The following is a 115,343-nucleotide window of genomic DNA, read 5'->3' on the forward strand; positions in this document are numbered from 1 at the left end:
CCGTTATAAATTAAGGCTACAGCAATAATGAACTTACGATTTCGTTCCAGTGTTTTGCGCGAGACGGTGACGACGCCCATTAACTCCTTGATAGGCAGTACACGCTTGGAGAGCATGGCCCCCATAAATTCAGCGTTTTCCGACAGCTGCTTGCCAATGGCAAACAAAGTTTGTCTGGAATCATCATGCTTCGGAGAGGCATCAACCAAATCCGAAAACTGAACACCAAAATCAGCCAAACACCGATTCAAATCCATAATTTCGCTGCCCCGCTCCTCCATGCCTTTTTGTTTTTCATACTGCTCCATCGCCTGATGGATTTCAACGGGGTTGATGATGTTATCCTCTTCATCCTCCACATCAAACGTACTATAGGGCAGCTGCTGTGAAAATCGCTGCTCCTTACGCACATAATCGATCAGGCGCCGACGAATGACCTGCTCGGAAAATCCGAGAAACGAACGTCCGGACTCGGTTGAAAACTGATTGATCGCCTCATTAAAGGCACCTAAAGCGATACTGAACTCATCATCTCTTGCAGGATCTACATAACGCTTGCAAAAACGGCTTGTTACCTTGGCAACATACGGTTGATAGTCCGTAATAAACTGGTTGCGAAGCCGTAAATCACCCTCTTGAATTCGAATCACCAATTGTTCAGGCGGTTGTGGTTCCGCAGAATCCGGGTGGGGAGATTGACGTTTTCCAAGAAATTTCTTAAATAAAACGAGCAGCAATCTTTTCCACCTCACACTATATAATTTCGTTATTAGGACGTAGGTTAGGGGGGTCGGGATAGGACTTATTTCACAAAATATTACAGCTATTTAATGCCTGATCCTATACATTTTCCTACTATAATCATCCCTGGTTTTCGTGCAAACAAATAAACGTCCCCTAATAGAGACGTTGGTTTGTGCCAATATGTTGTGCTTGACCCTTCCAAACTTCTTCCGATAGGGAATGTCCCCGAGGACTAAGCATACGCCTCCTAAGAAAGCTTGATGCCAAGCCCTGCATTTGGACTCCAATTATTATACGGATACACGTTCTTCTTCCTTGTATACCCGGTTCATTTTCAGGTCACACTTATCTGTTGGATATGGACGGGATGCCATACTACTCCGTTCCGGGGCGCTTCCATCTCTTACGGGGCATACCAATAAGGGTTTAAACGGCTCCTTTGGACGTCTTTTTACCGTTCAGCTTGGCTTTGCGCTTGCTTAAGATATTGAGCCGCTTCTTAAGCTGTTCTTCCCATTCGTTATCCTTCAGTTCCTTGGCTACGATCAGCAGATCCAGAGACATATCAATCTGGCAGCGAACGATATCCATCGGGTCCTCATCTTCATTATTGACACAATTCTCATATAATTCCGCTTGACTGCGGTTATCTACATATTCATGAAAATCCACCTCGGACGCACCATCTCCATGCGCGTATTCGGCCAAAATCCCATATTCGCTTTCAACCAGATGATGTACTTCCACACGATGACAAACCGGGCAAAACAATATCGGTACGTTATGAATTTGCGTTCTGATATACTTAAGTGTTCCTTTAGTTCCAATCATACTGGCGCCGCAGCAAAAACTCATAATTTCACGCCTCCTCATTTAGCCTGCAAAAGCGATACTCTACACTATATTCGACCTTCAGTCCTATAAATCCTCTTTTTTGAGCAGGACAAAACCATTGAAACGTTTTCACAGCAGCCCTACTATCCATTCTAAAGGTGAATGACCATGCATAAACTCAACTATATTAACGAAATTCGGTTGCTCCATGTCATGATCATGCCAAAAAACTTTTTATGTGCTTAGAGGTTCATATTCATTTTGAGGGAGTGGGTTACATGCAGCATATACCAATCAGCTCCAAGCAAATTGCTTTTATCCGCTACGATGACCAAGCTGCGCAGATGCATATTCAATACCATACCGGAGTAACCAAAGTGTGTGAAGGCATTCATCAGGATCAGGTCCAGCGGCTTCTGCTTTCCGGAAATTCCTATGACTTTATAATGGAGTTAACCCGTATGCCTGATGAACCGGCGCAGCAATCATAGCTACCAGGAATCTCCGCTTTCGGGCTGGAGATTTCTTTTTTCCTGGGGATTTTACCATTATTTGGTATCGACCCTTGAAAATTTATGCAAAAAAATGACACGTATCCGCTTTCATTGAAGCCGCGGGATTGACCGTCCATAAAGAAAAAGGTACTCTAGGGAAAGAAGTAAACTCCAGCTAGAGGGAAGGATGTGGGTGGATGCCGCGCCAATTAGTCATCGGGAACGGAAAGTTTTTGATCAACCTGGATAATCATACTTACATGCGAGATTTGTATTATCCCTACGTGGGGCAGTTGAACCATGTTGGTGGTTATCAATGCAGAGTAGGCATATGGGTCGATGGTGACTTTGCTTGGCTCAGCGATCCTGAATGGGATTTCAAGCTGTCTTATGTGGAAGAATCCCTGATTACAGAAGTAACAGCCACACACCCCCGCTTGGGTATTACCTTATTGATCAACGATGGTGTCCATCAACGCGAGGATATTTATTTAAAAAGGATCAATATCCACAACAACCGGGATACCGTACGCGAGGTTCGCGTCTTTTTCAATCAGGATCTGGTCATTAACGAAACCGAGGTTGGCGATACCGCTGCCTATTACCCTGCTAACAACACCGTTTTTCATTATAAAAAAGATAAATATTTTATGTTCAGCGGGACTACCGGTCCTGATGGCATCTATCAATACACAACAGGTGTCAAACGGTTCTACAATGCCGAGGGAACCTGGCGGGATGCGGAGGACGGTCATTTGATGGGCAATGCCATTGCGCAGGGCTCCGTCGACAGCACGATAAGCTTCAAGCTGCACGTTCCCCCGAATTCCGATGAGACGATGTATTATTGGATGACAGCCGGCAAAAACCTTGAGGAAGTCAAAAAGCTCGATGGCTACGTAAAAGACAGCCACCCCGGCAAGCTGCTGGATCGCATTAAAGTGTACTGGCAGCGTTGGGTGAACAAATCCGAGCAGGATTACGGTGATTTGCCTGCCGAGGTTATCCGCATGTACAAGCATAGCCTGCTGATTGTCCGTACGCAGACAGACGTCAACGGCGCGATTATCGCAGCTAACGATTCTGACATCATGCACAGCAATCGTGATCATTACAGCTACATGTGGCCAAGAGACGGCGCATTGATCGCCTACGCCATGTCGATGGCCGGCTATCAGGGTATGATTACACCGTTTTTCCATTTCTGTGCCAACGTGCTGTCGCCGGAAGGTTACCTGCACCATAAATACAACCCTGATGGAACCGTAGGCTCCAGCTGGCATCCTTATATTCATGCCGGTAATGAGCAGCTTCCTATTCAGGAGGATGAAACCGCGCTTGTCCTGTTCGCGCTCTGGAAAGATTTTGAGAAGCACGGTGTGCTGGAGCTTCCGCAGTCGCTATATCGGACCTTGATCCGCCGCGCGGCACGGTTTATGTCGAGCTACATTGATCAGGATTTGAATCTGCCTAAGCCCAGCTACGATTTATGGGAGGAAAGGTACGGTATATTTACATTTACGACCTCTGCAGTTTATGGCGGTTTGATCGCCGCTGCCAACTTCTGCAGCCTGTTTGGTGACGAGGAGCGCAGCAGCCGCTACCGGCATACGGCAGAGCGGATCAAATCCGGCATCATCAAGCATTTGTGGGATGAAGAAGAGCAGCGTTTCGTCCGCGGCATGCATCAGGAAAACGATCAATGGGTCAAAGACCTGACTTACGAGAGCAGTGTTTACGGTATTTTCGAATTTGGGGTGCTGCCGGCTGATGATGAACGTGTCGTCAAAACGATGCAAGCCAACAAAGAGAAGCTGACGATCAAAACCGATATCGGCGGCGTAGCCCGTTACTATCACGATTACTACTTCCAACGCTCCTCCGACATTGAAAAGGTGCCCGGCAATCCGTGGATTATCTGTACGCTGTGGATCGCCGAATGGGAGATCGAATGTGCGAAGTCGTTAGCCGAGCTGGAAGCTCCACGCCGCACACTCGAATGGGTCGTCAAGCATGCGATTGAGAGTGGAATTTTACCTGAACAGCTGGATCCGTTCGATGGAGGCCCGGTTTCAGTAGCACCGCTTACCTGGTCACATGCAACCTATGTGCTGACTGTCGTGAAATACAGAGAGAAATTTAAAAAGCTATCCGAAAAATAAAAACAAGGAACTCAGGGAATCTTGCCCTCGGTTCCTTGTTTTTATATGGAATGATAAATTGGCTTAACTGTCTTGGCATCAATTCTGCCGATACTCCTTCAACTTGTTAATCATAAGCTCGTCGATGTTGATATTTGCCAATCCCATTGCCATCAATACCGCCCCCATAGATGGTGACATTTCTGGCTTCTTGATCCCGTAGCTTCGAACTGTATCTCTCATCAGCTCTTTGCTTATCCCAGCAGCTATATAGGTGCTTTGTGCTACGCTGCCGATTAATGCTACCGGTATGGTCTCTGCGGAAAAGCTGGTTCCGATCAAACGTATCCCGATGCTGATCTCGCGAGCCGCATTATCGCATACCGAGCAGGCTAGCGGTATTCCTTGCAGCGCTGCTTCTGTGATAAGAGGAGCCATTCCTCCAAAGCGATGATTTCTCTCTTTGGAATCAGTAATAAAGCCGTTCTTGGCTAGTTCTGCCAAATCCATGATATGTCCCACTTGCCAATATAGCAATATTTGATCAATCAGCACCTGGTCCTCTTTCAACACATCTCCGGCAATCATCCTGAACATGGTATTATAAGCTAAATGACGAGCGGCTGTTGCTGCATAATGATGATATTCATAATTGCGTACGTGCTCACCAGTTTCATTAATACCGAATACCACGGAACCCGTTCCACATATCACAATAATTCCCGTCTGATTACGCAGGGCGCCTATGTGCGCAATAACAGCATCATTAACTACCTTTCGTGGGCAAGTCAAGCCGTTCTGATTGATGTATTGTTCTGCCCAGACCGCATCCTCTGCCCTATCCAATCCAGCAAACCCTGCTGCCAAGCCAACCACATCCTGCTCTGAACACCCTGCCTCAGCTATGACAGCTGCTATTGCTCCGCTTACGTTTTCTTTCGCATCCGGATTATGATTTGAATTAGCGCCTCCGCGTTCCACATAAGCAATCACCCGTCCAGTCACATCTACAGCTATTGCTCTTGTGTGACTACCCCCTCCGTCCAATCCGACAACAATCTTCATTTAAAACCTCCTAAGGGGTTTAAGGGGCTTCCTACGGAAGCTCTGCTTCGTAAGCCTATGCCCTATTTATGATCGTATGTAAGTATCCTGATACTTGTCATAATCCCATAGCTGCTCAAGCTCTGCATCATCAGCAACCTCGATCACAATCATCCAGCCTCCTTCATAGGGCGCGATGTTGATCGCTCCGGGATCCTTTTGAAGCTTACGGTTAATGTCCACGACTTTACCCGATAGGGGCGCGTACATTTCCGATACGGTTTTGATGGATTCCATACTGCCAAACGGTTCGCCTGCTTTCAACAGGTCGCCGACCTCTGGAAGCTCCACGAATACGATCGTACCGAGCTCCTCCTGGGCAAAATCCGTCATGCCAATCACGGCCAAATTCCGCTCGACACGAACCCACTCGTGATTCTCGCTGTACTTCAAGGTTTGTTCGATTTCCACTATGTTATTCCTCCTAAAAGTTTTGCGGAGCAAAACTGACTTCGTAAGCATAAACTTAAGTTTTGCGGAGCAAAACTGACTTCGTTAGCCTATGCCGCTTCCAATACAAAAATCCCTTTAGCTGCAGTATAGCAGACTAAAGGGATTTTTTGAATGATGAGTAAGTAAGTCCGAATCGTAAGCTTACTTGGCAACCAGATGCTTGTCGCCTTTTTTCCAGTTCATCGGGCACAAACCACCGGATTGAAGAGCTTCCAGTACACGGAAAGTTTCTTCTACGCTGCGGCCTACATCATTATGGTTAACTACTTGATATTTCAATTCGCCTTCTGGGTTGATGATGAATAGACCACGAAGCGCGATACCTTCTTCTTCGATCAAAACGCCATAATCGCGTGCAACCTTTTTCGTAATATCCGCACCCAATGGGAAATTCAACTTGCCAAGACCATTGCTGTCCACTGGTGTGTTGATCCAAGCGCGGTGGGAATGAATGCTGTCAATGGATACGCCTAATACATCAGTATCCAATTTTTTGAAGTCTTCATAAGCTTGGCTCAGAGCTGTAATTTCCGTTGGGCATACAAATGTGAAATCGAGTGGATAGAAGAACAATACCAACCATTTGCCTTTGTAATCGGCCAAAGAAGCTTTACCGAACTCAGCACCATCGCCTGATACGGTTTCTAGCGTAAAATCAGGAGCTTGCTTACCTACTAAACGTTCTGCCATCTTCTTATTACCTCCCGGAATTGTATGATTTTTTCACTTAAAATCGTAACATTTGACCTGTTCAAAGTCAATATTAAAACGATTATTATTTTATAATTATTATAATCTGTGACATAAATTATTTTCTGATTGCGTTGATGATCAAATCACCCATTGCTGTTGTACCGATCGCTTTGCTCTTATCGACTGCAATATCACCTGTACGGTGTCCTGCATCCAGAACTTCTTTAACTGCGCGTTCGATAGCTTCAGCAGCATCATGGTAGCCAAACGTCAAACGGAACATCAAAGCAACGGAAAGCACGGTTGCGATCGGATTGGAAATGCCTTGACCTGCGATATCAGGAGCGGAGCCATGTACCGGCTCGTACAAACCGAACGCACCCTCACCCAACGAAGCGGAAGACAACATACCGATTGAACCTGTCAGCATAGCTGCTTCATCGCTCAAAATATCGCCAAACATATTTTCAGTCACGATAACATCAAAGCTTGAAGGACGACGCAGCAGCTGCATGGCACAGTTATCAACCAGGATGTGCTCCAGCTCTACATCTGGATAGTCAGCGGAAATACGATTAACGGTCTCTCTCCATAGACGGGATGTTTCAAGAACATTCGCTTTATCAACCGAAGCCAGTCTTTTGCTGCGGGTTTGGGCGATTTCGAACGCTTGACGGGCAATACGCTCAATTTCCATTACGTTATATGCACAAGTATCTACTGCTTCCTCACCGTTTGCACTTTCGCGGCGGAATTTTTCACCAAAGTAAATCCCACCTGTTAATTCACGAACTACGATCAGGTCCGTTCCTTCCAGAACCTCCGGCTTCAAAGTAGAAGCATCCTTCAAGCAGTCGAAAATAACAGCGGGACGAATGTTCGAGAATAAGCCAAGCTCCTTACGGATACCCAAAAGTCCTGTTTCCGGACGCAATTCCTTCGAGTTATTATCCCATTTTGGACCGCCTACGGCACCCAAAAGCACAGCGTCAGCTTTTTTACAAAGCTCCAAGGTTTCCTGCGGAAGCGGAGTTCCCTTTTCATCGATTGCGATGCCACCGAATAAACCATGCTCCGTTTCAAAACGGTAGCCAAATACTTCCTCGGTTTTTTTCAATACTTTTAATGCTTCGGCAACAACCTCAGGTCCGATACCGTCTCCAGCGATTACTGCGATTTTTTTAACATCTGCCATTGTAGGTTCACTCCCATATTTCATGTATTATACTCTTCTTTGTACCATATTCAGTCCTCTATTACAAAGATATAAAAGCTATGATCTTCATAGGTAAAAACAATGAGTCTGTAAATGACCAAAATAAAAAACCAAACAGCGCATTGATGTTTGGTTTTCCTTAACAATCTATGTTCCTACCGTATCCGCCTTGCTTCTCAACCCAAATTCCAAGCCTCATGAATTTTGGGAACATCCGAGATCAGCTGTTGGGTATACTTATGCTGGGGATTCAGAATCACCTTCTCCGCATTGCCGCTCTCCACGATTTTACCTTTCTCCATAATATAGATAGTGTCGCTTACGTAATAAGCCAGTCCGACGTCGTGGGTAATGAAAATGATCGTCATATTGTTTTCATTACGCAGCTTCATCAGCATGTCGAGGATGGTGGAGCGGGAACAAGCGTCCACCATCGATGTGGGTTCGTCGGCGATTAACACTTTGGGATGCATCATGAAAATCCTGGCGATCATAAGACGCTGCATTTGACCCCCTGAGAGCTCAAACGGGTATTTATTATACAATTCCTCAAATTTCAGATTGACGAAGGAACAAGCCTCTTTCATTTTCAAAAATTGCTCATCCTTCGATAGCTTTAACCCCTGCAATTTAATACAGTCCATTAATAATTTATCGACTTTATGAAAAATATTGAAGGAAGAAAACGGATCCTGGAAAATCGCCTGGATGTCTTTCCAATACTCTTTCCTGTCCCTATGGCTTTTAAGCTTTCTTGGCTTGCCTTTATATTCGATTTCACCGCTGGTTTCCTTCAGTAGACCCATAATCACCTTGGCCAATGTCGTTTTCCCGCTGCCGCTTTCCCCAACGATGGAAATAATTTCACCCTCATGGAATTTAAAGCTGACGTCATTGACGGCCGTTGTCTTGTTTAATCCGTAGCCAAACACCTTGCTCATATGGGTGCCACTGATCAGGACCTTATTCCGAATCATTATGCGATCACTCCCTTGACATCCTGCTCGTCTTCATACCACTTGCGCAAAGTCTTGGCATCATATATACAGCGATAAATCCGCTCATCCACGATTTTATTGTCAATCTTGCCTTCTTTGCATTCTCTTGTTGCGTAAGAGCAGCGTTCAGCGAACCGGCAGCCTGGGGGCACATTTTTCAGATTCGGCGGTGCGCCTGGAATCGCTTCAAGCTTATGGCCCTTCATCCCCTCTTCAGGAACGATGATCGAGCCCATCAGCTTTTTCGTATAGGGATGCAAAGGATCGAACACCATTTGCTTGGCTGTGCCTCTCTCGACAATTTCTCCAGCGTACATCACAACAATATCGTCCGTCACATGATACAACAAGGGCAATTCATGGGTGATGAACACGAGAGATCGAATAAACTTTTTGTCCAACAGATCCTTCATCAGCTTGATGACGGCCTTCTGTGACGTTACATCAAGCGCTGAGGTTGGTTCGTCGGCAATGAGCACCTTTGGATTGAGAATCGATGAAATGGCGATAACAGTTCTTTGCTTCATGCCGCCTGACAATTCATTAGGATACGAATTCAACACCTTGGACGTCAGATTCAAGGTTTCGAACCGTTCAGCAGCCATGTCCCAAACCTGCTTCTTGGACAATTCCGGCCGATGCACCTTCATCATATCTTCAATGAAACGAATGATCTTAAGTGTAGGATTCAACGCATTCATAGCGGCTTGGGGGATATAAGCGATTTCTCTTCCCAATACCTGTGTCCGCAGCTGGCTTGTATTCAGCCTTGTAATGTCGGTTCCATCGATAATAATCGATCCGCTGTTATAGTTAAGCGGTGGCAAATACATACCCATCAAGCTTAAAGCCAAGGTCGATTTACCGCACCCCGACTCCCCGGCGATCCCCAGTGTTTTACCATCCTCCAGCACAAAGTCAACTCCGTCAACAGCATACACATTTTCTTTAAGCCGGGTTTTATAATAGGTTTTGAGACCTTTTACTTCCAGAATATTGGTATTCATGGCCCGTCAGCTCCTTATCTTGGGATTGAAAATTTCGTCCATCCCTGTATTCATCATAAAAAGCGAAAAGGTAATGATCGCAATGGAAAAAGCAGCCGGGATGAACGCCCACCACGCTCCAGCCACCGGAGCTTCAAAGGTCAACGCCCAGTTCATGATAATGCCAAGCGAAATCGTATTGTAGGGTCCTAGTCCCAGCATGGAGATGGAAGCCTCCGACAAAATCCCGGATGCCGTCTGCAGGACGAAAGCCATCACCACATAAGACGCGATATAAGGAAGAATTTCAAAAATGATAATCCGCGGTGTGCTATGACCGGAAATTTTGGCTATATTCACATGATCCCTATTTCTTAATGAACTGGTTTGCGCACGAACTGCTCTAGCTGTCCAGGGCCAGCTCGTAATCCCGATAATGATTGCGGTGACCAGCGAGCTTCGCGAATTGATGCTTACGGAAATCAGGATCAATATAATAAAAGAAGGAATAACGATAAAAATATTGGTGACAGCCGTGAGGATATTATCGACCAAACCACCGATATACCCCGCTAACAATCCCATAATCAGCCCAATTACCGTAGCGCAGATACCGGCGATCAGACCCACACGCACAGAGGTCCGAATGCCGTACATGAGCTCCAGAAACAAATCTCGCCCAAAGTTATCCGAGCCAAGGAGCAGCTTGGAATCAGGAGGCTGAAAAGCGAGTGCCATCATTTCCAACGGATCATTTCTGTTAATTAATGGATAGATGAGGACAAGAGCAAGCATCAACAGCAAGGCACTGGTCCCAAAAACAAACTTAGGCGACTTTAGCAATATTTTCACGGAATGATTCATCTTAATTTTCCTCCATTTGAGCCGCCTTGATTCGGGGGTCAACAATGCCATATACGATCTCTATCAGGAAGTTAGCTACCAGGACCGTAAAGGCAATAATTAAGGTGCAGCCGGATATTAATGGATAATCCAATTGCCGGATCGCAGTAAACAGCCAGGTTCCAATCCCCGGATAGCTGAACACAATTTCACAAATCAATGATCCGCCGACCATCGTTCCTATTGACAGAGCCAATCCGGTTATTTGAGGCAGCATTGCATTCTTGAACACATATTGGGCGATTTTCGAATCGCGAATGCCTAATAATTTACTATAGAGCACATAATCAGCATTCAACTCATAAATGGACATTTCTCTCATGCCTATCGCTTGACCGCCAATGGTAACCAATACAATCGACAGAAAAGGAAGCGTGTGATGTCGAATCACGGAGCCGATAAAATCCCAGCTCAACCGAGGGATCATCTGGAAATCATATCCTCCCGATAAAGGAAACCATTTGAGATTAAGTGCAAAAACATAGAGCATAATGATGGCCAGCGTAAAGAAAGGAATCGAGTTGACAAACAGCGCGATCGGAAAGAGTGCTTTGTCGAAAACACCCTTTTTATAAGCTGCAACAGCTCCAAGAATATTGCCGATAATCCATCCAGTCAGGATCGCCGGAAGCTGAAGTGCCAAGGTCCATGGAATGGCGGATGCCAAAATATCGGTTACTTTTTTCGGATAAAGTCCAAACGAGGTGCCCAAATTGCCGGTAAGCAGATTTTTAACATAAATCAGAAACTGTGTACCCAGCGGCTTATCGATGCCGAACTCAATCGTAAAGGTTTCATATACCTTTTTGATGCTGTCACTGTCCGTCATGCCCTGCGTCATTTGTGAGGCGATGCTGCTGATCGGGTTTCCCTGTACCAGTCTTGGCAAAACAAAATTCAACGTAACCGCGATAACCAGGGTAAGAAAATACCAGAAAAACTTATTGATAAAATACTTGGTGTAAGCGTTCACAGTTTACACGCTCCTCAGCAGATGTTATTCATATAGGGACCGGTTAGAAAGAAGCCTATATTCGGGTTGTTCAACCAAATATAGGCCCCCAGCTTTATGATGTTGCCACAAACCTATTCAACGATTAGTTGTGAATTTGATACAGCGCTTTGATACCGGCCCCATCGATCGCGATTTGCGGAGGAATGTTGGAACCATCCCCTTGGGAAGGGAATCCCTTCCATATCGATTCGTTAACGGTATGGAACACCCACGGTCTGTACATCAAAGGAATCGATGGAATGTCTTTGAGCCAGATCTTGGTAAGCTCCGTGTACAAAGCCTTCACTTGAGCCTCATCCGAGATCGTTGGGATTTTGTCGATAATTTGATCCGCCTGTTCGTTTTTATAACGTCCCCAGTTCCAGAACGCCATTTCGCCAGCTGCTGCTACACCTTTGGAATACATAATCGTTCTTGCACGGTTCCACGGCTGGCTCGGGCTGATTCCCCCCGCTGGTGTATTCATGATAATATCGAATTTACCCGTTTGCAGATCGTTATTCCACACAGGCTGTTCCGGGAATTTGGTTCTAATTTCAATACCAATCGCTTTCGCATTTTGCGCGACAATCTCGAGCGATGCGTTCCAGTCCGACCAGCCGTAAGGACACTCGACATCGTACGGTCCAAGTCGGGTTCCGTCCAGTACACGAATGCCATCCGCACCTTTTTTGGCGCCGATTTTATCCAGCAGCGCATTCGCCCCAGCTACATCCGTTGTCCATTGGAGTGACTTGATCGCGTCCTGATCGACATATTTCTTCTCGGCATCCGAATCCAATGTGATCGATGGCTTCATGGCCGCAGAATAACCACTCATCGCCAGATCGGATACCTTTTTATAGTCGATTGCCATCGCAATGGCTTTTCTTACATCCACATTGTCGAGACCTTTTTTCGACATATTGAAGAAAATCGAAGGTATCGAGCCCGGCAAATAATAAGGAGCATCCTTCATGTAGGTTTTGACGGGAGCCCCATCCTTCCACATGTTCCAAACCTGAGGAATGAACTGCTGGGATACGTCAACCTGACCGCTTTTGAAAGCCAGATCGCCTGCAGCATTATCCTTGTAAATCACGTGAGTGATATACTTCGGTGCAGCCAGCTTTCCGCCGAACAGCGCCTTACCCCAGTAATTATCGTCTCTGGCAACAGTGATCTTCTGGTCGTTGTAGAAATACATTTTATAAGGTCCGGTACCTACAGGGCTTGCATTGAATTCTTTGCGGATCGTTGCCAGATCATTATTCGATTTCTTTTCGATCTCCTCCCAGATATGCTTAGGAAGCATCGGGATCAGATCAATACTGTCCAGTACCGTAAGCTTGTTAGGATTGTCTTTCTTTAGCTTAATATTGAAAGCATTCGGACCGTCGGCAGTAACGTCCTCCAGGAATGTCCAAAAGCTGCTCCAGTTCACCTGATACTTCTTGCCCAGCATATACGTATAGACAGCGTCATCGGAGGTAAATGGCTTCCCGTCGCTCCACTTGGCATCCTTATTCAACTCGACCTTCATCGTAAAATCATCCGTCCAGGTATATTTGGTTCCAAGCAAGGGCTCGAGCTTGCCATCAAGCATGTTGATCATAAACAAGGTTTCGTAGATCAGTTCCCGGGAGTTGCCGTAGTTGATCGGAAAGGCAGGATTACCGCTCAATAAATTGAAGTTGGTTGGCGCCCCCCATTGCAGACCATTAATGTACAAAGTCTCATTTCTTGGCGTTTCCTTGGCATCCCCGCTTGGAGCAGCAGCTGCAGGCGCAGGTGGTGTGACCGCCGGTGTTGCGGGTTTAGCAGGTTCCTGCTTGACAGGCTGGTTCATAGCCGCTGGTGGTGGTGTGACCGAACTACAGCCTACCAATAGAGCTGGCGTGAGTACGAATGCACAGATCAAGCTGGACATTTTGTTGAGCCTCATTGTTTTCCCCTCCGTACCTAATTTTTGAAAGCGCTGTTAATTCCAAATATGATTTTTAATGTCATATTATTGCTTTCTCTATTATTGTACGTGACCCCTCCAGCCTGGTATAGGACACAAACTAAAGGAGTTTGGTTTGTTTTTTCAATGAAATTGTTCATTAATTCGAGCGGACTTGAATGGATATTTCCCCTCATGTAAGCTCGTTTCGATATTCGGTTGGCGTACAATGATAATTTTTGCGGAATACTTGTGTAAAATGACGAAGATCGTCGTAGCCAACGAGTCTGGCGACATCCGTGACTCTTAGACCCCGATTAGCCAGCAGCTCCTTGGCTCTTTCCATTCGCAGCTGGGTCACGTAATCCTTGTAGCCGATTCCTGTCTTTTGCTTAAACAGCTGGCTAAAATAAATCGGATTTAAATAGACAATGGAGGCTACTTTTTCAAGTGATAACGAATCCTGAAAGTGTCCACGAATATATTGAAGCGCAATAGTGATGGTCTCATCGTTTTTGCTTGCTGGCGCATCCTTCTTGAAGGCTGAGAATCCGGTCAGCTGCAGGTTTTTAATTTCGTTGGGAATGGAATGAAAATCGGTCAGCAGCCGACTGACAACCATCTGATAAGGGACCTTTAAGCATTGGTCAAGATGTGTTCTAGCCCCCTCCTCAAATGAGCTGATTCCCGCATCCTCCCGCAGCGTCACGACTCCCACCAGGATATTGCCATCCAGGCTGACGATAAAGCCGTTACCATTCATTTCAAACCATTCGGACAATACATTTTCGATCACAAAGTGCTTTAAGGAAATATCCTGATTCGTTTCCAATTGAACAAATACAAGATGAAATCGAGGGTGGCTTTCAACAAATCGCGATACGTCAAATCTGCCGATATCGAGTCCGCGAACCCAGCGGCGAAATACAGCCTCCCTCAAATAGTTCAAATTTAAATGAATCAAATCCTTTTCCGATAAATCTCTCATTTCTTCTATCCATTCGTGTTCCAGCATAGAGATCATTTTGATCAACGGCTCCTTGCCGACCGGTTTCACCACATAATCCTTGACCCCTAAACGCAGTGCTTCCTGGGCGTACGCAAACTTGGAATGGGCCGAAATAATGACCACTTTGGTGCTTAGGTGTGATTCCCGCAGGGCAGCCAGCAGCTCCAACCCGTCCATTGCCGGCATCATAATATCAAGCAGCAGAATATGAATTCGCTCACTCAGCAGCACACTGATCGCTTCCTGGCAGGATTCTGCTGTCATAACATTCATATGCGGGTACGCCTTATCGAGCGTCCTCTTAAAGCCATCACGAATCGATCTTTCATCATCCACAACAAGTATATTCATAACGCCCCTCCACTCCTAACAGGATCAAGTACCATCGAAGAAACAGGAATAACTTTTGGGAGAGTAATCGTAATGGCAGTTCCGCTGCCTTGCTCACTTGCGATTTGCAAACCGTATAAGACACCAAATTTCAGCACAAGCCTGCGATGCACGTTCACCAAGCCGATGCCGGCACTTGCCGTTCCTACCGGATTGGCTTGTTCCATAATCCGATAATTCTTCTCTTCCTCCTCGAAGTGATGCAATTCAAGCAGCGTGACCTTTTCTAGTGTTTTTTGCAAATCGACGAGCTTGGGATAGGATATGCCGCTCCCGTTGTCTTGAATACGTATTTGTAAGTCTTGTTCGCCAATTTCCATTTGGACAGATATCAAGCCCGCTCGATCTAATTTGGATAGACCGTGAATCACGGCATTTTCAATCAGCGGCTGGAGCGTCATTTTCGGAATTTGAACCTGCAGCCACTCATCAGGAATATTCAGATCAATTTGCAAACGTCCGCCCGAGCGGGCTTGAATGATGTGCAAATAATTGTGGGTTTGGTCCAATTCCTCCTGCAAAGTGACGTCTGAATGATGCCATTCGCTGCTGTAGCGAAACATTTTCGAAAGCGCCAATATGACATCCCCTAATTTATCATTTTTCCTATCGTCCAGTTCCCAATAAATCATATCCAACGTGTTATATAAAAAATGGGGATTTACCTGAGATTGCAGCGCATAGAGCTGAGCATTTTTTTCACTGGCTGTCACAATACGCACCCTGTCAACGAGCTGCTGGATTCGACTGACCATTTGGTTAAAATTCGCTACCAAATAATTCATTTCTTCAAAGGAACGTATTTCGACAATCGTATTTAATTGGCCCCGCTCCAGCGCCTTCATCTCACGAACCAGTCGAATAATGGGAGCTGAAATGGACCGTGCCATGATCGTTGCCAAGATGACCGCGACCAATAGCAAAAAACAGAGAACGATAAGGAAATAACGATTCGCCTCCTGCAGCTGTACCTGAAAATTCGATTTGGGTGTGACACTGACAATCGACCATTTCAAATTGGGCTGCTCCTCCATAACGATCAGATGCTCCGGGTCTGTATCGACATGATTGGACATTTGCACTGCTTCCCTGTCATTGAGCAAAAGATCGATTTCGGGAAATTGCTCACTGCTTCGCCCGGACTCAGCCAATATTTCGTTTTTATTCGGCATCCCTGGATAGCGCGTATCGGCCGACTTCATGATAAAGGCCAGACTGCCTGCTCCCATATGAAGATTGCTCAAGGTCGAAAGTATGGGACGAGGACTGGCTTCAATAAGCAGAACACCGATAGGCTCGCGGGAATAAAGGTCATAAATCAGTCTACCGAACGAAAAAACCGGCTGGTCTTGAACGGTTAAAGTTGGTTTTTTCATCCCAAACCATAGCAGTTCACCCTGAGAATGCCGGATTTCATCATACCAGGCGCTTTCCAAAAGATTAGTCTCATAAGGGTGGGTTGCCGCTTCGTAGCTATATACCTTTCCCCAATTGGTAATGATATGAATGCCAACAAGATCATTCCTGCTGTAAAATGCCGCTTCCAGCAAATTAATAATCGTTCGGTTGTTGATGAGCTGCAGGGCTGGGGTCGTTTCGTCCTCTGTAAGAACCCGCTGCACATCAGAGCTCGCTGTAATTGATTTGGACAAGCTATTGTAGCCCTGTGCCAGCAAATTGAAATTATCAGCAGCTTGAGATACATTTTTCCTGGCGATCTCAGCAATTCTCAAGCTCATTTGATTGGTGCTGTATGTATAAAAAATGCTAGCCAATAAGAGGACAAGAAACAGCGTAGAGAAGAGGAACCAAATGAACAATCTTACGCTGATGGTGTTCCAGCGAAATTTTTTCAATGAAAGGCCCTCCTTAAAGTTTTCGTAGAAAACTTACATCGTAAGCATCCGCTTTGTTTTCGTAGAAAACTTACATCGTAAGCGCAAAGTCTGTGTCATTTTCGTTTTGTATTGAGCTCCCATGAAACCTGATGTTCTTTGGCCACATCCTCAGGCTTCACATGCTGCACAAAAAGATTTTGCAGCTGATCCAAATGGGTTTGAGTAACAGCTGGAATGATCACATTGTCAAAATTCATTTCCCCGCCTTGGATATCCTTAAACATATTCAAGATTTCTATCTGCAATTGAGAGTAGCTGGGTGCTTTAAAGTCGCCCTTCACTTTTTGGCTGAGGCCTACTGCCGCGTTCATCTTGAAGGCGACTGTCGGGTAATTCATCATGAGATACTTCAAAAATCGTTTGCTTTCCTCCAAATTTTTGCTTTTGGCAGATAACGCATACGCCGTTCCAGGTGCAATCATAAAATCATTGGGATCACCTTTCCCCTCAACCGTAGGAAATTTCATGAATCCTACTTTTTCCTTATCTGGCCAGGTTTCAATCTTGGGAACCTCCCAGGTGCCTATGTAATACATCGCAGCCCTGCCGGTTCGAAATAAATTGGAGGCCGTGAAAGAATCGACGGACGTCGCTCCTTCATCAAATGCACCTGCCTGAATCAAATTTTGCAGCTTCTGAACGGCATGGACAAAGACCGGATCATTAAAATTCCTTTTGTTATTAATGATATCCTGCAGAAAGCCGGGGCCGCCATTAAGCCGCTGAAGAATATTCATAAATAGAAACGAAGTTGTCCAACGATCCTTGGCACCGATCGCTATCGGAGTGACGCCTTTGGCTCTAAGCTGCTTGGCGACCTCGATTAATTCTTCGAAGGTTTTGGGAAAGCTCAAGCCTGCTTTGGCAAATATATCTTTATTATAAAAGATTCCGGCAATGTTCAGATTATATGGTAGCGCATACACTTTTCCATCAAACGTATAATAGTTGAGCACACCGCCTTGGAATGTCGATTTTAATTCACCCTCCAGGATATCGTCTAAAGGGGCAAGCACACGGCTGTCAACAAACGGCTTCATTTGGGCTCCTGGATTTACCATCGTAATATCGGCTACTTCACCGGAAGCGGCTTGTGCTTTCAGCTTGTTTTTCTGCTGTTCGGTATTCAGACGATCAAATTCAATCGTAATATTGGGATGAGTTCGCATATAATCATTGACAATTTTTTCTTCAATTAAATAGGAGGGGGAATTTTTATCTGACTGAAGCGTTTGGAGTGACAGGGTAATTCCACCGTGGTCAGACCTACGGTCGGCTCCAAAGCCTTGACCGATTGAAGAAGCATCATATTTATTTGCGCAAGCTGCAACTATGCTTATCAGGGATACCGCCAGAAACATACCCAAATATTTAGTGCTGTACATTCTTCAACTCCCCCTGTAAGTTCAGTTTGATTTCATTCTAAGCTCATATCAGCAGCATGGTATAGCCATAAAAATAAAGAATTTATGTTTGATTTTTCAAGGTTATACTACAACGGGAGCAGCATCCCACTCATCCTCATTATACAAGATCCATCACTAAAAACATGCTATTTTTTCCTGTATTTTACATCGGGTTTGATGTCAATAAACAAGCCGTTAACTGCGTTTACCTATACAACAGATGCATACAAAAAAGCCCCCAGTATCCTCGGAGGCTCTTACATTGCATATACGATTACAAACAACTGCGAGTAATGATGACCAATAGAATGAATAATACCAATATTGCGCCTGTGCTCGTGCGAATACCGCCAACAACCGGACCAACTCCACAACCTGCTCCTGCTACCAAACCCATTGATTTCATCCTCCCCTCATACTGTTCTTACATATGGTATGTGGGTGGGAGCTGTAAAGATTGGGCGTACAAGCAGAATAGGTAAATGGATGGGAGAGAAGCTATGTTAATAGGTGATTTTTACCGTTCGGGTTGCATCCAAATAATCGACTTTTGCACCCAGCACCTCCGCCAGCAGGCGAACCGGTACCATAGTGCTTTCTCCGATCAGCTTTGCCGGAGTGTCTGTTTTCCAGGTTACCCCGTTAATCTCATACTCATTGGTAGTCGTATACAAAGTGACCTTCAAGCCCTTCTTTGTATATACAGCTGCACGCAGCTGATCATTCCATTCTACAGACGCCCCAAGGGCTGCAGCCAGATCACGAATATATAAGTAAGATGAACCTTCGACAATAGCAGGAGACAGATTCATCGGATAATCAATACCATCGACCTGATAGCTGTTGGCATTCAGCCCAAAGCTGGCTGTGTGAGAAATAGGGTTCAGCGTGAGGTAGCTCTGCCTGTACACGGTCGCGTTCTGGTGCAGCTTCTTCTTGCCGATCTGTTCGGCAGGCTCCGTTGAAAAATCCCATTCCTTGACTTCCGTCTTCGTGCTGCCATCACGATGAGTCACTTGAAGGTTAAGCTTCACATGATAGTCCGTATCGAACTGAAGCGGTTGGCGAGGTAAAACAATCACTCCGTTTGTCAAATCACTATCGTTATCCGGCGTATTTGTTAGCAGATCAACCGGTTTTTTGCTGCTGTCCAGCAGCTCCGCGCTCAGAAGCTTAACCTTTTTCACATCTGAGCCGTAATATTGTGCCATGATCGGATAGCCAACAGGATACGTTTGATTAGAATGAATACGCAAGGGATCGGGCTGCTCATCGCCTTTAAACGAGGTCGGCACGTACCGATCCCCTTCAACCGGTGAAACAACCAGCTTGTCAGGTGTATCCGATTCCGAACTAAATTCGATAATCGTATAATCGCCTACCTTGCCAACCCCCACCTCTTTGATATAAGGGTTCAAAAACGGGTCCCGATGGTATGGAGCGTCAAATAATACATCGATGGCTTGACTGATAGTCCCTGAATAAAAGGCAGCATCTTCTCCTACTCCTGATGTGTAACCAAAGTAAGCACTGCGCTCTAATGGGGATTTACCAAAAAATCCTTTTTTGGCCGGATTCTCCTCATGCAGACTTTCCATGCTATCCGGGCTTTGCTGAATTTTATTGGCTTCCAAATACTTGGCATGCGCTGTGGCACTGGCATTCAGACGACCGTTCATCTTGACGGTGGGTAATCCATAAAGCAGCCTGTAATCATTAAGCGCAGCAAATCCGTCCAGCTGCTCCGGGTTGGCGGCAGTAAAGTCGCTAATCGCGTCCTGAGCCACTGTAAAGGTCCATGATGCCTCCACAGGCTCATATCCTCTATAAGTAATGGACATACGCACATTTTGCAAACCAGGCTTCAAACTATAGTCAGGTGTATACGTGAACGTACCTTGCTCTTTATCATAAGAGGCAGTCACAGGCTCACCATTCAGATACATCATGTAAGCGGGAATGGCCGTCATGGTCGTTTTAAAATAAAAGGTAATCGTAGGTTTGGTCACTCCCACAATCTCCTGTGGAGCCGCCTGATAGCCGTAAGAAGCAGCAGCAGCCTGTCGCGGTGGAAACAACAGACTGGCACAGCCAATCAGCAGAACCAGAGAGAACAGCAGCATATATTTGAAAAGACTCGTTTGCGATTTCAAGGGACAACGCCTCCTTCAGTGTGTCTATATGGATTCGACATGTTATCCGTTATTCTAATCCAATTCGGCAGGCACAAAAAGATTCCTTCATTTAAATATTCCCAGTGGACGTTGTGATTCATCTTGCTGTATAACAAATAAACATTCCACTGCAAGCCATAAAGCACTGCAGCAGAATGTTATTGGATGTAAGGGCCGTAAAGCCATAATTGCTTGCTTCAATACTTTGATCTTAAATCAAGGTTACGTTATCACGGCTGTTCCGTGTGCGGGCAGGTGTTTTGCGTTTTTCAATCAATCGGTTAATGGCATCGATATACGCTCTTGCACTTGCTTCAAGAATATCTGTACTGACCCCGCGGCCCTGAACCGAGTAATCTCCCTGACGCATCAGTACGTGAACCTCGCCCAGTGCATCCTTACCTTGAGTAACCGATTTGATTGAATAATCTTCCAATTCAACCTCTTCCTTGGTTACCTTATCAATGGCCTTGTAGATCGCATCAACCGATCCATTGCCAACAGCTGCTTCTTCCACAGCGCCGCCATCCAAGGTAGTGACACGGATAGTCGCCGTAGGTACGGATTGATTGCCATAGGATAGCTGCAGGTTATCCAGAGCGAATACCTCCGGTGTTTCGATCAGCTTTTCTTCGATCAATGCACGGATATCTTCGTCTGAAACTTCCTTTTTCTTATCAGCTAAATCTTTGAATTTGGAAAATGCGGTATTTACTTGTTCATCCGATAGCTCATAACCGATATCAATCAGTTTTTCACGAAAGGCATGACGACCGGAATGCTTGCCCAGCACGAGCGTGCTTTCTTTCAGACCGATCATTTCCGGAGACATAATCTCGTAGGTTGTCTTTTCCTTCAACATGCCATCCTGATGAATACCGGATTCGTGAGCAAAGGCATTAGCCCCTACTATCGCTTTGTTGCCAGGTACAACCATACCTGTCAGCTTGCTGACCAGACGGCTCGTACGGGCAATTTCACCAAGCACCAATGAAGTTTTGGCTTGAAAGAAGTCCTGACGTGTTTCCAGTGCCATAGCCACTTCCTCCAGCGAGGTATTGCCGGCACGTTCTCCGATACCATTGATTGTTCCTTCAATTTGATCGGCACCATTCAATACAGCTGCGAGCGCATTGGCAGTTGCCATCCCCAAATCGTCATGGCAATGTGCACTCAATTGAATCTTTTCAATATCCGCTACATTTTCCTTTAACACTTTAAAAATATTGCCGAACTCACTCGGATTCAAATAGCCTACCGTGTCCGGAATATTAACGACCGTTGCTCCCGCACGAATGGCCATCGCTGTGACTTCACACAGGAAGTCAAGCTCTGTACGACCCGCATCCTCAGGAGAGAACTCGATTTTGTCAAAATACTTCTTCGCATAACGGATCGCCTTATCTGCCGTTTCCAGCATCTGCTCCTTGCTCATCTTCAGCTTATACTTGCGATGAATGGGGGACGAAGCCAAAAACAAATGCAGACAAGGGTCCTGAGCACCCTTAAGCGCCTCACGTACGGCATCTATGTCCTGCTCACGGGAGCGGGCCAGACCGATAACTGATGCATTCTTGATCGCACGAGCAACCGCGTTCACACCCGCCAGGTCACCGGGAGATGCCGCAGGAAATCCAGCTTCAATCCGGTCGACACCCAGCCTTTCCAGCTGCAATGCGATCTCCAGCTTCTCCTGCATGTTCAGGTTCACGCCTGGGGATTGCTCTCCATCTCTCAGCGTCGTATCGAATATATAAATTTTTCTCATGGGTGGTCACCTCCTAAGAATTTTGCTTCAGCAAAATTTACTTCGTAAGCAATGCTGAATTTTCGAAGAAAATTTACTTCGCCTTTAAGCAGAAAAAGGTACGGCTCGAAGCTGAGAAAACCGGTGGAGTTACCGCCGCGAGCATTCCCATTATCTTCAAGCCGACCTCAGTTATCTGTATATGCCAATCAACGAACGAGACTTACTTTTTAATCCAGTGCATCAATTCACGCAATTGTGAACCAACTTTTTCAATCGGATGTTCGGACTCGATGCGACGAGTTGCTGTCAGGAACGAACGACCGGATTGGTTTTCCAAGATGAAATCGCGAGCGAATTTACCTTGTTGGATGTCAGTCAGTACACGCTTCATTTCTTTTTTGGTTTCATCTGTTACAATACGAGGTCCGGAAACATAGTCACCGTACTCAGCTGTGTTGGAGATGGAATGTCTCATTGTAGCCATTCCGCCTTCATACATCAAGTCAACGATCAGCTTCAACTCGTGCAAGCACTCGAAGTAAGCAATCTCAGGCTCGTAGCCAGCTTCTACCAGCGTTTCAAATCCAGCTTTAACCAATGCAGTAGTACCACCACAAAGCACAACTTGCTCACCGAACAGATCCGTTTCAGTTTCTTCACGGAACGTAGTTTCGATCAATCCTGCGCGTGTGCAGCCAATACCTTTTGCATAAGCCAAACCAAGATCTTTGGCTTTGCCGGAAGCATCTTGATAAACTGCGATTAATCCAGGTACGCCAAAGCCCTCTACGTATACACGGCGAACCATGTGACCCGGGGATTTAGGTGCAACCATGAATACATCTTTATCAGCTGAAGGAACAATTTGTCCAAAATGAATGTTGAAACCGTGTGAGAACACGAGTGCTGCGCCTTTTTTCAGGTTAGGCTCAATTTCATTGTTGTAAGTGCTAGCTTGTGTTTCATCCGGCAAAAGGATTTGTACAACATCTGCCAATTTAGTAGCTTCGGCAACTGTAAATACTTCAAAGCCGTCGTTTTTCGCTTGATCAAACGATTTACCTGGACGAAGTCCGATAACAACTTTCAGACCGCTGTCACGCAGGTTTTGCGCTTGCGCGTGGCCTTGGCTTCCGTAACCGATGATTGCGATTGTTTTACCTTTTAGTGCGCCTAGATCAGCGTCTTTTTCATAATACATTGTAACTGCCATGGATATGATTGCCTCCTTTAATTTAAAACCCTGTGAGTGGGCGATCAAACGGACAACACGCTGTGAAATTCACCCTGTCCTAATCAAGTCATCCACTTGATCCCCCACTCACAAAGCTGTTTTTCTTGTTTGGTTTGCTTGAACTACTTTCGGCTTGTACTACTTAACGATGCCGCGAACCATAGCCGTAACACCTGTTCTCGAAAGCTCACGAATACCGTAAGGCTTCAAGAGCTCAGCCATAGCTTCAATCTTAAGGGCATCGCCTACAACCTGGATAATTAATGACGACGGGCTAATATCAACAACGGATGCACGGAACGTTTCGACTAATCCGAAAATTTCCGGACGCAAGCTTGGGTCTGCATTGACTTTGATCAACGCCAGCTCGCGCGCAACCATCGGGTTGGAGCTCAAATCAATAACTTTAATGACATCAATCAGCTTATACAGCTGCTTGGATACCTGCTCCAAGGTTTTATCGTCTCCGGTTGTCACAATAACCATGCGCGACAAACCCTGCTCCTCGGCTTCTCCTACGGAGATGCTCTCAATATTAAAGCCTCTGCGTCCGAACAAGCCGGACACCCGCTGCAAAACGCCAGGCTGGTTATTCACTAAAACGGATATCGTATGTTTGTGATTCATTCCGAATCCCCCATTATCATTTGATCTATCGTCGAGCCTTGTGTAACCATTGGATACACGTTCTCATCCCTGCGGACGAAAAATTCGACGAGTACCGGACCTGGGGTGTCCAGTGCTTCCTGCCACATGCGGCGGGCTTCTTCTTTATTCGTTGCTCTTAAGCCCTTAACGCCGTAAGCTTCGGCAAGCTTAACAAAATCAGGACTGCCTGCCAGATCAATATGGCTGAAACGATTGCCATGAATGATTTCCTGCCACTGACGTACCATACCCAGCACCTGATTATTGATAACTACAATTTTAACAGGTATTTGGTTAATCGCACAAATCGCCAGCTCCTGCGAGCACATTTGCATGCCGCCATCCCCATTAATGGAAACAACCATTCGATCCGGGTTAGCTACCTGAGCTCCAATCGCGGAAGGGAATCCGAAGCCCATCGTGCCCAAACCGCCGGAAGTGATCCATGAGCGCGGCTTGTTGAACTTATAATATTGGGCTGTCCACATTTGGTGCTGCCCTACATCTGTCGTAACAATCGCGTCACCGTTGGTTGTTTCGTGAATCATTTCAATAACATACTGCGGCTTAAGCTCCGTGTCCGAATCAATATAGCGCAGTGGATGGTTAGCTTTGTCTGCCTGAACGTGCTCGATCCACGCAGCCGATTGTGATTTCTTCGCCTTCAGAAGCGCAAGCTGCAGTACCGCTTTGATATCACCGACTACAGGAATATGGGTCTCCACAATTTTACCGATCTCTGCAGGATCCACATCGATATGAACGATCTTCGCTTTTGGCGCAAATCCGTTAACCTTCATCGTTACCCGGTCATCAAATCTTGCACCGATTCCGATGAGCAAATCGCAATTTTGCAGCGCATGGTTAGCCGCGTATGTTCCGTGCATGCCCGGCATCCCCAACCATAATGGATTTGCGCTTGGAAAGCCACCTAATCCGAGCAGTGTGGTCGTTACCGGAATTTGCGTCTTCTCGACAAACTCCAGCAATTCCTTGGACGCATCCGCGTACACAACACCACCGCCAGCAAGAATCATAGGGCGCTCAGCTTCAGCAATTGCCTCCAGCATCCGGTCCACCTGCAGCTTGTTCGGCTGAACAGTTGGGTGATAGCCGCGAATTTCTACCTTTTCCGGGTAGTAAAACGGCGCTTCTGCGTTGGATACATCCTTGGGAATATCAATCAATACCGGACCTCTACGACCTGTAGAAGCAATATGGAAAGCTTCTTTAATGACGCGAGGTAAATCCTTTACATCACGCACCAAATAGCTGTGTTTTGTAATCGGCAAGGTAATTCCTGTGATATCCGCTTCCTGGAAAGCATCCGTTCCAATCACAGCTGTAGATACATTACCTGTAATGACTACAAGCGGTACCGAGTCCATGTAGGCTGTGGCAATTCCCGTGACCAGGTTCGTTGCTCCAGGTCCGGAAGTCGCGATACAGACCCCCACCTTGCCGGTAGAACGCGCATAGCCGTCAGCTGCATGTATAGCTCCTTGCTCATGACGGGTTAATAAATGCTTGAAATCAGGATTGCCGTGCATAGCATCATAAATATATAATACAGCTCCGCCGGGGTAACCAAAGACGCAATCCACTTCCTCCAGTAGCAGGCTGCGAAGCAGCATTTCCGATCCTGTAATTACATCCGGTTGAAGCAGTTCCTTGTGCAGCTGTTCTTTTGACTTTTTTGTTGTTTGAACGATCATGATTTGTCCTCCTCTCGTAAATTGAGAATACCTAAAAACCCCTTTCATCCCAAACGCCAAATAGAGCGCCTGAAGGGACGAAAGGGGTTCTAATCTTCCGTGGTACCACCCAGAGTTTGTTAAATGCCTCACAGCAAATAACCTTAGCAGGTACGCAGCAAATACTTATAGCTGTTATACCTTCAGCACGATAACGTGTGCGATTCCGTTTTTCCCTAATAGCTATGCTCTTGAATCCAATGAACATACTTTTCAGGAAAACAGCTCCGAGGTGAGCTCGTACATAAGGGATTAATGGCATTGGTTTCAGCAAATCCGCTGCTCTCTGGATCATAAGGGCCCTTATAACTTCGTCCTCATCATTGCAGTTACATCTGTTGTACTTTTACAATATTATATGCCGAATCGTTGGCAGAGTCAAGAACTTATCAAACTTATCTCGGAAGTACGGTTATCAGGGGTTCATCCCTTGCTATTTGGACTGACGGTCTCTTGGCGAAAGGTCCAGTAATAGTTAAAAATAAAATTGGAGAGAGGAACCGCCAGGACAACCATACATTGACCGAGCAAATAATTCCAGTGCAGCCAGTCGACAACCGTGTACATAATACCGCTATTGAGCAGCAATCCTGTCAGGGACACAACCACGTATTTCACGAACGGCTTCCAGCCCGATGGAGCATCCTGAAAGGTCCACCATTTGTTAAGCACATACGAAATGATCAGAACGAGTAAAAAACCAAGTGTGGAGCCCACTACCGGATTCAAATAGAACGCTTCAACCAATACAAACAAAGCAGCAAAATGGATAAGTGTCCCCAACAAACCAACGACTCCATACTTCAACATCAATCGTTTCATAAAGCTTCGCTAACCTTAAAGCCTAATTCTGCCGGAGCAGCTTCGCTGTTAATTTTTTGACTGACCAAATATCGCGGTCTTCCTTTTACCTCATTGTAAATAGATGCGATATACTCGCCGATGATACCAAGTGAGATCATAATGACACTGCCCACAACCAGCAGCAGTAAGATAACGGTTGTAAATCCGGTTACAGCGTCGCCGGCAAATTTTTGATACAAGGTTTGAACACCTAAAATAATAGCTCCAAGCAGAAAAACCAATCCAATCAAGCTGACAAAGCGTAATGGAATCGACGAAAAGGAAACAACGGCATTAACCGCCAGCTTCAGCAAGCTATGAAACGGCCATTGGGTTTTGCCACCGGCACGTTCTGCCACCTCGAATGGAATCTGTACCTTATCATATCCAAGCCAAGCCGTCATACCGCGAAAGAACATGTTACGCTCTGGCATCTCCCGCCATGCTTGAATCACTTTTTGATCCAGAAGCTTGAAATCGGACGCACCGCGCAGATCGAACCCGGACAAGCGATTAAGCACATTGTAAAATATCGCAGAGCTGAGGGATTTGTTCAATGATTCTCTACCACGATCTACTTTGACACATTCCACGATGTCCTTACCGTCTTCACGCCACAATCGTATCATTTCGGCTAACAAGGCCGGAGGATGCTGCAAGTCCGAATCCATCACAATCACAGCCTGTCCTCTGGCATGCTCCAAGCCCGCGCACAAGGCAAGCTCCTTACCGAAATTACGACTAAGACGCAGGCCCGTAAAATGCTCTGAATGCTCACCCACCCAAGTTAACTGCTGCCAGGTATTATCTTTGGAACCATCATCAACAACAACAATTTCATACGAATACGCAAGCTTCTTTAGCTCTTCTTCAATCAATAGCAAAGAATGAGCAATATGAACTGCTTCATTATAAACCGGGATCACCATAGATATTTCCGGAATAGGATGATTCATCTTTTCCACCTCCTTCAACTGGACGAATAATTTTGTACAATCTCCACTTGCCTCCGAACTCCTTGTACAGCTGAGTCCATGAGGTGCCCTTCTCGTAAAAATTAAGGTAGGTTGCATTGTCAGCACTTAACGCCGAGCTTTTATCAGGCTTGGGACTCAGTATGAAATCGACTCCGTTTTCTATAGGATGCTGCAAAGAATCTTTAAACATTAAATCACTCGTAATCAGAAATTTACTCGGCGCCTTGCTGTTCAGAATGATCGCATACGCGGAATAAGAATCCATCAGTATATTGTAGCCATCTAGTTCGGTATCCAAATAATTAGCAATTTCTTTCTCAACCTGCTGACCCGCAGCATATTCCTTCGCATGCAGAAACTTATTCTCATCGGGCGCAATTACAGGGCTCATTAAAGCTTGTGTCAAAATATAGCCACTTGCGATCATGCCCACCAGGACGATACTATAATTGACCATCGATCGTTTAACGCGAGACAGCTCATAGGGCAGCCAGGCTACCGTAATCGGTAAAACGTACATAAAATATCGGAACCAGCCGTATGAGGTTCCCTTCATCAGCAGCAGAAATTGCAGCGCAAGAATTGAGGCAAACAAACAAGCGAGTACCAGGAAGTCCCACACCATCCACCTTCGATTCCATATTCTAAGCACCACAATGCTCAATAATGGAAGGGAATAATACATCGTCTTCTTCGCTACGAAAATAAGACCGAGCAGCGGATTGCCCTGCATATCAAGGAACTGCTGGTCCGTTCCAAGTCCCTGAGCCTGCGCAACGTTGGAGTATTCTGAATTCAGAAAGTAAAGCGCGTTGTCCATAATCAAGTAGTTCAGCCAAATCCAAATCAAGCCTGAATAAACTACAGGAGCAAGTATTAACGCCCAGGTTCCCTCAATCTGAAACAGTTTAAACTTGAGATTACGCTCAATCTGCGGCTCGACTCTCGGATCACTGGGCGGTATCCAGAATACGATTAAGATAACGGCCAAAGCCAACGCAGCTCCAAGCGGCACAGCTTCATAACGGGTCCAAAAGGCAAGAGCCAGCATGAAGCTGAGTCTAAACAAGCTGCCCACTCTTCGTCCATGCATCCAATGACATAAGTGAATAACCGACGACATGATAAAATATATAAAGGGGGCATCGCTGAGCCCGTTAGCACCGAATAAAAATATAAATGGATTACAACTGAAGCTTATACTCAATATAACGGCAAACCTGCGAGACAAACCAAACTCGACAGCGGCACGAGCCAGCAATACAGCTGTCATTCCGGCAAATACGCTGCTCATGATCACGCCTGCCAATGCCGAAGAGGCAAGCTCAGGAAACCAGTGATACGGCAGCAGCAAAAACAGTTCAATAACACTTGGCAGCGGATTCCATACAAATCCAATCGCACCCAAATGGGGGTCACGGCTGTACAATACATAAAAGGCATTGGCCACACGGCTCATGGAATCGGAATGCACATAACCGATAACGTGGCTAACATAGAAACCAGCCGAAAACTCTAACGTGAATAACAAGAGAAATAATACCCAATAAACACTTCGATGCATGACAGGCATTCTTCTATCCCCCATCCTGACTAGCGCTATTGGCTGAGAATGAACCAGGGGCAACTTTAGACAAGCCATGGGTTGTTTTCTCCCAATAGAATGGCTTTGTAATCAACTGCCATGCAGCCTTAACCGCAGCTAAACTCATGAGCACCCAATAAGCAGGTGTTAACAGTGCATATTTGACGAGACTGTAGGAAAAAATATTTTCCTTTCGTTTCTCCAGATCATGGATAACCCAATAAATACCAGCCACATTACCAAATACGAATAAGAAGTTTCCAATTAAAAACTCTACAGAAGCCAGATAATAGATCGGCCCGGGGAAAAACTGCGGAATCCATTGTACCTTCCAAGCGTACCACATGATGATCATTACCCAGTAAAACGGATTTAACAGTGGCAGCATCGGCGTTGCCAATACCATCACCTGAAAGCCCATAAACCCTTTAAGGCCCAGCTCTTTATACAGCCTAAACGGATTACGCATGTGAACAAGCCAAGTCTGCATGTAGCCTTTGATCCAGCGCGAACGCTGCCGAATCCAGTTTCCAACGCGGCTGTTGGCTTCCTCCCAGGTTCGGGAATCTACGATAGCGGTCGTGTAACCTGATTTATAAAGGCGAATACCCAAATCGGCATCCTCTGTTACATTATAAGGGTCCCATGCATTGATTTCCTTCAGAACCTTCATTTTAAAATGATTGGAGGTCCCCCCCAATGGAATCGGGATATCCAATTGCATAACACCAGGCAGCAGAAGCTCGAACCACATGCTGTATTCGTGAGTAAACCAACGGGTCAGCAAATTCTGATCGCTATTGAAATAGTTAAGCTTTGCTTGAATACAGGCACAATTATCTTCATTTTTGACAAAAGCAGCGTGCACCTTTTTAAGCTGGTCGGGATCTGGACGATCCTCGGCATCATAAATAACAACGTACTCGCCACGTGCACGAATTAATCCATAATTGCAGGCCTTTGGCTTCGTTTTGGGCAAGCTGTGCGGCACTACAATCGTTGTATAATAAGGAGGCAGGTCCATTTCCTTCAAAAGCTCCTGGGCTTCCACATCGTCCTGCTCAATTAATAAACGAACGTCAAGCTTGGCTTTCGGGTAATCGATCTGCTCAATGTTGCTCAATAAGTGCGGAATCACTTGACTTTCCTTATACATCGGAACAAGAATGGTATATACTGGAAGTGATCTTTCGTCAATAGCATCAATTTCTTCCTTCGTGAACCTCATCTGAGCATTCTCGCGAGTACCAAACATAATAATCATAAATTTAAAAAGCGTCATCGAGAAATAAAAAATTTGCACAGCTATATTCATCACAATTAAAGTGTGAAACCAATCGATAACAAGGCTTACAAGGAAGACAAAGACACAAATCACCGCTGTCGATATTTGAGCCTTCGTAAACGTGACATGCGCCGAATTTTGCGGCTGTTCATTAACCAGCTTTTGCGTGCTTTCGACCATCAATTCCGATTGATAGACTTCCTTCCAAAAAAACTCCATTTCATCTCGTGTTGCCAGCACCTGTTCAATAGGCAGATCAAGCAGTCCTTCAATCTCTGCACTCGCCTCATCGGACAAAGGTCCGCCGACAGCTACCAAAAATCGATTTAAATCTTTATTAATAACTACAGCATCATATTGTCGAGCCAAAGCCTCCGGCAGCTTGTACAGCATATCTTCAAAGGCATATTCTGTACCAATGCGTCCGAGATTGTTTTGCGTTGCGATATGTCGATACAGCTTCTCAGGGTCAATCGAGCGCAGGGACATCAGAATATCACCCAGCATGCCACCACTCTTCCGTTGAATACCCAATGCTTCATTAAGCTGATGCTGGGTAATCGCACCCGTTTCTACCAACATATCCCCCAAACGGCCTTTTTGCGATTGCTGATTGATAATGGCGGTGACTAAATCCTTTTTGGTGAAGCCCATTTCCACAACAAGATCACCCAGACGGCCACCAAATGATTTTTGACGCTCCATCGCCTGATTTAGTTGTACTTGGGAAATCAAGCCCTCAGCGACCAGTAAATCACCGAGACGAAGCTTCTGTTTGACCCGATCATCAAAAGAAGGCTCAAAGCCCTTTCGGTCCATAATGTTCAGCTTTTGTGTTATCAGCTGATCGATGAATCGTTCACGGTCCTCGATTTCTTTTTGCAAATACTCTTTCTGCCGACCCAATTCTTCCAAACGAAGCTTTCTTCGCTTTTCATCCTGCTCGTGATGTTTTTTTTGCTTGGATAGCTGCTCATCCAGTTCTTTAATTCGTTCGTTGGTCCAGCTTTTGCGGAGCCCAAGCCAAGCTAAACCAAACGTTTTTACTGGTTTCGTTGGATCCATTGCTTTAAATTGGTTTCCATTTGATCAAGTTCGTGGGCTTTCTGTTTCAATTGATCGATTTCACCAAGCAGCTCCGCACTTTGATTCATAAATACTTGATGATCTTCCCGCCGTCGTCTCTCAAGAGCTCTTATTTCCAATTGCAGAGAATGGATATACGATTTTACTTTTTCGTCATCATACCCGATCAGCGATCTCTTTTCCCTGACAACAGTTCTTTCTCTCACAGTAGCCCTCCTTCAGTCCAAGCCTATTTATTGATTAGTGATGGTTGTTATTTCCAGAAGATCAACAGGACCTAATGCTTGTAACACTGCCTCATCACGATTTTCCAATGTCACATTCCAACCGCTTGATACGACGATACCTTCTTTGTTTTTAACCACTCTGGAGCTTCCGTGCATCACCGTCCAGGAAACAATTTGTCGTCTTTCATCCATCAGGGGTTCAAATATCCGTTCCATCCCTGCCTTCAAATGAATCCTTTGGGTCGTTACGATCGTACCATCGGCAAATACGGAGCGATCTACCAACCGGCTGTGAGTCTCGATGCAGTCGCTCTTTGGCAGCAAGCTTTCTTTCATAAGCTGGACAGCTTCTTTTAGCTGCGCATCCGATCCTCTGTGGCTTACCAGAATTCCTTCTTTGCTCGCGGCAATAACAATATCGGAAAGACCAACTGCGATAATGGGAATATCCAATTCATTCACAATTTGTACCTGATTGATGTTTTTGCCAAGGAAGCCTTTACCGACAACCGGATCATTTAACTCCTCTGCCACTGTGCACCATGTCCCCATATCCTTCCATGAACCGGTATACATCAGCGCAGCTATTCGTCGTTCCCGCTCTACAACCGCATAATCAAAGCTTCGAATCTCCAGTTGATTGTATACAAGCAGCAGCTCCTCATAGGTTTGCGGAAGCCCCCTACTGGCCAGCAAGTCCAATAGAAAACCCACCTTGAAGCAAAAGACGCCACAGTTCCACAAAGCGCCGCGTTTTATATATAGAGCGGCATCCTGTGCATTTGGTTTTTCATAAAATCGCTCTATCGTCATAATCGGCAAATTCTCTGTATTTGGCTCCGGGATAATATAACCATATTTCTGAGAAGGAAATGTCGGTTTCACACCCATTAAAGCTACATTAGCCCCCGTACTTTCCAATGCTTCCGGCAGGTTGATGAGCGCATCATAAAATGAATCCTCGACTCGGCTATCCACCGACATCACCGCAACAGGCTCATCTCTGGAAACACCCCGATGCGAGTATAAATAAGCAACAGATAATAGAATGGCAGGAAACGTATCACGTTTTTCCGGTTCAAGCACCAAATCGACTTCCCGACCAATCTGATCATGGATCAACGCCTGCTGTCCCACCGAGGTTGCGATAACCGTAGAGTTATGTAGATTCCGATGTTTCAATTGACTCCACACATGCTGAAGCATGGATTTTGGCTGGCCGCTGTGATCTTTAATTAGAGGAATGAATTGCTTGGGACGCTGCTCATTAGATAAAGGCCATAGTCTTACCCCAGAACCACCGGAAAGCAATATGATGTTCATAACCACTCACCTAATCTCTCTATAATCAAATATGCTTTAACTTCATATACGTAAAATTCTCAAAAAAGATCAATTCCAGCATTTAGGTAATAAGTCCTATGGATTAGATTCATATTTATGATACCATATATTGTTTTCAAAACAATTAAGCAAATATTAGAATATAGTTAAGTTACGTTCAATTCAAGAGCATTTGTTAGAAAAGCATGAATTCATTACCTTATTACTGTTAACTAAAGTAACATGAATTTCTGAAAAAAATCTGAAAAACAAAAAAACGCGTTTCCCTCAATCAAGATTCAGGAAAATGCGTTTTTTATTATTGATGATAACAATTAAGCATTCGCTTTTTGTTTAGCTGCAGTAGCCAGATCGTTAAATGCGTTCAGATCGTTAACAGCCAGATCAGCCAGCATTTTACGGTTAACTTCGATACCGGAAAGCTTCAAACCATGCATGAACTTGCTGTAAGACAAGCCATTGATGCGAGCTGCAGCGTTGATACGAGTAATCCACAGTCTGCGGAAATCACGTTTTTTCGTACGACGGTCACGGTAAGCATACAGCAAGGATTTCATTACTTGTTGATTTGCTGTTCTAAATAAACGATGCTTGGAACCAAAATAACCTCTTGCCAGCTTCAAAATCTTTTTATGACGACGACGAGTTACGAACCCGCCCTTTACTCTTGCCATATTTCATTACCTCCAGAAATTTAAGTGGGATAAAGATGCAGAACTAGCCTTTGATGTTGCCCAATTGTTGTTTCAAACGTTTTACGTCACCAGCAGCCATAACTGGATTAGTACCCAATACGCGTTTTTGACGATTGGATTTTGCGGACAGTAAGTGGTTTTTGTGAGCTTTGTATCTCATAACTTTACCTGTACCTGTGATCTTAAAGCGGCCTTTAAGGCTGCTGTGTGTTTTCATTTTCGGCATGATGTGTGGAGTCCTCCTTCAAATTTATGCTTGCTGCTTAGGTGCCAAAATCAGAATCATACTGCGACCTTCAAGCTTAGCTCTACGCTCGACGATAGATAGTTCCTCAACTTCGGCAGCCATCCGCTCCAGCACCTTTTGCCCTATGCTTGCATGAGCAATTTCACGGCCACGGAAACGAACGCTCAATTTCACTTTATCGCCTTCATTTAAAAACTTCACAACATTGCGCTGCTTCGTTTGAAAGTCATGCTCATCGATAGTTGCACTTAAACGAACTTCTTTAAGTTCAACAATTTTTTGATTTTTACGGGCTTCCTTTTCTTTCTTTTGTGTTTCATAGCGGAATTTCCCGTAATCCATAATCCGGCAAACCGGCGGTTTAGCCGTTGGAGCAACATTAACTAAATCCAAATTGGCATCCTGTGCGATCTGAAGTGCTTCGCGAATAGGTTTGATTCCGAGTTGTTCTCCGTCCCCACCGATCAAGCGTACTTCCTTCACTCGAATATCCTCGTTAATTAAATGCTCTGTACTAATAACTTGCCACCTCCATGGATTAAATTAAAAAAGACGCGGGCAGCGAACGCCCACGTCTGTTAAAGTTTAAGTGATCAATTACCAAATTCACATTCACTCTAGCTTTATAACCAGCCAACTCAAGGTCAGTCAGGTGAGAAGCGGGCGCCTCTTCTTTTTCAACTAGGTCATCATATCATATTATGCTTTACAAAGTCAATTGCTTATTTAGCTAACCTGCTTGCTTTGTACTTCCTCCAACCGAATGACACGCGTGTGCTCGGTATGGCTCCACTGCTTGTTATTTTGCGTGAAAAACGCATAGACGGTTATTGGCCACCAAGATAACATAAACAGCGGAAACGGGATTAGGTACAAATAGGTTTTCCAATTTGCCTTTTCAATAATAAGCGCAAGTGGGAATTGAATAAAGCTTAATATTCCTATCGTCATGAAAATCGGCGGTGAGTAATCAAATAAGGATTGTAGGTAAGGAAGACCTGGCGCAATTCTATCCGTCCACAAAACAATCGTTACTACCGAACCGATCAGCACATTATAAACGTTTAGTGCATATAAGCCTGTATCAAGCTTCGACCAGCTGCCTTCCTTTAGACCTTGCCACAGCAAAGGAAAGGAATAACGGCGTGCTACATCAAAATGTCCTTGCATCCAGCGAAGCCGCTGTTTGGCAGAAGCCTTGAAAGTCAAAGGCTTTTCATCATATACCTTGGCATCATAATTAAAGGTTGGGTTAATGCCACGCTGTACACAACGCATGGTGAACTCCAGATCCTCAACCAGACTTGTTGCGCCCCAGCCGATTTCCTTCAGCAGGTTCGTATCGAAGCACATGCCTGTGCCTCCAAGGAAGTTCGCCAAGCCAAGGTTTTGGCGCGGCAGCTGCCATAAACGGTTGCAATACCAGTAGGTTACGGCATATGCGGCAGTAATCCACGAATCGTTCGGATTCTTGGTATCCAGATAAGCTTGAATAACCTTGGAACCGTTACACAAGTCATTGTTCATAAGAGTCAAATAATCCGGGTTGACCAGATTGTCCGCATCAAACATAACAATAGCATCATAGCTGCGAGGCTTCTTCCACAGCTCCTTCAGCATCCATTCAATCGCATAGCCTTTACCGCGAAGCTTGGGATTGTGACGTTCACATGCATAGGCTCCCTTGCTGCGGGTAATATCAGCTGTACGGTCTGTGCAGTTGTCACAAATAACGAATACATCATATAATTCTTTCGGATAATCGAGTTTTTTCAAATTATCAATCAATGCACCGACCACTTGTTCCTCATTATGAGCGGCAACCAGAATAGCGAATGATTTTTGTGGTGCAAATTGCGGTTTTGCCTTAGCCCGATACCAGCCAAAGCACGTCAAAAAGAGCTGATAAACCCCAATCAGCGCCAAGACAACCTGAATAACCAGTATGACATTGTCCAGCATTTAAAATCCCCCTTTTTTGTTATGTACCCCAAAGTTTTCTCTGTCTATCATGCTTAGGCATGTATAAGCTTCGTTGGTTTATATTTTTTTCCAAACAACCGAATATGATTTTCCTCTCTTTCCTTTACTTTGTCAAAAGCGCCTTATAGCCGGAATAAGCCGGATCTTATGAATAATCAGTGTTTTTATAAGGAATTAGGGTCGTGTTCTTTGCCATCCATGCTTTATTCCGTCTTTTCATCAATTCTCAGCGATTTTCATTTTATTAATTGACCGATAGCAGCTTTACTCAAGTTTTGCAGGGCGCCAGCCTGTATTTTGGGGTCGATACACAGCTTTTATGATACAATAATTCTACTGCTTGCACAAATTATGCGTAAGCTCCCTGTTCCTGCTGCCACTGCCTGGATGTTTAAACGGTATTTATATGCGGTTAATACTCCAATAACAAACAAAGTATATAATATGGGGTAGGTATGTATATGCTGGTGATAAAAGATGATTTAAAAAGTCGCCTTATATTCACATCATTACTGATGATCGGTTTGTGCACTTTATATACTCTTAAACAGGAGGTGACTGGAATGAAACGCTTCGTGTCCTGGCTGCAGCAGCACGAGAACCGTATGTTTCTATGGATTAACAAAAGGATGCGCCGCACGTATTTGGACCGCTTCTTCAATATGATTACCCACCTGGGAGGTGCCACCTTCACGGTGACAGCCGCGCTCTGCTTGAGCATATTCGGTCAGGATAGCTGGCGTCTGGCAGGCCTGCAAAGCTGTATTGCCTTAGCCGTCAGTCATGTGCCAGTCGCCTTGTTCAAAAAAAACTATCCGCGGCTTCGACCTTATCTTGTTCTCAAGGATACGAATACATACAAAAATCCGCTAACGGATCATTCGTTTCCTTCAGGACACACTACAGCCATCTTTTCCATTACGATTCCGCTTTTCTATGCCAACGCTTGGTTAGGTACAGTTTTGCTGCCAGTCGCATCCTTAGTGGGCATATCGCGTATGTATCTGGGACTGCACTACCCGTCAGACTGTCTGGTTGGCTGTATCATCGGCACCGCTGCCGCATTCGGAGCTGTCGTATTATTCACATAGTTGCTTTTTGGATTCAAAATGATTAATGTTAAATTTGTGTAAATCCAATTGTAACAAGGTATGGTGAAACGCATATGCGTAAAAAAAGGGTCTTGTTATTATCCGAAGGCTTTGGAGCCGGGCATACACAAGCTGCTCAGGCACTGTCAGTCAGTCTTCGTATGCTCTCACCCGATATTCAGACACGTGTACTGGAGCTAGGCTCCTTTCTCAATCCAACTTTGGCTCCTTGGATACTTACTGCTTATCGCAAAACCGTCACCACACAGCCCAAGCTGTATGGGATCATGTATCGTTCCCAGTATAAAAAGTCTTTAAACCGTTTTGCTCAATTAGCTCTGCACCGAATTTTTTATGCACAGACAGCCGCTGTTGTTCATCAGCTTCGACCTGATGCGATTGTTTGCACGCATCCGATTCCCAATGCGGTGATCTCAAGATTAAAGCGAGCTGGCTTAAATGTTCCTTTGTGTACGGTGATTACGGATTATGATGCGCACGGCACCTGGGTAAGCTCTGAGGTTAACAAATATTTGGTATCCAGCTCTAACGTTAAGGATCAGCTTTTGAAGCGCGGTGTGTTGCCCGAAGCTATCGAGGTGACGGGGATACCTGTTCATCCGAATTTTTGGGAGCCGCATAATCGTGAAGAGCTGCGCTCACAGTTTGGCTTGAAGGCCATGCCGACGGTTCTCGTTATGGGCGGCGGCTGGGGATTAATGAACACGAAGGAATCGTTGAACCACTTCACAGACTGGCGGGAAAAGATACAGTTGATTATTTGTCTCGGCAGTAACGATAAGGCATTAGCTGAATTATCGCACGATGAACGGTTTCAGCATGAAAATATTCGATTGATGGGATTTACGCGCGAAGTCGATAAATGGATGGAAGTGTCCGATTTACTGATTACAAAACCCGGTGGAATGACCTGTACCGAGGGCTTATCCAAAGGGATTCCGATGTTATTCTACCAACCGATTCCCGGCCAAGAGGAAGAGAATATGGATTACTTCACCCAGCACGGCTATGGAGAGCCCATTAAATCGGACGCAACCATCGACCGCTGGTTTCAACAATTGATTGATCGGTATTCCGAACTGTCCAAGGCCAGGTCGAACCCCACCTCACATAATCATGCCTATCATCCAGCTGATTGCTCACAAGCGATTATGGAGATGCTGCGGGTTAACGTGAGTTCTTCATGAGAAAGCTCCCTCAGCTACAAAAAGCATGCAGGTTCTCTACGATAGAGAGCCTGCATGCTTTTTGTATTTCGAATGTCCACTACTCCTCCGAACGCTCCAGATCAGCCAGCTGCTGAAGATGCTGATCCATCGCCTGCTTGCCGATCACCACTTCCAACCGATGAATAGGAACACCCTGCTCGGAAAATTTGGTTTCATATTCAGTTAAAACCAAGTCGGTACGAACGCCTTCTCCGTGCAAATTGAGTGAAATGTTACGCATACGCAGACCCATATCTGCAAAAGAATTCAACGAATACTCGAAAAGAGAACGGGAATCGGTTTTAAAATGAATTTCGCCCTTTTCATTCAAAATGTCGATGTATTTGCGCACAAATCCAGCATGCGTCAAACGACGACGGGCATGTCGTTTTTTGGGCCATGGGTCGCTAAAATTCAAATAAATCCGTTCCAGCTCGCTGTTATCGAAGATCTCCTCGATTTTTTCAATATTAAATAATGCCAGCTTGAGGTTATCCAGACTTCCTCCATCCGCGGCACGTGCCAGTTCTGCTTTTTCACCAGCCCTGCGCAGCAGCTCATCGTACATATCAACGCCTATGTAATTAATATTAGGGTTTTGATAGCTAAGTTCACTAATAAATTTGCCTTTTCCCATCCCAAGCTCGACATGAATGGGGTTATTATTGCCAAATAACGAGCTCCATTTTCCTTTATAAGTCGCAGGCTCCAAGATAATAAGCTCTGGTTGTGCTATGAGTGCTTCTCGAATTCCTTTTCTTCCTCGTAAACGCATAATCATCCTCCGGCTGTAAACTTACGATTATCTTGCACACGAACTAACCGCTCAGGAATGATTATACTCTAAATAGGTAGTTTATGAAAAGACGGCCGCCATCAGCTGGAAGGCAGCCGCCATTCTTATCTCAAAAATTATTTAATGTCCGATTCGTTACGGTTCCCGCCACGCATCCCGACCAGACCTAACAAACCAAGTAATCCCAACCAACCCCAGTTTGTACCTTTTGTCGTTGTATCCGCATTGGCACGATAGCTATAAGTATCATAATTGCCGCCATATCCATTGGTGTTCGCATTTGTATTGCTATAAGTGTTCATACGGTCAAGCAGATGGTGTGTCTTGTTGCTGACGGTATTGCCCACTGTTGTACCATAATTGGTATTGCCCGTACCTGTTGTTCCATAAGCATCCGTGGTTGTGTTGCTTGTAGTACCATATCCGGTTGTTCCATAACCGGTTGTACCTGTTCCATTAGTACCATACCCAGTTGTACCCGTTCCTGTTGTGCCAGTTCCATAAGTTCCGGTTGGGTCCGTTGCTGTACCTGTTGTTGTCCCTGTACCATAAGTACCTGTTGTTGTTCCCGTTGTTCCCATACCATCCGTGCCTGTCGTAGTCCCCGTTCCATAAGCATTTAGCGTACCCGTACCGCTGCTGCCTGTAGTCGAGCTATTGACGCCCATCTCGGCAAAAGCCTGAGTACCGAACCCCATAGTTGAAGTCAGGGCCAACACAATCACCAGCTTGCTAAACTTGTTCATTGAATGATTCTCCCTTCGAACTGTTTTGTTTGGTACAAATGTAGCATGGTCGATTAGAGCATGAAGTATTCTTTGAATGTGCAGGGGGCTTTTGCTATGGGAAATGTTCGCAAACCGCTTCAATATACGTTAAAATGAAGCTGATTGCATTTATGGATTTGCCACAAGAAGGAGTTTTGTAACATGAATCAAATTCAAGAAACAGCGTTCCCCGTTCAATGGGGGGACAAGCGATTTCATACATGGAATACGGAAATGCGCCGCGTGTTTGGCCGCAAGGTTTTTAAGGTGATGCTTGACGCCGGATTTACTTGTCCAAACCGGGATGGTGCGATTGCCACAGGCGGCTGTACCTTTTGCAGTGCGCGCGGCTCCGGAGATTTTGCAGGCAGCCGCCGCGATGATCTGGTTACACAATTCAACAAAATTCGCGATCTGCAGCATAAAAAATGGCCTGATGCGCAGTATATCGGTTATTTCCAAGCCTATACCAACACCTACGCACCTGTAGACGAGCTGCGTGAGTATTATGAAGTCATTTTGCAGCAGCCAGGGGTCGTTGGCCTATCTATCGCCACAAGACCGGATTGCTTGCCGGATGATGTTGTCGAATATTTGGCCGAGTTGAATGAAAGGACCTATTTGTGGGTTGAAATGGGTCTGCAAACGGTTCATGAATCAACTTCCAAGCTGATTAATCGCGCTCATGATACGCAGTGCTATACCGATGCGGTAGCCAAGCTTAAAAAGCACAATATTCGGACCTGCGCTCACATTATTCATGGTCTTCCTGGGGAAACCCATGAAATGATGCTTGAAACTGGCCGCGCTGTTGCCAATATGGGCGTGGAAGGCATTAAAATCCATCTGCTGCATTTAATGCGTAAAACGCCGATGGTAAAGCAGTATGAGGCAGGACTGCTGCGCTTTTTGGAAATGGACGAATATGTCAAGCTTGTGGTTGACACCCTTGAGTTGCTGCCTCAGGAAATGATTGTCCACCGACTTACCGGAGACGCACCTCGCGACTTGCTGATCGGCCCGATGTGGAGCCTGAAAAAGTGGGAAGTGCTTAACGCTATTGACGCGGAGCTGCGAAATCGGGATACGTATCAAGGTAAGAAATTCATCTGCTCCTGACATTATTTTCATCTGAGGTTGAACCGAATAACATCTGCTATACGTTACCTGAGTAGGCGTTATAATCCAGGCATCAACCTGAGCATGAATTTAATTAGTTGTGAGGAGCTGTGACTATTTAATGAAGAAACGTAACCTGTTTGTATGGACCTGTATGTTAACCGTATTGGCTATTTCCGGATGCAGCAGTGACAAGCCAGCTGCACAGCAGGCAAGCACAGCACCGAGCACAGTAAGCTCGAGTACAGCTGTGAGCCCGCCGAAGTCTGAGGCTTCGGCTAAACCGCCAGCCAGCACACCAAGCGGTGCCAGCTCTGGCAGTACAGCGGCAGCGGCTGGCAGTACAGCCGAAGCAGCGAAACCTGCTGCGACGCCTTCGCCAGAGCCAGCGAAGCCAGCAGGAGCGGCCGAGGTTAAGCCCGCGCCTGCTGCAGCGCAAGAGCAGCCGAAGGCAGCGACACCAGAGGTCGTCGCCACGCCGACCGCGCCGCAGACGCAAGAGCCTAAGGTGGCCGTGTCAGAACCGGCCAAGACGGAGGCTGTGAAGCCGGAAGCACAGCCCGTGCCAGAACAGCCCAAAGCGGCACCTGCCCCCGCACCTGTAGCACCCGTGGATGCGCCCAAGCCAGCCGCAGAAACCAAAGCACCGGTCGCCACCGCGGCTGCTGCAAAAGCAGAAGTGCTGTTCAAGGACAACTGTATGGCTTGCCATGGTGATCAGCTGCAAGGCGGTATGGGTCCCAATATATCGGCTGTAGGTTCCAAAAAAAATAAAGATGAATTAATTGCCAAAATAAATGGTGGCGGAAAGGTCATGCCAGCATTCAAGGATATGCTAAAGACCGATGAGGTTGAAGCATTGGCAAGCTGGCTGGCCAGCAAAAAATAATCGATGGAGGCGGGTTCGGTTTGTTATCAATTCTTAACTATGCCCACAAGCTGGTCGAGCAGCTTGTGGGACCCGGAGACACAGTAGTCGATGCTACTGCTGGCAATGGGGGCGACACGCTTTTCCTCGCAAGGCTGGTAGGTCCTGAAGGTACTGTACATGCCTTTGATATTCAACAGCAAGCGATTGCCGCAACAAAACAACGCTTGGCCCAAGCGCAGCCGGACTATTCCCATGTCCGGCTGCATTTGTGCAGTCATGCAGAGCTGGAATCCCATGTCCCGGAAGCTGCATTCCAGCAGATTGGAGCGGTCATGTTCAATCTTGGCTACCTGCCTGGAGGCGATCATCAGGCTGTTACTACCCCTTCCGCTACCATTCCTGCGCTGCAGGCTGCCGCAGCCAGCTTAAGAAAAGGCGGTATACTGACTATCGTGCTGTATACAGGACATCAAGGTGGCGAAGATGAGGCCGCAGCTGTTCGAGCCTGGGCCGAACAGCTGCCGCAAAAACAGTTTCAAGTGCTGGAATACCGTTTCATGAATCAAAGAAATCATCCTCCCTATTTGATCGCGGTAGAAAAGCTGAAGCTGGATTGATATAATACAAGGTAGGCTACATATGCATAAAAAAGCAGAACTCATGCGAGAAAGCAGGGAATCGAATGAAACCATATCCTTTATTATTTCAACCGGAACTGAAAGAACGTGTTTGGGGAGGTCGGGCGCTGGAGCAATTCGGGCTGGAATTACCGGAGGGCCCTATCGGGGAGGCTTGGGCGATTGGCGATCATCCTAACGGTACGACCAAAGTTATTAATGGTTCCCTTAAAGGCCTTGGTCTGGACGAAGTCCGTGAACAATACGGTCAGACGTTTTTTGGCAGCAAAGGATTTTCCGAGAAGAACGGCCGGTTCCCTTTATTGATCAAGCTGCTGGATTGTCAGGACGACTTGTCCGTTCAGGTTCATCCTAACGATACTTATCAAGGGCTGCCGTCAGGTGAGCTGGGCAAAACCGAAATGTGGTATATTCTTGACGCCAAGCCAGGAGCCAAAATTATTTATGGCATGAACGAAGGAGTCACCCGCGAGCAATTGGCTCAGGCAATTAGCGAAAACCGGATTATGGATACGCTGAATGAGATTACAGTTGAAACCGGCGATTCCTTCTACATTCCTTCAGGTACTGTACATGCTTTGGGTGCAGGTGTACTTGTTGCCGAAATTCAGCAAAATTCCGACAGTACATACCGCTTGTATGATTACAATCGATTAGGTCTGGACGGCAAGCCTCGGGACCTGCATATTGAAGACTCGTTAAATGTAATTGCTTACTCCAATTCCGGAGCTACTTTTATGAAAACCAATTTGGAATCATCCAATCAATGGCTGACCTTGGCTCAATCCCCATTTTTCATTACTGAAAAGGGCAAGGTTGAACAGTCATGGAAGCTGCAAACAACACCGGAAAGCTTTATCATTCATGTGATCTGTGACGGATCTGGCGCGATTGAATGGGGCGATGGAGAGCAGCAGTCTGTCAAACCAGGTGAGTGCTATCTGATTCCAGCCAATTTAGGCGAATATACGCTCACAGGATCGATGACGGTTCTAAGAAGCTATCTGCCTTAATTTTTATTTGCATGATTCAAAATAAACTAAGCATCTGAATGGCCCCTGAAACATGGCTCTCAGATGCTTTTTCAATGAGGTGTGTTCGTAATGAGCTTGCAATGGCTGGATTGGGCAAAAAGGATACAATTTTTATCGCAAGCGGGGTTAACCTTTTCCAAAGATCCCTTTGATATTGAACGATTCACCGAGCTGCGGACCATTAGTGCGGAAATTATGCAGACCTATACGGAATTAGAGATGGACAAGATCACTGACTTATTTACGAATGAAACCGGTTTTCAAACGCCTAAAGCGGATGTCCGCGGAGTCGTGTTTAAAGACGATCAAATTTTAATGGTAAGAGAAAGCAATAACAATAAATGGTCTTTACCTGGCGGTTTTTGCGATATCGGTCTATCCCCCTCTGAAAATGTAATCAAGGAAATAAAGGAGGAGTCTGGATATGAGGTAAAGGTCACGAAACTGCTTGCTATTTTTGACAGCACTAAACATCCACACCCGCCTCAGCCTTACCATTATTACAAAATCTTTATTCGCTGTGAGATTATCGGGGGAGCTCCAATAACAGGAATAGAAACAACGGATATCCAGTTTTTTTCCGAAAATCAATTACCGAACCTTTCCACCGATCGAAATACCGAATCGCAAATTAAATTGATTTTTGAATTTTTAAGAAATCAGGATCAACCAACCATAATCGATTAACAGCATAAAAAGCAGTCTAAAACTATACTTTCTAGTTAAGACTGCTTTTTGTTGAATATATGGACGATAAAACTCAGACCTACATGGCCTGCGCCGATGTTAGCGACAATGTAAAATGCATGGCACGAGTCGAAGTGTCAGGCGGGAAATAAATGATAAGCAGCTGCTCCGCATCGGCGATAAGCTCGCCTGTTTCCAGATACGTATCCAGTCGGAACGGAAGCACCTCGATCATCACGTGCTTGTGGATATCCTTCTCCCCGATACCAAGTTCAGCATAAGCTGTGGAAACGGCCTCTGGATTATGGACAAGTCTGCGTAAATAATCGTTCTGTGCCGCTTTGTTCAGAGTAAATTCCCACCATATTTTACGAGGCTTGTACTTATGGTTGAGGAAGTAATCGAGTTTCATCAAGCCCTCAATAACATCCATCCGCTGGGTTCCCCGATGATTCAGGAACGCACGCAGTCGGGTAAACAAATCCTCGAGCTGATGGCCGATTTTTTGCCAGCCCTGAGCTTCCCAATAGTCGCCAAACTGCTGGAAGAAATCAAATGCCGAGGGGAACTGCTCGCGAATTAAATAATTCACGGTGTGGTCCAGCCGATGTGAATTCCAGTATTTTTCCAGTACATCCTCAACCCGTTTGATCCTTACCAGATCGGAGAATGGCAAAATATCGTTGCCCAGAATTTCGTAGGGCGCATTGTCCATATACATGTAACCATACTTTTCAGCATCAGCACGCATGCCTGTACCCCGCAGCATTTTCAAAAATCCGAGCTGAAGCTCCTCAGGCCCCAATTCAAACACATCGTTGAACGTTTTGCGGAATGAATGATAATTCTCCTCAGGCAAGCCGGCAATCAAATCCAAATGCTGATCAATCTTGCCACTTTCCTTGACCATGGTCACGGTTCGCGACAGCTTGGCAAAGTTTTGCCGACGCTTTACAAGTCCATTCGTCAAATCATTCGTGGACTGTACGCCAATTTCAAAACGGAACACACCCGGCGGCGCATTTTCCGCCAAATACTCCAATACCTCGGGCCGCATAATGTCCGCTGTAATCTCAAATTGGAACACACAGCCCTGATGGTTGTTAATGAGAAATTCAAATATGTCCATCGCATAATCGCGCTTGATATTAAAGGTTCTGTCCACAAACTTGATCAGCTTCGCACCGGATGCGATCAAATACAGAATGTCGTTTTTTGTCCGGTCGATGTCAAAATAACGAACACCCACTTCAATCGAGGACAAACAGAACTGACAGCTAAACGGGCAGCCACGGCTCGTTTCAAAATAAACGACACGATTCGCCAGGCTCGGAACATCTTCGGCAAATCGGTGTGGCGACGGGATATCGTCGAGCTTCAGCTTTGGCCGCGGCGGATTGATCAGAACTCTGCCCTCTTTGCGATAAGCAGTCCCGAATACACTGTAGAAGGCACGATCTCCACTAATTTCCTTCAGCAAATGATGGAAGGTTTCCTCTCCTTCGCCCATCACGATATAATCGACCTGCGGCAGTCTCTCCATCCAATAATCGGTATCATAAGAGACTTCAGGACCACCTAAAATAATAATAAGCTGGGGATTAATTTTTTTCAGCATACTGATCACGGTAATCGTTTCTTCGATATTCCAGATGTAACAGGAGAACCCGATCACATCAGGCTGACGTTGAAATAAATCCGAAACAATGTTCATCGCCGGATCTTTTATCGTATATTCCGTAATGTCTATGTTAAAATCGTCGCCACAAAAGGCTTTCAAATAACGGAGGGCAAGCGATGTATGGATAAATTTGGCGTTAAGCGTCGATAATACGATTTTCATGCGAAATAACCTCTTTTACTTTACAGGATTCATGCAACCCTATTTTACACGGAAAAGATGCCGAATACAAAAAAAAGAAATGGAACACCTCGTAAGGTAAATTCCATTTCCAGCTACAAGCCTGCTGTATTTGTTTGAATACCGCCAACCTCAGGAACCATTGCACTTAACATGAACTCGTCATTGCCTTCCTCTGCCCAATAATTCGCCTGCGTCATAAGCTGTGCTTCAACCTGTTCCTTTTGCGTGACAAGCTGCTGTGCCGTAATACCCTCGGATTGCTCAATCGTGTGCTGAAGCTTCTTTCTTTGCTCCATCCGTTTGGCCATTTGATATAAAATCATGAATTTCCCTCCTCTTTCATTGACTACTGACTAAGTGTAAGCCACCAACATGAACGCAGTATTAACTTCGTGTGAACACTCTGTTAACTTAATGTGATTTACCGCTATTTACCGATTATTACCGCTTACCTTCTATTTGTAGGATTCCCGGTAAAGTTTATTCTATGCATATTCAGGTAGTTTTATGTCAAAAAAAGAGCCCCTTCTGCGATTGATAGGCATTGGACTGCCATGACCACAAACCCGACAAATGCTGTTTGGCATCTACTTCACGCACAAAAATTAATCCGATTATTCCCAGCAATAAACTCATCGTTATGGTTGCTGCATGGCTAGGGCTAATGCAGGAAGAACGCCCAAAGCTGATATATTAATACGTTTCTCATAAATTATTAACATAAACAACCTTTAAACTGCCATTTGGCGAATTAAAAGGTTGTTTATTACTTGTAATAACAGGTGTAAAGTTAAGTTTTATTCAAGAGCCTTATATTTAAAATTCCGAAAAACAGCTTCACCTTTCCCGGCAGCAAACATCCCTAAGCGTAGGCTCAAAAAATCTCCGATAGTATTATGATGATATCCTGAGACCTCCATAACCTGAGGAAACTTGCTCCAAGCCTGGCCGTCCTGGCTATAATAAAGCTTAACTTCATGATGGTCGTTAATAAGCCGCAAATGCATACGATTGAACGAATTAGTCAATACCATTCCTTTTTCAGCACGTCTGTACCGGTAAATCGATTGCTCTGTGAAAGCTATCCCGCAATAGCACTTTTCATTGTAAAAGAGGATGAGGCCCGCCTCCACACCTGGAGTAACCTCGACTTCAACCTCTACCGCATACGCATGCTCGTCCGGAATGCATAACAGTGGACCGGAATCCGCAGGGGAGGTGCTGTAGTCTTTGCATTTTAAAATCAACCTTCCTTCACCGGTTGACCCAGCTGGATTGAGTGTGCCTACTGTATTCACTGCATCTACTGTGCCCGTCGAACCTGCAATGCCAATCGTGAATCTGGAGGGATCATATTCCTTATAAAACCGCCATTGCCAGCCCAACTGGCTGGACTCGAACCGGTCGGATAGTGGAGTCGTATTCGAGCTTCCCTGGGAATTCGCAAAACTGGATATATTTTGGCTTTTGCGACCCACACTCCGTGGCTTCGACAAGAGCTCAATAGCAGAGCTCCCCTCAGAAATCCGCAACCAGCCATCCTCTGTCCATTCCACTGGCTGAATAAGTGTAGGGCGCCCGAGAGTATGGTACCCTTGCTCGTAGGCATGATAGACGATCCACCATTGTCCATCCGGTGTATCAATCAAGGTGCCATGCCCCTGGCTCCACCATCTCTCCGTGCGGCTATACGTATGGATAACCGGATTGTAGGGGGAGTGTTCCCATGGTCCCCAAGGATCGCGGCTTCGCGCGGATACAGCCATATGGCTTGTGGCGGGCCCGGCCGTTCCGCCTTGCGCAGCTATCATATGGTAGTAGCCGTCTTTGTACATAAGCTTAGGCGATTCGAGCGCAAAGCCTTCCACGTCCCAATCCTCAGGGATTGTCCAGCCTTCATACACCTTCTGCGGTTCGCCCAATACAGATAAGCCATCGGGTGCAAGCTCCGTCATGTAGCCCTTGGACACATACAAATATCTTTTGCCATCAGGGCTCAGGAGATGCCCCGGGTCGATTCCGTTTACTTTTAAATCAATCGGTGCTGTCCAAGGTCCCTCCGGTTTGACGGAGGTTGTCACATAATTAGTGCCATTGGCAGGGAAATACAAATAAAAGATGCCATCAACAAAAACCAACTCTGGTGCCCAAATATCACCGAAATACTCTTTGATTACATAAGTGACCGGCTCCCAATGGATCAAATCAGTGGAATGCCAGATTAATAAACCTGGTGCATAATAGCTAGAGGTATGAACCATATAATAATTACTGCCAACACGGACGATACTGGGATCAGGGTAGTCTCCAGACATAATGGGATACGGCTCGGGAAGCTTTTGCATGGTCGTTAATTCCTCCTGTTTACATAATCGGTGGGACTGCAGCCGACTACGGATTTGAAAATTTGGCTGAAATAAGTTGGATTCTGGTATCCAACCATCACACTGACCTCGTAGATCATATATTGCTTCGTTCTTAGCAGCTCCGCTGCTTTATCGATGCGGTAGTGCATTAAATACTGGGTAAAGGTTTCACCAGTTACCCGCTTGAACAAATGGCTCAAATACGCTCTGCTTACATATAGCGATTGGGCAATCTCCTGGAAGGCGACTTGCTCACAGTAGTTTTTCAAAACCCATTCCTTGACCTGCTTAACCAGATAATTGCTTTGCTGACCAGCCGCGTAGCCCGCCTTCCAGCTATCGATAAAGTCATCCATCCACTGCTTAAGCAGCATAGCTGTAGGCTGCTGGTACAGTTCTTGCAGCATGCGTGACATTTCGTATTCTGTGCTCTGTTCGGGATCAGCCGTACGATGCGCCAACAGCATCGAGCTTAGCACGCTGATATATATGGTTTGCAGCATGTAGAGTGGCAACCGCTGGGCATCCAATTGCTCATTAATTAATTGCCAGTATTCCAGAAACATAGCCAAATCCTGCTTGTCCAGTGCCTCATGGATTTGTTGAATATAGGTTAGTGGATAATGCAAAGCCTGCAGGCTCCCTTTTTCCACTATGTCTGTTGCTTTATATACCTGATTGAGCTCATTATATTCGGCAGTTTCGAGAGCCTCCTGACTTTCGAGGTATGAATCGATGATTTGATCCAGGCCTTGCTTGGGCTTGCCAACGCCTACAACCGCTGATATTTTCAAATAAAGCAAAATTTTATCCAATATTCGCGAGGAGAGAGAGACCACTGTTTCTTCCAGGTCGATTTCCTGCGCTGACATGAGGATGGCTACGAATATTTCGTCTGTAAAATCGACGGTTTGCACGAGCAAATCGCTAGAACTACCTATACCATCGTTTATAATTTCATTCATAATATTGCCTGCGGCAAATTTCAGAAGCTGCCAATGGCGCTCTTGATCCCGTCCCAAAAAATGGGGACGCACCAATTGGACACTCGCTACGATCAGCCGAGGATCCGGCTCCAGTCCCAGCAGTTGCAGCTTTTCGGGTGAAATTTCCTCTCGTTTATATCGAGTTACGAGCAGCTCCCGGAAAAAGGAGTCTTTAATCCGTGGGAAATTATCGATAAATTGCTGGATATAGGTGTCTTTAATCTTATTTTCTTCCTGCTCGATATCGATCTCCTGAACGACCTCACGCAGTACGAATTCGATCTCTTGGACATTGGCAGGCTTGAGCAAAAAATGCTGAACCCCAAACCGCATCACCTGTCTGGCATTCTCAAATTCCTCATAGCCACTTAAAATAATGATGCGAATATCAGGCTCTTCCTTCTTCAATTCCTGAATAAAGGTGAACCCGTCCATTTCAGGCATATACATATCGGTCATGACGATACGTGGTTTTACTACGGCTTCGCGAATTTTGGACAGCGCCTCAAGCCCGTTCTCAGCCGTACCTAGCACGCACAATCCGAGCTCACTCCATGGAACATGCTTACGCAGCCCATCCAGCGTAAGCCGATCATCATCGACGATGAGCACGGTTTTGTAATCAGTTGTCGACATAGGATACAATCCCTTTCTTGGCAGGGAAGGACCTCTATGATAAGCAAGTCCTTCAAGTTTGTGAGCAAAGCTCCATCGATCAAGCATGACCTTCGAGTATGAGGGCAAATGCGCTTTCGTTTGGGATGACTGGAAGGCGAATTTTGGCAACTGCCCCACTGACTGCTTCATCACCAGAGCCAATGCTGCTGTCAGAGCTGTTACCGTTGCCAGAGACATCCGATAAAGTCACTCCATATTCGTCTCCGCAGTAAATTTGAATCCGCTCATGAACATTTCTGATCCCAATTCCCGTAAACGATGTGAAATCATAATTCCCTTGATATCCCCTCCCATTGTCCTGAATGGTTACCTCCAAATATTCATAATGATCTTTGGAAACCAACTGAATGGCGATAAAAATCTCGATTTGGGAAGCTCCATTTTTGGTGAAACCATGGGTAATGCTGTTCTCGATAAATGGCTGCAAAATAATTTTGGGCACATAATGCCCCATAAGTGAGGTTGGGACATCCTCTGTGTATTGAATAGACTTTTGCAACCTGGCCTTCTGGATGCGCATGTAGCATTTAACATGCTCCAGCTCATCGCGAAGCTGAATATACAAGTGACCGCCGCTTAAGCCAATCCGGAATAGCTTGCCCAGTTGGTTGATCATCAGCCCGATATCATCAGCCTTATAATCCAAAGCGCGCCAATAAATCATATCCAACGTGTTGTAAAGAAAATGTGGTTTAATTTGCGATTGCAGAAGCTGGAGCTCCGCCTCACGCTTTTTTCTATGCTCCATCGTCAGATTCTGCAGCAATTCATTCAGACGGAACGCCATTTTATTAAAGCTGGAGGAGAGGATGGCATATTCATCAATCGAAAATTCCTTCACCCTGACATCAAAATTCCCCTTTTCTACCATTCGCATACCGGCAATGATTTTACTTATTGGCATGACCATCAGGCGGACGATCCAGAAGGCGAGCGGAACAGAGAGCAGCAAGCCGACTAAACCTACAATGGTCACGTAGTAGCCAACCCGCTTTGTTTTGCTTAGCAATACATCGACAGGCACTAATTGCATTAATTTCCATTGCTCCTGGCTAGGTGCTGAAATAATAGCCAGATACTGGCTGCTCTGTTGCTCGATAACCTCGTAATAATTTGATTGCTCTTTATGTCGGGTAAGTTCCGGCAGGGTATCGATATTCGGGAAATCGGTCCAGCTATTCGTAGGATCTCCGACTGTGCGTGTAACAATGATTCGCCCATCAGCATCCAGCAGCAAGAGCTGATGGGGTGAATTGGATCGGTTCTTATTTACCAGCACCTTGTCTGCCGGCACATTAATTTTTACAAATCCGGTCGTTTGCCCTTTGGGATTATGAATCCGATGGACGTAGCTTACGACCTCGATTTGGTCTTTGACAATATGGTGCTTGGGAACCCATACGCCATCCGATTGCTCAAGCAGGGCAAACCAGTCTTGGTCCCTTATCGCTTGGATGGGGAAGATGCCGGTGTCGGGGCTTTTGGGAAAGGCTTCGAAGCGATCTGTGAAAATTTCTAGGGAATACGTATCCTTATTGACGGCTGAGGCCTGGTTGAGAAAGGCTGCCAGCACCCTCTGTTTGTTAACGGCATCAAAGGAGGACGCCGGCTGCTCCGACAAGGAGGAAATCACCAACTCATTCGACACCGTGTATAGGGTATAATCGCTGATCCCTTTCATATAGGTCGACACCTGATTTACGGTTTCATTCAACAAGGCAAGCCTGCCATCACTGACCTCCTCGTACGTAATCTGCGAGTAGATACGATATGAAAAAACACTGACTGCTGTAAGAAAAAGAGCGTTTACCCCTACAAAGCAAAGTACCATGATGAGCGACAAGCTGCGTATTTTCATAGAGGGCCCCCTTTTACATAATCTAGCCTCATTTTACCATATCATACCTGACACAGCGTCTGGTTATCCCTTAATGCCGGTCGTGGCGATACCTTCAACAAAATATTTTTGGCTGGAGAAAAATACGATGACCACAGGCAGCAGCGATAGAGCTGACATCGCGAAAAGCCCTCCCCAGTTGGATTGCCCCTCGGAGTCCAGAAACAACCGCAGGCCGAGCGGAACGGTAAATTGCTGTAAAGAGTTCAAGTAGAGCAGAGGACCAAAGAAATCATCCCACGTCCAGATAAATGTGAACAAGGCTGTCGTAATCAAGGCGGGCACCGCTAAAGGAAGAATAATTCTTAGATAAATGCCAGTATAACCACAACCGTCAATGGTCGCGCTCTCGTCGAGTTCCTTGGGCAGTCCCCGAATAAATTGAATCATCAGGAATACAAAAAACGATTCAACCGCGAGAAACTTGGGCGCGATCAGTGGCAGAATCGAATTAATCCAGCCCAGCTCATGAAAAAGAATGTATTTGGGAATTAATGTTACCTGCTCGGGAAGCATAAGGGTTAACAATAGCAGGGAAAACCAAAGCTTTTTCAGTGAAAAATCAATCCGGGCAAATGCATAAGCAGCCATCGAGCAGGTAATCACATTTGCCAGAACGCTGATCAGGCTAATTTTGGCGGAGTTCCAAAAAAAGACGCCAAAGTTGGAATTCCTGACGGAAAACCAGCCTTTTATATAATTGTTGAACGTTATTTCCTTGGGCCACAAGCCAGGCTCCGTAAAAATCAAAGCATTCGGCTTGAGTGAGCTGGATAACAGCCATAATACGGGATACAGCATCACAATTCCGATCAGTGAGATGCCGATATGCAAGCTGATCTTGCGCATTCGCGACGTAGCTGCCAAATTCATCTCCCCCCATCTTCATAGTGAACCCAGTATTTGGACGTGATGAACAGAATAGCTGTAAAAATTGAGATGACGAGCAATAAAAGCCAAGCCATCGCAGAAGCATAGCCCATTTCGAAAAAGGTGAAACCCTTCATATACAAATACAACGTGTATAGCAAGGTGGAGTTAATGGGGCCGCCCGTTCCCCCGCTAATAATAAAAGCCGGTGTGAACGTTTGGAAGGTATGAATAAACTGCAAAATCAGATTAAAAAAAATAACGGGTGATAACAGCGGAATGGTGATCCGGAAAAATTGCCGGATTAAGCCTGCGCCATCCACTGCGGAAGCTTCATACAATTCGGCAGGAATTTGCTTCAGTCCGGCAAGAAAAATAACCATCGAGGAGCCGAACTGCCAGGTCATTAAGGCAACCAATGTATAAATCGCATAGCTCGGATGAGAGATCCATGCCGCTCCTTTGATATCGGCAAGCGCCAGCAGTTGGTTGACAAGTCCATCGCCATCAAAGATTTTTTTCCACAGGATAGAGACCGCCACACTGCCTCCAAGCAATGATGGAATATAGAACACTGTACGGTAGAGCTTTACGGCCGCAATTTGTTTATTCAAAATAATCGCCACGATCAGAGCGAAGCTCAATTTGGCCGGTACCGATAGGATGACAAAAAGAGAGGTAGTTTGAATCGAATCGACCAAGGACTTGTCGGCCATGAAAATATGCTTATAGTTATCCAACCCGATCCATTGTGACGGTGTCAGGAGATCATAGGAAGTAAAGGATAAATACAAGGAGCTGAGCATCGGGATAAGAGTAAGTCCAAAAAAACCGATAAGCCACGGCAGAAGAAATAAATAGCCTGCCTGATTGCTCTTCCATTTTCCCCTGATGGGGGTAATGCGCTTGGACATCATGTTTGCACTCCTTTAAAAAGGCGGGAGCCATGTCAATGGCTCCCATCCGCATTGAATTGCTGTTATTTCACATATTTCTTGAGAATCTTATCCAGCTCCACCCAAAACTCATCTACTGCTTTTTCCACTGTCAGTTGGTTAAAGCCGATTTTATCGCTTGTAACCTGGAACAACTTAGAGGTTTCGCTTGCTCCCGGCAAATCCGGTGTATAGGCGAAGGTAGAGGTTTTACCGATATAATCCACGTAATCGTATACGAGCTTGTCCGCTGGTCCTACACTCTTTTTCGCTTGGTCACGAACCTTGGCAGTAACAGGAATGCCGCGCTCGCTGCCCAGAATGGCGGTTGCTTCCGGATCGTTCACCATGAAGTTCAGGAAAGCAGCCACTTCCTCGGGGTTCTTGGTTTTGGCATAACCCGCCATATACATGCTTGGACGAAGCGGCACACCGCCGCCCTTTGCTCCGTGCGGGTAATCCAGCAGTGTCAATTGGTCCTTCGTTGCTGCCTGATAGCCGACTATAGTGTTGCTCGGGATATGAGCCATCGCAATTTTCCCGGTTGCCAGATAGGATCTTTCGATTTCCTTGGGCTCGGCCGTTTGGAAGTCGGAAGGAGGGATGACTTTATTTTTACGAAGGTCATCAAAAAGTGAAAACCATTCCAAAATATCCTGCTTCGTGAAGCCGATAACACCATTATTATGAATCGATTTTCCTCTCTGGTTCAGGAAATATTCCAGCCCGTTCAGATCGCTGTCAAAACCTTTGAGCAAGTAAGCATTATTGCCCGCTGCTGCCGAGAATTGAATGCCAAGCTTTTTCAAATCCTCCCAGGTCCAATCATTTCCCGGCACAGCCAGACCATATTTCTGAAGCAGCGTATTATTGACAACAATTCCCCGGGCATTGGCGCCAAGCGCAACCCCATATAACTTACCATCGAATTTGGCGGAATCGTTCATCGTTTTATCGATATCTGTCACATTTAATGCTTTTCCTACATATGGATCCAGGTTCAGAACCACTCCCTTACGTACAAACTCAGGGAGGTCTCCTCCGAATTGAATAACATCCGGAGCATTTCCCGCCGAGAATTGTACATTGATTTTATCGGTATACCCGTCAATCGCTTGATATTGCGTATTTACCTTGACGTTCGGATACTTTTTCTGGAACAAATCAATGACCTTCAGGGTTAAATCATGGCGGGTTTGCGTCCCCCACCAGGCTACCGTCAATTCCTTGGCTTCGGTTTTGATTTCTGTTTTTTCCGGAGCCGTACTTCCGCTAGAGCCCTCCTTGGTAGAAGCGCAAGCGCTCGTAAACACCAGCAATACAGACATGACCAGCGTAATCCCCGATTTCTTCAGCTTAAACATGGTATAGTCGACCTCCCAAATTGTGTTTGCAGGATTAATTATAGCTACCCATTCCTGCTAAGAGAATGAAGGATTGTTCACTTATCCATCACTTATGTTCACTCTTTGCTTACTATTTCGAAAACGCCGTTCCAAATGCTGTGAAATTGACAACTCCGGGCTCGATGCCCGGTGGGGTGCTGATAATTTTTAATCGTGCAGAACGCGCCTGAATACCTGCGATTTCCAAATAATCAATCAACAAATCGGTATCATTGTCGCTTTTATCAATAACCGGGACCCAGTGTAGGGGCTGCTTTGGAGGTTGCTCTACCGATTGCTCTGGCGGTAACTCTGCCAACACCTCGATGATGTATCCAAAAGGACCAGGCAAGAGGTCGTTGTCATAATCCAGTTGCACGTCCCGCCACATGATGCGAAATGCTCTAACTTCAAACAAAGCGCGGAAATCCACGGTCAATTCCCGCTCTCTATCCTCTGGGGAGGGCTGCCACCAGGTGAGCAGACTATCGTCGAAAGCATAGACGGGATTGCGCCCTTCCACGCAGCTCGTGGCTTGCCGTGGGTTGCAGAAGGTGAGTGGCAGCCAGCCTGTATTGTTGTTCAGTTGCGGACTCGGCAGTACACCAGGTGCATGCTGAGGAATTTCGGAGGGGCCAAGCACATAAAGATTGCCGTTCTCGTCAATTCCGGCAGGATCGACCCCAATACGCCTCTCGAATTTATGCTCATAGCAAACACATATCGTATAAAAAGCCCATAGCGTTTCCCCAGGTCCGGCTACAATACAGCCATGTCCGGGACCTTTGATTAGACCGTGCTTATTGCTTAGAATCGGATTTCGGGCGGCATACGTGAACTCACCTAATGGATAGCTACATGTGTAGGTTCCCATTGCGTAGGTGCTGTATACAGTACCCGGACCACAGTAAGTAAGGTAGTACACGCCATTCACTTTTGCCATCCAGGGGCCTTCAATGCTACTGGTATACTTGTTTTCGTTCCATTCACCAAACCGCTCCCATTCATGCTCCGGATTAAAGGCAAACAGGAACCTCGGCTCTGTAAGCAACTGGCAAGGGTCGGCTGGGTCAAGCTCAGCACCGAAAATCCCAGGGTCGCTAAGCCCCCAGTACAAATAAAGCCGCCCGTCATCATCCGGGAAAATCATCGGGTCAAGCACTTGTAACGGTTCGCCTGCAACAGTTCGAAATGAGCCCAGCTCTGTGAAGGGACCGAGTGGATCGTCAGCCACATAAAGCGGGGTCAGATTGCCAACGAGATAGAAGCGGTTGTTGTGCACGGCAACGGTTGGCGCGAACATAAAGTACGGCTCGATTCGGTGAAAGGTCCAGGTCACAAAGTCCTCACTGACATAAGCCATGCCACAGGTGGGATACAAATACCATTTATTATCGTAAAAAATAACCGATGGATCTGCCAACTCCCGAAAGTCGCGCTGCTCAGGGTTATAGCTCTCGCCTCCGCGCGGGTAATCCGGAATGACCAAAGGATTACAGTAGGTTTGCGGAGTTTTGTTGTTGAACATGTGGATTTCCTCATTTCAAAGGTTCTTGGCCAAGGTTCTTGGCCTTCATTATATCTACCTGCTTTCGGCAGTGGAATGAAAGATTGTTCGCTTATCTATCACTCATGTTCATACAAAAGGGCCTGCTTCTGACAGCGGTCAAAGAAGCAGGTCTGTGGTTTTATTAAGCCTTATTAATTATCTTCACGGTACATAAGCGGATTAAGCGGGCTGTTGATCAGATCTCCGGGCTGGAGCCCCGGCATCCATTTGCTCAAATCCTTCCAACGTGCGTTGGTGTCAGGCTCCAGAACGCGAGTTTCATCTGCCACGTAGATGATCGTCATGACTTCCCTGGTGCTTGGCGTTGGATTCCCCGGAGCGCTATGAAGCGTCCAGCCTGCATGAAACGTTGCATCACCTGCTTGCATGGCACCATAGCAGATCTGCGGCAACTGCTCTTTTTCAATATAATCCTTCAAGGTTTTGTGGGATTGATCGGATATTTCCATTTTGCTGATATAGCCATGCTTATGCGATCCGGATACGAAGGTCATGGAGCCGACCTCCATGGGAATATTGACAAGCGGCATCCAAAGCGTAACCGTATTGTCGGTGTCAACCGGCCAATAGATTTGATCTTGATGCCAGGGGGTATGACCGCCGCCCGGCTCTTTAAACAGCGCCTGGTCATGATACATCCTTACACCGCGAACACCCATCAGCTCAGCGGCTACCTTGGCGAAGCGCCTGGCAAAAACAAACGGTTTTACCATCTCGCTGAACTCCCAGAGATTTTGAATCTGCAGGAATGCCTTGCCATACGTGTCTCGTTCCTCCAACGGACGTGTTTCCCGATTGAGCCTTTTCACTTCCTCAGTAATCAGAGGACGGTAGTGATTGACCAACGCTTCGCTGGCCAAGCCCCTAACCATGATATGTCCGTCCTTCAGGTATGCATTTAATTGCTCTTCAGTTAGAGTATAGGCTTCGTTATGATCATCGTTTTGCATAGTTTCGCTCATATTTTCTCTCCTTGTCATAGGTTATAAGGCTATGATACCATGGTCAAAACAAATATGATTTCCACAAAAGAGAGTAAATTTTGGACTTTTCCGATATAGGTATTTGCTTTTTATGATCGAAAGGAGGGATACCGATTGAACGAACCGGCGCTTCACGCTACCCAACGAATCGCCACATGGGAGGAGCTTTCTCCAACTGTCCACTGGGCCCAGCGGCATCAGCGTTCTCCCAAGTTCGATTGGAGGCGGCGCACCTATGATTTTGAGCTGCTATATGTGGTTCAGGGTGAACTGCGAGTGTATTCCGGCCAAGCGGATACCAGCATTTCCGTGACTGCCGGTCACTTGCTGCTGCAGCCGCCAGGCATGATGCATGAAATCGAGATTATAACCGATCCCTACGTGCAGCTGCTCGGCCTCCATTATGATTTCTTCGGGGAGCTGAAGGTCAAAGCGGATGAGGATATTATCGTAAATGAGCTCAGGCCGCCTGAGCATCCCTTCTGTAAGATGCCCGTGCTGAACGGTGAGCCTTTGTTTACGTTCGAGCTGCTTTCCCCGCCTCCGGTTGTTGTGGCTCTCATGGAAGCCATTATCGACGAATGGAATGAGCGCAAGACGGGCTTTGAATATGCATGCAGAGGCTTGCTGCTGCATTTGTTTGCCAAGCTGGTAAGGCTCCAGTCACGCAGCACCAGAACGGTTCATCCGAAGTACGAGCAACTGCTAGTCGAGCTTGCCAATAAGCTGGAAACCGGATACCGGATGAAATGGACAAATGCGGACATGGCCAAGTACTTGAATGTGCACGAGGATTATATGGGAAAGCTGTTTAAGGATATGATGGGCGTCGGCCCACTCAAATATTTGAATGCGGTAAGGCATCGTGAGGCCAAGCGGCTGCTGCGTGAGACGGATGAGAAGATCGAGACTGTCGCGCGGGAAGCAGGCTTTGACGATTTGCATTATTTCAGCAGGGTGTTCCGCGAGAGGGAAGGAATGACCGCTTCACAATACCGCAGGTTCTCCCAGCTGTAGCCAACAGAAAACCCGATGCCTCAGCACCGGGTTTTCGTCAATGGGACCATGTTGTTTTGCTTAGCGCCAGTATCTTTGCACGGAGTGATGCTTTCTGTAAAGTCCACTCTTGGTGGCTATGAACTCATCTTTTTATAAACGGAATGAAGCCGTTATCTTCCCATCCAATTTCCACAAAGGATAAATACCAGGTTTTACCATTATCGTTATTTCCCTGATAAAAAAGATAAGTTCGTTGATCCTCATCCTCAAAGAGGAACGGATGCCCGGATTCACTGGAATTCCAGCTGCCTGGCTCGCCATTCGGAAGCAAAGGCTCTGTGAACAGCCTTTCAAAGCGTATCCCATCCTCGCTGATGGCGCATCCTATTTGCTGGGGACAATTGTTATAGGCCCCTGCATAGAACATAAGCAGCTTGCCATCGCGCTTGCACATCGCGGCCGCTTCAATACATTGGCCTTCCCACGGGAGCGTAGGTCTCAGGATCGATTCCTCGCAGCGCTGCGTCCAGGCCCCGGCTCCAAAGCCAGAGTCGAGGGAAGCCGTTGCTACGCCCTGCATTTGAATCTCGCCTAATGGATCTCGTGTGGCAAAGTATAGGAACAGCTTATCCTCATGAACAATGACATCAGCATCAATAGCACGGCCATTGTTCCAGTCACCCGTAGGCGAGAAGATCGGATTCGTCCGATTTCGCTCAAAGTGGATTCCGTCATGCGATACAGCATGGCAAATCGCGTCCTTTGGACCGTTGCCATAGGTCTGATAAAACAGATGGATCGCCCCGTCCAATACAATAGCTCCTGGGGCGCAAAAGCCATTAGCCTCATAGGCCTGCTCCGCTGCCATTTCACCGACGCGCTCCCACATCTTCAAATCGTCGCTCGCCGCAATGCCGATTGCCCAGCCATCCGGCTCCCGTCCATCCCGGTGAGGAGGTATGGAATAATACATCCAATAGCGTCCGGCATATTTCACGACTGCGGGATCCTTCGAATAATGTCTCCCTCTTGATGTGTCTGCATAATGCATCATGCTTATTTCCTCCTTACTTCTTCATAAATTTCATCATATCTGCCGCCAAAAACGCTTTGTCCTTTTGCTCGGAATACCATTTGCCATAATAATCCTCTAGCTGCTTGCCGCCAAGATCTCCCCATGCTTTGCGGGCATCCTTCATCGCTTGCTCAACCGTATAATTACTGCCGGAAACAATAGCCTTGTTATAAATATCCGTGATTTGAGCCGTATTGGTTAAAATCAATTGCAGGTCGCTCGGCAGTGATGGGAAATGCTCCGCTGCTGTTACACGTCCATATTGCACATCCGAAGCCATATTGGCTTCATTATTTTGCTTAACCAATTCAATGAATTCCTTCTCCAAAGGCACATCCTGGTTGAGCTGAGCTTCTACCTGTGCACAATCGCCCATTTCAATCTGTTGCATCAGCAGCTGGAAATCCACATTCCAGGAAATTTCCATTTTATACTTTTCCGGATCCTTTTGAACCGGGCATCCATTTGGCCCAACTGTGTAATGGACATTTTCGAAGCCATAGCGGAATGCTTTGGCCGCTTCATCGGAAGCCATAAAATCGACGTATTTGATAGCGGCAACCGGATCCTTCGTGGTCGAATTGATCATCGTCGTCATTTGCACAGGGTTGTTGAGGCCAACGGCAAAACGCCCGAATTTACTCTGCGGCAGTTTTATCGCAATCACTTCTGCCGTAGGGACATTTTTCTTCAAAGGCTCGTAATAGGTTTTGAAATTAACGGTATCAATTGTTCTGCCCACGAAAATACCGGTTTTTCCGCTTACCCAATCCTGAATCGACTTTTGTCCGTTCTTATCCGCCAGAAAATCCTTGTCTGTCAAACCGCTGTCATAGATCTGTTTCTTGAAAGCGAGCGCAGTTTCTGCACGTTCCCAGTCCTTGATCAGCTTGTCATTATCGATTACCCAAGTGAAGTTCTGGAACATGGCATCCACAGCGCCGCCAGTTTCCGAGCTCAAGGCGATCCCGTAGGTATCCTTTTTCCCATTGCCATCGGGGTCCATTTCGGCAAAAGCCTTCGCGACCTGAAGCAATTCCTCCGTCGTTTGCGGCACCTTGAGATTCAGCTTTTTAAGCCAATCATTGCGAATAAATAGTGCCTGAAAGCCAACTAAACGCTGTACACGGCCGAACTCATACATTTTGCCATCCGGCTTGGTGGCGGCTTTTTTCAATTCCGGGTATTTTTGCAGTAATTTTTTATAGACGGTGCTGTTTTTTTCAATTAAATCATCAATCGGCAGTACCTGCTTCGTGGCATAGAGCTGATTACGAAAAGGGGAATCGAACTCATGAATGATATCTGGCGCTGACCCGGAAGCAAACAGAACATTTAGCTTCTGCACGGATTCTCCCCGCGGAATCGGAACGAACTTCACATCTACAGGGCCCTTCTCATTAACATATTGCGTCCAATTGTTTTTCTCGACATTCCCAACCTGCTGCGGTACGGTTCCCCGGTCATAGAAGGTGGCTGTAAGCTGCCCGCGTTTGGCAGTTGCCTCTTCTTTGGCAGCGGTGGGCGTCCCTTTGGCGGCCTCATCCTTTGAGCATGCAGCCAATATTCCCGCCAGAGCGACTATAAGTGTGAAGCTGAGCACCATGGTTTTCTTCTTTTTAAGATGATTCATCGATTCAACCCTCCAGAATAGTTAACATTCAGATTTTAACAGATCCAACCCCGCAAAGCTTCCCAACCACCTCCCTAAAATAAAGGTTGCCAATTTATTGATCAGCCTTATCCCTTGATGGCACCCAGCATAATCCCCTTCACAAAATATTTTTGCACAAACGGGTACACGACCAGCATCGGAAATACCATCGTTATAATACCGGAAGCCTTGATGGCTTCGGGGGTAAGCATCATTTGGTCGGAGGAGCTGCTTTGGTTCAGCTCAGCCATTAGGGATTGGCTTTGCACCATCTGTTGGACAAGCACGGCCATGTTGTATTTGCTCGTATCGTTGATATAGATCAACACATTGAAGAAGGCATTCCAATAACCCACTCCATAAAATAAGCTCAACGCGGCAAGCACTGGTACGGACAAAGGCAACACAACCTTGAACAGATATCCCCATTCTCCGCAGCCATCTATTTGTGCAGCCTCATCCAGCTCCCCGGGAATGTTTTTGAAAAAAGTCATCATCACCAGCATGTTATAAACACTGATCAAGCCTGTAAACCAGATCGCCCCATATGTGTTGATGAGCCCTAAACCTTTGACAATCAGGTAGGTTGGGATTAATCCACCGCCGAACATCATCGTAAACACGATAAAGAGTGTGAAAAAGCGGGCTCCGATAAAATATCGCCGGGACAGCGGAAAAGCTGCGGCAATCGTAAACACCATGCTAAGCACGACACCAACCAGTGTCAGCATGACGCTGTTCTGGAATGCTCCTTTGATGTTGGTACCTGTGAATAAGGCGCGAAATGATTCGATCGACCATCCAATCGGATATAAGGTTACGCTTCCAGAAGCCACTGCCTGTGAATCACTTAAGGATACAGAGAGCAAATAAAGCAGCGGCAGCAGGCAGCTTAGCGCCACCAAGGTCAAGACGATATAATTAAATCCATAAAAAATCCGTTCACCCCATGTATCTCTCATGCTTGGTTCCTCCTACCATAGGCCCTTGTCATATTTCCGAGCGATGCCATTCACACTCAGTATTAGCAGTAATCCTACCATCGACTCAAAGAGTCCAAGTGCCGTGGACAGGCTGAACTGTGCACCCATCAAGCCCACCTTATACATATAAGTGCTTATGACCTCGGAGACACTCGTAACTGTTGAATTTTGCAGCATATATACTTGATCGAAGCCAACCTCCATCACCCGACCCATCGCCAATATAAAAAGGATCATGATCGTCGAGCTGATGCCGGGTATCGTCACATGTACAATTTGCTTCCACTTGCCTGCACCGTCCAGCTTGGCTGCCTCATAGAGGGAAGGATCAATGCTGGTCAGGGCAGCCAAATAAATAATGGCGCTGAAGCCAGCTTCCTTCCAGATGCCGGAGCTGACGAAGATCGCAATCCACGAGCCCTCCACATACAGAAAGGGGAAGGGCGCTCCCGTAATTTGCTGTACAAAATGGTTAACAACACCATTCTGCTGGGAGAAGACAGTGAGTACAATGCCACCCACAATGACCCAGGAGAAAAAATGCGGCAAATAAACAAGGGTTTGCACCACTCTCTTGAACCACATCTTCCTTGCTTCATTAAGAAGCAGCGCCAGGATGATCGGAAAAGGAAAGCCAACTACCACATTCAGCAGGCTGAGTACTACAGTGTTCTTAATGATCCGCAAGGTTTGGGGATTATGGAAGATCGCATTGAAATGCTTGAGCCCCACCCATGGACTATTCAGGATACCGCCCATAAAGTTGTAATCCTTAAAGGCAATAATGAATCCAAACATCGGCGCATATTTGAATACCAGAAAAAACAGCAGCACGGGAAGAAACATCATGTATAACGCGACATTGCGCCTCCATAGTTTCTTCGTAATCATCATCTTTGTTCACTCCGTTCCTTGTTAAGTCAGTTAATTAGCTTGCTTGTTTAACGCTTGAGTGAACTATATGATGGAATGGGCAGGCTCATCAACATGCATGTTTCCCCTCGCTAACGTTTCGTACACGAACGCAAAAAATCCCGCTCGGAAGCGGGATAAACCTTTTTCGCTAACATACAATTTTGTTCATTGGTCAGCTTAAGCCGGATGATTTACGGAACTCTCCTGGTGTTTGCCCTACAATTCGTTTAAAGGTACGAATGAATGAGATATCGGTGGTATAACCTACACGCTCAGCAATTTCCTGTACCGACTCGGTCGATTGAATCAAATGCTCCTTGGCCTTGTCCATACGGATCGAGGTTACATAGTCCACGAATTTTTCGCCATACGCATCCTTGAACAGCTTGCTGACATATCGGGGGCTTAAACCAAACTTATCGCTCAGATGCTGCAACGACAATTCCGAGCTGGTGTAATTGACATTGATATAATCCTTTATCCTGACAATCAATGCATGATTCGAATGCTCCTCCTGCCACCGAATAAGAGCCGTGTGTAATCGGTCCAATAGCAGGGTAAGCTGAATTTCTATTTCTTCCAAGGTATCTATCTGCTCAATAACCCGGCTCATCTCAGAAACGATATCTGCCATCTGAAATTCGGTGGAGGCTTCTTCGATTTTTTGCAATTCCTTGTGAAAATGAAACACCATATAATTTAAAATATTTTGGGTTTCCTCATTGGAGATGACAAGCTCCTTTAATCGTCCGAACAGACCGGTGAGCAGCGGCTTCCAATCATCGCCCATTTTAAACTGCTGTACCAGTGCTTGCGTCATTTGCATGAAGGGATAAATATCACCTCGCAGGGACAGTCCAACCTCCCAATGCCCAATAATCCGATTGGAACCCAAAGAGGATTTGTAGTTGAGTGCTTCATGCGCCTTCTCATAAGACAAGGCAATATCAGCGGCATTATGCACCTCCTCACCCAAGCCAACAGAGATCGTGAACTGCAAATTATGCTCTACCCACACTCTGAGGGCATCATAAATCTCAATTAAGCGGGTATTCTTGCCGGAATTACCTGTCTCTTGCATCAAGCAGATGCAGCACAATTGATTCGCTTCTCTCCATTCATTCCATATATATACAGGCGAATCGGCCGAAATCTCCCCAATGACGTTGCTCAGCACATACTTGAACAGCTGCTGGTCGCGGTAAGAGTAATTCGTCGTAAAATCCTTGTATTTATCCAGCTCTACAATAACTACGGCCATGCTCATATAGTCATAGGGCAGGTCCAGTCGTTCCATCTCTGCCTTCCAATATTCCGCGGAAACAGCCCTCGTCCCATCAACCAGATCCCGGAAAAAAAGCTTGCGGCGGTGCACCAAATCATCCTTATGCTGCTTCTCATAATCATTGGATTGCTCAATCAGCTTATCCAACGCGGTGAGAATAAAATTAAATTCCTCAGGCTTGCTGCCGCCTATTTTCTTGTTCATTTGCAGCGAAAATGAATCGATTTTGTTAATAATCGATTGGATAGGCTTATAGTTACGATGAGTGACATACGTTAACCATGCAATCCCGATCATAATCGTTAGAATTCCAACAATAGTCCACGCATCCGAAAAAAGGAATAGTGCGTGCAAAGAGGTCGAATCCTTCAGTCCAGTAACGGTGGTCCAGCCGGTGTAGGCCGACTTTTCTTTAAATAAGGAGCTTTCTGATAAGCTAACAGGCTTTTGGCTGAAAAAAGGTTTGTTGTCCGCATCCAGCAATAGCACATTATTCATCGTGGCATCGGTCGATTCTTCAATCATGTTCTTAATATTGCTGACCCTTACATTGGCTACAAGTATTCCCTGGTCGGTTAAGGAGAGCGGCACCTTTTGGGATAACGTGACGACATCGGTTGTATTGGTATCCTGAAATTCTTTATAAGGTCTTGGAGCGGTCCAGCGATAGGAAAGCGGCTCCCTTTGAATCTTTTCGATAAACGCTTTATCCAAAAATTGGTCTTTCATATACACGGTATTTTTCGTAATGATTTCACTGGTCGTCTTGTTATACACATACACATCGTTCAGATAAGGAAACATACTGGAGATATCGTTCAATTTCTTGGAAATTTCATAGGCAAGGAAGGGCGTGATTTCAACCTTGGCATTGTAAAACATCTTGATTTTCTCATCCGTCAGCAGCTGGTTAAGGATCACATATTCGGTCAGCTTCAAAGACGAGTCCATCGTGCGGCTAATATGCCCGGCGAGAACCTCATTTGTCTGTTTGATTTGATTTTGGGATTCCGTATTGATTTTGATATAAAAAATAACGATAAGCGTCGAGATCACAACAAAAAAAATAGGGGTATACGACAGCAGGATGCGATAAAACAGATTGTTTTTCAAGCCAAGCCCTCACTTCATTTGTTTTCAGGAACAAAAGACGCTTGTAGCAGGTGTCTTTGATCGGTTGCGTCCTACAGCTGCTTACTCAGATGTCCTGCCACGTTCAGAGCCTATACATGCAACATTCACGGTAATACCTCCATGGGTAGGCGACAGCTGCTTTATATTATAACGCAATTAAACCATGGCTGCCCAGACCCAGACATACACCCTTAAGAGCATCCGTGTGCGACGTCCTGGATGAAATTGTCATAAAATTTATTGCACCTTCAGTCGATCGCACAAAAAAGTCGACTGCAGCTGCACATCTGTAAAGGTGTACATTAAATGATGACATTCTGCGCTTCCCTAAACTACTGATGTTCTATTCCGAATCGCTCTTTTTCCTGCATCGACCTTCTCCCGCCTTCCCGAACATGGTATAGTATAGGAACAAACCAATGAATCGGAGCGACAACTACCTAATGAGTAAACCACCCAAGGCCAATCGAGGCGCAAATCGAAATCCACGCCCAGCTAACAAAGCCAATATTTCCAGTAAGCAAACTACTTCACATAAGGGCCCTTCCAAGCCTATCGTCTTTAAGGTGGCGGAGCCTGCGGAGCTGCTGACTTTTTTATTGGAGCATCTCTCCAATATGGGACGTAATTCAGTTAAATCCATTCTGGCCCGCGGGCAGGTTTCAGTGAATGATCGGACTATAACCACCTATAATTTTGCACTCAAGCCCGGACATATCGTCAGTATTAGCAAGGATAAATCCGCACAGGCATCACCTATATTAGGCCTCACCATTTTACATGAGGATGAGGATCTCATCGTCATTAACAAGGATTCCGGTATTCTGTCGGTTTCAGCGACGCACAAGGAAGACGAGGTCACAGCCTATCGCCAGCTTACGATGCATGTTCGTGAAGAAAATCCGCGCAACCGGATTTTCATCGTTCATCGACTGGACCGTGACACCTCGGGAGTAATGGTATTCGCCAAAAGCGAGAAAGTCCAGCAAACGTTGCAAAATGCATGGCAGGACATGGTCAAGGAGCGCTCCTACACAGCTCTGGTTGAAGGCAAGGTGCGAAAAATTGAAGGTACGATCACCTCATGGCTCAAAGAAAGCAGCACACTTAAGATGTACTCCAGCCAGTACCCCAATGATGGACAACAAGCGATAACCCATTACCGCTTGGTCCAAACAAACGGAAATTTTTCTTTGTTGGATATTCATCTGGAAACAGGACGCAAAAATCAGATTCGTGTTCATATGGAGGATATCGGGCATCCTGTGGTCGGTGATAAGAAGTATGGCTCCAAGTCGAAAATCATTAACCGGCTTGGTTTGCACGCGCGCGTTCTAGCCTTTATACATCCGACCAAGGGGGAGCTGCTTCGCTTCGAAACGGCGATTCCCAAAATGTTCTTGCACCCGTTTCGCCCATCCCCTCATGCCAGCCTATAGACTTAACCTAAGGAGCCCATCCCTATGGGTTCTTTTTTTGTTCGTTTGTCAGGACAAAATAATCCAGCCAATCAGGCAAATTAAGATATGTACAATCACTAAAATCATCTTTATGATGGATAAGGACTAATGATAATCATTATCAATTATAGAGCAGTAAAAGGAGGCTACCAAGTCATGGAATCAGTACATACACAAAGTACAGGCGCAATGGCTGATTTGATAAAATCGCGACGCTCGATTCGTCAGTTCAAAAGCGACCCTGTTTCTAAGGAGCTGCTGATCGAGCTGCTGAATGTCGCTGCCTGGGCACCGACTCATGGAGTCCGGGAGCCGTGGAGATTTATTCTTTATATGGAAGAAGCACGTGACACACTGGCCAAAGCTATGGTCGATACCTATAGTGCTGAAGATCGGGTTAAGTATGCTCAAAAGAAAATGGATTATTTTCTGCATGTGCCCATGCACTTGATTGTAGTAATGAACGAGGATTCCCGGCAAAAGCAATGGGATGAGGATTATGCAGCCGCTAGCGCCTGGATACAGACCTTTCAGCTTGCCGCATGGGAACAAGGACTTGGCGTCGTCTGGAAGACGAATAACTTTAATTACCACCCTGGCTTTCGGGAAACGGTAGGGGTGCAGCCAGGCGAGAAAATCGTCGGCTTGCTGCACATAGGCTATCCGGAGCTCATCCCTCCACCGCGTCCGCGCAAGGATGCCCAGCAATTTCTGACCATACATGACAAGCTGTAAGCTTGCAACAAAAGTTTAACAAGGGGGAACACCAATGAAACAGCTGCACTTATTATTAGCATTCGTTGTATTATTGTTTGCCGCTGGTTGCGGATCGAGCCCAGCTGCGCCTACAGGCGCAGCCACTGGCACTACGTCCGGAAAGGATGCAGCGTCATCCAAGCCAGCCGCTGCTTATGACAAAACCATTACCCACACTATGGGAACCACTACCTTGAAAAAGGTACCTGAACGCGTTGTTGTCCTATTCAGCGGCATGGTGGACATCACTACTGCTTTAAACGTGAAGCCAGTAGGCGCGGTAGAATCGTGGGATGAAAAACCGTGGTACAAGTATTTGGGTTCGAAGATGGATGGAGTTAAAAACCTCGGTGATGAATTGCAGCCGAATATCGAAGCCATTATCGCTCTTAAGCCTGACCTGATCATCGGGCAAAAGACCAGGAATGAGAAAATATATCCACAGCTTAATTCCATAGCACCGACCATCATTGTGGGAGATTTATTTTCCTGGAAGGAAAACCTGAACATTGCTGCGGAAGCCTTGAATAAGCAGGATGAAGCAGCAAAAATCATCAAGGAATGGGATACAGGAGTCGCTACATTTAAGCAAAAAATGGGAGATCGAATCGGCAAATCCGAAGTATCGATTATTCGCTTCGAGCGGGATGGCAGTGCTCGGATTTACTCAACCGGCTTTGCAGGCACCATCTTCAAGGAGCTCGGATTGCCAAGACCAAAGGCACAGCAGGCTGAGGGTAAAACCGTGATCAATCTGACCTCCAAGGAGCAAATGCCACAGCTGGACGGCGACTATATCTTTGATATCACGTCTCAGGTGGATGATGGATCAAATGCAAGAAAGACTCAATCGGAATGGACCTCCCATCCTCTCTGGAAAGACCTTAAGGGTGTCAAGAACGGTAAATACTTTAAAGTTGATGTAGTGACATGGAATCTGGGTGCAGGCAGTATGGCAGCCAAATCGCTGTTGGATGATCTTTATAAATATTTTGAGATCAAATAGAAACGATTCAGCTTCATCTCATCATTTTTAATGGAATAGAAGTAACGCATAGGAGAATGAGCCTTGGGCTCATTCTCTCTTATGCATCATCAGGACATTTCTGGAGGATATCCATGACTGCTAATCTTTGGAGAGTATCGGGATTGGTCGCAGCCGCTTTACTATTGCTGGTTTGCCTAATCTCAAGCATTATGTTTGGAGCTACCAATTTCCGTTTCGCCACCGCTTGGCAAACGCTCATGCATTACGATGAAGCCGTGCGTGAACAGGTGATTATACATACGACACGCATGCCACGGGCATTCATCGCAGCAGCCATCGGGGCCAGTCTGGCTATTGCCGGAGCCCTGATGCAGGCATTAACCCGCAATCCGCTTGCAGCGCCAAGTGTGCTTGGTGTGAATGCAGGGGCTACTTTTTTCATCGTATTCGCAGCAACGGTACTATCCGTCTCCTCGCTTTCCGTTTTGATGTGGATCTCATTCCTGGGAGCTGCTGTCGCTGCAGCAGCTGTGTACGTGCTCGGCTCCATGGGAAGAGATGGCTTAACGCCTATCAAAATTATTTTGGCCGGTTCGGCGATGACAGCTTTATTCTCTTCATTGACACAAGCGATGCTGGTCGTCAACAAACAAGTACTGAGCAGCGTATTATTCTGGTTAACCGGATCCATCGCCGGACGCTCACCGGACATGCTGCTTGCTGTGCTTCCTTATATGATCGTATGCTGGCTGGCCGCTTGTGTCATTGCACGCGATGTCAATTTACTGCTGATGGGTGAGGATACCGCCAAGAGCCTTGGACAGCGTACAGTTGTGATCAAGACGGTGGCCGCGATCATCATTGTCGTTCTCGCTGGCAGCTCCGTTTCTGTCGCCGGACCCATCGGTTTTATCGGCATTGTCATTCCGCATATATCCCGGTTTTTCGTTGGCATGGATTATCGCTGGGTCATTCCCTATTGTGCGCTGCTCGGTGCGATTTTGCTGATTTTGGCCGATCTGGGCGCCCGCTTTATTATGATTCCTGAAGAAATGCCGGTTGGTGTTATGACCGCTATGATCGGAGCTCCGTTCTTTATCTATATGGCTCGAAAGGGGATTGCCAAAACATGAAGCCTTATATCCCCATCCGTTCTGTCCGCGGGCGTATATCCTTTTTAATTCATAAGAGAACCGTGCTCGTCATTGCAGCGCTGCTCATTGTATGCGCGACCGCATTTGTGGTCAGTACAGGACTTGGAGAGATGTATATCCAGCCCCTTGATGTCATTCGCAGTGTATTGGGGATAGGCGCTGAGGATCAAACCATGATTATTCAAAAGCTGCGTCTTCCTCGCATATTGCTGGCACTGCTGATCGGGGCTTCATTAGCATCCTCAGGCGCGATCCTGCAAGGGATGATCCGTAACCCCATGGCGTCACCAGACATATTGGGCGTGACAGGTGGTGCTTCCGTAGCGGCTGTTGTCTTTCTGACGTACTTTGCTAAAACGATGAGTATACGACTGCTTCCGGTATCCGCCATGCTCGGAGCAGCCGTTGTGGCCGTTGTCCTCTATGCGCTTGCCTGGAAAAAAGGAGTCACCCCGTTCCGCCTTATTCTGGTTGGCGTAGGCGTCTCCACCCTGATGTCGGCCATGACCACGATGATGATCATTTTCAGTCCCAAAAATGATGCGGGCCAAGCCTATCTATGGCTGACGGGATCTGTATACGGAACCAATTGGGAAAATGTTTTTACGCTGCTGCCGTGGACTGTCATTCTGATTCCATTAGCCTTCCTGCTGGCTCGGCACGTCAATATTCAGCAGCTTGGGGACGATGTCGCTGCCAGCGCTGGAAGCCATGTAGAGCGCAATCGATTGGTGCTGCTGCTGTTAAGTGTTGCCTTGGCCGGATCAGCCGTTTCCGTGGGCGGTGGTATCGGGTTTGTTGGACTGCTGGCCCCACATATGGCTCGCAAGCTGGTCGGAACCAGCTTCGGCAGTATTCTGCCTGTCTCTGCGCTGCTGGGAGCGATCATTGTCGTCGTTGCCGATCTCGTTGGCCGCACCTTTTTTCTCCCTTTGGATATCCCTGTAGGTGTGTTTACCTCTGCCGTAGGAGCCCCGTTCTTTATTTATTTGTTGTACACAAATCGTAATGCCGTATAAACAGCAGCCAAATACAACGCTGATACGATAGACGGTTACCTGGGTTCCTATTCATTTTACTGCCCTTCGTTTTCACTTCATTTGTGAGAATGAGGGGTTTTTGCTTTCCAAAAGGATTGACAAAGCACAATATCCTTGTTTTAATCATGTTATTGAGAATCATTATCGTTAATAAGGATTGAATCGAACTTCTGGATTGGAGACTCGTTTTTATGACAAATAAACCCAGCTCCCCAACGCCCCATTCTGTATGTTTTCTTACCTCTATCCGCAGCCGTCGGCATCATAAGCGGTACAAGCTGCAGTATAGCCATTTTCCGGTTTCGATGCTCTGCTTGATTACCCAAGGCAAAGGCACCGTGCTCATAGATCAGAAGCGTTATGAATTTGAACCTCAGCAATTATATTATTTAACTCCAGGCATGAACATAGAGCTATCTGTGGAGTCCGAGAACCTGGCCTACTACTCCCTGGAGCTTGAGCACTATGTCGGTTCACAAGCAATACCCTCAGCCGCAGGCAGTCACAAAAGGTTGAATTTACACGGCACAGACACACCTTTGTTTCCCCTTGGCCTTATCCCTATCCGCAAATCGAATACCCTTCTTCATAAAGTTCAACAGCTGTATGAGGACAGCCTCCAGCCCAATGATCCATTCAAGCACCATTTACAATTTCAGGAGCTGCTCCTTACCATTATGGAGCATTCCACGGAACAACAACCGGATGAATTTCCTGCTGCCCAAGGTATCGAGCAGGCACTTGCTTATATGCAAACACACCTTGATGAACAGCTGGAGATGAAAACCTTGTCGAAAATGGCAGGACTGACAGCAAGCTCCTTTTCCCGATTATTTAAAAAAACGGTTGGAGAAACTCCTGTTGCTTATTTAAGTCGTCTGCGCATGGACAACGCAAAGGAGCTGCTGGGTCAGCAGGATTGTAGGATCAAGGAGGTATCCAAAGCTGTCGGCTACGAAGACGAATTTTATTTTAGCCGTGTGTTCCATCGCACCGTAGGTGTATCTCCGACATTGTATATGAAGCGAAACCGGATGAGGATTGCTGTCGCTTCCTGCACCCGGTTACATGATAACATGCTATCGCTTGGTATCGAGCCTGTCGCTTCGATTAATTGCTGCCGCTATCCGGGGATGTCCGATGCTGAATATGAGCACCTGCTAGCTGCCCAATGGGAAGAGCTCGCTCGTGCGCAGCCAGACCTGATCATAGGAGATCGTTACCATCAGGGCTTCCATCATCAATTCAACGAGCTGGCCGCATCATCAATACTGCTGACTAGTCCGGATTGGCTTGTCAATTATCGCAAGCTGAGCTCCATGCTTGGCAGGCATCAGGAAGCTGAAGCTACGCTCAATCAGCTGGCTCTGCGTGTTACGTCCGCGCGGCGTATGCTGCACCATAGCATGGAGAACAAGACGGTCAGTGTCATGCAGGTTACCCACGCTTGTGTGCGAATCCATGGCACTGTCAACCATCCACTGAATGAATTGATTTATCATGACCTTGGTTTAAAGCCGGGAAGAAATGTGCCCTTGAATTCTCTATCGCTGGAGGTACAGCCTGAATGGCTGCCACCACTGGAGGCTGACTATGTATTTGTACTGCAAAAAAACGTACGTGCTGGCAGCGAGGCTATCTATGAACGCATGCGCAGGACGCATGCATGGAACTCTATTCAGGCCGTCCAAAGCAATCAAGTGAGGCCCATCCCGCAATGGGTCCGCATGAGCTGGACACCTAATGGAAGGGCTGCGATTATCGACGAACTATTGAGTATGACCGGCACGGAGCACACTACGAGCTAGGGCGCAATGCCGTTCATCATTTGTATCTCTTAAAAAAAGCCTGACTGCTTCCTTGAGGGAAGCAGTCAGACCTATTTAATCATGTTAAAAGAAAAAAGGATTTCCGTAACCGTAACCACCGTAACCACCATAACCGCCATAACCACCGTAGCCATATCCACCATAACCGGCATAAGGGGCCGTACCAACCGCCAACAGATCGAATAATACGAGTGGTATTAATGCCGATACTCTCGCTTTACCTTTTGAGGGAGCCACGATCAAACGGTTTCCACTGATGCGAACCAGCTTGCCGCTTACAGCTGTTCCGTCTTTTTTGATTGCATAAATGTTCTTGCCCAGCAGCTTCTGAACATCCTTCTTGAGAATCGTAGGACGCATGTCATCAACCTCCATTCTTAAACCATACCCGAGTTGCACGGGTTACCGTGTCTCAGGCTACGTTATAGAGTATGGAAGTCTACACCCAGTTGCTTGTACAGTTGTACCGTTATACTTTACGCAACCGGCCTAATTCAACGGTTATCGCTTCAATCTCACTAATGCTGAATTTCGATTTAGCAGCTACCATTTCGTACAGGTCCTTCAAATCCTCATATTGATTATCGTTCAATGAAGATGCCTTGAGTGCAGCTCCGCTTGCCATCCGCAGCTTTTTTTTAATCTCTTCCATCATGATTTCCGTGTTGGCCAACGTATTTTCTGTTAAATCCATGGCTCTTGTCATCCTTTCCCGACCCAGCTCGCCAATAGGCTAACCTGTCCTCTTGTAGTCATTCGTTTATTATACCACGTTTTGTGATGACACCGAGGATAGTTTATAATAGGCTGACAAGGAGGCGATTTCCATGATTCACACCCTACATCTTCAAACCAACCACCGCGATGAAATGATCGATATCACTCAACACATAACCAGGCTCTTAAAGCAGGATGCAATCGAGGATGGTACCGCTGTCATTTATTGCCCACATACGACTGCAGGCATAACCATTAATGAAAATGCCGATCCAGATGTAAAAAGAGATGTACTTATGCGTCTCAATGAAGTCTATCCATGGGAGCATCCCCAATACCAACACGCCGAAGGCAATACGGCTGCCCATCTCAAGGCGATCACTGTCGGCTCCTCTCAAACTATACTCGTAGCAGGCGGGCGCCTAATTCTTGGTCGTTGGCAAGGTATTTACTTTTGTGAATTTGATGGACCTCGTCAGCGGCATGCTCTGGTTCAATTCACCTCTAGCTGAGCAAGCCTTCACTCAAAAACTTCACATGCTGCTCGGCCAGCTTTTTGACATCCTCATACGACTGCTTGTAATGAATATTATAAGAAATAAATCCATGCATAGACATGAACAGACTCCAGGGCAGGCTGTACATTTTCGACTCATTATTCGGTTGACGGGCAATAACGGAACGCACCACTGTCGCGAATAAATCGAGACATTCAGCCTGCTCGGTACGGGAATATTTTTGCAGCTCCGGGTCATTAATCATAAACATAATTTCGTAATGATAAGGATTCTCAAGACCAAACCTGATAAATTCCTGCATCAGCTTCTGCAATTGTCCAACATCACCCATACGGGTACGTGCCAGCATCTCGCGTTGACGATTCAGCAGCATATTGAAATCCTCATTAACCAAAGTATAAAATAAATCCGCTTTTTCCTTAAAATGATAATACAGCGCTCCGTGACTGTATCCCATGGCTTGGGCGATACTGCGCATCGTTAAAGTTTGATACCCGTGTTCAGCGAAAAGCTGCCGTGCTCCCTCCAGAATCCTTTCGCGACTAAGCTCTTGCGCTACTGCTTTTCTGGCCAACACCATTCACTCGCTCTCTGTGGATACTCTCAGGAAAATCTTCACAACTCATAGTTTATCATTTAATCAGGGTATGGCAAGAGGAAATATCGGTAATATGAGCTTATTAATGGGCTTATATGCCTATGATGCCCGCTCCATCCTGATTCCCTACTGCATGCTCTATATAGCGTTCTTCGCCCTGTATAATCACGCCTTGACCCTGTGTAACATCCTGTACCCATCCCACAAAAGCTTCCGCTTCACCTGCAGTCGGCAAACAGATCAGGGTTACCTTGTCCGTAAAATGGGTGTCTTCAACCAGCACTTTGCGACCACGCAGCTCGTTCTCCATCTTGCCATGCCACGTATAATCGATCTCCACCCTAATTTCCTTGTGCAGCACCTGATAGACCGGGACGGCTGCGGCGATACCAATAACAGCTCCATCGGTATAAGCACGAATCAGTCCGCCAGCCCCCAGCATAATTCCGCCAAAATAACGCGTAACCACAACGGCGACGTTTTTCAAGCCCTGATTCTTGATAACCTCCAAAATCGGACGTCCTCCAGTTCCGCTCGGTTCGCCATCGTCAGATTGCTTCTGGATCTCGTCCCGCTGCCCGACCATGTAAGCCGAACAGTTGTGATTAGCCAGCTTATGCTGCTGCTTGATGCTTTCGATAAAACGTACAGCCTCTTCCTCTGTAGCCACTGGCCTCGCATGTCCGATAAACCGGGATTTCTTGATCACCATCTCATCGATTCCCGGCCCTTTGACTGTTTTATACTGAGCCAGCATTGGCAAGCTCCCTCCTTATCCTCACTACAGTACCTGATTTGCAAAAAAGCAGCACACCCATCAATAAGCTAAGGGTGCGCCGCTCGATCCAGCATCATACATTACTTGGTAAGTCTGGCTTCCAGTTCTGCTTTTTCTTTCTCGTATCCAGGCTTGCCCAACAGAGCAAACATGTTCTTCTTGTACGCCTCAACACCCGGCTGATCGAATGGATTGACCCCCATCAAATAGCCGCTGATTCCGCAAGCCTTCTCGAAGAAATAAACCATGTATCCAAATGTGTATGCACTTGTATCCGGAATGGTGACGATCAGATTCGGTACACCACCATCTGTGTGCGCCAGCATCGTGCCTTCGAACGCTTTTTTGTTAACAAAATCCATCGTTTTACCGCTCAGGAAATTAAGCCCATCCAAGTCATTCTCGTCCGTACCAATTGTAATTTGCTCTGCAGCTTCTGCAACCTGGATCACGGTTTCAAACAACGTACGGTTCCCCTCCTGAATGAATTGCCCCATGGAGTGCAGATCTGTTGAGAAATCAACAGCAGCCGGGAAAATCCCCTTGAAGTCCTTGCCTTCACTTTCTCCAAACAGCTGCTTCCACCATTCCGATACAAAGTGCAAAGAAGGCTCATAGTTAACTAAAATTTCTGTTGTTTTGCCTTTACGGTACAAGGCATTACGAACAGCCGCATATTGATAGCTCTCATTTTCTTCCAGCTTTGGATTGCTGTATACTTCCTTCGCATCCGCCGCGCCTTTCATGATGGCTTCAATATCGACACCGGCAGCAGCAATAGGCAGCAAGCCAACAGCGGTCAGCACGGAATAACGTCCGCCTACATCATCAGGAATTACAAAGGACTCATAACCCTCAGCTGTTGCCAGCTTCTTCAAGGCTCCCTTGGAATGATCCGTCGTTGCGTAGATCCGCTTACGCGCCTCTTCAACACCGTACTTGTTCTCCAACAGTTCACGGAAAATGCGGAAAGCAATAGCCGGTTCTGTAGTTGTGCCCGATTTGGAAATAACATTGACGGAGACATCCTTGCCTTCAAGCAGCTGCAGCAAATGAGTCACATACGTCGAACTGATGTTATTGCCTACAAAATAAATTTCAGGCGTCTTGCGCTTATCCTTGGGCAGCAGGTTGTAGAAGGAGTGGGACAGCATTTCAATCGCCGCTCTGGCTCCAAGGTAGGAACCCCCGATGCCTATAACAACAAGCGCATCCGAATCGGACTGGATCTTCTTGGCCGCTTGTTGAATACGAGCGAATTCTTCCTTATCATAATCAACCGGCAGGTCAATCCAACCCAGATAGTCGGAACCTGCTCCTGATTTGTTATGTAACTGATCATGGGCCAATCGAATCGGATCGGCTAAATAGTCAATCTCGTGCTGCTGGATAAAAGAAAGAGCTTTGCTGTAATCAAATTTTAGCTTGTTACTCATTTGTCATCCTCCTGATAATCATTATCATGGGTACATAAAGATAGGATACTGTAATAGTGAACTGAAATGCAAGTCCCTCATTCCCTCTGTCAGCTTGAAATGCTACAATAAGAGCAGAGGTGATTAGCTAATGAGGGTAGGATTTATTGGTCTGGGTACTATGGGTAAACCCATGGTAATCAATTTATTGAACAAGGGTTATTCTGTAAAGGTTTACAATCGAACCGCGGATAAGACCGCCGAGGTCGTCGCTCTTGGTGCCGTTGCCGTGAGCTCAGCCATTGAGGTTGCACAGGAAACGGACGTCATTATGACCATGCTCAAGGACGATGCTGCTGTATTGGAGGTCATACTCGGTACTGCAGGAATCATTCACGGTTTGTCTGCTGGCCAGACAGTAATTGATTGCAGCACCATCTCACCCGATACAAGCCGGCTGATTCACGAGGCTTTGCTGGAGCGCGCCGTTGACTTTCTGGATGCCCCTGTTACCGGCAGCAAACCGGCAGCCGAGAACGGCACACTTGCCTTTATGGCTGGCGGCAGATTCGCGGCACTCGACAAACAGCGTTCGCTATTTGAAGCTATTGGAACGAAGGTCATCTATATGGGCCCTTCAGGCTCCGGCTCCTCAGCGAAGCTCGCTCACAACACGATAGCGGCAGTCAATCTGCTTGGCTTTATCGAGGGTTTGGCGATAGCAACCAAAGCAGGTCTTGATCCTGAACGTTTTATTGAAGCTGTACTCGCAGGTGGAGCTTCCAGCAAACAGGCTGAATCCAAAGGCGGCAAAATCATCAACCGTGACTTCAGCTCACAATTTTCCTTGCAATTAATGCTCAAGGATCTACTGCTGGCAGGTGAACTATCCAACAGCTATCAGCTGCCTTTGCCGCTGCAGAAAGCAGCAACCAACCTGTTCCAGATCGGTTTATCCAAAGGTTTTGGTGACCAGGATATGAGCGCAATCGTTCAATGCTATGAAGAATGGATGCAGACGCTGGTCGTCAAGCAAGCTTCCGGCTACGAGCGCCGCAAAAATACGCGTTTGCACATCGATATCCCGCTTATTTTATCTGTCCATCAGTGGGAGCAGGAAGGCTCATTCACCGGACAAACGATAGAGGGCAAGCTCTATGATTTATCGGAAAGTGGTATGCAGATCGTATCTTCGTTTCCGCTATCGATGGATATGTTCGTCGTCATCCATTTCCCGAAGGAAGCGGATCTCCCTCCCATCACCGCCCGGGTCATCCGAATCGATAATGACAACGGAAGCTTCCGCTATGGCTGCATGTTATCCGGACTGGCACCTTATGTACGTCTGAAAATCGAAGATTACATCGCTATTTATCCTTACATATCCGGAGATTACGAATCCACGACAAAATAAATTTTTCTTCATACCCGTATTCCCACAAATACCCTGTGCAACCGCCATTCATGCGGGCGACAGGGTATTTGTGTTTCATTTTTAAGTGCGAGACCTCTTTAAAGCTATTATTCGGCAATGTATGAACAAATATAATCAGTAGCTGTTTTGACTTCCAGCTTGAATTTGGCATTAGCCGGAACCGTGAATTCACCTGTACCGTTAATTTGCAGCCATTCCGTCGTACCTGGCAGCAGCACGCTCAGCTCTCCGGCTTGAATCTCCATAATTTCCTTGGTATCCGTTCCGAATTCATATTCACCAGGCAGCATAATACCAAGCGTTTTTTTGGTGCCATCGGCGAATACGACTGTACGGCTTGTTACTTTTCCGTCGAAGTATATATTCGCTTTTTTAATGACGCTCACTTGCTCAAATTGTGACATGGTTGGGCTCTCCTCTCACTATTGTTTCTTATTTCAACAGCTTCTTCACGCGGGCTACTACGTTCTCAACCGAGAAGCCGTACTCTTTAATAACAACCGGGCCCGGAGCTGAAGCACCAAAGCGGTTAATACCCAATACATCGCCTTGATCACCCACATAACGATCCCAACCGAATGAATGTCCCATCTCAATCGCAAGACGCGCTTTAACGCCAGGAAGAATAACGGAATCTCTGTATTCCTGGGATTGCTTGTCGAACAGCTCCCAGCTTGGCATGCTGATGACACGAACAGCAATTCCTTCTGCAGCCAGTTCCTTCTGAGCAGCGATAGCCAATTGTACTTCTGTACCGGTAGCGATCAGCTGTGCTTGTGGTTGACCATTGTCCGCATCGGACACTACATAGGCACCGCGTTTAAGCGAATCCTTCGCTTGTACAGTACCATCAAGCTTTGCTGCTGCTTGACGGGAGAAGATCAAGGCTACAGGACCTTTTTTGTTCTCAACCGCATAACGCCAAGCTGCCGCTGTCTCGTCGCCATCTGCCGGACGGATCACGGTAACACCCGGAATCACACGAAGTGCAGCCAATTGCTCGATAGGCTCATGCGTAGGACCATCTTCACCGACACCGATGCTGTCATGTGTAAATACGTAGATGGCCGGTACACCCATGATGGAAGCCAGACGAATTGCCGGACGCAGGTAATCCGAGAATACGAAGAACGTACCGCCGAATACTTTCAAGCCGCCATGCAGCAGCATTCCGTTAACCGCAGCACCCATACCGAATTCACGAACACCGTAATAAATATTTTGGCCGTTATAATTTTTGGCTGTTGCTACACCAAGATCCTTCAAATGCGTCATTGTGGAGGACTCCAGGTCAGCAGATCCACCCACAAGCCAAGGTACATTTTTGGCAATAGCATTCAATACGATACCGGAAGCCGTACGTGTTCCTTTATCAGCAGGTGCGCCTTCTGGAATATCCTTATCCCAGCCTTCTGGAAGGTCGCCGCTAATAGCCGTTTCGAACTGCTTAGCCAGCTCTGGATAAGCTTTGGCATATTCAGCAAACATTTTTTCCCAAGCTGCGTTGGTTTGGATACCTTTTTTCTTTACTTCAGCAAAATGCTCAGTTACAGCCGCAGGAACGAAGAAATCCTCTTCTGCTTCCCAAGCGTATGCCTTTTTGGTTAATACTACTTCATCAAGACCAAGCGGGGAACCATGCGGTCCCAAATGTCCGCCCTTGCCGCCTTTGTTCGGGCTGCCGTATCCAATTACCGTTTTTACTTCAATTAAAGTAGGGCGATAATCCGTGTGAGCCTGATTTACAGCTTCATGAATCGCATTCAGGTCGTTGCCGTCGTCTACACGAAGCACCTGCCAGCCGTAGCCTTCAAAACGCTGCATAACATTTTCCGAGAATGACAGGTTCAACTCGCCATCGAGCGAAATATCATTGGAATCGTACAGAACAACCAGCTTGCTCAGCTTTAAATGTCCAGCAAGTGAAGCTGCCTCGGAGGAAAGACCTTCCATCAGGTCGCCATCGCCGCAGATCACGTATGTATAATGATCCACTACAGGGAATTTGTCTTTATTGTAAACAGCACCCATTTGTGCTTCTGCAAGCGCCATACCAACAGCCATACCCAAGCCTTGTCCCAAAGGACCTGTAGTTGCGTCTACACCCGCTGTATGTCCAACCTCAGGGTGACCCGGAGTTTTACTTCCCCATTGACGGAATTGCTTAAGCTCTTCCAGTGGCAGGTCATAACCGCTTAAGTGAAGCAAGCTGTATAGCAGCATAGATCCGTGGCCCGCGGATAATACGAAACGGTCGCGGTTAATCCAAGTCGGGTTTTCCGGGTTATGATTCATAAATTTCGCGAACAGCTCGTACCCCATAGGTGCAGCACCCATTGGCATACCGGGATGTCCGGATTTTGCTTTTTCAATTGCATCGATCGACAACGTACGAATCGTATCGATGGATAATTGTTCGATCGCTTTATTAATTACCGTCATAAATAGAACCTCCTAAATTTGTTGGCGCAATTTGGACTTCACACAGCTAATTATTGATCATGTTAACGTGTGCATAAAAGCCTTTAGCACAAAAAAGCTCACTCGCACCATTTTACCATTGTCCGTTTCGGTTTGCCAGCCAAAACCTGCGGACAACCAAAAAAAAATCATTTTTTAAAAGTAAGCTGCATACGAAGGAATTCTCCTTGCGTTGACGAATATGTAGTATTCGGATTTAGAATATAGGGGTAATTTGAACGATGGGAGTCGATCATGAATCATTTATTATTAGAGTTGGCTAATAAAAGTCAAACCTATCGAAAGATGCTCAACTTATATTGGATAACGATTATATTGACCATCGTACTGGAATTTCTGATCCATCGTTTGGAAACGTTCTCGGCTCCCTACACGTTTTTCTATATACTGGTCATGCAAACCTTGGTGCTGTCCAGCATTACCGGGATCGTCGAAATGCTGTACCGCTATCGCAAGGTCCATAACGACGATCTTTTAATCATGACCGGTATTATTTACGCATCCAGCATTATTTATATGAACCCGACGATTGGCATCGTACCCGCGATTTATATATTCCCGATACTCACGTCCGTACTCTCCTTTAACAAAAACCGCATCCTGCTTGCTTATTGCCTGGTCATTGTCAGCTTTACGGCTTTATATGCGTTCTCCCCAATTCTTCGTGTCAGCATGCAAACCAATGAATTTATTGGCATCCTTTTTCTCTATATCGGTGTGACTGTTATCGCTATGACCATTTCAAGCAGCGGCATTGAACTGCTTAACAATCTGAAGCACACCACGCAGACCAAACAGGAGCTGCTGGTCAAAACGATTATTATGGACAAGCTGTCCAAGATGGATGCTTTGACGGATCTATACAACCATAAAACCTTTCATGAATATTTGGAAAAGCTGATTGATCAAAATGAACGCAACCACCTTCCACTGCAGCTGGCCATTCTCGATATCGATAATTTCAAGCACATTAATGACACCTATGGTCATTGGGTGGGAGATATTATTTTACAGCGGGTTGCCCTGATCATCAAAGAAACCGTAACCTCCAACGACTTTGTCGCTCGTTATGGGGGTGAGGAATTTGCCATTATTTTTGCCGATAAGCCGATGGATCAATCGTATCTCATTGCCGAGCAGATCCGCCAAAAGCTCAATTTAACGCTGCATCCCGAATTGGATTCCAAAGCTGCCACGATCAGTATAGGTCTGCAAAATTATGCCACAGGCGAAGGTAAGGAAGCTCTGTTCAGAGGAGCAGATGCTTCACTCTATATCGCCAAGCGATCCGGCAAGAACAAAACGGTCGTTCAAATGCCCGCTTCCCAACAATCGGCTGGAGGTTGATTCCAGACTGAATATAGGCCAAAAAGACTGCCCTTAAGAAAAAGGTTCAGTCTTTTTTTGTGTGTTGTGCTATTTAATTAAATACGACAGTTTTATTCCCATGCACAATAACCCGATCTTCTACATGCCATGAAACGGCGCGTGCCAGCACGATTCGCTCGATATGGCGGCCAATTCGTTTTAGATCGTCAACGTTGTCTCGATGACTGACGCGCTGGACGTCCTGCTCGATAATCGGACCTCCGTCAAGCTCCTCGGTTACGTAGTGTGCAGTGGCCCCGATAATTTTCACGCCACGATTATGAGCCTGTGCATAAGGCTTGCCGCCAACAAATGCGGGTAGAAATGAATGATGAATATTAATAATCCGATTAGCAAAATGTTCAATAAATTTAGGTGAAATAATCTGCATGTATCTTGCCAGTACAACAGCGTCAACTTGACCCATGACCAATTCAAGCTGTCTGCGTTCGGCTTCAGCCTTCGTGTCGGCAGTGACCGGAATATGGTGATAAGCGATCCCGAATGACTCTACCAAACCGCGGAGATCATTGTGATTGCTAATAACCATCGCGATCTCTGCTTCCAGATCTCCAGCCTGCCACTGCCAGAGCAGCTCAAGCAAAGCATGATCCTCCTTGGAAACAAAGATGGCCAGACGCTTCTTGCGTCCTGCACGGTTAATTGACCAATCCATGCTAAAACGATCCGCTACTTTGGCAAACTCACTCTTCAGCTGTTCCCGACGTCCATCCAGATTATCCAGATCAAATTCGATTCGAATATAGAACATTCCCCCTTGCGGGTCAATCGTGTATTGATCGGACTGGACAATGTTAGCTCCATGCTCAAATAAAAACCGTGAAACCGCCGCAACGATCCCCGGCTGATCCGGGCAGGCTACAAGCATCCTGGCCCGGTTTTTCAAATCATCTCTAATACTCTTTGGTGCTATATTCGGTGTCATAATACGACTGGCTCCTTATAGATTCATTTTATAGATAGGACGGTTTACTTGCCCTTCGCAAACCAACCGGTTATCCGTTGATTGATCTGTTCTTCGCTTAGCTCAGGGAACAAACTTTCTTCACTTACGGCATCAAACAACCGTTCCATCGGCTCGCGTCCATCGGCCTTCTTGGCTTTGACATCAGTTTTCAAGACATCCCAGGTTTGAAGCACGAAATCCCGGCGATCAATATCCCGTTTCGTAAAGAAATGGGACAAGCGTTCTACATCTTCCATAAATTCGCCGCCAAAGCGCTGTTCCACATTACCGTTAAGCAAAGCAATTTCCACTTCGTACATCGGCCGCTGTGTTTTATCGTTTTTACCGATCCAGGGTGTTTCCAGAATAAGCGGTAGATGCTTCAGCTTGTCGTGGTGAACGACTCGGTTCATCGCTTCAAAGCCGATCCAGCCCGCCCCTACCGGAGCATGGCGGTCCTTACCTGCGCCCTTCGGGTTTTTGCTGTCATTCAGATGCACCACACCAATGCGGTCCAACCCGACTACCTTGTCAAAATGCTCCAGTACCCCGTCGAGGTTGTTAATAATATCATAGCCAGCATCATGAATATGGCACGTATCCATACAGACGGACAGCTTTCCGTTATCCCCTACCATGCCAATGATCGCCGCAAGCTCTTCAAAGCTCCGTCCAAGCTCCGAGCCTTTACCTGCCATCGTCTCCAAAGCAATATTCACATTCGTGTCCTTGACGCCTTCGAGCACTTCATTCAGTCCTTGAGCAATCCGTTTCAGACCGAATTCCGCATCCATATCCGTATACGCGCCAGGGTGGAGAACAATTTGCCTCACACCCAAATAATCCGTGCGCCGAATTTCTTCCTGCAAGAAACGAACCGCAAGCTCGAACGTATCTTCCTTATAAGACCCCAAATTAATAATATAGGGCGCATGTACAATAATTTCACTCATGTTATGCTTGTCCATCACCGCTTTGCCTTCTTCGACATACTGCTCCTCGATCGGCTTACGGCGTGTATTTTGCGGGGCACCTGTATAAATCATAAACGTCGAAGAGCCGTAGGATACAGCCTCTGTCGCAGCATTCAACAATCCTTTATCTGAAAACGATACGTGGGAACCTATTCTGGGCATCGCAGGATTCATCTCCTTTATTTTTCACACCTCTCCATTTTACTAGGATTGGAGCAATAAATCTAGAAACATCAAGTTAAATATCGGGGCGTAAGCGCCAAGAGCACTTTTGATGATCGATAAAATAAGTTATACTAAGTATGAGGTGACAATTACGATGAACTCTTGGTTTATGTGGTTTATATTATTTTGGGTTTTCGTGCTCATCACGTTTATGTCGATTGGCGGCTTTTTTATGTTCCGCAAATTTATGAAGGTGCTGCCGAAGGCCGATGGCAAGTCCAAGCTTGATTGGCAAAATCATTATGTAGAAACGTCGCGGCATCTGTGGACCGATGAGTCCAAGGCGCTGCTGGATGTGCTGGTCGATCCGGTGCCATCACCGTTCCGGGATATTGCGCGTCACTCGATTGCTGCCCGGATCGCACAACTCGCATTGGAAGGCAACGCATCCTCGATCACTCGGGAGCATTGCATCGAAGGTTATATTTTGGCCACTCCCAAACGCGATTACAATAGCTTGACCTCCTACCTGGACAAAAAGCAGATCGATTACAGCGCATACCGACATCTGCTGAATTAATACTTGCTATCGGGTATGAGCAAATAAGGGCGTCCCCTCGCAGCCACTTTGGATGAGGGACAGCCCTTATTTGTTTGGCCAGATCGAAGTTTCTCTTGGGGAAAATCGAATTGATTAAGCTTTCCGCTCCGCTGTCTCGCTTAACGTGTGTCTCGCAATGCCTTTACTCTTCCCGGATAGTCCGTAATGATACCAGAAACACCAGCATCCAGTGCCTTGCGCAGTTCCTCTTCCTCATTAATCGTGTAGGGATACACATATAAGCCGTTTTGTATTGCATCCTGTACGTCCTCTGCATCGATCAGGCGGTGATAAGGATGCAGGGAGAACACCTCAACTCCCACTGACTCTGCCATCCTCCGATGACTTTGAAAATTAGCCGTATACAGCAAGCCGATCTTAAGCTCAGGCTCCGCCTGCTTCAGACGAACCAATATTTTATGATCGAAGGAAGAGATGATAACGTTGTGCAAACGGTCAAACTGCTGAAGAAGCTCAAGCAAACGCTGCTCCAGCCGGCTGCTATAGGCACACTTCACTTCTACATTAATGAGAATATTTTGTGGTATAAGCGCAAACACCTCTTCTAATAAAGGGAGCTTTTCTCCGGCAAAACGTGGGGAAAACCAGCTGCCCGCGTCCAGCTTCTGAAGCTCTTCCTGTGTCATTAGGCTAATCAAGCCTTGGCCATTGGTCGTACGATCCACACTGGCATCATGGCATACGATAAGTGCTCCATCCGCAGATTCGTGGATATCGAGCTCTAACGCCTCTGCTCCCTGCTCCACAGCGAGCGCAAATGAACCCAGTGTATTTTCAGGAGCTTCTCCCGCCGCCCCGCGATGGCCGATGATGATCGTTGTATTACCGTTTGTTTGCATAATGCGATCCTCCTACACATATATTGAAAGCTGTAAAGCTTGCCTGGCAAGCCTTTCTTTCAGATGCCAATCCTCGTTTACGGTAACCATTCAAATAATGAACAGAGTCAAGCTCCGCTAATCGCAGACGCTCAACCCTGTTCCCAATAGATAGCGGGCAATCAAATCCGAATATCCAACGTTTTGCCGAGATTCGGATGCTGAGCCGCAGCAAAGTCCTGCAGCATCACAGCTGCCTGGGCCGCTTGTGTATCCTGTACTTTGCCTAACAAGGTAATTCCAACGGCTTGCTTCAAAGCATCTCCAGTACTGGCAGCAGCTAAGGCACTATTAATTTCCATGTTATCACCTGCTTCCCTGGTTCAATAATAAAGCCCACTTCATACCTATCGGCTAATACGCATGCATTTTTTAGCTGTAATGTTCCCAATTGTTCCTTGTTGACGGTTATTCCCTAAGTGCATCACGCAGCTTGCTGGACATGCTGCCTTCGTCTTTGCTGTGTAGAATATCCCTAAGTCTAACGATCTCCTGCTTTAATCTCCGGTTTTCCTGACTGAGCTTCTCCATATTATCCAGCATGGCCGGCTCACGCTCAAGTGCATCCAAAGCATTCATCACACCTTGAACGAAATCATCGCTCCCCTGTACATGCTGATGAAGCTGGTCCCGCAATTCATTGCATTTATTCTTATGAAGATCGCTCATGTTCATCCACCTATACATTTATTTTCTTTCCAGCAGCAACTGCTTGATTTCCGCCAGTTCCGACCTGATTTCATTTTTAAACTCTAACAAATTCACTTCACTCATTTTATTTTCAAGCTGATGCAAATGATTGCGAATTTGGTGAATCTCTTGCTCTGCTTTATAGTTGATGGCATAGTCAATCACAGATTCCTGCTTATCCCGAGCCGCTTGCCTATTTTGCGACATCATAATGATAGGTGCCTGAAAGCCTGCCAGGAAAGATAATACCAGGTTTAACAAAATAAAAGGCGATTCGTCAAAATGAATGACTTTAGTAAAAGTTAAACTATTAACAACAATCCACAAGATCAAAACGGCAAAGAACACATTAATAAATTTCCAGCTGCCGCCAAACTCAGCTATTCGATCAGCAAGCCTGTCCGACCACTTGGTGGAATGAAAATAATCATCATTCAGTCTGGATGTGACTTTTTTTTCGAAATCTTCCACCAATCGCTCAATTCTGCGTTGCTTGTCCATTACTCAGTTCCTTCCCTGTCAGAAGCATACCCAGCAATGGCCAGTAGTTCTCCATTATGCTCGACCTTCAGCGCATAGGCAAGGGCTATCACATTATCTCTGGATGGATGAATCCTGCCGTTCTCGATTGAATTCAGGATGGAGTAGCTGATGCCCGATTTCTCACCAAGCTTGCGTAAGGAAAGGTCCCTCTGCTGTCGTAACTCCTTCAGCTTGCTTGCAAATTCCATTGGTCTTTCTCCTCGCCTGGGTCCCCTTATAAAGCTCAATTATGGGGATTGATTAAATGGTATTATACCATCAACGAAGACAATACCCCAACAAAATACAGCCAATTCTCAGGAAACAATGTTCATTTTGTGTAAAGAAAAACACTTGGCGTGATATGCCAAGATTGAATATATTACACAGTAACCTACGCAAGAAAATGATATCAATAAGATAGACTTAAAATGAACAAGAAGACCCTTAAACATCAAGGGTCTTCTCGTTTGCAACTGGTATGCGGTCGGCGGGATTTGAACCCGCACGTCCATGGAACACTCCCCCTTAAGATAGCGTTGCGACTTCGACATTCGGTGAATAATCGTATCAGGTGGTAAAGGACCCTTCCTGATCACGAAGTCATCGATACTCAGAACCAAGCCGCGGCATTCTTTCACTTGGTTTCACTCTTGTTCAGAAAGCCGTTCGCTTTCCAGAGGAAGTGTTTCGTTATGCATCTGTTGTACTGTGCAGGCGGCCGTTTGTTGCATGCAGTCACTATGCACTGCTGTGGAACCAAGGGCTTGCTCAATCGTTCGTTCTCGAAAGCGATTGATGTACCGTCGTTTAGGCTCAACGAATTCATATATCCAAACAAATCCTGCCTCACATTGCACAGCAAGCAATGCATCCGAATTGCGGGTACTACGAGATTTTTTTCTCGAACGCAGGCGTGTGCCGGACAATACGTGGTCCTTTGCTTCCCTTAAGCATAACAAATTATCGGTTTGATAAATCGGGCAGCATTTTTGGGGGAACGATGGTATTACTTCAATATGAATACCATCTGCTCTCATCAGCAGAATATGGTGAATCTGTAACTCAGGTATATCGAGCATTTCATTGATATACGGATTTTGCAGTTTTCCAACGCACTCCCAGGCTGGTTAATACCATAAGTTCCTTGTATTGATTTCCGCATATTGGGATATTTGTTTCGCAGCCACTAAAAAGATCTCGACACAAGTATCTTGTAAGAAGGCGCTGTCGCCGACCCGCCTCTTTCCCTTTTATCTACCCCCCAGCAACAAATCCAGATTATTGCTCAGAATTCCGTCCGGATTTGATCGTAAATACCCATCCCCATTGCCATCTCGAATATATGGTTTTACGTCGGTTCCATCCTCCCTAATGTAGCCATTGACCAAGTGTGGTTTCACCATATGAAGTTTCATAGGAGGCATTGAGAATTTATGGGAAACACTTAGCGGGTCAGTGTGGTGTAGCACAGATTCATTCCCGGATATCCAAGAAGCATCCTGAAACAAGTTATAATGATGCATCTGATGATCAACCCTGTGGCTGTGGAGCTCACCTTGCGAATGAACGTGATGATTCAGGCTATCGTGATTTAGCGTATAGTCGCTCATAGACGCTACCTTCCTTCTTCTCTTAAAATTTGTTGTCGCTGTTCACTGACTTCTGTTAGGAACTGCTCTAGTTCCTTTTGCAAATACCGCTGCTGGTCAATCCCCTGCTTCTTCACCTCTCTTTCCCTTTCGAGCACAGTGGCATGCGCACGAGAATTCTGCTTGATTTGCTCTACGGATTCCCGCTTGATAGACCGCATGGAACGTGTGACATACGTTTCCACCCATTCAGTGAAGTTTTCTTTAATATCACTTAGATGGTTATTGACCTCCATAATCAGCTTCGGTTTTACCTTGTCGAGCTGGTTCTTGAGCATTTTCTTTTGAACATACGGCAAACCGGCCATAGCGATGATCGGTATAAAAATAGGTGCTCCGAATATCATAGCCAGCGCACCCGCCCCTCCTACCAAAAGCCCAGACTTGACCATCGGATCCTCCAGCTCAGGTGACTGCATATGCGGTCGCTCGTCATAATCCAAACTGCTCGACGGCACTCGTTTCACTTCTACGGATTCTTCAAAAGCTTCGGACAGCCCTTTGGATATTTCAACCTCCAGCTTCCCGAGCAGATCATCGATCTTATCAGCGTTATGATCGATCCATGTCTTTAGCCTTCTTTTGATAAGTAGCGGAATAGTGGTTTGGAAATAATGGCTGATATCCGTTCCGTTAAATACAGTAATGGATTCTTCAATCTCTCGCGTCACATTCTCGAACAAATAATCCACTGATTTGTCCAGCATCAGGTTAATTTCCGTATTTCGATCAGACATGTAGGCTTCTATTTGCTCCTCAATTTTCGGCAGCTGTTGGTCCCAATCTTTAGTGCTAGCCAGTCCTTGTTCCATCTCTTCTTCCGATTGTCTGCATAGCAGCAAATGACGCTCGATTTCACCCTCCAGCCCAGTAAAAAGACGAAAGGCTCTCAATCGATAACGAGCAAGCTTTTCCTCGGCGCGCGCGCCATATTCCACCTGTTCTTTAATCTTTTTTTCCACTACTTCGATGCCCGAAAGTTCTATCAATTCCCGGTCTTGCCTTCGCTTTCCTTCTAAAGCTTCTCTAGCAGATAAAGGGAGAACTTCAAATTCTGTAAGCCCCTCAACCGCAGCAAGACGTCTTCCTATAGTTAGAAGCATTTCCTCCTCAGACGCGTTCACAACATCTGCATAGTTAGCAATGAAGAGAATTCGATCCAGCCCATGTTTCAGTAGCACATTCGTTAAAAAATCAAACTCTGTCCTTTTGACCGGGCTGGTCATATTGAGCATAAAGAGAACGATATCAGCCCGCGGTATCATACTGTACGTGATCGACGAGCGAATTGTATTCAAATCATTCACGCCTGGGGTATCCACCAGGACGATGCGCTCCTTCAATATGGGGTTAGGGAGTTGCAATTCGAGAAAGCGGATACCATCATCGTTCCCCTTGGTTCCTTCCGCGGTAAACGGCTCCAAAGCACCCTCCTGAAGCGACAATCGCTCCACCGTACCATCTTGCTTATGTACGAGTAGCTCTCGCTCTTCCCCATAGACGAGCATATTGATCGTTGCCGTTGTAGGCGTAATGCCCATGGGCAATAATTCCTCACCGATCAGAGCATTCACAAAAGTCGATTTCCCATTGTTAAATTCGCCGAGCGTTACCACAACGATGCGATCTTCTTCGATGTCCGCCTTCAGCTGCAGTACATCAGCTAGACGTTGTTCGTACTCAAACGTAATCAAACGGTGCTGTAACCCGCTTATTAGCGCCAGAAGCTCATTTTTCCTTGCTTCATAACCCCTCATGCCCCGTTACCTCCTGCTGGCTTTAGCTGATTATTTAGCAGTTCTTGAATAATGCTGAGGAGCCGCCTTTCCCTAACTTCCAGCTTCTTAAGCGAATCTGCGATTTCCGTTTCGTTTAGCTGGTTATTTTGAATCATAATGTTCATCTGGGCAGCGGTATCGTTGATCGTCCACTGCACCTGCTCGGCATATTTTTCTTTCACCACAGGGATAACGTCATTCCAGTGTACACGCAGTTTGCTCACTCTCTCGCTGATAGGAGCCTCAAAACGTTCCTTGATCTCCTCTTTCAACTGTTCCTTTTTACTATCTCTTCCTGCAAAAAAATCACCGATGCTGGTAAAAACGTTTTTGAAAAGCAGAATCGCTCCGCCGAAAATGATGCCGATAATCGCAAACTTGGCGATCAAAATACCGATTACCCCCGCTTTGAAGATCGTTTCTATGAAATTCGCCATCATCATCTTGCTCATAAACGGATTCAACAAAAGATTGCCGAAATCGGGAGTCGTCCACTGCTTGTGAATATCCTGCAGTCCTTCCACAAGCGGCTTACTCTCCATCTCTATGCCTTCCGTAATAATCCCCTCCGCTCTTTTTAACAACTCTTGACCCAATTCCGTTTCAATTGGAGCAATCTGATCCTCAACTATTCTCTTGACCCTATTGACATCGCAACCTTTGTAATAGTTAGCTTCCACAGCATTTTGCGCTTTACTTGCGATATCTCTGAGCTGCTTCTCATACCATTTTCGCAATTCGCCCCCTTGCTGCTGAAGCCTCAAATCGAACTTCCCTACGGATTCTTTGCCTTTTAGTCGCACTTGCTCCAAATCATGGGATAAGCCCTGTATTTTCTCTTTCATATCTTTAATATTATTATTTAGCGTCGACCGTTCAAAACTCACGTAACGCTCCAGCATGCCCTCCGCAAGGTTAACCCCTCTTCGAATCGGTTTTTCAAGCTTAATGGACCCACGTTCAAATTCAAGAAAATCCATTAACGCTTGCTCAAACTCCAAGATTCCGGTCTCCTCGATAGGCAGGGTCGGTCTTCGTCTCCTTGCGGTTCCCTGCTCCGGCTGGGGAGCACGGTTCAGAAGTGCATGTCTGGAGGATATTATGAAGATTTTCGGATCAGCTACGACGGAGGACAGCTTTTGTTCAACGTAAGAACTTACCTTTTGAAGCTCGGATTCAACAAGTAAATCCTTAAAATTCAAAACAAAGAACAACTTCTGTATATCAGCGCTTAAGATCCGGTGCTTAATGAAGCTCATTTCGGATTCAGACAATGCATGCTGGACATTGAACACAATAACGGCAGCATCACATTTGGGTATGTAGTAATTGGTAATGGCTTCCCGACCTGGATCGAGATCGTTCGTACCAGGGCTGTCGATAATGACCACATCATGCTTACACAATTCAACGGGTTGGCCAATTTCGGCATAGTCGATGTTTTGAATAAGTGAAACATTTTTTTCCCAGACTTCACGTGGGACATGCTCGCTATTCATCAACTCTTCCGGAGCTACGAGGTTTAGAAACTCTTCTCCCGTCACGCTCTGTGGGGGTTTCTTTGCATCCCGGTAATGAAGGCGATATCTGGGCACCGGATGGAAATGGATTTTATTTAATATCGCAGTAGTTGGACGTACCGCCGATGGTAGCACATGCTTTCCGAGCAAGGCGTTGACAAAGGTCGATTTGCCATTATTGAACTCTCCGATCACCATTATTTCAAACTGCTCCCGCTGCAGCAACATATACTGATCTTCGACGTCGCCCGTCAATTGAGGGTTTTTCAACTCGTGGGCCAGTTCCTTCAACTGCATGAGCTGGGTTAGGACATGCTGTTTTTTCCGTTCATATAAAGCAAATGCATTTGACACGGTACCACTCCATTCTTCTTCTCTAGGCTGCAACTATTGGGTTAGCTCGAAGGAAACGTAATCTGCTTTTCCGGAAATCCAAGCATGATCGCCGATTAATAACAAACCGTTTTGCTCGGCCAACACAGCGTAGGACTCTCCTTTCTTCACGGTGCCAATGACTTCAGCATTTAAATCCGGACCGTTTCGCATATTTAACTCAGCAGCTATAATAGTCGCGATTCCTATCGTTTGCGGCTGAACCGGTTCCTCGTGTACCTCCTTTACGGCTTCCGTTTGCTTCGTCGGATTCAACTCGTCGAGCCATGACATCGCCCATTCCCGGTTGGTCCAACCGCTTGCGAATAATGCACCAAGTAACACAACCGTCATGAAATAAGGCCGAATATAAACTGTATTCAATATAAACATGTCAGGTACAAGCGGAGTATAAATTAAACTGTCTGAGTGCCCCGAAATGTTTGATTTTAATGAATATGGCAGCTTATCTTCAATAAAGATGGAGGTCCCTTTGTCCTCCAAACCATGGATAGCTGATAGATATCTGTCGAGCGTATTACTTGGTATATAGGCTCGGAGGCAATCTATCAGCCCAAGTAACGAGTTGGTAAAGCTGTCGATGTAATATTGGTTTTGTTCGTCTCCAGCTGCGGCTGCGGTTGTCCAGAGCTGTTCTAACTGGTCGACCAATGGGATAAGGAAGAGGTACTGCTCCATAATATGAACATCTTCTTCTTGGTCTTCCTTGATTCCTTTGAGCTTCTGATCATATTGCTTAATAAGATTTCCCGCATACGACTGATATTGGCTTTTCTTCAAATTGATTTCCACTTCCAGCAGATCTGTCAATTTCGAAAGCCGGTAGTCAAACGAAGATTGATAGTTGGAAATAGTTTCTTTGGAATTCTCGCAATTTTGTCGTTTATTCTCCAGACTCGCAAGTCTTTTATTGATAGAATGAAGCTTTTTTTTAGAAGCAAATAATTGCTTGATCCTTCCTATCCCTGTCCCTGCTACCATTTTGTATTCAGCTACAGTCGCATCCCGATAACCGACAAAATTCTGGACATTAGATTCGTGAAACCTTTTTATCGATTTAAACTGGTTAGACAGTTTAACAAAATCTTTTTTCACCTCTACATCTACATTTTCTAACTGGTGTAATACCGCCTTGAAGGAAGGTTCCGGTTTACTCAATATGTTTAAAACACTCGATTTATTTTTTAATTCTAATAGGCTAGTATGCAACTGTTTCTGGTGATTCTGATGTAACGGGAGCATTTCTAGTAAAAACGAGCAAAGTCGCGCATCGCATTCCCCTGGGTTGTCCTGCCGAACCATATCTTCTAGCTGTTCTACGAAGTTTCCCATAAACTTAATAACCACCCGCATCAATCGGCGGAGCTTTAATTGCTGCATCTGGTTCAGGGACAAGCTCAGGTCGGAGAAGTTGCTCCACTCCCGTTTCTCCGCATTATCTTCCAGGATGCCTTCCAAGGCATCCAGTGCTGAAACCCCGATTAGCTCGCGAATGTAGGGCCGAAGCCTTCGTTGCTCTCTTTGTAACAGCTCGTCTAAATCTTCGTCAGTTTGCTCGTAATGGATATCGATTGCGTTGACGATGCCAAGAGGAAGAATTCCGTGTTCTTTGATTTGCTCGATGCTTTGAATTTCCGACATCCTTCCGATGGCCCCGTACCTAAATAGCCAAATGACATCATCCGCTTTTTGCAAGAATTCCTTTGTGGCCTTCGTATGATGATCATATACCGAATTCAGTCCCGGGGTATCAACGAGCGTAATCGTTTTCAACAATTCCGAAGGAAGCTGGACCTTCAGATAATGAATATCGCCTCGCAACTTTGCTGCCTCAGGGTCCCCCTCCGCCGAGATGCTATGAAGCAAGCCAAAGTCCAACGACATCGTCTGACCATCCTTCATCACCGCTTCTAGTGAAGGAGAGTTCCCATATTGTAAGACAGTTACCATAGCCGTAGCAGGTGTTACGTCTGTCGCAAGCCATTCCTTTCCCAATAATGCATTAAGAAAGCTGGATTTCCCCGCGTTAAACTCCCCCATAACCAACACTCTGCTATTGTCCTTAACATCACGAATAAGTGCAGTACATTCTTCGTCCCATGTTTTCCCCAGCCTTTGTGTGGAGAAAACAACCTCTATCCGCTCCAAGGTGGCTAGAAAATTTTCATATAGGTTCATGTCAATTATCTCCTAATTCATTAACAAAGCCTTCTAGTAAGTTCCATACGAATTATTATACATCAAAAATCGATTTTATCTCACAAAAAAACATAGCAACGATCTTATTTTAGGCCATATTTTTATTTGGATGCTGTGAGAATATATCCTTGCAAGAAGTTTCAATTATAAAGAACGCAACTAAGAAATTAACACTTCGCCAAATGGGGTAAATATCTAAAAAAACCGAGGTGGCGATAAAAATGAATAGAAATATGGCAAAGATTTAACACCTAGATGAAGTCATAAAAAACATCAGAAAACGGTTGTACGAAAGATACTTGGCCGTGAGTCTTCGTCTGAAGGGTCATTACTTCGCAGAGATCACTCAGTTGCTGGGCTGCGTTCGCGAGACGATCAGCAGCATTGGTAAAGCTACCAGAAACAGGGTATCGAAGGTTTGGAGATGGATTATTCTCCAGGACAACCCCTGACCGAAGAACAACGACAGCAACTATCAGCTGTGCTGGAGCAGGAGCAACCTGCCGATTTTGGTTTTGAAGCCCGCTATACCTGGACATTGCCCTTACTAGCAGAATGGATTCAGCATGAGTTCGGTCAGACGATTAGCGTACGTGGGATCAGTGTGATGCTCAAACGGATGAACCTCAGCTTTACCAAAGCGACCTATACCTACGCTAAAGCTAACGAAAAGGTACAAGCCTATTTCCGAAAACATACGTTTGGGCTTTCGGCTTCTTGGGGTACTACTTCCACAGAAGAATCAAAAAAAATTTCTCATCCTCACCATCCTCATGATATGTCCAAGAAGGACGTTCTCCTCCCCACTATGGATATATATTTACCGATCTCCAAAACGAATAGGGGCATAGTAAATTTTCCGATTTCTATTATCCCATCCGAAAATCGCCGATAGCCTATTTACTACGATTAACAAAGATGATAAAAACCAATTGGAAAAAGGCATAGACATTCAATTGACTAAAGCTTACCCGTGATTCATTCGATCAAACACAATCGCTAGCTTTTGCAAATGGATCTATTACACTGTAATTGAATCATAATAAAGTTGAAAATTATATAACGACTAACAAACTCAATAATAGAGACAAGGCTATCCTTCCCAGCCATTATGCCTGAGAAGGATAGCCCTGTCTTATTGTTTGAAAGTTAGATCAGTTCTGACTTTTGAAGCAGTCTTTTCACAATTGCTGCAATTTCAGCTCTTGCAATAAATGCTTTTAGGACTATTTCTTCCCGATACGATTCCTGGCTCTACGCTGTCAGCAATGCTGTTTGTTGCCCAATTGGAAGTAGCCTTTGCATCTGTGAATAGGCGGAGTGTATTTTCATTTGTGGTCTAACCGCTCGAAACGGCAAAGCCAGTAGCACCATTGTAGGTTGTCGTCACGCTCGCTTAACCACCTAATCAACACAACCGTTTCGTTCAATCCGTTCGGACCGTTAAACGTTACATCGCCCGTTGGCGTTCCGGAAGCTGCGCTTACCGTTGCCATAAGCGTTACCGTTGTCCCTTCCTCCGATTTAGTGCTGCCACAAACGTTGTGGTTGTTGTTCCCTATTAACCGATACTTTTCCAGCTGCCAAAGTTTTTACCATTTCGTTACTACCCAAGTTAGTCAAAAAAATACATTATTATCATTTACGTTAGTTACCCTAAGTGGTTTATCTCCTAATCTATATCCACGTATTCTTTTGAAATTTTCCAGAAAATAAATCATTCTTGACCAATTCTTGACCACTCGGATTGATTTGGTCTTTTTTTGCGTTAATCGAAAATGAGATTAAGTATTAAGAAATAACAAAAACCCTTACGAATCAAGGGTTTCCACGTTTTCAAACCAGTATGCGGTCGGCGGGATTTGAACCCGCACGTCCATGGGACACTACCCCCTCAAGATAGCGTGTCTGCCGTTCCACCACGACCGCGTATAAGAAATCAATTTGAGGGCTAACTTATCACCGATTTGGCGACAAAATTTATTATAACTTAAACATTCTGCCGTTGACAAGTGTTTTTTCAGTTCCAATTATAATTTCGTTACATAAGAGGGATGCTCACGACTGCGTACGCGAGACTTTTGCGGCCTATAACGCCGCTTCGACGCCCCCTCTGCTCGGGTTCAAATCCCTCTTGACTCTCCGAGTGCAGCAAAAAACCGCCATTATACACGGCGGTTTTATTGCTTGCTATTTTACGGAGAGAGAGGGATTCGAACCCTCGCACCACTTACGCAGTCTAACCCCTTAGCAGAGGGTCCCCTTATAGCCACTTGGGTATCTCTCCTTAAAGAAATGGCTCCCCGAACAGGACTCGAACCTGTGACAACTCGATTAACAGTCGAGTGCTCTACCAACTGAGCTATCAGGGAACAACAATTGTTAATTTATCACGAATGCTGCTGCAAGTCAAGCTTGATCAGCTTCAATTTCCCGCTGCAATTTCCGCAAGCATATTTCTTCGGATCCAGCTTTCTTTTACGTATATATTCAGTCCGACAGCTTGTACAAACCAATTTATAGCGATAAGGCTCCTTACGCTTAACCGTAGGTAAGGAGCGGCAAAATCGCGTTCCCCCGACCTCTTGCAGCAAGGTTTTGAATTCCTCATCCCGATGCTGGTAGCCACGCCCCAAAATATGCAAATGGTAATGACACAGCTCGTGTTTAATGATCTTTTCGACATCGTCCGCACCAAACTGTTCGAGCTGCCGCCGACTGATTTCGATATGGTGAGATTTGGTGAAATACCGTCCACCTGTCGAGGTTAATCTTCCATTGAAGGTAGCCTTATGCAAAAAAGGACGCCCAAAGAACGCCAGCGAAATTCGCTCCACCCATTGCTGCAGTTGCTCGTCCTCCATGACTTCCCTTCTTTCACAGCATCCGCTTTTCTTTTCATATTCTCACTTGAATTGTAACCGCAGCATAGGCTACACTGTCAAGTAGGTAAACGCATTTTCCTATTTTCGCAGCAAATAACCGAACCACAAGCACGAGAGGAGTCCTAACCGACTATGTCCACAATGAGATACACTATTCTTCAGTACAATGATCATATTGAATTTGTCGAAATGCCTGCAACACATGCGTACCAGCTGACCGCTTTGCATTTGCGTTTGCATAAGGAATTGGAAAAGCTGACCGCTTCGAACATACCTTCCTTACCCAAGGTGATTGCCGAATGTGATGCCCTGGACTTGGTAAGCACGGGCTACACGCTTCATCATGGATTGGCATATATCAACCAGCTTGAGCAAACGTTTGCCGCGATTAACGAGCACGCTTATCCGCTCGTCTCCTTATTGACCGAAATCCGCGCCCTGCAGGCCCAGCTTGAGCAGTGGTACGAGGATGAAGAAGAACTGACTAATTAGGACCTGCACCCACACGCCCACCCTGCCATATCCTAAACCATCGAGAAAAAGTTGAAGGCTGCGTAGACACCTTTTTAACTTGATCAGGGCAGGTCGGGAAGGGGGCTGGTTCTTTTGCCACAATGGCTGTGCAATCAATTAATGAGAGCCTATTACAACAAAAACCGCAGACAAATCCGTCTGTTGAACGATTGCTGGTATTTTTACCGTACACGCGTTGAGGAATCGTCTACATCCCAGCTGTAGCCACATCCACAGCACCTCAAAACAGTTAGAGCACAGACCAGCGAGTCTTCACTCACCGGGCTATGCTCTATTTCAATTTATTGGTATTGTTCAAAAAATCAGGAAGGATCTTTCATCGTCAGGCTTACCCGCCCTTTTTTCAAGTCGACACTCAGTACCCACACGGTGACGGTATCGCCAACAGATACGACATCCTTCGGATGCTTAACGAACGTATTGCTCAGCTGTGAAATATGGACCAGCCCATCGTTTTTGATCCCGATATCGACAAAAGCGCCAAAATCGATTACATTGCGAACCGTACCCTGCAGCTCCATCCCCGCAGTCAAATCCTCAATCTTCAGTACATCCGTCCGAAAAATCGGCGCCGGCAGCTCATCCCGTGGATCACGACCCGGGCGCTGCAAGCTGTCCAAAATATCACGCAGCGTCGGCACACCGACTCCAAGCTTGGTAGCCAGCTCCACCGGCTCCACCGCCTGCAGCAGCTCCTTCAGCTTCTGAGAGCCCACTTCCTTCAGCTCCAGCTTCAATTCACGGAACAGCTTATCCACCGCATCGTAGGATTCGGGATGAATAGGTGTGTTGTCCAGCGGATTTTTGCCCTCGCTAATGCGCATAAAGCCGGCACACTGCTCATAGGCCTTCGCACCAAGACGCGGTACCTTTTGCAGCTGCGAGCGGTTGGTGAATTTGCCGTTATCCTCACGGTATTTGACAATGTTCTTCGCCAATGTGCTGTTAATACCGGAGACATAAGACAATAACGATGGTGAAGCCGTATTCACATCTACCCCGACATGGTTTACTGCCGATTCCACGACAAAGGTGAGACTTTCATCCAATCTTTTTTGCGTCACATCATGCTGGTATTGCCCAACACCGATTGCCTTCGGTTCGATTTTCACAAGCTCCGCGAGCGGGTCCTGGATCCGTCTTGCTATGGAGATTGCGCTGCGCTCAGCCACGTCCAGGTCCGGAAATTCACCTTGGGCCAGCTTGGAGGCCGAATACACACTCGCTCCTGCCTCATTGACGATTAAATATTGCAAGCTGCGGTTTTTGATCTCGGCAATCAATTCAGCTACGAACTGCTCCGTCTCCCGTGAAGCCGTACCGTTGCCAATAACAATCAGCTCGACACTGTAGGCTTCAATCAGCTTATGAAACTTCGCCTTGGCCTCCGTTATTTTGTTATTCGGTGGTGTTGGATAGGTAACCGCAATCTCCAGCATTTTGCCTGTATCATCAACCACAGCGAGCTTACAGCCTGTCCGGAATGCCGGGTCAACACCAAGCACTACCTTGCCTTTAACCGGAGCCTGCAGCAGCAAATTACGCAAATTCTCGGCAAATACCTCGATCGCCTGCTCCTCCGCCTTTTCGGTCATTTCATTACGCACTTCCCGATCAACAGATGGGGCCAGCAGCCGTTTGTAAGCATCCTCCACAACCGCATTCAGTGTATCTCTGACAACCGAAGGCCCTTTAATGAGCTGTTTGTTCATATAGTCATGAATTCGATCTGAGGGCACCTCTAGCGCCACTCGCAGCACATCCTCACGTTCACCGCGATTAATCGCCAAAATCCGATGGGGTGGCAGCTTACGAACCGGCTCCTGGTAGCTATAATACATCTCGTACACGGATTCTACAGCCGCATCCTTCGCTTCCGTATGTACAATGCCTTGGTCAAAAGTAAACCTTCGCACCCAGGCGCGCACCTTGGCATCGTCTGCGATTTGCTCGGCAATAATGTCCTTGGCACCTTGAATCGCTTCGTCGGCTGTCTTGACGTTTTTCTCTTCGTTCACATATTTGCCTGCTTCCACCAGCAGATCACCCTGACGTGGCTGGGACAAAATCCACCCGGCAAGAGGCTCCAGGCCTTTTTCTTTGGCGACACTGGCTCTTGTTTTCCGCTTCTGACGATACGGCCGGTACAGATCCTCAAGCTCCTGCAGCTTGACCGACTTTTCGATCGATACCTTCAATTCATCTGTCAGCTTGTTCTGCTCATCAATAAGCCGGATAACCTCAAGCTTGCGCGCTTCCAGATTACGCAGATAAGCCAACCGCTCTTCAATATCCCGCAGCTGATTCTCATCCAGCTCGCCTGTCATCTCTTTACGGTAACGGGCGATAAAAGGAATCGTATTCCCTTCATCCAACAAACCTACCGTCGTGCGCACCTTACCCTCAGGCAGCTGCAGCTCGACTGCAATCTGCTTCTGGATACGCTCGAGTATCGCAGCTTTCATCGCACTATCCAGCTCTATATTCGTCTTGCCTTCTTCCATTTGCAGCAATTCTTCCTTTGCCATCAATTCCTTGCCTCCTCAGCTAAATAAGAAAAGCTTCTGATCGAAGCCTATTCGACGAAGATACATCCGTGTTTTAAATGTAGCTTTTCTTGCAATATCAGAATGTTCAGCTCCGCTGAAAACTTATAAATTCTGATATTATAAAAAAACGAGGAGTCCACCAAGCGGACCCCTCGTCATCATCCCTGCATGCATCAAAACTCAATTAGTCCCACGCTAATTTGCAGTGAATCGTCCACCTTACGCATCGTCTCTTCATCCAGATGTGTGATTTTATCTGTAAGACGCTGCTTATCAATCGTACGAATTTGCTCCAATAAAATAACAGAATCCCTGTCAAAGCCATGGGCTTCCGCTTCAATCTCTACATGCGTAGGCAGCTTTGCCTTTTGAATCTGGGCAGTAATCGCCGCCACAATCACAGTAGGACTAAAACGGTTACCGATATCGTTCTGAATAATCAGCACAGGTCGAATACCGCCTTGCTCCGATCCTACGACCGGAGATAGATCTGCAAAAAATACATCTCCACGTTTAACAATCAATAGTTACACCCCGCTTACTAAACGGTCAAGTGTGTTATCCGCTTCTTCCTCCGCCTGAAACGCTTCCGAAGCCATGTTTAAATTGATCTTTGCCATCTCCATGTAACCGCGCTGCATCGATTCCCTCAGGTGACGTTTTTTCCGTTCCACCAAATACAGCTTCATCGCCTGCCGAATAAATTCGCTTCGATTGGAGTTTTCCTTCTCCACGATCCCATCCACTTCCTGAAGCAGATAGTCAGGCAAGCTAATCATGATGCGTTTCGTGTTATGCGCATTGGACACCAAGCATACACCCCCAAAAACATACAAACATTAGTACCATTATGGCGAATATACAGACAATTTATTCAAATCAGTATATGCGCTTCGTATAGCTAATATGTTATACCGCTATAACTCCAAAAAATGTGTAAGCAGCATTCCCAGAAGTATGTGTTTATACATATTCGCGATACATCGACAAAATCCTTTCCCGCAGCTACAAAAAAATCATAGGAAAAGATACCCACATTTACGTAACCATTCGCTCTAGCCTTAGCGCATCAAAGGATTAACCGTAGAAACCACAGCTCCATCACGAATGTAGACACGGGGTACCCGATGTGAAATCATACAGGTGATCTCATAATTAATGGTACCCAGCCAATCGGCATGCTCTTCCGCTGTAATCCGTTGATCACCCTGCTTACCAATAATCACAACTTCTTCTTCATTAAGAATATTATCCATCCCGGTCACATTTACCATACATTGATCCATACATATTCTGCCGACAATCGGCACCCGCTTACCTCTAACCAAAGCCTCGGCCTTACCCGTCAGCATCCTCGAGAACCCATCCGCATACCCGATCGGAAGCGTTGCTATCGTTTCCTCGCCTTGTGTCCGGTAAATCGTACCATAGCTGACTCCTGAATCGTGAGGTAGGCTTTTGACCATCACTACGCCCGTTTTAATGCTGAGTACAGGCTCCAAATCAATAATCTGATGGTTTACCTCCTCGGAAGGATATAAACCGTACATAGCAATCCCGAGTCTTACCATATTATAAGATACATCCGGACAATCAATCGCTGCAGCGCTGTTACTCGCATGAACATAGGTAAACTCAATACCACGCTCACGAAAACCTTTTACTATACGATCAAACCGGCGATACTGCTCCATCGTATAGGTTTTATTCGCATCATCCGCAGAGGCAAAGTGGGTAAAAATCCCCTCCACCAACAAACCCGGGATACGTAATGCTCGTTCGATCAGCTCAACCGCCTCATGTTCAGTAACCAAACCCAATCGGTTCATGCCCGAATCTACTTTAATATGAATAGATAGCGGCTTCTCTCTGGGCTCCAGGCGTTCAAATGCATCCAAAACCTCATGACTATATACATTCACCGTAATATCATGCTTCCAGGCCCATTCCAGCCCCTCTGGGGGCGTGTAGCCGAGTACAAGAATCGGAGCAGTAATACCTGCCTGCCTTAATTCCAATCCTTCATCCAAAAAAGCTACCGCAATATACGTCGCTCCACAACGCAGCGCTTCCCGGCTGACTTCTACCGCACCATGCCCATAGGCATCGGCCTTTACTACAACCATCATATTGACATGCTCAGGCAAAACCCGCCGAAATCCCTGCAAATTAGCCCGCAGCGCATCCAAAGAAATCTCCACCCGTGTCGGACGAAAATACGAATCCATACACATCCACCTTCTCCGTAACAATCAAGAGAAGTCCCTTGAATCAAGGAACCTCCCCAAGTTGCAGCTATTCGAAAATATTCAATGTAACTAATGGTAATGCGTTCTTCACCGGGTGTCAATGACAATATGATGACAAGGAGCCCTTGGCAAACATTGGCTGCATCCAGCAGTTGCTTGGTAAAGCGATTCCTATTTACCCGTCTCACCCTGTACAGCTTGAGCCACTTTAATCATCTCGGTCATCGGAAGATCTGCCGTAGATAGCCGGAACTCAACACCATCGTACGTCCATGTCAGCATCTTCTTCTCTCCACCTGTAATGACAGCCAGCGTATAGCCAAGATCAACAATGTCTCCGGGCAGCGCCGATACCGTCTGCGCCTGCGGACGCGACTCCACCAGCGTATAGTTAAATTTTCCTGAGTAGCGCAGCATCATCGCCTTTTCTTCACCCAGCTTAATCTCGTTCATATCCTGCCGCTTCACACCACTTGGTGTATAAAAAGGTTCAATCACTCCAAATTGAGCTTGGGCTGCACCAGCGGGGGCACTTGTGCTCGTGCTGGCTGCTGCGCCTGCTGGCGAAGTACTGCTTACGGTACCGTTCGTGTTAGTCCCAGGAGTGTTGGCTTGGGTCCCTGTGCCGCTTGCTGTGCTTGAAGCACCCGGGCTTACTGCACCTGTAGTTCCTTGGCCTGCTGCGCCTGTTGTACTTCCTGCTGCTTTTCCTGATCCATCAGACGTACCTGCAACCGCGGCACTACTTCCCACCGCCCCGCTGCTTACGATCCCACTGCCAGCGGATGCATTGTTCCCTGTACTCGCTGCTTTCGTACCATTGGCCGCCGCTGCTGTAGGCAGTGATTTCAGGTTCCAGCTTGTCATATTACGCTGCATATCAAAAGAATCCTTTTCGAACTTCTTCCCGAACTCGAATTGGCTAAAATCTACAATCACCATCACATTCGCATTCGCATCCGATACCTCCACATGCTTCGGCGAATAATTCTTTTTGTCCAACCAAATCTTTTGCCGCGCCAACGAGCCGTTCTGGTAATTGGCCATCACATCAAACACATACGCGTTCGGATCGGTTATAAACTGACGGTCCTTATCCATGATAATGCTTTGCACCAATGACTGGTACAAATACACCTGCCCCTGATTTTCCGGCCAATCGCTCTGGAAGCGGAAGCTCTTGTTCAAATGCGGTGTTAGCACAAACACTCCATCATCATTGCGCAGCACGATCTGCGTAATATCCTTCTTATCGTTCTTCAGTGATATCCGGTAATAATGCGGGTTCTGATACCACACCTCCACCTGATACTCCTGCGGCTCCTGCCCCGTATTCAGCACCATCCGTCCAACACCCTGATAGCTGTCCAGCTTATTGATTACACCGTCCAAATCCTTCACAACTGCCCCTGCATCCTTCTTGCCGCAACCTGCCAGCACCAAGCTTAAAGACACCACCAAGGCAATCACCCACGTGAACCGCCGCATTCCAATCCCCTCCAGACATAAGTAAAAGCAACTGATAACATGTCTATGTGGGGACTTGGACGATTATGCAGACAAGGATGACGAGCTGTGAAACTTTGGCTTGCTGAAAAGAATTAGAATAGAGCCGAGCCTTCACGTTCCATCTCTGCCCTTTATCAACCAGGCATAATACAAAAAGGCCAACCAGAGATTTCTGGCTGACCTCATTTTGCAAAACACAAACTTTTTTATCAGAACGATCTAAAGATACTGCTCAATTGCGAAGCTCACCTATAAATGGGTTGTTTTTAGGCTGTCCGCAGATGATTTACGACCCCATGGCGTTCCGAGAAATGGTAATGCCCAGCGGTCAAGACCGTACCAGCCCGCATTCTTCCATGCCAGCACAAGCCAGGTCGCTAAAATAAAGAGGATAGGATTCGTGCTTAAAGCTCCTGCAAATAAAAAGCTCACATTCATCACTCCGCCAAAAAAGGCGGCTATCCCCGTCAAAAGCCCCAAAATCAATCCAAGCCCTACAAGCAGTTCCCCAAAAGCGACTACAAACCCCAATACCTTCGTATTCGGAAGCACTACATTCTCGAGAAATTGTGCATACCAGCCTGTAACGTCTTTGCCGGCCTCAGCTTTAGCTAATGCTCCTTTTATAAAACCTTGCAATGCAGTACCTGCTTTAGCGCCCGTCCAAGCCTCACTTGTTACTTTTCCCCAGCCTGAAGTAATCCACGAATAACCAACATATAAGCGGACAATTAGCCATAGCGCCCCCGCTCTGGTACTGCTGAACAAAAAGCTCGATACAGGATTCTCAGGGATCAAGATTTCGTTTCTAGCCATTAATAAAACCTCCTTAGTATGGATTTACATTTATCATTTGTATGATATTGGATAATGTTATTGTACCTTATTTTTGATTGGCGTAATGTGACATTTATCACTGCGGAAGTGGCTTATCCAAGTTTGTTTAAAAATACTGTAAATGAATCTTTTTGGGCCAGTTAGCAATTGCACGGTAATTGGCATATATAAAAACAAGAGCTTAATAACAGACCTGAAAAATAAATCAGTATCTGTTAAGTGAACTGAAGATGATGTAACAATTTGACATGAAATTTAGTTATCGATAAGTAATGAGAATTCTTTAAAATAAAGGGACAGGTGGACGCATCATGAAACTAATTGACACAAAAATGAAAGATGTGTTTCTTATAGAGCCTGCTGTATTTGAAGATAATCGAGGCTTTTTTATGGAGAGCTATAACGATATAAGGTTTAAGGAGATAGTTACAGATTGTACGTTTGTACAAGACAATCAATCGCTGTCTACGGAAAGCGGGGTATTGAGAGGGCTTCATTATCAGCTTGCGCCAAAAGCACAAACCAAGTTGGTTCGTGTATTGGCTGGAGCTATTTATGATGTTGTTGTGGATATTCGCAAAAGTTCTCCAGCCTTCGGACAGTGGATGGGATTCATTTTGAGCGCGGCTAACAAAAGGCAGCTACTTGTCCCAAAGGGATTTGCTCATGGGTTTGTTACACTGGTTCCTAATACGGAGGTATTGTATAAAGTAGATGCGTACTATTCATCTGAGCATGAACGAGGAATTGCTTGGAATGACTTTTCCTTAGGAATTGATTGGCCGATATCACAGCCTATTCTTTCTGATAAAGATGCAAAGCTACCGTTGCTGAAAGATGCGGAGATGAATTTTGGATAATGGAGGTTTATGTATGATAATGCATGTGACTGATGGTGCCGGTTTCCTCGGAAGTAATTAATCCTGAATTACGAAAGCGCCACGAACATTGATTACTTTTATAAAGGATCGCTATGGATATAATAGGCGTTTTGGAGTATCGCACAGCAAGTTTGTTGGTCATTGCAATTATCGCTTTAAAGTATTTGCTCTTGCTTTTGAAGATAATAAGAGGTTCAATCATGGACAGCAACCACCAAAAACAAGAATTGGCCTCACGATTAAAAATAAATGAGCTGACTATATCAGTATGGTGTCTACTCACAAACTGACTGCCTATTGCTGTTACATATACAGCAACGGCTTCTGTAAAGTACATCCTTTTGTTGTCAGGAGGGTCATACGTGCATTGAGATTTAGCTAATTTTCATCCTTATTTACTTTGAAAGATCATTCGTGCCTTCGACGCCTAATTTAGCGACAAAAGCATAAAAGTGTGTATTGGTCCATCGATTCATCTCGGGAGGATAGATATCAATAACTTCTACTTTGAAAAACTCCTTCAATAACTGTTCATCTCTTTCTTTCTGACGATAAATAGCCAAATAATTAGCTCCGATATCTTCTGAGAACTTATTTATTTCTACCGTCTCGCCTACTCCTGATTGATGCTTGACAATAAGATGTCCATTGGGAGCAAGCATCTTTGCACAATTCTCATATATTTTTCTCACTTCATCATCATCAAAGATGTAATTTAGTACTCCAAAGATAAGAATCACATCATATTGATTGTTATCTTTGTAATTAGCTACATCAGCTACAACTGTCTCCAAGTTAGACCCTATTTTACAAAAACGCAGAAAATCTTGCTGCTTTTCCACCCCCCGTATATACGATGCAAAGGGAATAAGCAAGTTTGTTAGTGTACATGTTCCGCATCCTAGATCGAGTACTCTTCCCATATAAGGTATATATTTTTTTATCAATGTAACCTCATATTCAAGTGTCTTATCATCCTTATTGAAATGAGTTGCCTTCCTGGCATCCTCAACATTTGTCCTTGATTGCCAAAATTCATCAGCTTGTTTTTTGCTCACAGTCCAACCATCCTTCAATAATTTTCTTTTATCCATCTGATCGCTGATTCGTAATCCTTTGGAGTGTCGATTTCGGTTGCCCTAACAAATACTCCTTTTAATGGCAATTGGTTTATTATCATCTCAAATACATGTCCTTTTGTTGGGATTACATTCTCACTTCGAAGCTGTAAGAGACCAGTCCATTCAAACTTTCCCTCTGATCGAGAGAAAGATGTAACCCTTTGGTTCCCGTTTTCATCCAATAGATCTACAAAAACGGGTTCTTCCGTGGATGGATTACAATAGCCAAGACATTCTTCGTCAGTAGACAAAAATCGATTAAAATCTTCAGGATGAACAAGTAAATCTCCATCTAGGGAAACTACAATCCCATTTGAATGGAGTGCTCCTAATGAAAAACTTGCACCCGTTCCAGTATTCAAATAATTATGATTAAATACAAATGTGATGTCTTTTCGAATTTTCAAAACCGTCTCTATGACCTGTTTCGCCTGAAATCCTACAACAATCCGTATATCCTTATAATCTTTAAGAAGCTCCAACTGCCATTCAATAATTGGTTTATCCAAGACTTTTATTAAAGCCTTGGTTGTTCCCATTCCAAGCCTAGATCCTACACCTGCACAACTTATAACAATTGTTTTAGGAATTGACATAATCTCACCTCATCATATATAGCGTGGGTAGCACAAGCAAGTACAGAATCTGCAGGTGAATGCACACCACCATAGGCAATTCCTATTGCAGCATTTTTAACCATACCAGCATCATTATTTCCTTCTCCAATTGCTACAAACGGTTGTTGAAAACCCAGTGCCACCGTTTCTTTATCAAGTATGTGTTCCAACCCAATAATATAATCATCTTTACTCATGGCAGTTGACGTATAACTTGGGACTCCAATCCGATCACAAAGCTCATTTACCCACACATCCAAATTTCCAGTTACAATATAGCACCTTTCTTTATTTTCACTAATGAAATTCAAAATGTGGGGATTCAATGGAATAGCGTTTACGATTTCCCTAACCTTTGAAATTTTAATGCTTTTAAATAACTCCACTCTTTGTTTAAAACTTGTATGAAAAGGAATCATACCATTTATTGTTTTGTAAGTTAAATCATAAACTTCCTGATATAATCCCACTTCCTTCGCAATTTCGGGGAGTAGTTCTTTCTGAGTAATCGTTCCATCTAAATCAAACAAGAATTTCCAATCCATAAGGCACTCCTCTTAGTTTACTATTTTAACAAAATCTGAGATGCTAGTTCAAAATTGAAAGGACGTAATATTTGCTTGTAGTTATCAACATTTCTTAGCCCCTTTCTAACATTCCGAATTGCTGTGATACAATCTTCAAGGGAGCACGTACTAACGCTGGGTAAACCCATAGCGTAATCACGTTGCTCTCGTTCGGTTACAACACCATCTAGAACATTTAAAACCATTCTTCCACTTAATGCAGCCTCAATAGTGACAGATGTGGTTGTATTAGTTACAATAACATCGTTATTGTCTATTAAATCAAAAATGTTCATATTTGAGGGATATATAGTAACACCTTTTTGCGCGAGAAACTCTTCAAAAGGCTTCACGCCGGGCCAAAAAGGAAGTTTGATTCCAATCCCCTCCTTGAAAAGTGGTTCCCAAACATCGTAGGTTTTTTCATAACCCAATCGGAAATAGTAACCAATCGATGACATTGAAAATGCAACTCGCAATTCACGAGCACCATAAAAGTCACTTGATGAAGTCTCCTTTGTCTTCTTTATCCACCCTACTTCAATAACATCTGAATATCTTCTGAGATGACTAAGATTGGGTAACGGTGAAAGAAAAACATCAAATAAAGAAAGCCATTTTAAGTCTTGAGGAAGAACAGGTGTAACTAAGTCATGCGGATAATAGATACATTTCACTGGTTTAAGATATTCGATAACTTCCAGCGCACTTATTATTTCCCCATCCTGATAATAAGGAGAAAAGTTCTTTTGGTCCATAAAGAGGTGAGCGGATGTTATGAATACAATATCTTTACCTCTAAGGCTCTTAATAATTTCCTTTGCTTTCAACGTCTTCATCATGTCTATCTCAATACAATAATGTTTATTTTTAACCATATATTCATATAGAGGTTTAAGTACATACTCTGAGCCTTCTCCAAAGCCGAAAAATAGAAAGGTTTTTTTCTTATTCATCCTTGTAATCCTCTTTTCACGCTTCTTTCTGCAGTATAGACGACCAATAATGTAGACAATCCTTCCTCAAATGCACTTTGAATCGGATCAGCAACTTCATCAAGATAATAATAATCGTTTGTGGCATGGAAGTACCTGCTGATTGGTAGTGCTGCCTCATAATGCCCCTTATTATAAAATGCTTTTCCTGATACTTCAAAAAAACCATTCGCATGTAATACATTACGAATTTTTGCATCGCTAATTAAATACTCCCTTTGGATAGCTGTCTGTTGATATATTTCTTCCCCACTTAAATTAATGTTATTGCCTAACCCAGTCAATGAGAAACCTATTAAACAAAAGCTAAGATTACGACTACCTTCAGCAGGTATCACTGAATCTCCTAGATAATTAAAATGTAGCTCATTTTGACCTGGAATTATCGTGATAATCTCTGAAAAAGCATTTTGCTCATTCAGATTATACAGTTTATTTAGTCCACATCCAAAAACTTGAAGTCGATTTTCACTTGTGCCGAGACTATAACTTTTCCAATCCATTCTAAACGAAATAGAGTCGTTTGTGTTATTGTATACTGTCATGAAAGCTTTCTTATCCAGACTATCCACCCATCGGAAAACCTCGTCACCATATTCCACAACACTGAAGCCATATTCCCAGTTAACTAAAACTGGTGCAGTTTGTATAAAAAAAGGGAGTACGACTCTTTCACTAACTACTTCGAGTAAGGAGTCAACTAAACCGGAATTTAATATATAAGTTGAAATCAGCGGGCTACATATTAACATCTCATCTGTTTGGTTTACATACTCCAGTAATGCTGAGGGATGACAGGCTATTATATTATCGTATTTCTTTTCGGCATTTATTGAAATTAAGTTGCCCATAGACATCGGTTTAATAAATTTAGCGTTTGGTATGATTTCATTATATATTTGTGACCAATGTGTAAAAACGACTAGATTTGAACCTGATTCAAAATAATCGACCAATTGTTCCACACTGACATAATCAAACATCCTATACTCTTCTATTTTTGAAGACAATTCCATTGAAGGACCAAAAGTATCCGCTTTCTCAGTTGATATCATTTTGTTTTTAACTATGCTTAATTCACCTATACATTTTATTATTAACTCAATAACTTGCTCTATTTTATAAAATGAATTGGATAACTCGTCTAGTTTGTTACCTCTCAAGCTCCCTTCTTCTTGACGTTCTTTTGAAGCTATTTCGATTAAAGAGAGAGTTTCCACTACAGAATGGGACTCTACTAGAAAGCGAGTTTCCAATAAGGAACGGACTTCCTTTATAGAACGAGATTCAACATCTTTAACTTGGTTTTCTAGTTTTAATAATCTATTTTCAATATTATTTATAGATACCTGAATGGGTGATAATTGTTGTTGTATTAATATTGAGATTTGATTCATAAAAGGATTAGTGATCATGTAATAGAGTTTTTTTAGGAGCCTCATTCAATCTTCCCTTTCTTTATGCTATTTCTCTAACAGCTAAGTCAACAAAAATTGTATCACATACAGACAACAATTGCTAAACTATATAATGGAATCGATGTTTCTCATCTATAACTGACTGTCTCTACCACCTTAATCATAGTCTGTGTAATAGCTGGTGAACAGTTAGTGCCTGCCTACCTATTTTATCGTTCTCTACGGCTAAAGCTAATTTTAACTTGAAAATGAGGATCCCCAGATTTAGCTGGTCAGCCTCATAATACGAATCTTTTTTACAAACTCCACCGACTAAACGTATTATTCGTTTCTGTTGGCCCCCTTACTAACCCTCTGGCCACCAAACGCTTTACCCATGCTTGCAACAGCATCAACATACGCAAATCGTAACTACTCAGGTACGACGGCTCAAGTAAACGGAATAAGTAGCCAATTGATGTTTTGACAGGTAAAATAGAAATAACAGAAACCGAATCGGAAAGGGAGTTGGGGCAGATGAAGGTTAGCCAAGAACAAGTGATGAGCCTCAGTAAAGGTGACAAATCCACAAACTGGAGGAGCGGAATAACAAACTCGAAGCCCGTTTCAAGGAATTAGAACGGCAACTGGGCAGCAATAGCAATAACAGCAGTAAACCACCCTCAAGCGATGGGCTCCGCAAACCCAAAAGCTTACGTATACCAGGCGGGAAAAAGGGAGGAAAGCCGGGTCATGAGGGGACAACCTTGCGTTTTGTGGATCATCCCAGTGTCATCCAGCGACACACGGTACAGACGTGCATATGTTGCCGAATCGCTTTGGACGACAGCACCGTGTTGCGGGAAGAACGGCGCCAAGTCTTCGACTTGGTTCCTGTCCAGATGCAGATTATTGAGCATCGCGTAGAATGTAAACGCTGCTCGCATTGCGGTACCCTCCATGAGGGTGTGTTTCCTGCTGGTGTGGATGCCCCTACTCAATACGGCGAACAAGTCAAAGCCTTCATGGTGTACTTGAATATCCATCCATTGCTGCTGATCGAACGCATACAGCAGTTGCTCCGTGACCTCATCGGGCACAGCCCGAGTGAATCGACGATCCTTGCCCATATGGGCAACCTGCACGAAGCGCTCGCTCCTGTAGAAGCCATCGTTCGTGAGCAGTTGATCCAGAGTAACGTTTTGCCTGCCGACGAGACGGGGATGCGTGTCCAAGGGAAGTTGCAATGGATGCATACAGCAACGAATGCAAGGTGGACTTTATATGGCATCCACGAAAAGCGCGGCTATGAATGCCTTGAACGTACTGCCCCAGTACAAAGGGATCGTCGTGCACGATTGCTGGGCCTCCTATTTTAAAGACCTGTATCGCTTTGAGCATGCCCTCTGTGGCGCCCATTTGTTACGGGAATGCCAAGGGGGCATCGATTACGACGGCCAGGCTTGGGCGGAAATGATAAAAGCCTTGCTCCAAAAAGCCTGCCATGAAGCCAAACAGGCCCGTAACTTGGGGGGCGTCTCCACGTTAGACCCACAACAGATGGAGCAGGCTTATGATGAAATCCTTCTCCAAGGCGAAACTGAGAATCTAGGCTCGCCTCGTTTACCAACTGAAGCCAAGCGCGGACGAAAAGCGAAGTCCAAGACACAAAATCTATTAGCTCGGTTCTCGCTATACAAAACCGAGATTTTGCGATTCCTCTACGACCCACGCGTCCCTTTCGACAACAACCAAGCCGAGCGCGACATTCGAATGGTCAAAATGAAACTGAAAATCTCCGGTGCTTTCCGCACCCAAGAAGGCGCTGAGCAGTTTGCTCGTATTCGCGGCTTTATTTCAACGCTCCGTAAACAAAACCTTAATTTACTCCAATCGCTCATCCAAGTCACTCGCGGTCAATTTTCATTTCAACTGTAGAGTACCTGAGTAGTTACCGCAAATCTAACTAACTACGAGCAAGCCGTGTATATATAATCACGAACCTTCAAATCAGAATAAATGTTACAGAAAACGCGGAGATCAAGACAGTTAGGCTGATGTATCGATACCTTTACGAATTGCAGTAAATTTATTCTTTAATTTTATAAATGGTCTCTCGTAACAATAATAAGATATTGTTGCTAACCCAAGTGTAATGATTAAGGAAACTAGAATATAGAGAAAATAATTAAGGCCGAAAATAGTAATATGAAATTTAGAAAAAATAGGGCTTGCCACATGAAACCCGATAATATGAAAGACATACAAACCATAGGTAACCTCACCTAAATAAATAGCTAGCTTTATAGATAATACTTTACTCATCAGGCTTGTAGATTTACCAACTAAATAATCCAATATTTAGAAAAACCCTATTACATTTGCTAAATAGGGTTTGCTGAACAAATGAAACTTCTTACTCCCGCAAGGATTTGAGGCCTTTTTGTCGAATTAGTCTGCAAAGAAATGCTCGAAAAACGTAAGCGCCAAATAAGAAGGTGGATAGCATCAATCCGTTAGATCTGAAATAATCCCTTTAGATTAGAGTCTTTAGAGTTTTTCGACTCTAGTCGAAAAACTCTAAAGGGGATGTTCGTAGTGAATACTGTAGCAATTGCAAAACAATATCGGTTGAACAAGTGGATCGAGATCGTCCGTGAGTGTCGTAGTAGTGGTCAGACTGTTTCTGCATGGTGTGCCCAGCATCATGTGAACTTGAAGAGTTATTATTACTGGCTCAAACGTGTCCGGGAAGCGGCATGTGAAGATTTACCTGCATGCCAACCTCATCCTCTTCCGATCGTAGCCGTAGATTTCCCCTCATCCCAGACCATGCAGACTTATTCCGAGTCCTCGCATTCCAACGCAGAAATTCTAGTTCATGTGGGTACAGTTACGCTGGAAATTCGCAATCATGCATCGGCTGCGCTAATTGAGCATACGCTAAGGGTCTTACATCATGTTCGGTGACATCTCCAAGGCTAACCAACTGTACATCGCTTGCGGTTATACGGACATGCGAAAGTCTATTGATGGACTAGCAATTATGGTGCAGCAAACTTTTCAGTTAAACCCTTTTCAGAATAGCCTGTTTCTCTTTTGCGGCCGCAGACGTGATCGCATGAAGGCACTCTACTGGGAAGGCGATGGGTTCGTTCTCCTTTACAAGCGTTTAGAAAACGGTAATTTTCAATGGCCCATGACACCAGAGGCCGTCCGCATCATTACTTTTCAGGAGTTTCGTTGGTTGTTAGAAGGTCTTTCTATCGATCAACCAAAGGCAGTAAAAAAGCTTGCTTCGAGCCTTTTTATATAACCACAAAAACAGCCAAAACCTGCATAAACACTGGGTTTTTGGCTGTTTTTGTGCTATAATAATTTTAACAGAAAATTGTAAAGGACTACCTTTCATGAGCCCTGCTGAACAGTTTCAACAAATGGAAAATCGCATTGGTCAACTTGAAAAAGAAAATCAGCGACTCCAAGAAACGGTTCAATTTCTAACTCGGAAACTGTATGGCAGAAGCACGGAGAAGACAACTGCTCTTCCTGTTGGTGTAGAACAATTGTCTCTATTCGATGAAGCAGAGACTGAAACCAGTCGCAGTGCACCGGAGCCAGATCTTAAACAAGTAGCCAGCTACCAACGGAAGAGAAATATCGGTGACCGGGTCGAACTGTTAAAAGATATTCCGCACGAGAAGATGCTCTGCGCACTCACCGAGCAAGAGCGTTGTTGTGCGGCTTGTCAGCATACACTTGTCCGTGTCGGTGAAGAGTGGGTCCGTACTGAGATCGAATTTATTCCGGCTACCGTGCGCGCCATTGCCGCAAGCTTGAAACTCCCCATATGGTCAAAGCAAAGACCCCGGAACCGGTGATCCAGCATTCTATGGCTTCGCCTTCCACTGTTGCATGGGTGATGCATCAGAAGTTTTTTAATGCCCTTCCGTTATACCGGCAAGAGAAAGAATGGCAGACACTGGGCATAACGCTCAGTCGTGCGACAATGGCCAATTGGCTGATCGTTGCCGCTCGAGACTGGTTGACGCCGCTTGTCAACCGCATTCACCAGCAGCTCTTGCAAGAAAAGTATGTTCACGCCGATGAAACCGTCGTGCAAGTGATGCAGGAAAAGGGACGCAAAAATACGACGGACTCGTACATGTGGATCTACAGCAGTGGTCAATATAGCGCGTATCCGGTCCGAATTTTTGAATACCAACCAGGCAGAAGTGGAAAATACCCGCAAGCTTTCCTGAAAGGGTTCAAAGGGTATTTACACGCGGATGCCTACTCGGGATACACAAAGCTAACGGATGTCATTCGATGCTTATGCTGGGCACATCTGCGAAGGAAGTTTGTAGATGCGCTGCCGCAAGATACGAAACAACCAGAGACCACATTGCCTGGCGAAGGCATAGCGTATTGCAATAAGCTATTTGAAATAGAAAA

103 protein-coding genes, 3 tRNA genes and 3 pseudogenes (2 of these 109 only partly in view) are annotated in these 115,343 nt (G+C 45.7%); 28 read left to right on the forward strand and 81 right to left on the reverse strand.

Features of this window, described 5'->3' with window-relative positions; translation table 11 throughout:
* Positions 1 to 737 carry the 5' portion of an RNA polymerase sigma factor SigI gene (gene sigI / locus NST47_RS34635; RefSeq protein ID WP_341159183.1) on the reverse strand. The gene continues 64 nt to the left of window position 1, outside the view, so the window shows 737 of its 801 coding nt (coding positions 1–737); the start codon lies at positions 735 to 737; its stop codon lies beyond the left edge, outside the window.
* A 433-nt stretch (positions 738 to 1,170) separates the two neighbouring features.
* Complete coding sequence (locus tag NST47_RS34640; RefSeq protein ID WP_341159184.1) at positions 1,171 to 1,599, reverse strand: hypothetical protein; 429 nt, start codon at positions 1,597 to 1,599, stop codon at positions 1,171 to 1,173.
* A gap of 257 nt (positions 1,600 to 1,856) precedes the next feature.
* Between NST47_RS34640 and NST47_RS34645 the strand changes: the two genes are divergently transcribed.
* The gene (locus tag NST47_RS34645; RefSeq protein ID WP_076229715.1) at positions 1,857 to 2,069 is read left to right on the forward strand and encodes a hypothetical protein; all 213 of its coding nucleotides are present in this window, start codon (positions 1,857 to 1,859) and stop codon (positions 2,067 to 2,069) included.
* A gap of 200 nt (positions 2,070 to 2,269) precedes the next feature.
* Positions 2,270 to 4,234, forward strand: coding sequence for a glycoside hydrolase family 15 protein (locus NST47_RS34650; RefSeq protein WP_341159185.1), 1,965 nt, complete (start codon positions 2,270 to 2,272; stop codon positions 4,232 to 4,234).
* A gap of 78 nt (positions 4,235 to 4,312) precedes the next feature.
* On the opposite strand, the gene NST47_RS34655 is transcribed toward NST47_RS34650, so the two are convergent.
* From NST47_RS34655 to NST47_RS34790, 28 genes are all read right to left on the reverse strand, one after another.
* Positions 4,313 to 5,278 carry an N-acetylglucosamine kinase gene (locus tag NST47_RS34655; RefSeq protein ID WP_341159186.1) on the reverse strand — a complete coding sequence of 322 codons (966 nt, stop codon included), beginning with the start codon at positions 5,276 to 5,278 and terminating at the stop codon, positions 4,313 to 4,315.
* Positions 5,279 to 5,344: 66 nt separating this feature from the next.
* Positions 5,345 to 5,728 (reverse strand): glycine cleavage system protein GcvH, encoded by a 384-nt coding sequence (gcvH, locus tag NST47_RS34660; RefSeq protein WP_341159187.1) that lies wholly within the window; start codon positions 5,726 to 5,728, stop codon positions 5,345 to 5,347.
* A gap of 183 nt (positions 5,729 to 5,911) precedes the next feature.
* Positions 5,912 to 6,460 (reverse strand): peroxiredoxin, encoded by a 549-nt coding sequence (locus tag NST47_RS34665; RefSeq protein WP_341159188.1) that lies wholly within the window; start codon positions 6,458 to 6,460, stop codon positions 5,912 to 5,914.
* Positions 6,461 to 6,578: 118 nt separating this feature from the next.
* Positions 6,579 to 7,658 (reverse strand): 3-isopropylmalate dehydrogenase, encoded by a 1,080-nt coding sequence (gene leuB / locus NST47_RS34670; RefSeq protein ID WP_076229710.1) that lies wholly within the window; start codon positions 7,656 to 7,658, stop codon positions 6,579 to 6,581.
* Positions 7,659 to 7,855: 197 nt separating this feature from the next.
* Positions 7,856 to 8,656 (reverse strand): ABC transporter ATP-binding protein, encoded by an 801-nt coding sequence (locus NST47_RS34675; protein ID WP_076229709.1) that lies wholly within the window; start codon positions 8,654 to 8,656, stop codon positions 7,856 to 7,858.
* On the reverse strand, positions 8,656 to 9,684 hold the full coding sequence (locus tag NST47_RS34680) for an ABC transporter ATP-binding protein (RefSeq protein WP_341159189.1): 1,029 nt from the start codon (positions 9,682 to 9,684) through the stop codon (positions 8,656 to 8,658). Before NST47_RS34680 ends, NST47_RS34675 begins: the two co-directional genes overlap by 1 nt.
* A 6-nt stretch (positions 9,685 to 9,690) precedes the next feature.
* Complete coding sequence (locus NST47_RS34685) at positions 9,691 to 10,527, reverse strand: ABC transporter permease (RefSeq protein WP_341159190.1); 837 nt, start codon at positions 10,525 to 10,527, stop codon at positions 9,691 to 9,693.
* Position 10,528: 1 nt separating this feature from the next.
* Positions 10,529 to 11,539: an ABC transporter permease gene (locus NST47_RS34690; protein WP_076229706.1), complete on the reverse strand. Its 1,011-nt coding sequence runs from the start codon at positions 11,537 to 11,539 to the stop codon at positions 10,529 to 10,531.
* 124 nt (positions 11,540 to 11,663) lie between these two features.
* The gene (locus tag NST47_RS34695) at positions 11,664 to 13,505 is read right to left on the reverse strand and encodes an ABC transporter substrate-binding protein (RefSeq protein WP_341159191.1); all 1,842 of its coding nucleotides are present in this window, start codon (positions 13,503 to 13,505) and stop codon (positions 11,664 to 11,666) included.
* 193 nt (positions 13,506 to 13,698) lie between these two features.
* On the reverse strand, positions 13,699 to 14,865 hold the full coding sequence (locus NST47_RS34700; protein WP_341159192.1) for a response regulator transcription factor: 1,167 nt from the start codon (positions 14,863 to 14,865) through the stop codon (positions 13,699 to 13,701).
* Positions 14,862 to 16,760 carry a cache domain-containing sensor histidine kinase gene (locus tag NST47_RS34705; RefSeq protein ID WP_341159193.1) on the reverse strand — a complete coding sequence of 633 codons (1,899 nt, stop codon included), beginning with the start codon at positions 16,758 to 16,760 and terminating at the stop codon, positions 14,862 to 14,864. Before NST47_RS34705 ends, NST47_RS34700 begins: the two co-directional genes overlap by 4 nt.
* Positions 16,761 to 16,855: 95 nt before the next feature.
* Positions 16,856 to 18,187 (reverse strand): extracellular solute-binding protein, encoded by a 1,332-nt coding sequence (locus NST47_RS34710; RefSeq protein ID WP_341159194.1) that lies wholly within the window; start codon positions 18,185 to 18,187, stop codon positions 16,856 to 16,858.
* Positions 18,188 to 18,482: 295 nt separating this feature from the next.
* Entirely contained in the window at positions 18,483 to 18,605 is a 123-nt protein-coding gene (locus NST47_RS34715) for a YjcZ family sporulation protein (RefSeq protein ID WP_218639004.1), read from the reverse strand.
* Positions 18,606 to 18,711: 106 nt separating this feature from the next.
* Positions 18,712 to 20,361 (reverse strand): stalk domain-containing protein, encoded by a 1,650-nt coding sequence (locus NST47_RS34720; protein ID WP_341159195.1) that lies wholly within the window; start codon positions 20,359 to 20,361, stop codon positions 18,712 to 18,714.
* Between the two features lie 232 nt (positions 20,362 to 20,593).
* Positions 20,594 to 22,150: a 2-isopropylmalate synthase gene (locus NST47_RS34725; protein ID WP_341159196.1), complete on the reverse strand. Its 1,557-nt coding sequence runs from the start codon at positions 22,148 to 22,150 to the stop codon at positions 20,594 to 20,596.
* Between the two features lie 202 nt (positions 22,151 to 22,352).
* Positions 22,353 to 23,345 (reverse strand): ketol-acid reductoisomerase, encoded by a 993-nt coding sequence (gene ilvC, locus NST47_RS34730; protein ID WP_076229700.1) that lies wholly within the window; start codon positions 23,343 to 23,345, stop codon positions 22,353 to 22,355.
* Positions 23,346 to 23,504: 159 nt separating this feature from the next.
* Positions 23,505 to 23,993: an acetolactate synthase small subunit gene (gene ilvN, locus NST47_RS34735; protein WP_240414780.1), complete on the reverse strand. Its 489-nt coding sequence runs from the start codon at positions 23,991 to 23,993 to the stop codon at positions 23,505 to 23,507.
* Entirely contained in the window at positions 23,990 to 25,729 is a 1,740-nt protein-coding gene (gene ilvB, locus NST47_RS34740; protein ID WP_262688357.1) for a biosynthetic-type acetolactate synthase large subunit, read from the reverse strand. Before ilvB ends, ilvN begins: the two co-directional genes overlap by 4 nt.
* 462 nt (positions 25,730 to 26,191) lie before the next feature.
* Positions 26,192 to 26,590, reverse strand: a complete 399-nt coding sequence (locus NST47_RS34745; RefSeq protein WP_341159197.1) for a GtrA family protein — start codon at positions 26,588 to 26,590, stop codon at positions 26,192 to 26,194.
* Complete coding sequence (locus NST47_RS34750; RefSeq protein ID WP_341159198.1) at positions 26,587 to 27,567, reverse strand: glycosyltransferase family 2 protein; 981 nt, start codon at positions 27,565 to 27,567, stop codon at positions 26,587 to 26,589. The genes NST47_RS34745 and NST47_RS34750 overlap by 4 nt, the downstream gene beginning before the upstream one ends.
* Positions 27,521 to 29,161 (reverse strand): ArnT family glycosyltransferase, encoded by a 1,641-nt coding sequence (locus NST47_RS34755; RefSeq protein ID WP_341159199.1) that lies wholly within the window; start codon positions 29,159 to 29,161, stop codon positions 27,521 to 27,523. The genes NST47_RS34750 and NST47_RS34755 overlap by 47 nt, the downstream gene beginning before the upstream one ends.
* Positions 29,162 to 29,165: 4 nt before the next feature.
* The gene (locus NST47_RS34760) at positions 29,166 to 31,523 is read right to left on the reverse strand and encodes a glycosyltransferase family 2 protein (protein WP_341159200.1); all 2,358 of its coding nucleotides are present in this window, start codon (positions 31,521 to 31,523) and stop codon (positions 29,166 to 29,168) included.
* Entirely contained in the window at positions 31,502 to 31,750 is a 249-nt protein-coding gene (locus NST47_RS34765) for a hypothetical protein (protein ID WP_341159201.1), read from the reverse strand. Before NST47_RS34765 ends, NST47_RS34760 begins: the two co-directional genes overlap by 22 nt.
* A gap of 27 nt (positions 31,751 to 31,777) precedes the next feature.
* A complete protein-coding gene (locus NST47_RS34770) occupies positions 31,778 to 33,094 on the reverse strand; it encodes a sugar phosphate nucleotidyltransferase (protein WP_341159202.1) in 1,317 nt (438 codons plus the stop codon).
* Positions 33,095 to 33,429: 335 nt separating this feature from the next.
* Entirely contained in the window at positions 33,430 to 33,789 is a 360-nt protein-coding gene (gene rplT, locus NST47_RS34775) for a 50S ribosomal protein L20 (protein WP_076229693.1), read from the reverse strand.
* A 43-nt stretch (positions 33,790 to 33,832) separates the two neighbouring features.
* On the reverse strand, positions 33,833 to 34,036 hold the full coding sequence (rpmI, locus tag NST47_RS34780) for a 50S ribosomal protein L35 (protein WP_076229692.1): 204 nt from the start codon (positions 34,034 to 34,036) through the stop codon (positions 33,833 to 33,835).
* Between the two features lie 24 nt (positions 34,037 to 34,060).
* Positions 34,061 to 34,576, reverse strand: a complete 516-nt coding sequence (gene infC, locus NST47_RS34785; protein ID WP_076229691.1) for a translation initiation factor IF-3 — start codon at positions 34,574 to 34,576, stop codon at positions 34,061 to 34,063.
* A gap of 207 nt (positions 34,577 to 34,783) precedes the next feature.
* Positions 34,784 to 36,019: a glycosyltransferase family 2 protein gene (locus tag NST47_RS34790; RefSeq protein WP_341159203.1), complete on the reverse strand. Its 1,236-nt coding sequence runs from the start codon at positions 36,017 to 36,019 to the stop codon at positions 34,784 to 34,786.
* A 584-nt stretch (positions 36,020 to 36,603) separates the two neighbouring features.
* Between NST47_RS34790 and NST47_RS34795 the strand changes: the two genes are divergently transcribed.
* Together NST47_RS34795 and NST47_RS34800 are read left to right on the forward strand one after the other, a co-directional pair.
* Complete coding sequence (locus NST47_RS34795; RefSeq protein WP_341159204.1) at positions 36,604 to 37,131, forward strand: phosphatase PAP2 family protein; 528 nt, start codon at positions 36,604 to 36,606, stop codon at positions 37,129 to 37,131.
* 74 nt (positions 37,132 to 37,205) lie between these two features.
* Positions 37,206 to 38,339, forward strand: coding sequence for an MGDG synthase family glycosyltransferase (locus tag NST47_RS34800; protein ID WP_341159205.1), 1,134 nt, complete (start codon positions 37,206 to 37,208; stop codon positions 38,337 to 38,339).
* Positions 38,340 to 38,418: 79 nt separating this feature from the next.
* Here NST47_RS34800 and trmB read toward each other — a convergent pair whose 3' ends face one another.
* Positions 38,419 to 39,135: a tRNA (guanosine(46)-N7)-methyltransferase TrmB gene (trmB, locus tag NST47_RS34805; RefSeq protein ID WP_341159206.1), complete on the reverse strand. Its 717-nt coding sequence runs from the start codon at positions 39,133 to 39,135 to the stop codon at positions 38,419 to 38,421.
* A 137-nt stretch (positions 39,136 to 39,272) separates the two neighbouring features.
* Entirely contained in the window at positions 39,273 to 39,902 is a 630-nt protein-coding gene (locus NST47_RS34810; RefSeq protein WP_341159207.1) for a hypothetical protein, read from the reverse strand.
* Positions 39,903 to 40,085: 183 nt separating this feature from the next.
* Here NST47_RS34810 and NST47_RS34815 point away from each other — a divergent pair, with 183 nt between their 5' ends.
* The 5 genes from NST47_RS34815 to NST47_RS34835 all read left to right on the forward strand — a co-directional run bounded on the left by NST47_RS34815 (position 40,086) and on the right by NST47_RS34835 (position 44,272).
* On the forward strand, positions 40,086 to 41,042 hold the full coding sequence (locus NST47_RS34815; protein WP_341159208.1) for a TIGR01212 family radical SAM protein: 957 nt from the start codon (positions 40,086 to 40,088) through the stop codon (positions 41,040 to 41,042).
* A 121-nt stretch (positions 41,043 to 41,163) separates the two neighbouring features.
* On the forward strand, positions 41,164 to 41,931 hold the full coding sequence (locus NST47_RS34820; RefSeq protein WP_341159209.1) for a c-type cytochrome: 768 nt from the start codon (positions 41,164 to 41,166) through the stop codon (positions 41,929 to 41,931).
* 20 nt (positions 41,932 to 41,951) lie between these two features.
* Positions 41,952 to 42,530, forward strand: a complete 579-nt coding sequence (locus NST47_RS34825; RefSeq protein WP_341159210.1) for a class I SAM-dependent methyltransferase — start codon at positions 41,952 to 41,954, stop codon at positions 42,528 to 42,530.
* Between the two features lie 65 nt (positions 42,531 to 42,595).
* Entirely contained in the window at positions 42,596 to 43,564 is a 969-nt protein-coding gene (locus NST47_RS34830; RefSeq protein WP_341159211.1) for a type I phosphomannose isomerase catalytic subunit, read from the forward strand.
* A 90-nt stretch (positions 43,565 to 43,654) separates the two neighbouring features.
* Positions 43,655 to 44,272 carry an NUDIX hydrolase gene (locus NST47_RS34835; RefSeq protein ID WP_341159212.1) on the forward strand — a complete coding sequence of 206 codons (618 nt, stop codon included), beginning with the start codon at positions 43,655 to 43,657 and terminating at the stop codon, positions 44,270 to 44,272.
* A gap of 79 nt (positions 44,273 to 44,351) precedes the next feature.
* Here NST47_RS34835 and NST47_RS34840 read toward each other — a convergent pair whose 3' ends face one another.
* The 10 genes from NST47_RS34840 to NST47_RS34885 all read right to left on the reverse strand — a co-directional run bounded on the left by NST47_RS34840 (position 44,352) and on the right by NST47_RS34885 (position 57,785).
* A complete protein-coding gene (locus NST47_RS34840; RefSeq protein WP_341159213.1) occupies positions 44,352 to 46,115 on the reverse strand; it encodes a B12-binding domain-containing radical SAM protein in 1,764 nt (587 codons plus the stop codon).
* Between the two features lie 113 nt (positions 46,116 to 46,228).
* Entirely contained in the window at positions 46,229 to 46,459 is a 231-nt protein-coding gene (locus tag NST47_RS34845; protein ID WP_341159214.1) for a hypothetical protein, read from the reverse strand.
* Positions 46,460 to 46,933: 474 nt separating this feature from the next.
* Positions 46,934 to 48,481, reverse strand: a complete 1,548-nt coding sequence (locus NST47_RS34850) for a family 43 glycosylhydrolase (RefSeq protein ID WP_341159215.1) — start codon at positions 48,479 to 48,481, stop codon at positions 46,934 to 46,936.
* Between the two features lie 5 nt (positions 48,482 to 48,486).
* Positions 48,487 to 50,124 carry a response regulator transcription factor gene (locus tag NST47_RS34855; protein ID WP_341159216.1) on the reverse strand — a complete coding sequence of 546 codons (1,638 nt, stop codon included), beginning with the start codon at positions 50,122 to 50,124 and terminating at the stop codon, positions 48,487 to 48,489.
* 79 nt (positions 50,125 to 50,203) lie between these two features.
* Positions 50,204 to 52,024 carry a cache domain-containing sensor histidine kinase gene (locus tag NST47_RS34860; RefSeq protein WP_341159217.1) on the reverse strand — a complete coding sequence of 607 codons (1,821 nt, stop codon included), beginning with the start codon at positions 52,022 to 52,024 and terminating at the stop codon, positions 50,204 to 50,206.
* A 63-nt stretch (positions 52,025 to 52,087) separates the two neighbouring features.
* On the reverse strand, positions 52,088 to 52,936 hold the full coding sequence (locus tag NST47_RS34865) for a carbohydrate ABC transporter permease (RefSeq protein ID WP_341159218.1): 849 nt from the start codon (positions 52,934 to 52,936) through the stop codon (positions 52,088 to 52,090).
* Positions 52,933 to 53,847: a carbohydrate ABC transporter permease gene (locus NST47_RS34870; RefSeq protein WP_445667428.1), complete on the reverse strand. Its 915-nt coding sequence runs from the start codon at positions 53,845 to 53,847 to the stop codon at positions 52,933 to 52,935. The genes NST47_RS34865 and NST47_RS34870 overlap by 4 nt, the downstream gene beginning before the upstream one ends.
* A gap of 65 nt (positions 53,848 to 53,912) precedes the next feature.
* Positions 53,913 to 55,232: an ABC transporter substrate-binding protein gene (locus NST47_RS34875; RefSeq protein WP_341159220.1), complete on the reverse strand. Its 1,320-nt coding sequence runs from the start codon at positions 55,230 to 55,232 to the stop codon at positions 53,913 to 53,915.
* 112 nt (positions 55,233 to 55,344) lie between these two features.
* Positions 55,345 to 56,781, reverse strand: coding sequence for a family 43 glycosylhydrolase (locus tag NST47_RS34880; RefSeq protein ID WP_341159221.1), 1,437 nt, complete (start codon positions 56,779 to 56,781; stop codon positions 55,345 to 55,347).
* A 173-nt stretch (positions 56,782 to 56,954) separates the two neighbouring features.
* The gene (locus tag NST47_RS34885; RefSeq protein ID WP_341159222.1) at positions 56,955 to 57,785 is read right to left on the reverse strand and encodes a phytanoyl-CoA dioxygenase family protein; all 831 of its coding nucleotides are present in this window, start codon (positions 57,783 to 57,785) and stop codon (positions 56,955 to 56,957) included.
* Positions 57,786 to 57,920: 135 nt separating this feature from the next.
* Here NST47_RS34885 and NST47_RS34890 point away from each other — a divergent pair, with 135 nt between their 5' ends.
* Positions 57,921 to 58,823 (forward strand): helix-turn-helix transcriptional regulator, encoded by a 903-nt coding sequence (locus tag NST47_RS34890; RefSeq protein WP_341159223.1) that lies wholly within the window; start codon positions 57,921 to 57,923, stop codon positions 58,821 to 58,823.
* Positions 58,824 to 58,947: 124 nt separating this feature from the next.
* Here NST47_RS34890 and NST47_RS34895 read toward each other — a convergent pair whose 3' ends face one another.
* From NST47_RS34895 to NST47_RS34915, 5 genes are all read right to left on the reverse strand, one after another.
* Positions 58,948 to 59,859, reverse strand: a complete 912-nt coding sequence (locus NST47_RS34895) for a family 43 glycosylhydrolase (protein WP_341159224.1) — start codon at positions 59,857 to 59,859, stop codon at positions 58,948 to 58,950.
* 13 nt (positions 59,860 to 59,872) lie between these two features.
* A complete protein-coding gene (locus NST47_RS34900; protein ID WP_341159225.1) occupies positions 59,873 to 61,513 on the reverse strand; it encodes an extracellular solute-binding protein in 1,641 nt (546 codons plus the stop codon).
* A 107-nt stretch (positions 61,514 to 61,620) separates the two neighbouring features.
* Positions 61,621 to 62,496 (reverse strand): carbohydrate ABC transporter permease, encoded by an 876-nt coding sequence (locus tag NST47_RS34905; RefSeq protein ID WP_341159226.1) that lies wholly within the window; start codon positions 62,494 to 62,496, stop codon positions 61,621 to 61,623.
* Between the two features lie 12 nt (positions 62,497 to 62,508).
* The gene (locus NST47_RS34910; protein ID WP_445667429.1) at positions 62,509 to 63,411 is read right to left on the reverse strand and encodes an ABC transporter permease; all 903 of its coding nucleotides are present in this window, start codon (positions 63,409 to 63,411) and stop codon (positions 62,509 to 62,511) included.
* 193 nt (positions 63,412 to 63,604) lie between these two features.
* Positions 63,605 to 65,830 (reverse strand): helix-turn-helix domain-containing protein, encoded by a 2,226-nt coding sequence (locus tag NST47_RS34915; protein WP_341159227.1) that lies wholly within the window; start codon positions 65,828 to 65,830, stop codon positions 63,605 to 63,607.
* A 464-nt stretch (positions 65,831 to 66,294) separates the two neighbouring features.
* On the opposite strand from NST47_RS34915, the gene NST47_RS34920 reads away from it, so the two are divergent.
* The 6 genes from NST47_RS34920 (at position 66,295) to NST47_RS34945 (ending at position 73,057) form a co-directional block, all read left to right on the forward strand.
* Positions 66,295 to 67,290: an RluA family pseudouridine synthase gene (locus NST47_RS34920; RefSeq protein ID WP_341159228.1), complete on the forward strand. Its 996-nt coding sequence runs from the start codon at positions 66,295 to 66,297 to the stop codon at positions 67,288 to 67,290.
* Positions 67,291 to 67,467: 177 nt separating this feature from the next.
* The gene (locus NST47_RS34925) at positions 67,468 to 68,046 is read left to right on the forward strand and encodes a nitroreductase family protein (RefSeq protein WP_341159229.1); all 579 of its coding nucleotides are present in this window, start codon (positions 67,468 to 67,470) and stop codon (positions 68,044 to 68,046) included.
* Positions 68,047 to 68,080: 34 nt separating this feature from the next.
* The gene (locus tag NST47_RS34930) at positions 68,081 to 69,073 is read left to right on the forward strand and encodes an ABC transporter substrate-binding protein (protein WP_341159230.1); all 993 of its coding nucleotides are present in this window, start codon (positions 68,081 to 68,083) and stop codon (positions 69,071 to 69,073) included.
* 113 nt (positions 69,074 to 69,186) lie between these two features.
* On the forward strand, positions 69,187 to 70,188 hold the full coding sequence (locus tag NST47_RS34935) for a FecCD family ABC transporter permease (protein ID WP_341159231.1): 1,002 nt from the start codon (positions 69,187 to 69,189) through the stop codon (positions 70,186 to 70,188).
* Complete coding sequence (locus NST47_RS34940; RefSeq protein ID WP_341159232.1) at positions 70,185 to 71,228, forward strand: FecCD family ABC transporter permease; 1,044 nt, start codon at positions 70,185 to 70,187, stop codon at positions 71,226 to 71,228. Before NST47_RS34935 ends, NST47_RS34940 begins: the two co-directional genes overlap by 4 nt.
* Positions 71,229 to 71,440: 212 nt before the next feature.
* Positions 71,441 to 73,057, forward strand: a complete 1,617-nt coding sequence (locus NST47_RS34945; protein WP_341159233.1) for a helix-turn-helix domain-containing protein — start codon at positions 71,441 to 71,443, stop codon at positions 73,055 to 73,057.
* A gap of 84 nt (positions 73,058 to 73,141) precedes the next feature.
* On the opposite strand, the gene NST47_RS34950 is transcribed toward NST47_RS34945, so the two are convergent.
* Positions 73,142 to 73,438 carry a hypothetical protein gene (locus tag NST47_RS34950; protein ID WP_341159234.1) on the reverse strand — a complete coding sequence of 99 codons (297 nt, stop codon included), beginning with the start codon at positions 73,436 to 73,438 and terminating at the stop codon, positions 73,142 to 73,144.
* Positions 73,439 to 73,547: 109 nt separating this feature from the next.
* Positions 73,548 to 73,772: a DUF1128 domain-containing protein gene (locus NST47_RS34955; RefSeq protein ID WP_076229669.1), complete on the reverse strand. Its 225-nt coding sequence runs from the start codon at positions 73,770 to 73,772 to the stop codon at positions 73,548 to 73,550.
* A 133-nt stretch (positions 73,773 to 73,905) separates the two neighbouring features.
* On the opposite strand from NST47_RS34955, the gene NST47_RS34960 reads away from it, so the two are divergent.
* Complete coding sequence (locus tag NST47_RS34960) at positions 73,906 to 74,307, forward strand: secondary thiamine-phosphate synthase enzyme YjbQ (protein ID WP_341159235.1); 402 nt, start codon at positions 73,906 to 73,908, stop codon at positions 74,305 to 74,307.
* Here the strand turns inward: NST47_RS34960 and NST47_RS34965 are convergent.
* From NST47_RS34965 to NST47_RS34975, 3 genes are all read right to left on the reverse strand, one after another.
* Positions 74,300 to 74,887 (reverse strand): TetR/AcrR family transcriptional regulator, encoded by a 588-nt coding sequence (locus NST47_RS34965; RefSeq protein WP_262688379.1) that lies wholly within the window; start codon positions 74,885 to 74,887, stop codon positions 74,300 to 74,302. The genes NST47_RS34960 and NST47_RS34965 overlap by 8 nt on opposite strands.
* 115 nt (positions 74,888 to 75,002) lie before the next feature.
* Positions 75,003 to 75,668 (reverse strand): YigZ family protein, encoded by a 666-nt coding sequence (locus NST47_RS34970; RefSeq protein ID WP_341159236.1) that lies wholly within the window; start codon positions 75,666 to 75,668, stop codon positions 75,003 to 75,005.
* A gap of 101 nt (positions 75,669 to 75,769) precedes the next feature.
* Positions 75,770 to 77,125, reverse strand: a complete 1,356-nt coding sequence (locus tag NST47_RS34975; RefSeq protein ID WP_341159237.1) for a glucose-6-phosphate isomerase — start codon at positions 77,123 to 77,125, stop codon at positions 75,770 to 75,772.
* Positions 77,126 to 77,255: 130 nt separating this feature from the next.
* On the opposite strand from NST47_RS34975, the gene NST47_RS34980 reads away from it, so the two are divergent.
* A complete protein-coding gene (locus NST47_RS34980) occupies positions 77,256 to 78,518 on the forward strand; it encodes an NAD(P)-binding domain-containing protein (RefSeq protein WP_341159238.1) in 1,263 nt (420 codons plus the stop codon).
* Between the two features lie 107 nt (positions 78,519 to 78,625).
* Here the strand turns inward: NST47_RS34980 and ppnP are convergent, their stop codons facing one another.
* Both ppnP and tkt read right to left on the reverse strand, forming a co-directional pair.
* Positions 78,626 to 78,943: a pyrimidine/purine nucleoside phosphorylase gene (gene ppnP, locus NST47_RS34985; protein ID WP_341159239.1), complete on the reverse strand. Its 318-nt coding sequence runs from the start codon at positions 78,941 to 78,943 to the stop codon at positions 78,626 to 78,628.
* Positions 78,944 to 78,971: 28 nt separating this feature from the next.
* Positions 78,972 to 80,981 (reverse strand): transketolase, encoded by a 2,010-nt coding sequence (gene tkt / locus NST47_RS34990; protein ID WP_341159240.1) that lies wholly within the window; start codon positions 80,979 to 80,981, stop codon positions 78,972 to 78,974.
* A 273-nt stretch (positions 80,982 to 81,254) separates the two neighbouring features.
* On the opposite strand from tkt, the gene NST47_RS34995 reads away from it, so the two are divergent.
* Positions 81,255 to 82,367: a GGDEF domain-containing protein gene (locus NST47_RS34995; protein ID WP_341159241.1), complete on the forward strand. Its 1,113-nt coding sequence runs from the start codon at positions 81,255 to 81,257 to the stop codon at positions 82,365 to 82,367.
* A gap of 73 nt (positions 82,368 to 82,440) precedes the next feature.
* Here NST47_RS34995 and purU read toward each other — a convergent pair whose 3' ends face one another.
* Positions 82,441 to 83,334, reverse strand: coding sequence for a formyltetrahydrofolate deformylase (gene purU, locus NST47_RS35000; RefSeq protein ID WP_262688385.1), 894 nt, complete (start codon positions 83,332 to 83,334; stop codon positions 82,441 to 82,443).
* Positions 83,335 to 83,378: 44 nt separating this feature from the next.
* Entirely contained in the window at positions 83,379 to 84,491 is a 1,113-nt protein-coding gene (locus NST47_RS35005) for a deoxyribonuclease IV (protein ID WP_341159242.1), read from the reverse strand.
* 157 nt (positions 84,492 to 84,648) lie between these two features.
* Here NST47_RS35005 and NST47_RS35010 point away from each other — a divergent pair, with 157 nt between their 5' ends.
* Positions 84,649 to 85,074 carry a DUF2621 domain-containing protein gene (locus NST47_RS35010; protein ID WP_076229659.1) on the forward strand — a complete coding sequence of 142 codons (426 nt, stop codon included), beginning with the start codon at positions 84,649 to 84,651 and terminating at the stop codon, positions 85,072 to 85,074.
* Positions 85,075 to 85,214: 140 nt separating this feature from the next.
* Here the strand turns inward: NST47_RS35010 and NST47_RS35015 are convergent, their stop codons facing one another.
* The 9 genes from NST47_RS35015 to NST47_RS35060 all read right to left on the reverse strand — a co-directional run bounded on the left by NST47_RS35015 (position 85,215) and on the right by NST47_RS35060 (position 94,727).
* The gene (locus tag NST47_RS35015) at positions 85,215 to 85,955 is read right to left on the reverse strand and encodes a glycerophosphodiester phosphodiesterase (protein ID WP_341159243.1); all 741 of its coding nucleotides are present in this window, start codon (positions 85,953 to 85,955) and stop codon (positions 85,215 to 85,217) included.
* A gap of 161 nt (positions 85,956 to 86,116) precedes the next feature.
* Positions 86,117 to 86,296 carry a YjfB family protein gene (locus tag NST47_RS35020; RefSeq protein ID WP_341159244.1) on the reverse strand — a complete coding sequence of 60 codons (180 nt, stop codon included), beginning with the start codon at positions 86,294 to 86,296 and terminating at the stop codon, positions 86,117 to 86,119.
* A 106-nt stretch (positions 86,297 to 86,402) separates the two neighbouring features.
* Entirely contained in the window at positions 86,403 to 86,663 is a 261-nt protein-coding gene (locus NST47_RS35025; RefSeq protein ID WP_341159245.1) for a hypothetical protein, read from the reverse strand.
* 18 nt (positions 86,664 to 86,681) lie between these two features.
* Positions 86,682 to 87,185 carry a DUF1003 domain-containing protein gene (locus NST47_RS35030; protein WP_341159246.1) on the reverse strand — a complete coding sequence of 168 codons (504 nt, stop codon included), beginning with the start codon at positions 87,183 to 87,185 and terminating at the stop codon, positions 86,682 to 86,684.
* Entirely contained in the window at positions 87,185 to 87,415 is a 231-nt protein-coding gene (locus NST47_RS35035) for a helix-turn-helix domain-containing protein (protein ID WP_341159247.1), read from the reverse strand. The genes NST47_RS35030 and NST47_RS35035 overlap by 1 nt, the downstream gene beginning before the upstream one ends.
* A gap of 438 nt (positions 87,416 to 87,853) precedes the next feature.
* A complete protein-coding gene (locus tag NST47_RS35040) occupies positions 87,854 to 88,288 on the reverse strand; it encodes a hypothetical protein (RefSeq protein WP_341159248.1) in 435 nt (144 codons plus the stop codon).
* Between the two features lie 536 nt (positions 88,289 to 88,824).
* Positions 88,825 to 90,615 carry a dynamin family protein gene (locus NST47_RS35050; RefSeq protein WP_341159250.1) on the reverse strand — a complete coding sequence of 597 codons (1,791 nt, stop codon included), beginning with the start codon at positions 90,613 to 90,615 and terminating at the stop codon, positions 88,825 to 88,827.
* Positions 90,612 to 92,510 (reverse strand): dynamin family protein, encoded by a 1,899-nt coding sequence (locus NST47_RS35055; RefSeq protein ID WP_341159251.1) that lies wholly within the window; start codon positions 92,508 to 92,510, stop codon positions 90,612 to 90,614. The genes NST47_RS35050 and NST47_RS35055 overlap by 4 nt, the downstream gene beginning before the upstream one ends.
* 33 nt (positions 92,511 to 92,543) lie before the next feature.
* Complete coding sequence (locus tag NST47_RS35060; protein ID WP_341159252.1) at positions 92,544 to 94,727, reverse strand: dynamin family protein; 2,184 nt, start codon at positions 94,725 to 94,727, stop codon at positions 92,544 to 92,546.
* A gap of 427 nt (positions 94,728 to 95,154) precedes the next feature.
* Between NST47_RS35060 and NST47_RS35065 the strand changes: the two are divergent.
* Positions 95,155 to 95,643 (forward strand): annotated as a pseudogene (locus tag NST47_RS35065) (helix-turn-helix domain-containing protein); the annotation flags it as partial.
* A gap of 433 nt (positions 95,644 to 96,076) precedes the next feature.
* Here NST47_RS35065 and NST47_RS35070 read toward each other — a convergent pair.
* From NST47_RS35070 to NST47_RS35090, 5 genes are all read right to left on the reverse strand, one after another.
* Positions 96,077 to 96,244: a hypothetical protein gene (locus tag NST47_RS35070; protein ID WP_341159253.1), complete on the reverse strand. Its 168-nt coding sequence runs from the start codon at positions 96,242 to 96,244 to the stop codon at positions 96,077 to 96,079.
* Between the two features lie 351 nt (positions 96,245 to 96,595).
* Positions 96,596 to 96,677, reverse strand: a tRNA-Leu gene (locus tag NST47_RS35075).
* A gap of 269 nt (positions 96,678 to 96,946) precedes the next feature.
* Positions 96,947 to 97,035 (reverse strand) — tRNA-Ser (locus NST47_RS35080).
* Positions 97,036 to 97,044: 9 nt separating this feature from the next.
* A tRNA-Asn gene (locus tag NST47_RS35085) sits at positions 97,045 to 97,120 on the reverse strand.
* Between the two features lie 18 nt (positions 97,121 to 97,138).
* Positions 97,139 to 97,612 (reverse strand): SprT family protein, encoded by a 474-nt coding sequence (locus tag NST47_RS35090; protein ID WP_341159254.1) that lies wholly within the window; start codon positions 97,610 to 97,612, stop codon positions 97,139 to 97,141.
* A 153-nt stretch (positions 97,613 to 97,765) separates the two neighbouring features.
* Here NST47_RS35090 and NST47_RS35095 point away from each other — a divergent pair, with 153 nt between their 5' ends.
* Entirely contained in the window at positions 97,766 to 98,125 is a 360-nt protein-coding gene (locus tag NST47_RS35095) for a hydrolase/acyltransferase (RefSeq protein WP_341159255.1), read from the forward strand.
* Between the two features lie 114 nt (positions 98,126 to 98,239).
* A complete protein-coding gene (cmpA, locus tag NST47_RS35100; RefSeq protein WP_144026582.1) occupies positions 98,240 to 98,371 on the forward strand; it encodes a cortex morphogenetic protein CmpA in 132 nt (43 codons plus the stop codon).
* Between the two features lie 98 nt (positions 98,372 to 98,469).
* Here cmpA and NST47_RS35105 read toward each other — a convergent pair whose 3' ends face one another.
* From NST47_RS35105 to NST47_RS35130, 6 genes are all read right to left on the reverse strand, one after another.
* On the reverse strand, positions 98,470 to 100,671 hold the full coding sequence (locus tag NST47_RS35105) for a Tex family protein (RefSeq protein ID WP_341159819.1): 2,202 nt from the start codon (positions 100,669 to 100,671) through the stop codon (positions 98,470 to 98,472).
* A 218-nt stretch (positions 100,672 to 100,889) separates the two neighbouring features.
* Positions 100,890 to 101,240, reverse strand: coding sequence for a type II toxin-antitoxin system PemK/MazF family toxin (locus NST47_RS35110; RefSeq protein ID WP_076235415.1), 351 nt, complete (start codon positions 101,238 to 101,240; stop codon positions 100,890 to 100,892).
* 3 nt (positions 101,241 to 101,243) lie between these two features.
* Positions 101,244 to 101,525, reverse strand: coding sequence for a CopG family ribbon-helix-helix protein (locus NST47_RS35115; protein ID WP_076235529.1), 282 nt, complete (start codon positions 101,523 to 101,525; stop codon positions 101,244 to 101,246).
* A gap of 252 nt (positions 101,526 to 101,777) precedes the next feature.
* Complete coding sequence (alr, locus tag NST47_RS35120) at positions 101,778 to 102,944, reverse strand: alanine racemase (protein WP_341159256.1); 1,167 nt, start codon at positions 102,942 to 102,944, stop codon at positions 101,778 to 101,780.
* A gap of 192 nt (positions 102,945 to 103,136) precedes the next feature.
* Positions 103,137 to 104,453, reverse strand: coding sequence for an outer membrane lipoprotein carrier protein LolA (locus NST47_RS35125; protein WP_341159257.1), 1,317 nt, complete (start codon positions 104,451 to 104,453; stop codon positions 103,137 to 103,139).
* Positions 104,454 to 104,723: 270 nt separating this feature from the next.
* On the reverse strand, positions 104,724 to 105,290 hold the full coding sequence (locus NST47_RS35130; protein ID WP_341159258.1) for a DoxX family membrane protein: 567 nt from the start codon (positions 105,288 to 105,290) through the stop codon (positions 104,724 to 104,726).
* A 332-nt stretch (positions 105,291 to 105,622) separates the two neighbouring features.
* On the opposite strand from NST47_RS35130, the gene rfbC reads away from it, so the two are divergent.
* Entirely contained in the window at positions 105,623 to 106,171 is a 549-nt protein-coding gene (rfbC, locus tag NST47_RS35135) for a dTDP-4-dehydrorhamnose 3,5-epimerase (protein ID WP_341159259.1), read from the forward strand.
* A 416-nt stretch (positions 106,172 to 106,587) separates the two neighbouring features.
* On the opposite strand, the gene NST47_RS35140 is transcribed toward rfbC, so the two are convergent.
* From NST47_RS35140 to NST47_RS35160, 5 genes are read right to left on the reverse strand one after another with little or no spacing between them, the layout of a single operon-like run.
* Positions 106,588 to 107,250 carry a class I SAM-dependent methyltransferase gene (locus NST47_RS35140; RefSeq protein ID WP_341159260.1) on the reverse strand — a complete coding sequence of 221 codons (663 nt, stop codon included), beginning with the start codon at positions 107,248 to 107,250 and terminating at the stop codon, positions 106,588 to 106,590.
* A 14-nt stretch (positions 107,251 to 107,264) separates the two neighbouring features.
* Positions 107,265 to 107,909 (reverse strand): NTP transferase domain-containing protein, encoded by a 645-nt coding sequence (locus tag NST47_RS35145; protein ID WP_341159261.1) that lies wholly within the window; start codon positions 107,907 to 107,909, stop codon positions 107,265 to 107,267.
* Positions 107,882 to 108,475: an HAD-IB family phosphatase gene (locus NST47_RS35150; RefSeq protein WP_341159262.1), complete on the reverse strand. Its 594-nt coding sequence runs from the start codon at positions 108,473 to 108,475 to the stop codon at positions 107,882 to 107,884. Before NST47_RS35150 ends, NST47_RS35145 begins: the two co-directional genes overlap by 28 nt.
* Before the next feature lie 20 nt (positions 108,476 to 108,495).
* Entirely contained in the window at positions 108,496 to 109,452 is a 957-nt protein-coding gene (locus NST47_RS35155) for a hypothetical protein (protein ID WP_341159263.1), read from the reverse strand.
* Positions 109,449 to 110,906 (reverse strand): hypothetical protein, encoded by a 1,458-nt coding sequence (locus tag NST47_RS35160; protein ID WP_341159264.1) that lies wholly within the window; start codon positions 110,904 to 110,906, stop codon positions 109,449 to 109,451. The genes NST47_RS35155 and NST47_RS35160 overlap by 4 nt, the downstream gene beginning before the upstream one ends.
* Before the next feature lie 629 nt (positions 110,907 to 111,535).
* On the opposite strand from NST47_RS35160, the pseudogene tnpC (NST47_RS35165) reads away from it, so the two are divergent.
* From tnpC (NST47_RS35165) to tnpC (NST47_RS35175), 4 genes and pseudogenes are all read left to right on the forward strand, one after another.
* Positions 111,536 to 112,826, forward strand: a pseudogene (gene tnpC / locus NST47_RS35165) (IS66 family transposase).
* 651 nt (positions 112,827 to 113,477) lie between these two features.
* Complete coding sequence (tnpA, locus tag NST47_RS37255; protein WP_445667430.1) at positions 113,478 to 113,858, forward strand: IS66 family insertion sequence element accessory protein TnpA; 381 nt, start codon at positions 113,478 to 113,480, stop codon at positions 113,856 to 113,858.
* Positions 113,848 to 114,204, forward strand: a complete 357-nt coding sequence (gene tnpB, locus NST47_RS35170) for an IS66 family insertion sequence element accessory protein TnpB (RefSeq protein ID WP_341159265.1) — start codon at positions 113,848 to 113,850, stop codon at positions 114,202 to 114,204. The genes tnpA and tnpB overlap by 11 nt, the downstream gene beginning before the upstream one ends.
* A 94-nt stretch (positions 114,205 to 114,298) precedes the next feature.
* A pseudogene (gene tnpC / locus NST47_RS35175) lies at positions 114,299 to 115,343 on the forward strand (IS66 family transposase); it runs 463 nt beyond the window's last position.

The organism is Paenibacillus sp. FSL H8-0034 (assembly GCF_038000305.1).
Lineage (GTDB): Bacteria > Bacillota > Bacilli > Paenibacillales > NBRC-103111 > Paenibacillus_S.

What these genes read in the sequence shown, in the direction of transcription:
- NST47_RS34640 (WP_341159184.1), bottom strand. Translation starts at nt 1,599, where the DNA reads ATGAGTTTTTGCTGCGGCGCCAGTATGATTGGAACTAAAGGAACACTT.
- NST47_RS34645 (WP_076229715.1), top strand. Translation starts at nt 1,857, where the DNA reads ATGCAGCATATACCAATCAGCTCCAAGCAAATTGCTTTTATCCGCTAC.
- NST47_RS34650 (WP_341159185.1), top strand. Translation starts at nt 2,270, where the DNA reads ATGCCGCGCCAATTAGTCATCGGGAACGGAAAGTTTTTGATCAACCTG.
- NST47_RS34655 (WP_341159186.1), bottom strand. Translation starts at nt 5,278, where the DNA reads ATGAAGATTGTTGTCGGATTGGACGGAGGGGGTAGTCACACAAGAGCA.
- NST47_RS34665 (WP_341159188.1), bottom strand. Translation starts at nt 6,460, where the DNA reads ATGGCAGAACGTTTAGTAGGTAAGCAAGCTCCTGATTTTACGCTAGAA.
- leuB (WP_076229710.1), bottom strand. Translation starts at nt 7,658, where the DNA reads ATGGCAGATGTTAAAAAAATCGCAGTAATCGCTGGAGACGGTATCGGA.
- NST47_RS34675 (WP_076229709.1), bottom strand. Translation starts at nt 8,656, where the DNA reads ATGATTCGGAATAAGGTCCTGATCAGTGGCACCCATATGAGCAAGGTG.
- NST47_RS34680 (WP_341159189.1), bottom strand. Translation starts at nt 9,684, where the DNA reads ATGAATACCAATATTCTGGAAGTAAAAGGTCTCAAAACCTATTATAAA.
- NST47_RS34685 (WP_341159190.1), bottom strand. Translation starts at nt 10,527, where the DNA reads ATGAATCATTCCGTGAAAATATTGCTAAAGTCGCCTAAGTTTGTTTTT.
- NST47_RS34695 (WP_341159191.1), bottom strand. Translation starts at nt 13,505, where the DNA reads ATGAGGCTCAACAAAATGTCCAGCTTGATCTGTGCATTCGTACTCACG.
- NST47_RS34700 (WP_341159192.1), bottom strand. Translation starts at nt 14,865, where the DNA reads ATGAATATACTTGTTGTGGATGATGAAAGATCGATTCGTGATGGCTTT.
- NST47_RS34710 (WP_341159194.1), bottom strand. Translation starts at nt 18,187, where the DNA reads ATGTACAGCACTAAATATTTGGGTATGTTTCTGGCGGTATCCCTGATA.
- NST47_RS34715 (WP_218639004.1), bottom strand. Translation starts at nt 18,605, where the DNA reads ATGGGTTTGGTAGCAGGAGCAGGTTGTGGAGTTGGTCCGGTTGTTGGC.
- NST47_RS34725 (WP_341159196.1), bottom strand. Translation starts at nt 22,150, where the DNA reads ATGAGAAAAATTTATATATTCGATACGACGCTGAGAGATGGAGAGCAA.
- ilvC (WP_076229700.1), bottom strand. Translation starts at nt 23,345, where the DNA reads ATGGCAGTTACAATGTATTATGAAAAAGACGCTGATCTAGGCGCACTA.
- ilvN (WP_240414780.1), bottom strand. Translation starts at nt 23,993, where the DNA reads ATGAATCACAAACATACGATATCCGTTTTAGTGAATAACCAGCCTGGC.
- ilvB (WP_262688357.1), bottom strand. Translation starts at nt 25,729, where the DNA reads ATGATCGTTCAAACAACAAAAAAGTCAAAAGAACAGCTGCACAAGGAA.
- NST47_RS34745 (WP_341159197.1), bottom strand. Translation starts at nt 26,590, where the DNA reads ATGAAACGATTGATGTTGAAGTATGGAGTCGTTGGTTTGTTGGGGACA.
- NST47_RS34750 (WP_341159198.1), bottom strand. Translation starts at nt 27,567, where the DNA reads ATGAATCATCCTATTCCGGAAATATCTATGGTGATCCCGGTTTATAAT.
- NST47_RS34755 (WP_341159199.1), bottom strand. Translation starts at nt 29,161, where the DNA reads ATGCCTGTCATGCATCGAAGTGTTTATTGGGTATTATTTCTCTTGTTA.
- NST47_RS34760 (WP_341159200.1), bottom strand. Translation starts at nt 31,523, where the DNA reads ATGGATCCAACGAAACCAGTAAAAACGTTTGGTTTAGCTTGGCTTGGG.
- NST47_RS34770 (WP_341159202.1), bottom strand. Translation starts at nt 33,094, where the DNA reads ATGAACATCATATTGCTTTCCGGTGGTTCTGGGGTAAGACTATGGCCT.
- rplT (WP_076229693.1), bottom strand. Translation starts at nt 33,789, where the DNA reads ATGGCAAGAGTAAAGGGCGGGTTCGTAACTCGTCGTCGTCATAAAAAG.
- rpmI (WP_076229692.1), bottom strand. Translation starts at nt 34,036, where the DNA reads ATGCCGAAAATGAAAACACACAGCAGCCTTAAAGGCCGCTTTAAGATC.
- NST47_RS34790 (WP_341159203.1), bottom strand. Translation starts at nt 36,019, where the DNA reads ATGCTGGACAATGTCATACTGGTTATTCAGGTTGTCTTGGCGCTGATT.
- NST47_RS34795 (WP_341159204.1), top strand. Translation starts at nt 36,604, where the DNA reads ATGAAACGCTTCGTGTCCTGGCTGCAGCAGCACGAGAACCGTATGTTT.
- NST47_RS34800 (WP_341159205.1), top strand. Translation starts at nt 37,206, where the DNA reads ATGCGTAAAAAAAGGGTCTTGTTATTATCCGAAGGCTTTGGAGCCGGG.
- trmB (WP_341159206.1), bottom strand. Translation starts at nt 39,135, where the DNA reads ATGCGTTTACGAGGAAGAAAAGGAATTCGAGAAGCACTCATAGCACAA.
- NST47_RS34810 (WP_341159207.1), bottom strand. Translation starts at nt 39,902, where the DNA reads ATGAACAAGTTTAGCAAGCTGGTGATTGTGTTGGCCCTGACTTCAACT.
- NST47_RS34815 (WP_341159208.1), top strand. Translation starts at nt 40,086, where the DNA reads ATGAATCAAATTCAAGAAACAGCGTTCCCCGTTCAATGGGGGGACAAG.
- NST47_RS34820 (WP_341159209.1), top strand. Translation starts at nt 41,164, where the DNA reads ATGAAGAAACGTAACCTGTTTGTATGGACCTGTATGTTAACCGTATTG.
- NST47_RS34830 (WP_341159211.1), top strand. Translation starts at nt 42,596, where the DNA reads ATGAAACCATATCCTTTATTATTTCAACCGGAACTGAAAGAACGTGTT.
- NST47_RS34835 (WP_341159212.1), top strand. Translation starts at nt 43,655, where the DNA reads ATGAGCTTGCAATGGCTGGATTGGGCAAAAAGGATACAATTTTTATCG.
- NST47_RS34840 (WP_341159213.1), bottom strand. Translation starts at nt 46,115, where the DNA reads ATGAAAATCGTATTATCGACGCTTAACGCCAAATTTATCCATACATCG.
- NST47_RS34845 (WP_341159214.1), bottom strand. Translation starts at nt 46,459, where the DNA reads ATGATTTTATATCAAATGGCCAAACGGATGGAGCAAAGAAAGAAGCTT.
- NST47_RS34850 (WP_341159215.1), bottom strand. Translation starts at nt 48,481, where the DNA reads ATGCAAAAGCTTCCCGAGCCGTATCCCATTATGTCTGGAGACTACCCT.
- NST47_RS34855 (WP_341159216.1), bottom strand. Translation starts at nt 50,124, where the DNA reads ATGTCGACAACTGATTACAAAACCGTGCTCATCGTCGATGATGATCGG.
- NST47_RS34860 (WP_341159217.1), bottom strand. Translation starts at nt 52,024, where the DNA reads ATGAAAATACGCAGCTTGTCGCTCATCATGGTACTTTGCTTTGTAGGG.
- NST47_RS34865 (WP_341159218.1), bottom strand. Translation starts at nt 52,936, where the DNA reads ATGAATTTGGCAGCTACGTCGCGAATGCGCAAGATCAGCTTGCATATC.
- NST47_RS34870 (WP_445667428.1), bottom strand. Translation starts at nt 53,847, where the DNA reads ATGTCCAAGCGCATTACCCCCATCAGGGGAAAATGGAAGAGCAATCAG.
- NST47_RS34875 (WP_341159220.1), bottom strand. Translation starts at nt 55,232, where the DNA reads ATGTTTAAGCTGAAGAAATCGGGGATTACGCTGGTCATGTCTGTATTG.
- NST47_RS34880 (WP_341159221.1), bottom strand. Translation starts at nt 56,781, where the DNA reads ATGTTCAACAACAAAACTCCGCAAACCTACTGTAATCCTTTGGTCATT.
- NST47_RS34885 (WP_341159222.1), bottom strand. Translation starts at nt 57,785, where the DNA reads ATGAGCGAAACTATGCAAAACGATGATCATAACGAAGCCTATACTCTA.
- NST47_RS34895 (WP_341159224.1), bottom strand. Translation starts at nt 59,859, where the DNA reads ATGATGCATTATGCAGACACATCAAGAGGGAGACATTATTCGAAGGAT.
- NST47_RS34900 (WP_341159225.1), bottom strand. Translation starts at nt 61,513, where the DNA reads ATGAATCATCTTAAAAAGAAGAAAACCATGGTGCTCAGCTTCACACTT.
- NST47_RS34905 (WP_341159226.1), bottom strand. Translation starts at nt 62,496, where the DNA reads ATGAGAGATACATGGGGTGAACGGATTTTTTATGGATTTAATTATATC.
- NST47_RS34910 (WP_445667429.1), bottom strand. Translation starts at nt 63,411, where the DNA reads ATGATGATTACGAAGAAACTATGGAGGCGCAATGTCGCGTTATACATG.
- NST47_RS34920 (WP_341159228.1), top strand. Translation starts at nt 66,295, where the DNA reads ATGAGTAAACCACCCAAGGCCAATCGAGGCGCAAATCGAAATCCACGC.
- NST47_RS34925 (WP_341159229.1), top strand. Translation starts at nt 67,468, where the DNA reads ATGGAATCAGTACATACACAAAGTACAGGCGCAATGGCTGATTTGATA.
- NST47_RS34930 (WP_341159230.1), top strand. Translation starts at nt 68,081, where the DNA reads ATGAAACAGCTGCACTTATTATTAGCATTCGTTGTATTATTGTTTGCC.
- NST47_RS34935 (WP_341159231.1), top strand. Translation starts at nt 69,187, where the DNA reads ATGACTGCTAATCTTTGGAGAGTATCGGGATTGGTCGCAGCCGCTTTA.
- NST47_RS34940 (WP_341159232.1), top strand. Translation starts at nt 70,185, where the DNA reads ATGAAGCCTTATATCCCCATCCGTTCTGTCCGCGGGCGTATATCCTTT.
- NST47_RS34945 (WP_341159233.1), top strand. Translation starts at nt 71,441, where the DNA reads ATGACAAATAAACCCAGCTCCCCAACGCCCCATTCTGTATGTTTTCTT.
- NST47_RS34950 (WP_341159234.1), bottom strand. Translation starts at nt 73,438, where the DNA reads ATGCGTCCTACGATTCTCAAGAAGGATGTTCAGAAGCTGCTGGGCAAG.
- NST47_RS34955 (WP_076229669.1), bottom strand. Translation starts at nt 73,772, where the DNA reads ATGGATTTAACAGAAAATACGTTGGCCAACACGGAAATCATGATGGAA.
- NST47_RS34960 (WP_341159235.1), top strand. Translation starts at nt 73,906, where the DNA reads ATGATTCACACCCTACATCTTCAAACCAACCACCGCGATGAAATGATC.
- NST47_RS34970 (WP_341159236.1), bottom strand. Translation starts at nt 75,668, where the DNA reads ATGCTGGCTCAGTATAAAACAGTCAAAGGGCCGGGAATCGATGAGATG.
- NST47_RS34975 (WP_341159237.1), bottom strand. Translation starts at nt 77,125, where the DNA reads ATGAGTAACAAGCTAAAATTTGATTACAGCAAAGCTCTTTCTTTTATC.
- NST47_RS34980 (WP_341159238.1), top strand. Translation starts at nt 77,256, where the DNA reads ATGAGGGTAGGATTTATTGGTCTGGGTACTATGGGTAAACCCATGGTA.
- ppnP (WP_341159239.1), bottom strand. Translation starts at nt 78,943, where the DNA reads ATGTCACAATTTGAGCAAGTGAGCGTCATTAAAAAAGCGAATATATAC.
- tkt (WP_341159240.1), bottom strand. Translation starts at nt 80,981, where the DNA reads ATGACGGTAATTAATAAAGCGATCGAACAATTATCCATCGATACGATT.
- NST47_RS34995 (WP_341159241.1), top strand. Translation starts at nt 81,255, where the DNA reads ATGAATCATTTATTATTAGAGTTGGCTAATAAAAGTCAAACCTATCGA.
- purU (WP_262688385.1), bottom strand. Translation starts at nt 83,334, where the DNA reads ATGACACCGAATATAGCACCAAAGAGTATTAGAGATGATTTGAAAAAC.
- NST47_RS35005 (WP_341159242.1), bottom strand. Translation starts at nt 84,491, where the DNA reads ATGCCCAGAATAGGTTCCCACGTATCGTTTTCAGATAAAGGATTGTTG.
- NST47_RS35010 (WP_076229659.1), top strand. Translation starts at nt 84,649, where the DNA reads ATGAACTCTTGGTTTATGTGGTTTATATTATTTTGGGTTTTCGTGCTC.
- NST47_RS35015 (WP_341159243.1), bottom strand. Translation starts at nt 85,955, where the DNA reads ATGCAAACAAACGGTAATACAACGATCATCATCGGCCATCGCGGGGCG.
- NST47_RS35020 (WP_341159244.1), bottom strand. Translation starts at nt 86,296, where the DNA reads ATGGAAATTAATAGTGCCTTAGCTGCTGCCAGTACTGGAGATGCTTTG.
- NST47_RS35025 (WP_341159245.1), bottom strand. Translation starts at nt 86,663, where the DNA reads ATGAGCGATCTTCATAAGAATAAATGCAATGAATTGCGGGACCAGCTT.
- NST47_RS35030 (WP_341159246.1), bottom strand. Translation starts at nt 87,185, where the DNA reads ATGGACAAGCAACGCAGAATTGAGCGATTGGTGGAAGATTTCGAAAAA.
- NST47_RS35035 (WP_341159247.1), bottom strand. Translation starts at nt 87,415, where the DNA reads ATGGAATTTGCAAGCAAGCTGAAGGAGTTACGACAGCAGAGGGACCTT.
- NST47_RS35040 (WP_341159248.1), bottom strand. Translation starts at nt 88,288, where the DNA reads ATGCTCGATATACCTGAGTTACAGATTCACCATATTCTGCTGATGAGA.
- NST47_RS35050 (WP_341159250.1), bottom strand. Translation starts at nt 90,615, where the DNA reads ATGAGGGGTTATGAAGCAAGGAAAAATGAGCTTCTGGCGCTAATAAGC.
- NST47_RS35060 (WP_341159252.1), bottom strand. Translation starts at nt 94,727, where the DNA reads ATGAACCTATATGAAAATTTTCTAGCCACCTTGGAGCGGATAGAGGTT.
- NST47_RS35070 (WP_341159253.1), bottom strand. Translation starts at nt 96,244, where the DNA reads ATGGCAACGGTAAGCGCAGCTTCCGGAACGCCAACGGGCGATGTAACG.
- NST47_RS35090 (WP_341159254.1), bottom strand. Translation starts at nt 97,612, where the DNA reads ATGGAGGACGAGCAACTGCAGCAATGGGTGGAGCGAATTTCGCTGGCG.
- NST47_RS35095 (WP_341159255.1), top strand. Translation starts at nt 97,766, where the DNA reads ATGTCCACAATGAGATACACTATTCTTCAGTACAATGATCATATTGAA.
- NST47_RS35105 (WP_341159819.1), bottom strand. Translation starts at nt 100,671, where the DNA reads ATGGAAGAAGGCAAGACGAATATAGAGCTGGATAGTGCGATGAAAGCT.
- alr (WP_341159256.1), bottom strand. Translation starts at nt 102,944, where the DNA reads ATGGATTCGTATTTTCGTCCGACACGGGTGGAGATTTCTTTGGATGCG.
- NST47_RS35125 (WP_341159257.1), bottom strand. Translation starts at nt 104,453, where the DNA reads ATGCGGCGGTTCACGTGGGTGATTGCCTTGGTGGTGTCTTTAAGCTTG.
- NST47_RS35130 (WP_341159258.1), bottom strand. Translation starts at nt 105,290, where the DNA reads ATGGCTAGAAACGAAATCTTGATCCCTGAGAATCCTGTATCGAGCTTT.
- rfbC (WP_341159259.1), top strand. Translation starts at nt 105,623, where the DNA reads ATGAAACTAATTGACACAAAAATGAAAGATGTGTTTCTTATAGAGCCT.
- NST47_RS35145 (WP_341159261.1), bottom strand. Translation starts at nt 107,909, where the DNA reads ATGTCAATTCCTAAAACAATTGTTATAAGTTGTGCAGGTGTAGGATCT.
- NST47_RS35150 (WP_341159262.1), bottom strand. Translation starts at nt 108,475, where the DNA reads ATGGATTGGAAATTCTTGTTTGATTTAGATGGAACGATTACTCAGAAA.
- NST47_RS35155 (WP_341159263.1), bottom strand. Translation starts at nt 109,452, where the DNA reads ATGAATAAGAAAAAAACCTTTCTATTTTTCGGCTTTGGAGAAGGCTCA.
- NST47_RS35160 (WP_341159264.1), bottom strand. Translation starts at nt 110,906, where the DNA reads ATGATCACTAATCCTTTTATGAATCAAATCTCAATATTAATACAACAA.
- tnpA (WP_445667430.1), top strand. Translation starts at nt 113,478, where the DNA reads ATGTTCGTAGTGAATACTGTAGCAATTGCAAAACAATATCGGTTGAAC.
- tnpB (WP_341159265.1), top strand. Translation starts at nt 113,848, where the DNA reads ATGTTCGGTGACATCTCCAAGGCTAACCAACTGTACATCGCTTGCGGT.